Genomic DNA, 115,343 nt, shown 5'->3' with positions numbered 1-115,343 from the left:
CCTTCAATCATGTCTAACTCTTGCATTAATTTTGTTTTGGTAGGTTGTAACCACTGCCATGTTTTTTCCTGAAAATTAGTATCTTTTAAAGAAGCTATTCCAGCTAGAACTGCTAGAGAGTTTACACTCCAAGGATCTCGCCATTTTTGCCATTTTTTTATTCTCTCAAAGTTACTAATGCCATAACCGATTCTTAAGCCTGGCAGACTGTAAAATTTAGTCAGCGATCGTAAAATTATTAAATTATCATAATCTTTAACTAAGTCTATTAAAGTTTCTTGCTTTTGTGGTGATAAAAAGTCCATAAAGGCTTCATCCACGATCACTAAAGGAAATTCTTGTAAATAAGGCTTGAGAGTATTTTTACTCCAAAGTTTGCCCGTCGGATTATGGGGATTGTTGATTAATAAGGCAAAATTTTTGTGGTGATTTAATCCTGTTTCTAAATCTTCTAAATTATAAAATTGATAAGGAAGATTAAAGGTTGCTAACGCTCTTTTATAATCAGCAAAACAAGGAGAAGGAAGCAAAACTCCATCTAAGTGATGAGCTTCCCATCCCACCCAAGTTAACAATTCCGCCGCCCCATTACTCGGTAAAACCCAATCGATTTCGATGTGATGATGATTACTGATGGCTTCACAAAACTGCGGATAGTCGGGGTTAGGATAATTTTGTAATAGGGAAACACCTTCATGAATAGCTGCGATCGCACTATCAGGAGGTCCTAAAGGATTAATACTAGCAGAAAAATCGATAATAGCGGAAGGAGGGCAATTAACAAGACTAATAGCCCAATCTAAATTTCCTCCGTGAGTTGGTCTAAACAATAAACTAAATAAAGGGTAAGGGTAAGAGTAAATCGAAAACTATATATATTATAAACGATACATTGTTTTCAAATTCTCTATCCCTCTTCCCTTAAAAAAAATTAAGACTTAGGAGGTGCAACTCTTTCTTTAAAAAGTTTACCAGCAGAAAAAGCAGGAACTTTTGTGGCTGGAATTTCCATTTTTTCACCAGTTTTGGGGTTACGTCCTTCACGGGCTTTTCTGTCACGACTTTCAAAAGAACCAAAACCGACTAAGGTTACTTTATCACCAGAAGAAACCGCTTCCATAATAGACTCTACTACGGCACTGATAACGGTGTCAGCTTGTTTTTTAGTAACATCTGCCTTAGCCGCTACTGCATCTACTAATTCGCCTTTGTTCATAAATGAATCTCCAATTGATTTAACGTTATGGTCATGAAATAGAGTTAATGAGATTAATTAGCTGAAATTACCATCAACTCAGTGTTTTACTGTTTTTAACACTAGATCTGATATTACATGATAAAACGCTGAAATGATTAAAAATTATAGTTTTTCACGAATTTTTTACAATTTTTGTTTTTTTTGTAAAGAAATATTAAAAAAAAGCAGAAGTCAAATCGAGAACAGGAGTATCTCAATAATCGGCAAAACCCCTTGATTATCAGTCTTCATTTTAATGTGCCATAGCTTTTTTTTTGATTTTATAAAATCTTATTCAAGTTTTTCTTCTCTCAGCCAAAGTATAACATCGTCTATATTTTTGTCTGGGGGAAAGACAGGATAAAAATACTTGAGGATTTTACCCTCTTTAGCAATTAGGGTTACACGCTTGAGAAGTTGTCTTCCTTCTACTTCAAACATCGGTAGTTTAAGTATATTCGCAAAAATCAAAGAAATATCGCTTAAAAGTTCAAAAGGGAGATGAAGACGATTAACTGCTTCTGATTGATCATTTGTAGATTGAGTGCTAATTCCAAAGACAGTTACATTTAAGTCTATCAATTCTTGATAATGATCTCGAAAGGAACATGATTGAGGTGTACAACCAGCCGCCCCCGGAATTAAAATCCATCCTTCGGGAAGAGTTTGATTCGGTTTACCTGTCATCGGATAACAATAAATGACTACTAAACCACTAATTTGAGAAAGATTGACTGTGTTTCCAGATGTGGAATTTAGGTTTATGTTAGGTAATAATAAACCTGTTAAGTGACAACAAGCGTTATCATTTATGGGAATAGGTAGATTATCAGGAATTGTACGCAGAAAATCTGAAGGAATATTCGGTTGATTTGACATTTTTTACTGACTGAAAATGTTAATAAAACTAAATATATTTAATAAATAATACTCGATGTTCTTCATGTCCATCATAGTTAAGAAAATAAGAAATATCATCTTTTATTGCATTTCCTGTCTCTATTTGAAAGCCTAAATGTAAATGAAACGCAATTGAATTATAATTAACTGGAGATGTGACACATTTAACTTGTTTACAATGGAATTTTTTAACTATTTGAAAAAAGTTTTGATAAAGTAAATTTCCTAAACCTTGTCCTCTAAAACTTGGATCAATACCAATAAAATGAACATATGCTTCTTCTAAATTAGTTTGGGATAAAAAACCGATTAAAAATCCAATTATTTTTTTCTCTTTTTCAAGAATAAAACTGGTTTTATTAAAGTGAGTAAAAAAAAGTTTAGGTAACATCTGACTCATCTGTCGTCCATTCCACCATTTATTTACCACCATAATAATCGGTTCATAATCATCAGGTTTAAGATTACGAATTATAATAGTCATGAAATAGTTTCTTTTAAATTAAATAAATTTTTTAAAATATTTATCATTTATTTTAACAGTTTTTCAAATAAAATTTATATCTTTCTTCTAATTGATTAAAAGTAAGATTTTTTGTCCAATATTCTACTAAAGCATGACCAAAAGCATAAGCATCTTGTTCAGGATTGCCATTAATTTCTATTAATAAAGTCCATAAAGATAGTAAATCAAATTGCATTTTATCTTCCTGATTAGTGCTTAATAAAGAGAATAAATCATAGGCTAATTGCAGTTTTCCAATAACTACAGGTAATTGTTCAATGGGTATTTTTTCTGCTAATAAATAAGCTAAACGAGGCGATCCTGTCGTTAAAGTTGAAATAAATTGTAAAACAGGACTTTTTAATAAAGTTGTTAATCCTTGACTGGTTGCCATTTGAAAAGAATATTTATCGATAATCTTGGCGGCGGCGATACTTTTAACTTCGATATTGCGGAAAAAACGAGCTAACCTTATTTGTTTGGCAGGAGCGATCGCCTCTAAAATATTGATAGCTAAAATTTCATCATGCCATGATTGTCGGGAAGTGAGATAGTCGGCGGTAACAATAGGTAAAACTTGAGTGCAAAATTTTCCTAGATTTTCTTGACGATATTTAACGGCTTCTCGGATAGAGATTTCCTTGGGTAAATTTCCTGTTAACCAATTATAAGGAGGTTGCCATTCACGAAGAGGACGAAGGCGATCGACTTGGGTGATAATAGTAAAAATGGGAATTTCTTGTAAATTTGTTGGTAACTTAAGCAAAAAATCCTTATCCATTTGTAAAGCAGGATCAAGAGCAGGATTTAAAAGTAAAATAAGATCAGCATGATGGGCATAATCTAAAACTTTTTCTTGATATTCTGGGCGATTAATTTGCTCATATCCGGGGGTATCGAGGAGATTTAAAGTTTCTCCTGTTTTCGCTTCCCATTGATAACTGGTTATCTCCGTTGTGCTGGGTAAAACGTCAACTTCAGCCTTTTGAGCATCAAAAAGAGTATTAATTAAACTGCTTTTTCCTGCCCCTGTTCTACCGACTAATAAAATATTAACGGGTTTTTGCTCAATTTTTTCAGAGTTTTGAGATTCCTTAAAAATTTCTTGTAAAGTCTGAGTTTTCGCAGTGGGTAAAATTTGGGTATCGGAGGTAAATTTGTCAAGGGGTAAATTATCGCCGCCGTAGAGTAAAGCAGTTTGACGGGCAAGATTACGCAAAGCCACTTCTCTTAAAACTTGACTGAGATTGATTAATAATTCCTGATTAGCTTGTTTATTACTTCCTTGACTGGCTAATTTTGCGGCTGCAACTGTAGGATTTATAACCCATTGCGCCCAATTCCAAACTTGCCATAATTTACGGGCAGATGGTTCAAGTTTGCGATATAGTTGATAACCTTGATAACCTTGGGCAATGCTAACTTGATTCAAGGCTGGAGAAAGTTGCTTCATCCATTTATCCATATCATCTACTGTACCTCGAATTAATCCATAGGCTTGAGGGATATAAATATTTAACAATGGGTATTCCACTTCAGGATGATAAATTTTGGCGATCGCAGTTACTAATTCTTGGCAACGTTGAAAAAATAACTGTAAATCTTCCCAGATTGGTTTATCTTCTCTAGTTTTAGTGATAATACTTTGTAAGGCTTCTTCTAACTTCGTAATCGCTTCAGGATTATTATTAGTAAAAGATAAAGGGCTATTTTTCAAATCCTGTTGTGCTTCTAAAATGACATTTTCTACATCAAAGAAAAGAGGTTTTGTCCATTTTACTAATAACCACCGCCAACCGACAAAAAAAGCGACAAAAATTGCCCATATCCAGTTAATACCCCAAGCATGAATTTGCATCCCTGTGGCGATGACAAAAAAACTCACTAATAGAATGATGGGAGTAGCTAAAATAAACCATTGCCAAGATTTTAAGCGAATCATAAAGTTAATTAATTATTAATTATGAATTATGAATTGTTAAGCAATACTACCTCGTTTACGCGCTTCTTTATAGGATGTGCCAACGTTACGTAATCCTGCCCTAATCATTTGATCTTCAAGTAGTGCAAAAAAACGACTACGATCGCTACCTTTCACTACTGCTAAATTATGGGCTTCTGCTAAAGCAACAGGATAACCAAAACCTTTATTAACTTGGGTGAGTGTGATACTTAAAGCCTGATTAAGTAAAACTGAGTCTTCTCCTACCCATTGAGGAAATTCCACACGGGCAACTTCTGTACCTACATGAAGATAACAAAAATAAATATGTTGTTTTTCTCCATATAAATCTAAAATCCGAGAATTACTACGAAAGATAGCACTTCTTTGACGAAGCTTTAATGTACTACTCCATAAAGTAGCATCTCGTATAGGCTCAATTTTCTGACAAGGAGTTTTATTAATTTCTTCACCACAATAAACTACACAATTAGGATTATCATAAGTGCATTGAGGAAGACGCAGAAAATTAACAGCTTCCATACTGCGAGAAGCACTAATATAACCCACTAAGGGAATTTTAGTAGATCGTAATTGCTCCCATGCTTGTAAAATAGGGGTTAAGATCTGTTCTCTAGCTTCGGTGGCGATAGTTTCTAAAAACCAGAATATCAAAGAACCATCAGTCATTGCTAAATTTGGTATATTAAGATGAGCACCGGGAGGATTAACCCAAGTACAAGCCATTTCAGCTAATACTTCAGCTTCAGCAACCGTGCGTTTATAACTCATCCATTCTTCTGTGCGAATACCCCATTTTCGAGAAGCGTATAAATCTTCACTTTTATAATAAATTTCTGGTAAAGTATCGAGAAGAGGGTGTAAATTTTGTCCATAATGCAACATAATCCGCCCAATATTAATTAAATAACAGTAGGCGATTTCATGGTGAGAGGGGGCAATTTGTGAGCCATCGGCAGAAAATACGCTATGACTATAATCAGCTAATTCTATATCAACACAAGTTGTAATTGGTTCGATAGGGGTTGCAGGGGTAAAAATTAAGCGATCGCTCCATTCTTCCTGTGTTTTAATAAGGGTATCCTGTTGTTGCTGAGTTTTAATCAGTAAAGATTGTGCTAGTTGTAATCTTTCGACACTAGCTAGGGCGTCTTTTTGCATTTCTTGCCCCATATTCGGCATTTTTGAGGCTAATTTCGCTAAATCAAGCATATTTTAGAGAACATAATAAATCATGAATTTATCTATCCTAATTTTTAACAGGTTTAAACTTAATCATAGATAATTTTTTTATTTTTAGTTTTTATTTCCCTGAATGTGAATTGCTACTTGTCGAATATGCGATCGCATTCTATGTTCCCATAAATATAAACCTTGCCATGTACCCAATAATAATTTACCTTGACGAATAATAATATTTTCAGAAGTACTTGTTAATACTGAGCGAATATGACTAGGCATATCATCAACACCTTCCGCACTATGAAGATAATCATTATTATTTTCAGGAACAAGTTTACTAAAAAAATTGGTTAAATCAGCTAAGACATCAGGATCGGCATTTTCTTGGATAATTAAACTAGCACTAGTATGGAGAAGGAAAACTGTACATAAACCTGTTGTGATTTCTGAGTCGATAACAACTTGTTTTATCTTTGGGGTAATGTTATGAAGACATTTACCACTGGTTTTGATTTCAATTATTTCCTGATAAATTTTCATATAAAAATATTAATGTGATGATGAATGAATATATGTTAGTTAAATAAATACTATAGCAATTTAGTTATACCAAAAAGCTAACATAACATCTTTGAAAATCTCACAACTCAGATAGAGAAGAATATTTTTCTATATTTTAGTAATTTGATAAAATTTTTCTCACATAAATTATTTAATAAAATCAAGAAAAAAATGTTAACAGGAAGTTGGCAAGGGAAAATTAATCTTATTTATAAACATGAAGAAAATAAGACAAAAATAAAATCAATATATCATCAAGCACCTTTCAATATTCAACGTCCTTTTTATCCTGAAGGAAATTCAATCTGTCATAGTGTTATTTTACATACGGCTGGAGGAATTGTGGGAGGAGATGTTTTAAGCCAAAATATTCATTTATTTCCCCATTCTCAAGTATTTATTACTACTCCTGCGGCTACTAAAATTTATCGGACTTCAGAAAAAAAAGCTTTTCAAGAAATTATTATTAACCTAGAAAATGATACATATTTAGAATATTTACCCCAAGAAACAATTGTTTTTAACCAATGTCAATATCAACAAAAATTAAAAGTAAGATTAGAAGATAATGCTATATGGTTAGGATGGGAAATAATTCGTTTTGGTAGAAGTGCACGGGGAGAAACTTTTACGGAAGGTGAATGGCTTAACTATACAGAAATTTACCATAAGAATAAACCCTTATGGATAGATAGACAATCATTTTGGGGAGAAAGTCAACTTTTTTCAGCAATAAATGGTTTAGCAAACAAACCAGTAGTAGGCAGTTTAATTTTGATTTCAACAAATACTTCTAACAATTTTAATTTTATTGATGAGATTCGAGAATTAATTAATAGTCAATTTAATGATCTAATTTTAGGAGTAACAACCTTACAACACGGTTTATTATGTCGTTATCACGGTGATTCTGTCAGTGAGGCTAAAATTTCTTTAACAGCAATATGGCAACTATTACGACAAAAATATGGGTTTAATCCCCTTTTTAAACCTAGGATTTGGTAATAACTGTCACTTATAATTATTCTTGTTTTACTTACAGATTTTTTTTGTTGTGTTATCATTTCTAATAATCAAGCTATTAATCAGTTCTGATAGGCTACATAAAAAACAATTTTTAATTAAAATTTAAGTAAAGATCGTGATATATGAAATTGATAAATTCTCTGGTGAAGAACTTGAAAATGTTAACCAAACTTCAGCAATAAATCAGAGAAATAAATTAAGATTTTATCTAAATATTTTAAAACGTAAATGGTTAATTATTGTAGGATTTATTATGATTGGTTTTTTTCCTGCTTTTGCCATTTCTAGTCGAGATCCTATAACTTATTCTGGTAATTTTGAAATGTTAGTTGAACCAGCAACTTCCGCAGACAAAATAACAGATGCTAGTACTTTAGCACGAACTGGAGGTAATGTTGATGAGCGTCTTTTAAGTATAGATTATCCCACTATTTTAAGGATTTTAAAAAGTAGAGAAATATTAAATGACATTGCCACAAATATTAGTAATAGATATTCTAATATTCCTAAAGATTTTCTATTAGATAGTTTTAATGATAGTTTGATAGTGGAACAGGCAAAAGAAGGTCAAAAAAATAGACTTGATACCACAAAAATTATTACTGTTAGATATAAAAGTTTAGATCCTGATTTTGTACTATTAGTATTAAATACAATTGCTGATAAATATTTAGAATATAGTAAAACAGAACGAGAAAAAAGTCTGGATTCAGGAGTAAAATTTATTAATGAACAATTACCAAAAATAAAGAATAGGATTAATAACTTACAAAATCAACAACAAAAGTTACAATTAGAAAATCAATTGGTTAATCCTGCCGTTAAAGGAGATAGTTTATTTCAAATAAATACAGCATCTAACCAAGAATTGTTAACATTAGAATCTCAATTAAAAGAGTTAAATGTCTTATCAAATAATTTACAAAAAGATCTGGGATTATCGGTAGAAGAATCTCTTATTGCTTCAACATTAAGTCAAGAACCAAAAAGACAACAATTATTAATTCAATTACAACAAATAGAATCTCAAATTGCTTTAGAATCTGCAAAATTAACATCAAATCATCCTACTTTATTAAACCTGAAAGAACAACGAGATAATATTAGTAATTTAGTTAATCAAGAAACCACAAAAATTTTAAACCAAAATAATATTAATCCTAATATTAACCCCAGAGTATTTGCTTTTCAAGATAATAATCGCCTTAATTTAATTCAAAAATTAATTGAAACTCAAAATCAAATTGATACTCTTTCTTCTCGTTATCAATCCTTAAGTCAAAACCAAATTCAAACTGGGAATAATTTAGAGATAATACCAGACGTAATTAAAAAATATAATGAATTAGAACGACAAATTAGTCTTGATACCGCTATCCTTAATCAACTCACCGCACAACGAGAAACTTTAGCAGTAGAAATCGCTCAAAAACAAATTCCTTGGCAATTACTGTCAAAGCCACAGATTCCTATTGATGAATATGGTAATATAAAAGGAGCTAAATCAGATCCCACAAAAAAAATTAGTTTCGGTATTGGTACAGGTTTAATATTAGGCATTATTGCTGCCATTGCTATTGAAAAAAAACGAGATATTTTCTATGAAGAAAGTGATTTAAAATACTATTTTGGATTACCCATTTTAGGAAAAATATTATTAGATCCTGAAGGGAAAAAGAAGTCAAATTTAGAAGAAGGAAACTTTTTTGAAGAATCTTCTCGTGTTCATAAAACTATACCTCCATCTCAAGTTTCTTTATCAGAAATTTATACGAATATATATTTTCAATTACCCCATAATAATAAAAATTATCTACTGATTTCTTCTCTAAATCCTGATGATGGACAAGCATATATTGCAGCTAATTTAGCAAAAACGGCGGCTAAACTTGACGAGAAAGTATTGCTAATAGACACTAATATTATACAGCCAGAGATTCAAGAATATTTTGACCAACCTATTCGCAAAGGCTTAACTGATTTATTGCAGTTTCCGATTATTCAAGATTCTATTATCACGGAAATAGGCTGTGAACAAAATGTTTCAATCCTTACCGTCGGCACTAACGATGCTGATTTACCTTTTAGTATTGGAGGAGAAGAAACCCAATCTTTAATTCATTCTATCAGTGAAGATTATACGTTAATTTTATATAACAGCTCTTTCTTTCTTCAATCTTATGATCTCAGTTTATTAGCAGAAAAAACCCAAGGCATTGTTTTTGTGGTCAAATTAAAAGAAACATCTCATAGTTTATTAACCGAAGCAATACAAAGAATTCAGACTTATAACCTTAATTTTCTTGGCTTTGTCATAGTCGAATAAAATCGATTAATAGTCATTATAATCTTTGATGTGCGATTCGTTCTAGCCAAAGTCTAGGCAAAATAGCCAAAACGTAAGCTAGACAAGGTTTACATCTAATGTACCTTGATAACTTTATATCCTTGTAGGTGAAAATCCTATCCACGATTTGACCGTGTGACAGCATAGCTCACAGTGACCTGAGGTGGTATCTCATACGCTGAAGCTGGGCTAAACGGCGGTAACTGATAGCCTAAATCGGAATCCCGTCTAGCACACTGACCATGACTACGAAAGGAATCCTTGTCTGAACCATCGTAATTGTAAACTAGCCAAATAAGGCTGATAGGCTAGACCAAAATGGTACTGCTCTATTGTACCAGTAGAATATCAAATCTAAACTGGGGTCAAATACACAGAGTCTGGTGGAAAGAGGAGGTCTAAAGTCAGAAAGAAAAAGGATATAGGGAACGAAGTAACCTCTCGTAACTTCTCTTAGAAAGGTGAAAACTAGGAGTAGTAACCAGCGTAAGGTTATGAGGGGAAGGATTGACTAAGAAGCCAATGCCTTTATGTAATGTAAAGGATTTGCTGACGTAGTCACTGTGATAAACAATGTAAAGTCAACTTTTGTATTAAAATTATGACAACGGTACAACCGATTGATAAAATTAATAAGTGGTCATCTATCAACTGGAAAGTTGTAGAGAAACAAGTATTTCGGCTACAAAAAAGAATTTACAGAGCGAGTCAAAGAGGCGATGTTAAATTGGTTCATAGTCTGCAAAGATTACTAATCAAATCCTACTATGGTAAACTCTTGGCAACCACAAAGGTAGCACAAGATAATCAAGGCAAGAAAACAGCAGGTGTTGATGGTATTAAATCACTCACTCAGAAACAACGTGTTGAAATGGTCAAAAACCTAAAGTTAAAAGGTAAATCAAAACCTACTCGTAGGGTATGGATACCAAAAGCGAATGGAGAAAAAAGACCACTTGGAATACCGTGTATGGAAGATAGAGTAAAACAATGCCAAGTAAAACTAGCATTAGAACCACAATGGGAAGCCAAATTCGAGCCGAATAGCTATGGTTTTCGACCAGCAAGGTCATGTCATGACGCAATAAGAGCTATATTTAATTCAATAAGGCTACAACCGAAATATGTATTAGACGCTGATATTGCTAAATGCTTTGACAAAATCAATCATGAAAAATTACTCGCTAAACTGGAAACCTACCCACAATTAAAACGTGAGATAAAATCATGGTTAAAAAGTGGAGTAATGGACAGCAAACAATGGTTTCCTACTAAGGAAGGCACTCCGCAGGGAGGAGTCATATCTCCACTACTTGCAAATATTGCCCTTCACGGTATGGAACTAGAAATTAAAAAGTTTGCCAGAACATTAAAAGGTGACAAGAAAGCAAATGAATCTAGCCTATCTCTTATTCGATATGCAGATGATTTCGTCATTCTTCATAGAGATATAGAGGTTATTTTCCAATGTAAAAGTATCATCGAGAACTGGTTAGAAGAAATAGGACTTGAACTTAAACCAAGCAAAACCCAAATATCTCACACTCTTTATGAGTACGAAGAAAAAATAGGGTTTGACTTCTTAGGATTCAACATCCGACAATATGAAGTAGGTAAAACACACACTAGAATTAACAGTCAAGGTGTACCTCTTGGATTTAAGACCATAATAAAACCATCAAAGGAAAAAATAAAAACTCACATTAATAAGACTGGAAATATAATCAGAAGTCATAAATCAAGTCCACAAATAGCCCTGATAATGGAACTTAACCCAGTAATAAGAGGTTGGGCAAATTACTATAGCTCTGTGTGCAGTAAAGAGACTTACTCTAAATGTGACCACCTGATATATAAACAGTTGAAAAGATGGAGTGAAAGAAGACACCCCAATAAATCGAAATCATGGGTAGTCAAGAAATATTGGCGTACTTATGGAGAAGATAACTGGACGTTCTCAACCAGAGATGAAGATGGAATAAGACTATTAAACCATAGCAAAACAGAAATCAAGCGTCACACTAAAGTTAAAGGAGAGAAATCACCTTACGATGGTGACTGGATTTACTGGACGGCAAGAATAGGCAAACATCCTGAAGTTTCTACAAGAATGGCAATATTATTAAAGAAACAAAAAGGAAAATGTAATCACTGCAAACTGAACTTCAAAGCTGGAGACTTGTTAGAAATCGACCACATTATCCCCAAATCGAAAGGCGGAAAGGATAAATATGACAATCTACAAGCTCTACATAGACATTGCCACGATGATAAGACAACCAGAGATGGAAGTCTGAATTGTACCCATGACAAAGGGTTTATTCCAGAGGAGCGGAATGAGGTAAAAGTCTCACGTTCCGTTCTGAAGACAAGGGTAGATGGTGACATCTATGCTTAGTTTGACTGTAACGAGTGAATGTCAAGATGCCCCTCTGTGCTTTGCTAATGCCGAAAAAATCAAGTTATTGCACCCATCGCTATTACCGCATAGTTAACAGTGGATGAGTTTCGTTGGGAAAAGTATATCCCCCAGATACCTCGTGATTTAAACTATGGTTTAGTGACTCAATATCCCGAAGCTATTTGTGCTTATGGGACATTTATGGGTAATTTTAACCGCAATCAATTCCTTAATCTCCTCTTCACAACTACGATCAAAAAATGTAGTTTACTGGCGGGGAAAGAAGCTAATTGTCAAATACAAGAATTGAAAAGCAGAAGATTCTTAAAACATCATAGAGTTCGATCAAACTTTTAAGACAGAAATTTTGAGTTTCGACATTTTCCATAAAAATACCAACTTCTAAGAAATCACTAATGATTAATCATTTCAAAGATTTAGCACGTTGGTTGTATCCTAAACATACTGTTAATTATTTATCAGATCATAGTTTCAACTTTCCAATTTTCCAGACTCAGAAATCGTTGTAACTTTTTAATTCTACTTCTTAATTTAATCAGATAAGGAAAACATTTTACCATTTTTTCTAACCTGACAGTTTTAATATTTTGGAGTAAGTTAACTGAAAGATAAAGAGTTAAATATTAAGATAAATTAAACTGTTTTTTTAAATGGTTCTGATAAAATTGAGGAAGTTCAAACATCTTTTTCTATAGCAATTAATATAAAAACTGAAAACATCTCATCTTTATTCAGATTACCCTGTTCAATCCTTTATCGCATCGTCTGTTTAGCTTCATTGTCGCTTCCTCAGAGCTAAGGCTTCAGCATCATCTCCTAATCCACAACCAATTACCAGACTATTTAATCCTCATAATTTATTGAGCTGAAGTTCATTCAGCTAATTTTGAAAATAAGAATAAGGTTGCATTTTTGCCCAAGGATTTTGTGTCGCATCCTCTCCTGCTTGTTTATAAAGAAGATCAAACCAGTCTGAAAGTTTAGAATTTTGTAAGGATTCTTGTGCTAATAATTTAACCTTTTCTTTAATAGTTTGATTTATGGTCATTTTTACCGAGTACTTAATTTAATATTTTCAAGAGAAATGAAGTATCTTCATTTTTAAAATACCACATAAAATTATTATATTAATAATAAATAGCAACACCATCATAAGATAGCCAGAGATACTATATTATATGGCTACGGTTCTGTAAGATTGCCATTTTTTAGATAATTCGGTTATCTGTGATAAAGTTAGATCAGCATAATGTTGTTTGATAATATTTACTAAACCGATGTCTTTTAATGGTAAAAGATCTGGACGTTGTAAGTAAAAAATCAGAAACATTTGAACGGTTCATTGTCCAATATCTTTGATTTGGGTTAATTATTTAAGTACCTGTTCATTATTCATTTCATGTCATTGTTCAGGAGTTAAAAATCCATCGATAAAAACCGAAGCAATATTTTGCAAATAATTAATCTTTTGCCGAGACAGTTCGCATTCTCTTAATTGTGACTCTGAAAGTTTCAACAAATTATCGGGAGAAATAGCTCTTAATTGAGTTGATAGCCTGAGGGTGCGACAGAACATTCAGAATGCAGATTGGATAAGGGAAATAGCCCTCATACCTTGACGATAATAGGACTGTTTCTGAGGAAATAAAGAGGTTAACTTATCTAATTGTTCTTGAAAAAAGCAGATTTCACTTAGCCATTTTATCCCATTTAAACCAATAGAAAAATCACTATATCTTTTATATCTTCTTCTTTTTTCTGTGGGTCTAACTAGATATTCACTTATTCCTTTTCTTTTAATTTCTTCTCCTATAAATGTTGAATAACTATAGGATAATGTTATCAGTATAATTAAAGAAATTAGTCGTTCATTTTCAAGTTTTGTACTTTCTAAGTTATAACCTCCTAATTTAAAATCTCTAAACATTTCTTCAATACCCATTCTTTTGGAATAAGCAGAGATTGTTTCCGACATACTTTCTAAATTTGTGAGAATAAACCATGGCTGTTTACTCGATTTATGTCTATAGTTTTTCTTCCATTTTGCTGCTAAATTAATTCCTGAGAATCCCTTGGTTTTTGTAACTTTTATTCCTCGATAATATACGGAGAATCCTGGAGATAAACCTAATTCACTCAATCGAAACCATATATCAGTTTCTAACTCCACATATTCACTCTTTTTTAAACGTAGAGATAAATAAACCTGTTTCTCTACTGATAACCATTTTGCTAAATCCACAGAGCAAAATTCTCTATCTCCTAAAACGATTATTTTATATTCAATTAATAAATTAATACTTGCTTCTAATACTTGTTTTTGTTCTGATAAATTACTACTTCCTTTTTTATTTAATCAGATAAAATATACAGGGATAGCTCCTTGATGATGAACTAAACTTACCATCAATATATTAATGTTTTGCCACTGTGTTCTATCCATGACTAAATAAATTACTTTGTTTGATTCCCATTGGTTCATAATCCATGATTTTAAAATCGGAAACCATATGGTTTCAACTTTCCAATTTTTCAGACTTAAAAATCTTTGTAACTTTTTAATTCTACTTCTTAATTTAATCGGATAAGGAAAAAGTTTTGCCATTTCTTCTAACCTAACAGTTTTAAGATTTTGAAGTAAATTAACTAAAAGACAAAGAGTTAAATATTGAGGTAAATTAAACTGTTTTTTTAAATACTCCTGATAAAATTGGGGAAGTTGAAACATCTTTTTCTATAGTAATTAATATAAAAACTAAAAACATCTTATTTTTATCCAGATTACCAGCTTCAATCTCTTATGCCATCGTCTGTTTACCTTCATTGTCGCCCCCTCAGGTTCTCGTCAATTTATTAACAGTACTCAAAGAAAGGCAACGATGTTATTCCGACCAGATTCGTCGAGATTGCCTAAAGATGTACGTCAATGGTATGGGTTTTCGAGCCATTGAACGGGTTAAAGATGTTCATTACACCACAGTAAATGGGTTAAACAAGTTGGCAGTCCGTTGCCAAATGCTTATCAAACAGAGGTTGTAACACAAGTCGGAGAATTAGATGAATTGGAAACATTTGTGAGTGAAAAAAAAACAAAATATGGATTTGGACGGCAGTAAATCACTTTAAACAAGGAATTTTAGATTAGGTAGAGATCATAGTGCACAGACGTTTCAACCGTTATGGGAAGAAGTGAAAAAATGGAAATCCTATTTTTATGTAACAGATGGTTGGAAAGTACATCCATAATTTATCCCTGAGGTCGATCTTACTCATTATCAGTAAAATATATATTACAAAAGTAGAAGGCAAAAATACAAGATTAAGACATTATTTGGCAAGACTACATCGCAAAACACTATGTGATTCTAAATCCGCAAAAATGTTGAATTATTCCATTCGCCTCTTAATACATTATTTTTGTTGCAAAGATGTACCTTTACCATACCGTTCATAGCTTAAATCAGCAACGCCGATTTTTGCATCGGTAGTTAAACTGGTAACGGCAATAGCATAAAAAAAGAGTGATAGTAAGGGTATGTGAGTACCTAGAAAAGCAACTAACATTATTTTTCCTAAGTAACTTTTTGGAAATTTTAATTGAGAAAGAAGAGTATAAAGTTTTAATTGTGATGTAACAAAAGTTGTTGTTTTTGAATTAGGCATGATTTTTGGTTCGATTTGTACTGTCTTGGAGTCATATTTTTCACTTGATTTACATTTATCAATTCTATAAATTATCTATTATGATAAATTCCAATACAGTTTTATTTTTTTTCCCTCAGTGTATCATACAATCAAAAATATTTGATGGATATTTTAAAAAATGTAACTTATAATTTTTGTAAAGTAATATTGATTAATTATTTACTTTTTAAAACTGATACTATTTTTTATTTGAGTGTTATAAATTATTTTTGAAAAAGTTGTTAAACTAAGACACATTCGCTTTAAAAATATCAATATCATTTCACTAATTTTTTTAGGCTTTATAGTTTTCCCTATCTTATTTTCTCCACTAAATTTACCTACTCAATAGCCGCCGAATAAATCAGAAGACAAAATCAGGGATTGAATATAATAAACCCCTAAGTTTGACAAAAATAGATAATTTTTGATCTTATTATCTTAGTAAATTATTTTTTCAACCAGATTACTAAGATAAACACCTCACTAGCTAGTATTTCTTCTATCTTCCTAATTCCTATCTTCATCAAAAAACCATGAAACAATTGACTACTTATCTAGTTTTCATGGTTGCAAGTCTTGCATTCTGATAATAATGTCCGAGAATTTGACGATAATTAACACCATTTTGAGCTAAGTAGTATGTTCCCCATTGGCTTAAGCCTAAACCATGACCAAATCCTCTTCCTGATACCTGTAAAGTGTTGCCTCCTGATGACACCCTAAATAATGTACTACGTAAATCTAATGCACTTCTTAAATCGCTTCCTGCTACAGTTTTCGTACTACGATCGCCAACTACTTGCATCGTCACAATTCTACCTTGAGGAGTGGTTTTTTGAGGTACTAAGGCACGAATATTCCCAACACCACCTGCAACACGACTAATACTAGAAGGTGAAACTGTTTTATTCCATTGAAAAACAGGGGCTGTTTGATCATAATCAACAACTCCTCGTAAGTAAGGTAGAGGGGAAGTCCAAATATCTTCCACGTTTTCTGTATGTCCACCTGATGAAGAGTGAAATACAGCCAAAATTGGTTGGTTATTATAGGTCATAATTTGCCCATTGGTAGCTTTTACGGCTTGATGGGTGGTGGTATATTCACTGCCTAATCCTTTATATACTTGGGTTGCGGTAGTTGTATCAAGATCAAAAACACTATTCTTACTGGTATTGCGTTTGTATAAAGCATAGGTACGAGCAGCGACGGCTTGAGTTTTTAGAGCTTCTTGAGGCCAACTAGCTACTGCTTCCGCACCAACCACACTATATAAATAATCTTCTAAATCTACATAATTGACGGCGGTAATTCCGCTACCTTGACGAGTTAATAATACTCGACCACGATACCAGCGATCGCCAATCCAAATAACTCCATCTCCAGTAGGTTCTAACCATAGACGATTTGAGTTCCATTGAGCAAGGTTAACATTAGCACCATTAGACTTAGCAACAAAAGAATTCATTTGTTCTACTTGTCCTACTACTCGTCCACCACTGTCTTTAATGATTGCGGGAGTTGAACTTCCAATTTGTACATTATTAACACCTTTTTTGATGGCTACTCTTAACTCTAAAGCGGCATGGGCAGAAGTTGTAAAAATTAACCAAAATAGGGCGATAAAACTTAATTTAGAAGTTGTTTTTAGGAGAAATTTTGTCCACATAATTATTAAATATATATTTTTGTTAACCAATATTTTAGACTCAATGATGCGGTTTTACAGTTCAACAGAAGAAAAATGATGAAGATAATCTGAAGAGATAGAAAATAAATAATTGATAGTTAGAAGTTGCGTAGAAAAAATATTTTCAGGAAGTTTAAAAACTTTTTATTGTGATTTGTGGGCAATGCCCACTATACATTGCCTAATAGTAATTAACTTCTAATTGCTTTAAAATTAATAATTGATTAATCTATTTCGATGGATGTAGGCTTATTATCTTGACTACTGCCACCAAAATTACTACTAGATTTATCGACAGGTTGACGAAAATCTGCATAAAGACGATCACGCCATTCAAAAAAAGTAAAATAATCACTATTATCAGCTATTCCGGGGATACCTTTACCTTCAATATCAATTGGTATATCAAAATAGGCAACAGGAGGAAATTTAATAATAGTAGTTAAAGCCGCTACGGTGAAATCTGCTAAAGTTGGTTTATCACCCACTAGATAGGGTTGATTTTTTAAAATTAAAGTTAGGGCTTCTAAATCACGTTTTAAAGTTTTTTCTCCTACTTTTAAAATATCTGTACCTAAAGTAAGACCTATACCAATAGCATTAAACACTTCAGATGGAAAGGCACTGACAAAAGTTTTGAAAATATCAGGGGTATTTTTCGGTAAAAAAGAAGTACGAAAATTGGGATAATGATTTAATGCACCCATAAATGCCTTACGCCCATTTAAACCCAGAGATTGATCTGCCCATTCTTCTATCAACAAACATTGTCCTCTAGTTATACCATCGCTAGGGATTAAAGGTTTTTCTGGATATTTACTATCTAAATATAGAGCGATTTCTGTGGAATCGGCAATGTAAGTATCACCATCTTTTAATACTGGAACTTGTCTTTGTCCTGAAACTTTGAAAACTTCTAACTGTCCGATACCAGGAGTTACTTCGATTTTTTTATACTCTAATCCTTTATAGTCGAGAATAAACCTAACTTTTTCAGAAAACTGTGATAATTCAAATTGATACAGTTCTAACATCAATTAACCTCAATTGTTATAAAACTTAACATTTATACTTTAACTTTTTTTTTGAATAAGATGTCTAATCCTCAACATCAAAAACAGATAGATGTGAGATTTATATACAACTTCTTTTTTAAAATTTTTGTAGTCTATCTCAATTAAAATACTTGTTCGACAAAGATCTTAAAACAAGGATCATTGTTGATAATATGATTAAAAGCACCTTTCATTAAATTAATTCCATAGCTATCACTTTCTAAGCTCTTTTCGCTCAACTCCATTTTATCTATTAATTTCAGGGTTGTTTCTTCTCCATATTTGAGAATTAAATCTTCTGCAAATTGTTCCATAATTTTATCATCATCCATATTCCCTTTTGTTATCAATGATTCACACATATAAGTGCCGAAAAAATTACCAACTTCTGAAGCTGATGGTAATGTTTCTGCTTGAGCCGTATTACTAAAAAAAAGAGAGATAAGTAACCAAATAATTGGGGATAAATATTTCATAGTTGTCTTTGTTTGTAGCATAAGATTTGATTATGATTGACAATACAGATAAAAGCGAATAACCTCAATCACAGTATAAATAATTTTCCAAAAATAATTTATGAAAAACTTAGAATTTAGTTCTGCTTTAGATTTAAGTAACTTAATCCACCGCAAAGAAATTTCTCCCTTAGAATTAATCCAATTTTATGGAGAAAGAATTAATCTAATAGATTCTCAACTTGGTAGTTTTGCTTATGTAGCCATAGAAAATGCCATTGAAGAAGCAAAAATAAAAACAGAAATTTTAGGTAAAACTCAAGATACATCCACTTTACCTATCTTTTTTGGTATTCCTACCGCCATTAAAGATTTATATCCCGTTGAAGGAATGCCTATTGCTTATGGTAATGGTTTTATTAAAGATAAAATTGCAGAATATGATTGCGGTATTGTGAAAAAAATCAAACAAAGCGGTTTTATTATTCTTGGTAAAACATCTACCTCTGAATTAGGCTCTTTACCTTATACAGAATCTATTGGCTTACCCCCTTGTCGGAATCCATGGGATTTAGAATATACTTCTGGTGGCTCTAGTGGTGGGGCGGCGGCGGCAGTAGCGGCTGGATTAATTCCTGTAGCACATGGATCTGATGGTGGTGGTTCAGTGAGAGGTCCAGCTTTTTGTTGTGGTTTAGTAGGATTAAAACCTTCACGGGGTAGGGTTTCTAACGCACCAGTAGGGGATTATCAAGGGGGCATTGGTACTCATGGCTGTCTTAGTCGCACTGTAGCTGATAGTGCGGCTTTACTGGATGTTATTTCAGGATATGTTACAGGTGATCCTTATTGGTTGCCAAATCCCAAGAATTCTTTTTTAGATGGTATTACTCAAGAAACAGAAAAATTAAAAATTGCCTTTGCCACTTCTATTTTACCTGGTGGTAAAGCTGATGAGATTATAAAACAACAAGTTGAAAAGATTGCTCATCATTTAGAAGATATGGGACATATTTTAACAGACGCTTGTCCTGATTTTACCTCTTTGGTTGAACCTTTTGTTACTATTTGGCAATCTAGTATTACAGGTTCTGGTTTTCCTGAACAAATACTTACACCCATGAATCGTTGGTTAAGAGAACGTTCTCAAGATTTAGGAAATTATTTACGAGCACTACATCAAGTGCAGATGATTTCTCGCCAAATAATTGCTTTTTTTGATGATTTTGACGTTTTACTATTACCTACTTATCTAAAACCTGCCATTAAAGTTGATACATGGGCAGACTTATCTCCCGAAAATACTTTACAAAGTATTATTGATTGGATTACTCCTTGTCCCCCTTTTAATGCTACAGGACAACCTGCCATCGCTATTCCTACAGGATTCACAGAGCAAGGTATTCCCATAGGAGTTCAATTAGTCGGGAAACCAACAGATGAAGCAACTATATTACAATTAGCTTATCAATTAGAAAAAATCATTAATTATGCTCAATATAAGCCTTCCCTAATTACTTTATAATATAATTCTCAAAAAACTTATTAAAAAAAAATTATGGAGTTATTCTCTTGGGAAATCAATACAACCATTATTGCGGGTAGTTGTCTTTGGTGTTTAGCTTTATATATCTGTTTAGCTAACCTTAGAGAATCTATTATTGATAAATTAGATCATTGGTTTAATTTTGCACAACGTTTTTTATATACTTCCGATGCAGAGTTTAAACGCACTCGCAAAGATAAAGAATCACAAAATGCTTTTTTAGCTTCTTTTATGAGTATTATTCCTTTTCTAATTATTGGTATTATTGCTAATTGGTTAGTAGAATTAACTTTAGGCAGGAATTGGTCTATTAGTATTGGTATTTTAGCTTGTATTTCTTCTGCTGTTTATGATTTAGGTCGTCGAGATTCTCAAGGATAGTTGGTAATTAATAATTAACGATTGGCAATAGTTAATAGTCGTTAAAATTTATATTTTATTATCTTCAATGAATCTTTTAATCTTTAATTATGAATAAATGATTTAGAATCAATGTATTTATAGTTAGTAAAAAAATTATATTAATTTGTGTTAATAGTTAATAAATAATGGAATATTTTGCTCAAACATTAGCAGTAACAGAAAGAATTTTAAGAGAGTTATTTACTAGAAAAAGAAGTATTATTTTTTGGATGATTTTTCCTATTTTTATCTTGTTAATTAATAGTTATATCATTGCCGAAAGAGCAAAAATAACAACTACTTTAGCGATGAAAATATCAGCTCCATCTAGTCTTATCGGTGCTGCATTATTTTTTAGCTGTTTAGGAGGTACTATTGCTACTATTGTTGCTGAAAGAGAACAAAAAACTCTCAAACGTTTATTTATTTCACCATTGTCTGGAATTTCTTATTTTTTTGGTATTTTTTTTGCTCATTTTTTCATCGGTATTTTGCAAACAATTTTAGTTTATGGTTTACTTTTTTTCTCAGGAAAATATATCTCAGGTTCAATAATTTTAGGTTTCGTTATCATCTTTTTAAGTATTATTAGTTATGTTGGTTTAGGATTTATTTTAGGAACTCAATTAGCAAAAAGAACAGAAGATGTTAATACTATAGTTGCAACTTTTGGTGTACCTTTGTTAATTCTTGGAGGAACTTTTTTTCCTAGTTCTTTATTTCCTGAAAAACTTTTAAAAATAGCACAGTTTAACCCTATTTTTCACATGAATGAGGCTTTAATTGATGTATGGGGAAAAGGAAAATATTTTGATGAAATTCAAGGTCATTTTTTCTTCCTAATTATATTTGCTATTACCATGATATTATTAGGATGGTGCTGTTATGAAAAAATGATAAAATCAGAGAAAACACTTTAATAATTAATAATTGACAAATTATCATACTTTTTATCTTTCCTTTATGTATTACTTAAATAAAAATGCACATTTTAATTAGTAACGATGATGGCATTTTTGCCCTCGGTATTCGTACTTTAGCTAATACGATGGCTCATCATGGACATAGAGTTACAGTCGTTGCTCCAGATCGAGAAAGATCTGCTACAGGACATGGTTTAACCCTTCATCATCCCATTCGTGCGGATATTATTGAAGGAATTTTCGCCCCAGAAGTTACAGCTTGGTCATGTTCTGGTACACCTTCAGATTGTGTTAAATTGGGCTTAAGTGCTGTACTTCAAGAAAAACCTGATTTTGTCCTTTCAGGCATTAATCAAGGTTCTAATTTAGGCACTGATATACTATATTCGGGTACAGTTTCCGCCGCTATGGAAGGTACAATCGATGGTATTACAAGTATTGCTTTTAGTCTAGCTAGTTTTACTAAAAAAGAATTTCAACCCGCAGCTAATTATGCCGTAAGATTAATCCAACAACTAACGGAAAATCCCTTCCCTGAAGCCACATTACTAAATGTAAATATTCCTCCTATAGCGGAAAATGACATTGCAGGAGTGAAAATTACTCGTCAAGGTATTAGACGTTATATTGAGAATTTTCAAAAAAGACTTGATCCTAGAGGGAGAAGCTATTATTGGTTAGCAGGAGAATTAGTAGAAGAAATTGAGCAACCAGAACACATTTACTTACCACCTGATTTACCCACAGATGTTCAAGCTAATAAAGAAAATTATATTACTATTACTCCCTTACAATACAATTTAACTGATGTAGTGACTGTTAAAAGATTACAAAAAGATATATTGTCATTTTAAATATACTTAACAAGGGCGTAAATTGATGCTACGAAAAACATCTACTTATTTATTACCATTACCCCCATAGAAACTAACAAACTTATTTATAATAATGTCTCAAACCATGATATTCTGAATTTTACAAACTAACTTTAATCTAAATTTTAGCTGAAACTAATTATGTCTTCCTCCCAATTTTCTTCTGAAAGTGGGCTTTACGATGATAACGAGATTGTCACTATTTATGATGAAGAAGGGCGATCACTAGATTGTTACGTCGAAAACGAAATCGAGTATGATGGCAAAAACTATGTCTTGTTAATGCCTATCGACTTAGCCATTGTAATTCTCACTGAAGAAATCAACACTGATGATGAAGAATACGCCGAAACCATCATGGTAGAAGATAGTGACGAAATTGAAGCTATTTTCGATGATGCCAAAGCAGTATTAGGAGAATTAAATCTTTTCTTAAAACGTACTGGTTTTATCTTATCCGCCAGTGGTGAATTACCTCCCCTCGAAGAAAATAATATTATTAGTCTTGAAATTGAAGAACATATATCAGAAATCGAACCCGAAGAATTACAGTTTTTAGCTAGTTTTTATTGCCTAGAACAAAAATACAATATTTGTACTCCTTTAACTCCTATTTTGTTTGTAGGGGAAAGGAAAAAATTAGGAAAAATTGAAGTATTCCAAGCGGAGGAAGAAGAATTAAGCTGGATTCTTGAAGAATTATTATTTGAAGAATATGAGGAGAATTAATAATTAATAATTAATTAGCAATTAGACTTTTTCATAAGTTAAAAAGAAATTTAAGTAGATGTCTATTAACTATTAACTATTAACTATTAACTATTAACTATTAACTATTAACTATTGAACAGGTTGGACTAGATTTTCTTTACCTTCAATAATATTCATTGAGATAATTTTGTCTTCAGCAGTTAATTTGTTTAAGACTTCTTCCCCTTCAGTAACATAACCAAAGACGGCAAATCTTCCATCCATTAAGTTATATCCCGGAGGGGTTACTTCTGTATCAAATTTGAAGAAGAAAAACTGAGATGAACCACCATTAGCATCAGTCGTAGGACGTGCTAAAGCTACTGCACCAAAAGCATTAAATGGTAACACTGGTTGGGCTAAATACATTCCTATATCTTCTGTGGTAAATCCATAAATAGGTTCAGATTCTCCTTTAACAAGGATTTCTAAAGGAATAGATCTGTACTTATTCGTTTTAGGATCAATAAAACCCTCTTCTTCTCCTTCAGGATCTCCTGTCTGTAGTACATAGTAGTCTTCTGCACGATTAAAAGGTAAGCCGTCATAGAATTTACGCTCCACCAAATCAACAAAGTTACCACCTGTAACAGGTGCACTATAACCATCAACAACAATAACTAAATTTCCTTGAGTAGTTTTTACTTCTACTTTTGCTCTACCTAATAATTGCGGTAAATTAGCATATTCTTTGGGTACAGTAAAAGGATAACCTGTTACCATATCTTCTTCTAGTTCTGTGATATTATCTAAAATTCTGGCTCTGACAAGATAAATTTGCTCTCTATCTTCTTTTTCTGCTAATTCTTGTAATTTTGAGACATCTTCTGTCACGGCAATGACTAATTCTTTAGCTTTAGACTGTAATGTTTCAGGGAAACTGCTTATTAAGTCATCTTGATGTAACTTTAACAAAAAAGCTGCATTTTTAATTTCTTTTTTTACTAATGCCCAACGTTTTGAACGTAAATTTTTGGCAATTTTCTCAATATTTTCTTGAATTTGTCTAATAATATCATTATCTATGGGTAAAGCATATCTTAAAATCGCTTCAGGATCAGTAATAGCATCTCCTTGGGCTAAAACACTTTTTCTAACATTTTCTGCTTGAGCGGTTTGTAACCCTAAAGGATTAAAAGCAATCGCAACTATCAGAATCAAAAATGTTGTAATCGTTATTTTTAATATCCGTTTCCATTGATTAACTATCATATTTATATTTTAAAATTTGTGATAAATCTTCTATAGCTCATTATTTCACAAAAAAGTTAGGTTTTAATCTTGAGAGTTATTTCCTGATGTCATGACTAAGCCTTATTTTGGGAAACGTTTTATTCTTTTTTCTTAATGTAAAGTTTTGTTGTTAAGTTTAAAATTTTATGTTAAGCTATTTATAGATTAATTGACATAAACGCAATTTTAATACTATCAGGAGACTCATCATGGAAAACAAAGAATCTAAAGCCGGTTTTACCCCCTTTGCTGAAAACTGGAATGGTCGTTTAGCAATGTTGGGATTTGTAATCGGAATTGCTACTGAATTATTAACTGGAAAAGGCATTTTAGCCCAACTAGGCTTAATGTAATCAACGAAATTATCTTATTTACTAATTAAATATCATCGGCTGGATAAGTTTCCAGCACCTAAAAGGAGGCGTTATGCTTCCTTTTTTTTTGTTGTTGAAGATAAAAGCCTTAGTATTAAAGAATTAATCTTATATAATCATTTATGTTGAAATAATGACCACAAAAGAAAATCTGCAAACTTTTATTAACTTTTGTAAAGAACATATAACAGGACAAGAAAGAAAAGAAGCACAAATATTTTTAGACAGATTTTTTCAGGCTTTTGGTTATGATGGTGCATTAGAAGCGGGGGCGAAATACGAAGAAGCCATAAAAAAAGGCAGTAAAAAGAAAAATACAGGTTTTGCTGATTTAGTTTGGAAACCCAAGTTATTAATCGAGATGAAAAAACGAGGAGAAGACTTATCTAAACATTATCCTCAAGCCTTTGAATATTGGTCAAGATTAGTGCCAAATCGCCCTCGATACGTCATTTTATGCAACTTTGATGAATTTTGGATTTTCGACTTTGACTTACAATTAGATGAACCTGTAGATGTTGTGGCGATCGCCGATTTAGTGATAAGAGATTCGGCTTTTAACTTCATGGCAAGGAGTGAGAGTAAGCCAATTTTTAAAAATAATCAAGTGGATGTCACCGAAAAAGCAGGGCGACGACTAGGGGAATTATTCCAAATCCTACAAAAACGTCTTACTCCTTCTCGCCAGTGGGAGAGAGAGTTAGGGGGTGAAAGTAATTCTAATAATCACACATTAAAAATACAAAGATTTATTTTGCAATGCGTCTTGGGGATGTTTGCCGAAGACAGAGGCTTATTACCGAATAATCTGTTTATTCGTTGCGTGGAAGAATGCCTAGAAGGGGCGAATAGTTATGATGTGTTGGGTGGTTTATTTCGAGAAATGAATAATAAAGGAGTAACACCAACGGGAAAATATCAAGGGGTGGAATACTTTAACGGTGGTTTATTCGCTACCGTAGAAGCCATTGAATTAACTAAACCAGAATTAGATATTTTAGTCACCGTTGCGAAGCAAGATTGGAGTAAAATACGTCCTGCAATTTTTGGTAACATTTTTGAAGGCACTGTTAACGCCCAAGAAAGACATAGTTACGGGATGCACTACACCTCTGAAGCGGATATTATGAAAATTATACGCCCCACCATCAGCAAATATTGGGAGGAATTAATCGACAGTGCAAATACCATCAAAGATTTGACTAATTTACAAATTCAATTACAAGATTATAAAGTATTAGATCCTGCCTGTGGTAGTGGTAATTTTTTATACGTTGCCTATCAAGAATTAAAGAGAATTGAACAGTTATTATTAGATAAAATTGCTAGTAAAAGTAAAGGTAAAAATGTACAAACTAATCTCAGTTTTGTTACTCCAAATCAGTTTTATGGTATGGACATTAACCCCTTTGCAGTAGAGTTAGCAAAAGTTACTTTAATGATAGCTAGAAAAGTGGCAATTGATAAGTTTAATTTAACTGAACCTGCTTTACCTTTAGACAGTTTAGATAATAACATAATTTGTACCGATGCTTTATTTACTGATTGGCAAAAAGCCGATGCTATTATCGGAAATCCTCCTTTTTTAGGAGGGAAACACATGAGACTAAATTTAAGCGATGATTATGTAGAGAAAATATTTACTAAGTTTAAAGATGTTAAAGATTCAGTAGATTTTTGTAGTTATTGGTTTAAAATTACCCATGATAATTTAGAGGAAAATGGGAGGGCTGGATTAGTAGCAACTAACTCTATTTCTCAAGGAAAAAGCCGTAAAGCATCCCTTGATTATATTATGCAAAATAAAGGTTATATTCATGAAGCAATTTCGACTCAAGAATGGTCAGGAGAAGCCGCCGTTCATGTTAGTATTGTTAATTGGTGTAAGACTATTCCTAATAGTTATATCTTAGATAATCAGTTCGTAAATAGTATTAATACTTCTCTAACTTCAGAAGTTGATGTTACCCAAGCTAAGAAAATAAAAGCGAATCAAAATCTTTGTTTTCAAGGAGTTTTACCCGTAGGAAAAGGTTTTATAATTACGGAAAAACAAGCCCAAGAATTTATGAAAAGAGATGCTAAAAATAAAGAAGTAATTAAACTATTTTCAATGGGAGATAATTTAGCTAGTAATCCTCAGGGAAAACCTGATAGATGGATTATTGATTTCAATAATTTAAGTCTTGAATCGGCTTCTGATTATAAATTACCTTTTGAATATATTAGGGAAAATGTTAAGCCAGAAAGAGATAAAAATAGAGATAAAAAAGCTAGAGAAAACTGGTGGCTTTTCTTACGCTATCGTCCAAATATGCGAACAGCAATTAAAGATTTACCTTTCTGTTTTGCTGTGCCTAGAGTGTCTAAATGGTTTGTATTTATTCCTTTTTATCCTGATTGGTTAGCAGGAGATAAATCAGTCATTGTTGCTTCTAATGATTTTTATATTTTAGGTATTTTAACATCAAAAATTCATCGTATTTGGGCTAAGGCTCAAAGTTCAACTTTAGGAGAAACTCCAGCATATACTAATACAACTTGTTTTGAAACCTTCCCGTTTCCCCTCATTTGCCCTTCTGCTTCTAATTCTGGAGGAGTAATTAATAACAAGGCAAAGGGCTTAAGCCCCTTGTTAAATCTTGCCGTTATGGGGGATTTAGAAGCTGAGAAAATTGTGCAACAAATAAGGAAGAAAATGACAGAATTACATAATTATAGAACAGAACAAATGGAGAGAAAACAATGGGGAATTACGCAGTTATATAATGCTTTTTTTCATGAGCCAAGTAGTAAATTATATCAACTTCATCAACAGTTAGATAAGTTAGTAATGAAGGCTTATAATTTCGATGAAAATGATGATTTATTAACCCAAATATTAGCTTTAAACTTAGCAATTTCTGATACCGAAAATAACCATTAATAATTATGGAAGTAAATGCCTTTTATCTTTACTAATTAATCTTTTTTTGCGATCGCATTCAAAAAAATATAAAATTTTTAAGTTTTCCTTGTCACGGGTTGCATTTCATGATATTATTTATATAATAGGGATGTTTTATTTTCTGAACATAAGTAGTTAGACTACCATTATTATTTATACTTTTATTATTACCAAAACAAACAAAAAAGTCAAGGAAAAAACGATTTTTTTTGATGAAGGTAAATAAACTAAAATCCATAGAAATTGTATCTCTTAAAACTAGTAAAAAATCAAAGAAACTCTTACCCATTACTTACTAAGCATTTTAGAAGATCAGATCTAAATTGAACGCAATTTACGTAAATTATTAATAGTTTTGACAGTAAATTGTGCTACTTTCTCTATTTCTTCTTGGGTGTTAAATCTACCAATGCCAAAACGTAAGGAAGCCTTTGCTAATTTGTCAGAATGTCCTAATGCTTTTAATACATGAGAGGGTTTTGTTGAGTTTGATGAACAAGCTGAACCTGATGACACTGCCATCACAGATTGTAAAGCTAATAATAAAGCAGAGCCATCAACGCCGTCAATACTGATGTTCAAGTTTCCTGATAATCGTTGATTTAAGTCACCATTAAGATAAATTCCGTCTAATTGACTCAATTTTTGCCATAAGTAATTCCTTAACTCTTTTTGTCGCTTATTTTCTAAATCTAACTCTAGTAAAGCAATTTTTATGGCTTCAGCAAAACCAACAATTTGGGGTGTACATAGTGTACCAGATCGAAAACCTCTTTCTTGTCCTCCTCCTTGAATTTGTGAAGCTAATTTTACTCTCGGATTTTTGCGTCTAATATATAAAGCACCAATACCTTTTATACCATGAATTTTATGGGCAGTTAAAGACATTAAATCAATATTCATTTTTTGCACATCTAAAGAAATTTTACCGATAGCTTGAGCGGAATCAGTATGAAAAATAACTTCATTTTCTCGACAAATTGCTCCTATTTGAGTAATATCTTGAATAACACCTATTTCATTATTAGCCGTCATTACCGAAACTAAAATGGTATCATCTCGAATAGTTTTAGTCAGTAAATTTAAGTCTAATAAACCGTTTTTTTCTACAGGTAAAAAAGTCACCTCAAAACCCAAAGTCTGTAAATATTGACAAGGTTCAATAACTGCTTTATGTTCTGTTTGTACTGTTATAATGTGTTTACCCTTGGTAAAATAAGCCTCGGCAATGCCTTTAATTGCTAAATTATTTGCTTCCGTTGCACCACTGGTAAAAATAATCTCTGTTTCATCAGCATTAATAGTTTGAGCAATAATACTTCTAGCCTGTTTTACTGCCGCTTCCGCTTCCCAACCGTAAATGTGAGCGTTACTAGAAGGATTGCCAAAATATTCAGTAAAATAAGGCATCATAGCTTTTAATACTTGAGGATCTACTTTTGTAGTGGCATGATTATCCAGATAAATGGGACGATTCATAATAAGTAATAGATAATGAATAGTAAATAGTGAATAATGAATAATTGTTTTTATTCTTTCATTATTAATTATTAATTATTCAATGCTGATTGTTGTAAGTTATGATTGTAAAAAAAGACTAAACTAAGGCAGTTGTCAGTTTGTGGAGTAAAGAGTATGGATAGTGCCAATAATGAAAGAATTGTCGGGTATTTTATTGAAGAGGCAAAAGAGCATTTAGAAACCATCGAAAAAGGTATTTTAGATTTATCTTCGGCAGTGAATGATGAAGAAAGTATAAATGAATTGTTTAGAGCGGCTCATTCCATCAAAGGTGGTGCGGCAATGCTCAATTTTACTAGCATCCAAAAAACAGCTCATCGTCTTGAAGATGCTTTTAAAATATTACGGGATGATCCTCTTGAAACAGATCAAACTTTGGAAAGTCTTTTTTTGAAAGCCTATGATATTCTACAGGATTTATTGGAACGTTTACAAGGTCCTTTTGGCTTATCAGAGGAAGAGGGTGAACAAATTATGGAAGCGGCTGAACCTCATTTTGTAGAATTACAGAATTATATTCAACAATTGGCTGATGGAGAAGTACCAAAACCACCTCAAGTTACATCAGCTTCTGTTCGTGCTATGAGTCCTTCTCTCACTGCAATTCCTAGTGATGAAGTGGTAATGCAAGTTAGACAAATATTGCAACAAATGTTAGTGATTTTTAAACAAGAATCAACACCAAATAATCGTCAACAATTACAAACTATGTGCGATAAATTAGTGAATATTGCACCCGAAGAAAATGGTTGGCAAAATATTCTTAAATGTGCAAAACAAGCCATTAGTAATCCTAAACATTCTTACCGTTTATTAGCACCAGTTATTATTAAAGAAGTGAAGTTAGCTGGAGATTGTTTAGAAGTAGGAAAAGGATCAGAAATTGCCCCTTCTCAAGGATTAGAACAACTTGCCTATTCTAAATTACCACAAATTTTAGTGAGTGTCGATCCGAATATCGCCGCAGAAACTCTGGCGAAGGTTTTTAATAAAGAACAAATTTCTAAATTAGTTAATTTATTACAAGCAGTTCATTAAATTATTAATTCTTGATCATTAATTTTATTGTTTATTTTCTATTATTATATGTTTTAATTATTCACTATTAATTGTTAATTACTATGTTGCCGATTATAAAGAATTTTTTTGAGATTTATAACTCTTATTTGCAACCTATTTATTTCTTAATTGCTTGGATATTTTTAGGTTTATTATTATCAACATTAATCACAAGTTCAAGAGATATAAAAAAAAGAAGTGAAATTATGCACAAAATTCCTTGTAGTCGGTGTCAATATTTTACGAATAATTATCGCTTAAAATGTACTCTTCAACCTTTAATTGCTAACACTGAATCTGCCATAGATTGCTCTGATTTTATCCACAGAGAAAATTGGTAAAGAGTTGAGATTTCCAAAAAATAATTAATCATCATATTTATCATCATCGGATTATAATTGATTTGAAAAATATTTATCCTTAAAAAAATGAAAGATCCCCTTAATCATCATTGGCTTAATTATTTCAATTCCCTTACTTTAAGCATTATTGGAATGTTACTTATGAGTGATATTTCATCGGCAAACCCTCTTTGTTATATGATTGATGCTAATGGAAAACAAGTTAATTTATCCTTTTTATGTCCTACGGCTAAAGTTTTATCTCCAAAAACGACCACTAATCCCACTCCTACAACTAATCCTACTCCTACAACAACTAATCCTCCGAATATATCGCCAAATACTGTTCCACCACAAGCAGTCCCATCACCACAAAATAATAATGATACAGCTGTAGAAAATAAAGAAGTTGATCGTTCAAAATTACCACCAATACAAAGAGCAATTCCTTTATTACAAAAACAAAAAACCCCTGAAATTAACAATTAATCTTTAATTAAATTTGCCTAAAACATTGTTCAATCATCATCAATCTTTATCTATAATTATCATTATTAATAATTTTCCCAGTTCTTTAGATAAGCTAGTTCAAACGGTCATTAAACAATCTAATTTATTAGGAAAATCTCAGACTTTATTGCTAAATAATAATCGGGATATAAAAGTCATTAATTTATGTTTAGATACCGCTAAAAAATATAGTAATAAAGAAAATGAAATAATACCTATTAATATTAATAAAAATCAAGAGATTAACGATACTTATCAAAGTCTTTTAAATGTAGTCAAGGGAGAGATTCTCATTTTTATAAAAGGGAATTGTTATCCTGAAGATTCTTGGTTAGAAAATTTAATCAAGCCTTTTAATGATAAAAATATTAACATTATTGCTGGAGAAATTGAAGAAATTAAAACTCTCCATCTTTTCAAAAAAATCAGTTACTTAATTCATAAACTCATAAAAAAAGATAAGTTTAAATGTAGTAATATATTTGATGGTCAAATAGCTAATGTTGCCATAAAAAAAGAATTTCTTCAGCAACAAAAATCCTTGTATTTATCTAATATTAAAGAGAAAGAAAGTACTTATTATAATCGTATTTTAAATGAGGTAGAAGCAGAAATAATTTATCATCCTTTGGCAAAAGTCTATCAAAATCATAGAGATTAAGTGAACCTGAGTTCGATCTAAAATTATCAATAAAAGTGATACTAAAAGACTAGCAGACAAGAAGATTAGGAGAAAATTCATTTAAACATGATTAAAATTGATTTTCGATAATTATTTGTTAAATTTAATTTAGATGTTCATTTTAAAAACAATCACCTCCTTCTCCAAGTCATCCCTCTTTCTTCCTGTCTTGCCCCCATCAGTTTTCTTCTATCGCACTCAGGGTAAGTGAAATTAGGAGTTAGGAGAACGCTGACTGCCGATAGCTAAAACACCTCTCAAAATCTCACAAATCAGGTAGCAGAATTGATATAGTTACGAGAAATTTCCACAATTCGACTAGACGCTTTACCATCTCCAAAAGGATTAATTGCTTCTGCCATTTGATCATAACTGTTTTTATTTGCTAATAAATCACTGGCAAATGATAAAATTTGCTCCGCATTTGTTCCAATTAATTTTGCTGTACCACCAGTAACAGCTTCTGGTCTTTCTGTTGTTTCTCGTAAAACTAAAACAGGTTTTCCTAGACTGGGGGCTTCTTCTTGTAAACCACCAGAGTCAGTTAAAAGGAAAAAACAACGTTTAATTGCACCGACTAATTCTTTATAGTCTAAAGGTTCGGTTAAAAATACTCTTTCATGATTACCGAAGGCTTTTTTTAATGGTTCTCTTACGGTAGGATTTCGATGTAAAGGTAATAAAATAGCAGTATCAGGAAATTGCTCTAAAATTAATTGTAAACCGTTAATAATATCTGTTAGAGGTTGTCCCCAATTTTCTCGACGATGCACAGTGACTAATAACACTCTATATTTTTGCCAATCTAAGCCTTTTATCTCACAAGGAGGATTTTTTTGAGCAACAGAAAGTAAAGCATCGATAACGGTGTTACCTGTATGGTGAATTTCTCCTGTTACTCCCGATTTCTGTAAATTTTCCACTGCTAAGGTTGTGGGAGCAAAATGTAGTTGTGCAATTTGAGAAATTAAACGACGATTAGCTTCTTCTGGGAAGGGATTATAAATGTTATCTGTTCGTAGTCCAGCTTCCACATGACCAACGGGAATTTGCTGATAAAAAGCGGCTAAAGCGGCAGAAAAAGCTGTGGTAGTATCTCCTTGAGTAATAACTAACTGAGGTTTAATATTTTGAAATAATTTTTCTAATCCTTGTAAACTACGACAGGTGATGTCACTTAAACTCTGATTTGGTTGCATAATGTTTAAGTCTGTCGTTGCCTCTAACCCAAATAAATTCATTACTTGTTCTACCATTTCCCGATGTTGACCTGTTAAAATTACTTTAGTATCAAAATCCTCTGCTTCTTGAAAACATTTGATCACAGGTGCAAGTTTGATTGCTTCAGGACGAGTTCCTAAAGTAATACAAATAGTTTTTTTCGTTAAAGTCATATAGGGTAATGAGTAATGAGTAATCAGTAATTATTTTCATTGTTAATTATCCATTGTTTATTGTCAATTTTTGTCAGTGTTATACTATATAAACTTATCTTATGATAAAATTATTTTTGATAATCAAAATTAGATTGGGAGTAGTACATTGTCTCAAATACATCAACCTCAATTACCTCCTATAACCGAGATTGAATTAGATCATGGTTTTCGAGCAACTATCGAAAAATGGTTTGAATATTCTGTAGTAGCTCATCCTCACCACACAGATTATGCGGGAATAGTTTGGCATGGCAATTATTTAACTTGGATGGAAGAGGCAAGAGTAGAGTATTTACGATCGCTAGGTATAAATTACGCTGATTTGGTTAATTTAGGGTGTGATTTACCCGTTATCGAAGTAAATATCCGCTATCACCAGTCAATGAAAATGGGTGATCGTGCTATAGTGAAAACAAGAATGAATGAAATTCAAGGGGTAAGAATCCATTGGGATTATCAAATTACAGCGGAAGAAAGTTCTTTGATTTATGTTAGTGGTAGAGTGACTTTAGTAGGTATTGATCGAGAAAAAGGTAAAATTATGCGACAATTACCACCATTGTTAAAGGATGTTCTTGTAAAATCGTAGAAACTTCTGTTTAATAATGTAAGAGTCAATTAACGGGTAATGTTTCATGAGTCAAGATCAAAAAAATAACAATTTTATTATAGGGTTAGTAGTGGGTAGTGGCATCGCTACCATAGCAACTCTTTTATTTTCTCCCCGCAATGGCTCAGAAAATAGAAAAGTTTTAAAGAAAACCGCCGAGGCATTACCAGAAATAGCTCAAGATTTTTCCTCTACTCTTCAAGTTAATCGTCACCGTCTTTCTACATCAGCTTTAAAAAAATGGGATAATACTCTTGATCGTCTTAAAACGGCTATTATCGCAGGAGTTGAAGCCAGTCAAAATCAAGTTAACCTAGATGATAAGTAAATATAACTATTATGACTGAACCTATTTTCTGGTTAGGATTTTCTCTTTGTCTTGTATCCATTAGCTTAACGGCGGTGCTGATTGTATTAATCCCTGTTGCCAAAGAATTGAGTCGTGCCGCTCGTAGTGCTGAAAAATTATTTGATACTTTAAACAGAGAATTTCCCAACACACTAGAAGCTATAAAAGCTACAAACATAGAATTAACAGAATTAAGTGGCGAAATGAAAGAAGGTGTTAAAAGTGCTTCTGGTGCAGTCAAAAAAATCGATAGTAGTATGATTACAGCTAAAAAACAAGTAGAAAATGCTCAAATTAAAAGTCGTAGTTTTTTGGCTGGTTTAAAAGCAGGTATCAGGACGTGGCAAACTTATAATAATTAACATTAACAATGGGATAAAATGACTTCCTCAGAAAAAATAAGAGGGCGATCTCATAATTCTTCTGGATAACCCTCTGATATGATTTTTTTGACAAATAAAGCTAAAAAACTTGTTCTATTTCAGCAATTTCAGGAATATATTCTTTTAAACGTCGCTCAATACCCATTCTTAGAGTCATTGCCGAACTAGGACATGAACCACAAGCACCTTGTAATTTTAATTTTACCGTAGGTCCATCAATTTCAACTAACTCAACATTACCACCATCAGCCATGAGATAAGGGCGTAATTCGTCTAATACTTGTTCTACGTTTTCGTTGGTTAATGCTAAAGACATAATATTAATATTTATAAATTTCAGTTTTTACGGAACTATAACTATAATAACGAAAACCAATAATATTACAGTGAGAAACTCGCCCCCTTTTCAGATTAGATAATATTAAGAATTATTTATTTATCTTGACATAATAGTAAAACTACGGCGTGAACACAGATCGCTTCTTCTCTGCCCACTGGACCTAATTTTTCATTGGTTGTGGCTTTGATGCTTATTTTATCAGATGCGATCGCCAATTTGTTGGATAAAGAATTAATCATCGAAGGTAAATGAGGCTTTAATTTAGGACGTTCTGCCACGATTACACTATCAATATTACCAATAGTCCACCCTCGGTCAAGAATTAATTTATGTACTTGAGTCAATAGTTCCATACTATTAGCTCCTGCCCATTGAGGATCATTAGGTGGAAAATAATGTCCAATATCCCCTAAACTTAAAGCACCTAACAAAGCATCCATGATAGCATGAGTTAACACATCTGCATCACTATGACCTAATAATCCCAAATGATGATCTATTTCGATACCACCTAAAATAAGTTTTCTACCTTCAACTAATCGATGTAAATCGTAACCGTTTCCAATTCTAATCATGATGATATTTTCATTAATTTATTCTTTAATTTAGCCGATAAATCACTTATTTGCTGATAATATTATCCATCAATTATTAATTTCGTTTATTAAAAGTACAGTGAAAAGATTTATTATTATTGATCATTCCCTACAAGATTTACAAGGACATCATTATGAGTGCAGTTTATCGGTAGCGGAAGCTGCACAAAGAAGAGGTTATAAACCAATAATTGTTGCTAATAAAAATTTTTCTTCTTCCTTATATCCTAATAATATTAAAGTATTTTCTGTATTTAAAGTCGATTGGTTTAATAACTCTACTCAACCATTAAATATTATTCAAAAACAATTAAAAAAACTTCTTAATGATCAGAAAGATATTAACTTAATTGACATCGTTAAAGATTATCGAGAAAAAATTAATTATCAAATATTTAAACTCAAATTAATTCAACCGAAAACAAGAGGATTCTTCGATAAAGTAGAAGGTAGTTTATTTCGCTTGACCCAATGGATAAAAAATGATATTAAATTAATCAAATATATTCCTCTCACGAATACTTTATGGGGAATTGTCAAAATAATTTGGGGTTTAATTAGATTCAGTTTAAACGTAATTAAAAAAATTCTTAATAAAATTATTGAAAAATTATTAACTTATAAAAATAGTTCATTTATTAGTTCTTTAGAAAAAACGATTAATTTTTTACAAATTAATTCTACTGATCATGTTTTTATTCATACTTTAAGTATTGAACAACTAGAAGAAATATTATACTTTTTAAAACAAAAAAATTTAAATAATGTACCTCAATATCACATAATGTTAAGACGAGATATTGATGATTATTTAGTAAAAAATGCTCATGGAATAGGTATTAAGGCTTGTTTAAATGAATTTTATCAACATCAATTATTTCCTGAAAAAGTAAGATTTTACACAGATACTAAACAATTAGTTGAACGTTATAATAGTCTTTCTCCTGTTAAGTTAATAGAAATACCTGTTCCATTTAGACAAGAAAATTTACAACAAAATATCGACAAAAAAAAAGATAATCAACCTTTACATTTAGTTTATTTAGGAGATGCAAGAATCGAGAAAGGTTACTTATATTTACCAAAAATAGTAGCTGATTTATGGGAAGACTATTTAATCACAAAAAAAATTAGAATAACTATTCAATCTAACTTTAATATCAATACGGGAGAAAATGGTATTTTAGCAAGTAGATTAAAACTTGAACAATATCCTCAAGATATAGTAAAAATAATCAAAAATCCCATGACAACAGCAGAATATTATCAATTATTAATGAGTGCTGATTTATTAATGATTCCCTATGATATTAACAGTTATCGTTATCGCACTTCAGGAGTTTTAACAGAATCTTTAGCGGCAGGAAAACCAGTTATTATACCTGCGAATAGTTGGTTAGCTAGTCAAGTGGATGAAAATAGAGGAGGAATTTATCAAAATCCAGAACAAATCAGTCAAACTATTATCAAAGTTATTAATAATATTGATCAATATCAAAAAAATGCTCAGGAATTCAGTCTTGATTGGTGTAAAAAACATTCTCCTGATAGTTTAATTGAATGTTTATTATCAGACGTAAATTTTGCTGATAATTTATCCAATAAAAAAGAAATAAAATCTTTAGCTAATAATCCTAGAATTTTAATAATTATTAATGGAGATAATTTATTAAATTTAGATGAACATGGACAGGTTATGCTTAGTCATTTACAATGTTTATCAGAATTAGGTTATGGTATTTATTTAATTGTTTATTCTCTTAATTTTGATTTTGATGATCATAACTTTAGTAATTTTAAACAAAAAATTAATAATATTTTTAGATACTGTTTTTTTAAAAATATTTGGTTTTTAAGATTAGGAAAATCTCCTAAATTTATAAAAAAAATAAGTTCAGAAAAATATTTTAAAAATGTTTATGAAAATAAGATAACTTTTACTAGAAACGTAGTTGATATAAATACTTTATCTATTCCTCATAATTTGATAAATTATCTACAAAAAGAAGATTTAGATACTATTTTTATCGATTCTATTAACAATCAGATTTTGGTTGAAAAAATGGGATTAAATCATATTCCTATTATTTGTCAGGTATCGAATTTACAATCATATTATTATCCTATCATTAATCATCAAGAAATCGATAAACAAGAATTAGAAGAAGAATTATATTTATTTAGTAAAGTAAAAGTTATTCTTGCCAATCATCAATATCAAGCTCAAAAAATTATGAGTTATAATCCTCATCTACTTGTTTATAATCTACCTAATTTTAATAACTTAGCATCTGAGAATAAATCCATAATAAATAGTAAAATTATTAATTTTATTTGGGGTGATAATAAGTCAGAATATCAACAGATAATTAATGATAGTTTAAAAGTTACGATGGGAGATTACCTAGTTAAAAATAACCTGATAGAAGAAGGGAAAAAAATTGCTATCTTATATCCTTGGGGAGATATTTTAGAACGAAAAGCTGGCGCAAGTCAACGGGTAGGATTATTAATTGATTACTTACAAGAAAAAGGTAATTCGGTATGGTTATTTACTATTGGGCAGGAAAAAGAGTTAATTTTGGATAATGTACGTTATAGTTTTTATGATCAAAATTTTCAAGACTTAGAATTAATTAATCAAGTTTATACGAATAGTTATAATACCTTAATTAATACTAATCAATTAAAAAAAGTTGATAGTAATAATCATCAAAATATTGAAAAACAAGAGGAAAATATTCAACAAATTGCAGAAGACTGGCGTTTGAGTATGTATAATCAATTCCGTTTTGATAACAACTTTAAAAAATCTATCGAAAAAATTATCGACTGGGCTGATATAGTTATATTAGAATATCCTTTTTGGGGTAAAACTGTCAGTAAAATTTGTCAAGAAAAAAATGTTCAATTAATAATTACTGCCCATGATATGTTATGTCAACAAGTAGCCGTAAATTCTCCTATTTATCAAGTCTTATTAGCTGAAGAAATTTCTAGTTTAAAAACTGCTAATCAAGTTGTATGTGTATCAAAAGAAGATCAAGAATTTTTATATAAATGGGATATAAATAGTAGAATTATTTCCAATCCTGTCAATATCAATTTACCACTAAGGCAAAAAGTTATTAGTGATCAAGAAAAATGGCTTAATTTTTATCCTTGGTTAAGAGAAAATTACTGTTTATTTGTGGGAAGTGGTCATTTTCCTAATCTTGAAGCGGTGACAGAAATCAAAAAAATAGCTTTTAATTATCGAGAAAAAAAATCTGATATTCCTTGTAAATTTATTTTTATTGGTAGTTGTTGCCAAGTAGAAAATAATGATAACTATATATCTCTTGGTAAAGTCGATATAGAATTATTAATGATAGCTTATCAACAGGCTAAATTAATTGTAGCACCGATGTTATCTGGTACTGGTTCATCGTTAAAAATAATGGAAGCCATGAGTTTTGCTAAAGTAATTCTTGGTACAAATATTGCTTTTCGTGGTTATGATATTAACGATAAAATTCAGGCAATTATTGAAGATAACTTAACTAGATATCCTGATATTATTTCTCAACTATTAATGGATAATGAGTTATTAGATGATATTGGTAAAAATGCAGAAAACTTAGCCAAAAATTATGACTATAGAAAATTATATAATGGTTATTTAGAATTAATTAAAAAATTGAAATAACGAAATTAAGAAAATAAGCATCAACTCCTATAAAACCTTTATAGCTTTCCGTTTTTGCACCTTTGCGAGAGACACATAAAATTAAGAAAAAAGCAATAAATTAACAATACCAAAACCATGCTCAAAAGTGATTTATTAATTTATCGTTATAGTGGTGAAACGATTATCCCTAAAAAATTATCTTTACAACCAAAAATTATCGATTTAGCCTTAGAAATAATAGAGTGTTTTCAAGATTGTTTAGGCAAAACTCAGGCACAATTAGACGAAAAATTACTCAATTTAGAAGCAGATAGTCCAGAATATAAATTAAAGCGTGGTTTAGCTCATCTAGTCAAAAATCATTTTGCTCAATTTACCATCGAAAGTCCTATTGAACCTGCTACACTAAGGGAAAAAGTCTTTACTTTATCAGCACAAAAAGCGACAATACCTGATCATAAAAATTATACTTTAGAAGCGATCGCCTCATTATTAAGTGCCGAATTAAAAAGAGAAGTTTTACCCAGTGAAATTGAAAGAGGATTATATGCTGACTTACAGGAAAATCGAATTTTAACGGAATTGGATGCACCAACCCCAGAAACATTAATCCACCGTTATAATTTATCCCAAGTACAAGGAATTTTTTACCGTGCTAGTCATATTATCATTCATGCTCACCGTAACGATCCGGGGGAATATAAATTACTGTTTCGTTACCTCAAATTATTTCAGCTAATCGCTTATATTGAAGGGGATGCTGACACTGGTTTTACTATTACCATCGATGGACCTACCAGTTTATTTAAAGCCAGTACTCGTTATGGTTTAGCCTTAGCAAAAATGATACCAGCTTTACTCCACGTCAGCAAGTGGAATTTAGAAGCAAAATTGTGCATGAAAGACAATTACGGCAATGGAGAAAAAACTGGTTATTTTACCCTTGATGACAATTGCGGTTTAGTAAGTCATTATGCCAACAATAAAACCTATGATAGTATGCTAGAAGAATCTTTTGCCAATGGTTGGGCGAAATTAAAAACACAATGGCGTTTAGAAAGAGAAGTGGATTTAGTGCCTTTACCTGGTAGTGTCATGATACCAGATTTTCGTCTAGTGCATCCTGATGGCAGAGATTTTTTATTAGAAATCGTTGGTTATTGGCGACCAGAGTATTTACAGAAGAAATTTTATCAAGTACGCCGTGCAGAAGCAAAGAATCTAATATTAGCGATTTCTGAGCGTTTAAATTTAGAAAAAGCAGGAGTTAATTTTCAGGATTTACCTAATCCAGTAATCTGGTTTAAAAATAAACTCTCTCCTAAAGAAGTTTTAGAAATAATTGATTAGCATTTGCTGAAAAATTTTTTAGTGAGAGTAGGCATTCTTTTAATAGTAATATAATAAGAATCAATGATTTATAAACAAAAATTGATTTTAAATTTCTTTTCTTTTGATATGTTTATTAGATAAAAACCCTTATAATTATTTATTATCCTCACCAAAAAAAATTTTCATCATACTAAGACCTTACATGAAAACAAAATAATAATAAATATTGAAGATAAAATGAATATATAATCAGTTTAAATTAATTATTATTTTTATCTCCTCTTTTCTGTCTCCTCCTTTCGTCTGTATATTTTATAATTAGTGCAAGATTTAAGTTATACCTTAATTAAACCATTGCCATAAATTTCTTAAAGCAAGAATAATAACTGTAACAATAAAAATCCTTCGTAGCCAAAGATTACTCATTTTTAAGGCAAATTTTGCACCAATTATCGCTCCAAAAAACATCGTTATACCTAAAATTATTCCTAGTTTATAATCAACTAATCCCTGACTCATAAAAATTAAGGTTGCAATAAGAGAAGAAAAAATATTTAATACTTTCGTAACTGCCACTGCTTCAACAAAAGTCATGTTTAAAAAAGCGATAAAAGCAGCAGTAAGAGTAGTAACATAACCTCCACTAAAAAATCCTCCGTAAATACCTAACAAAAAGGTTAAGCCATAACCAATTTTTAAAGATGTAGGGGAAGGCTTTTCTTTTTTTTCTACGCCTTTATGATGATTTGTAACAGAAAAGATTAACACACAGATCATAAAAATAGATATTAGTAAAGGCATAGTTTTTGAAGGTATAACTATTACTAATAATGCACCTAAGATAGAACCAATAACGGTTAACACACAAAGTAGAGATAAATCTTGTCGCTTGAGTAAGTCTCCTTTGAGAAAGGGAATTGTGCCGCCTACACTCATAAATATTAAGGCAAACATATTGGTAGCGATGGCATTTGCTGGTGAAATATCAAACTCTAACATAGCAGGAACAGTAATTAAAGAGTTACTTCCTGTCACTACGCCGATAATGCTTGTGAATAAGAAAATAGTAATTAAAAGTATTAATTCAGTAATTGTCAACGTACAAATTCCTAAAAAATTAATTATAAAGATATTGAAAATCTTAATCGTATTTTAATTTATTTTGACAGCAATTTAACGTTTTCTTATATAAGTACTCATGGAAAATTAATTGTATAGAGCTAATGAGTTTTAACCCATTTTTACCAAAGCTTTGAAAAAATAAAATGCAAAATTAACTTTACTCACTCACTTCTGCCATTGTTTAAACCGCTATTTATTTTTTATAACTTAAAAAAAATCAGATTCGACCTGCTTCACAAAGCAAGAATTATTTAAAATGTTTTTTAATTTATTTTGATAGCAACTGCAATAAAATTACAGTATAATGTAGCAAAACTCTTTTATTAGAAATGTAGAGAATAATGGAACAACTAACATTTTTCAAAAAATACTTTTCATGGAATCCAAAAACATGGCTAACAAATAAACTTATTCGTCTTTCTGTCATCTTTTTTGGTGCTTTTTTAAGCATTTTTTGTCTATCTTTCTCGCCGATAGTTGCAAATACATCAGCCAACATTCAATTTGTTTCGCCGAGTTGGATAGAAGAAAATATTAAAAATCCTAATCTGAAGATTTTAGATGTGCGTATTAATCCTTTAGAGTATATTGATGGACATCTTCCCCAAGCTGTAAATATTGCTGATAATAATTTTAGAGGACCTGATGGTTTTTTACCTGTGCAATATTGGGATTCGGAAAAAATAGTACAAATTTTCGCTAAAGCTGGAATTAGCAATAATGATAAAATAGTTGTTTACTCTGATGGTACCAATGTTCTAGGTGCGACGATGGTAGCCTATTTGTTAGAACGTTCTGGTGCGAAAGATATTGCCGTTGTTGACGGTGGTTATAAAGGCTATAAAGATGCAAATAAAATTGTTACCAAAGAGTTTCCCCGCTATGATTTAGGTAAATTTTCCCTCAAAGATAATCCTTCTGTGAGAATTAATTTAAAAGAATTAGAACCCCTAATTGGTAAACAAGGAGTTGTAATTATTGATCCCAGACCAGCAGATCTTTTTGAAGGAAAAACAAATCTCTGGGTTAGAAATGGTCATATTCCAGGGGCAAAAAATATTCCTTGGCCTACTTTTACCGAAGCAAATAATCCTAATGAAGCATTAAAAAATCCTCACAAATTAAAATCTCTGGATGATATTAAGCAAATTTTAGCAAGTCGTAATATTAAACCAACAGATAATATTATCGTTTCTTGTAGCACTGGAAGGGAAGCAACTTTACAATATGTGGTATTAAAACATTTACTAGGTTATCCTAATGTTAGAATTTATGAAGGTTCATGGACAGAGTATAGTACTACTGATTTACCTGTAGAAACAGGACCAGAAAAAACAACTTAAGGTTTGAACAAAAGTATGAGTTAACCTGAGTTTAAAATAAAAATAGATAATGAACGACTTAGAAGACAGGCTGAAAGACTCATAGGGAGATTACGTTTTTTGTGAATCAACAAAGTTATTTTAAAAATGCACAAATATTGAGAATTTTTCTATTATTAGACTTGTCTTCTTGTCTCATCTTCATCATTTTTTTCTGTCGAACCTAGATAAAAGTTCTTAGTTTTGGGCTTTAAGTTAATCTCAATTGGTTACGAGAGGCTAAACGAGCTTTTCCTGATGTTGCCCAATTTTGCAAAAACTCAATTTGCTCTTTTGCTGTTCGTGCTAAGGGAATAATCTGACTGGCAGCTATTAATATATCTTCACTGGTAAAATCTCGATTTTGACTAAAACCTAAGTGCATGGCTTCAATAATCGTTTGCTCAATTTCCGCCCCAGAAAACTCAGGTGTTTCGTAAGCTAACCTTTTTATATCATAGCTTTTGAGGTTATGAGGACGTAATCTGCTCAAATGTACATTAAAGATGGCTTCTCTTTCCTCTTGGCTAGGTAATCCCACAAAAAATATTTCATCAAATCGACCTTTTCTTAAGACTTCTGCTGGTAAATTTTGAATATTATTAGCCGTTGCAACCACAAAAACAGGGCTTTCTTTTTCCGCTAACCATGTAATAAATGTGCCAAAAACTCGGCTAGTTGTACCAGAATCTCCTTTACCATCAGCACCAGCAAAACTTTTATCTATTTCATCAATCCATAAAATACAGGGAGATAAAGCCTCTGCTAAATTGATCATTTGACGGGTGCGTGATTCCGATTCTCCTACTAAACCTCCAAATAATCGCCCTACATCTAAGCGTAATAATGGTAAATGCCAATGATGGGCGATCGCTTTTGCTGTTAAAGATTTGCCTGTGCCTTGAATGCCAACCAATAGTAAACCTCTAGGATAGGGTAAACCATAAGCTCTTGCTGATTCACTAAAAGCTCCTCCTCGTCTTAATAACCATTCTTTCAAATTATCTAAACCGCCAATATCAGATATTTGTTCTTTTGCAGGATAGTAGTCGAGTATTTGTGTTTGCCTTATGGACTGTTTTTTCTCTTCTAATATTAGTTCAACGTCTTCTCCTTCTAATTTGCCATTTTGAGCGATCGCCCGTGTAAGAACTCTTCTAATGCGTTCTAAGGATAATCCTTGAGCTGATCTTACTAATTCTCCTAAAAATTGTTCTGACAAAGATTGCCCTGTAGATAATGATAATCTTTGAATTTCCGTTTTAATTTCCTCAGCTTGAGGTAAAGCAAATTCGACAACGGTAAAAACTTCCTTTAACTCTGTGGGGATGTTAATTTCTGAAGCTACTACCACAATATTTTTCGGTTGTGCTTTTAAAGTTTTAGCCAAATTACGCAATTTTCGAGACACAGAAATATCTTCTAAAAATCTTTGAAAATCTCTTAAAATGAAAATTCCTGAAGTGTTAGAAGGTAATTTTTCGATAAATTCTAAAGCTTGTAAAGGATTACGTCTGCCAAAATTTGCATTGTTGGGATTATCTTGATAGCCGTCAACAAAATCCCATGTATAAATATTGCGATTATTGATATTTTTGCCAATATTGGCGATCGCCTTTTCTACCCTTTCTTCTTCTTGAGTGGGGATATAAATAAGGGGGTAACACGCCCTTAATAACAATGAAAATTCTTGACTAAAATGATTCATTCCTTTTGATGTTATTTTTATTTATTCCTTAATTAAAGACTTTAAATCAGATAAAGCAGACCAACGATTATCTTTAATATTACTATCTTTTTTCTCTTCAATGACAGGAGGTTGACAATCATCATTACCACAAAGGTTACGTAATGGCATAGCTAAAGATATTTGTTCATAAATCCATTCATCAACGATTAATTCACCATCAGGGGGCAATGTTTCCGATAAATCCTCTGTTAAAATTTCCATTTCTAAAGGCAAATTTAAGTTAGTTTCTTCTTCTTTCAATAAAATAATTTCTGAAGTATCGACTTCTAAACGATGGTTGAAAGTTCGTAAACATCGATCACAAATTAAAGTTAAGATGGTATTTGCTTGTAACTGTAACTCCAAAAAATTTCCCCGATGAGCAACTTGAAAAAATCCTCGTACAGGAGTAAGACTATTCAAGCCAGAAATTTGATGATTTAACTTAATTTCCTCTTTTTGTTCGGGCATTTTTAACAATCGAGGGATATAAATTTTTTCCATAATCAATTTTTATTAACGAATAAATTAATCAATTCAACAAATTTTGCAACCATTGACGAAACTCTTTAATGAAGCATTTTCTCCCATTTCCTTTCGTTTTTGCAAAAATCTTAAAATATTCTCTGTTGATAAAACGGATAATACTCTTGAGTAATCTTGTAACTGACAAGAAATATTTTGCAAGACATAAATAAATAAATTTTTACCATCAAATCGCCAAATCTCCCCAATGGCAAGATTCGCATAAATACTTAATCGATCTAAAGAGCTACTTATAATATCTATTTCGATGGCTAAATCCGGTGGAGGATCAATATTTAAGTCAAAATCTAACTTTCCTCTTACAATCGCCTCATTAGTTATGTAATAACATTCGTCAGGTTCAATTCCTCGTTGTAAATCCTCTCGACTCCATGTAGTCGAACCTAAACTATATATTTCTAATCCTAAAACTTCTGTGGTGGTTTCCACTATACGCCCCAAAAACCTCTTATTTAGCTCATGCTCTGGTAGTGAAGTCATAATTTCTAATATACCTTGATTATAGGTCAATTTTTTACTAGGATTTTCGGCTAAATCTAATGCTAAAGCCTGATAAGTTTCCCAGCGTATGCCATTTAAAAGTGATCTATTTTCCGATGGTTTTATCTTTGTAGTGGCTATCATGGTTATACTTTGAGGGAATGGGGAAGAAATTAAGAGGAAGGAAAAAGTAATAGATAGTTATTAATTTCTAAATAGGTGGGTGAATAGTATTCACCCCTAACAATTCCTAATTATTTATTCTCTTAATTTGACCAATAAACGACGATCAGGTTCATTCCCTTGACTTTCCGTTGATAAATCACCTGATTTCTCTAAAATACTATGAATTTGACGACGTTCTACTGATGATAGATAGCGTATTTCTTCGGGTACACCCGTTAAGCGCACTTTTTCCGCCGCTCTTTGGGCGATCGCCATTAGTTCTGCTTGACGACGGAGACGATAACCATTTAATTCTACGGTAAAAAAACGATGAGAATTTTCATCCACACCGATATTGAGTAAAGCATTAACTAAATATTGAATAGCATCAATAGTTTCTCCTTTTTTACCAGTTAAAGCCTCAATTTTGGGTTGATCTAAAGTGGTTTCATCAATAGTAAGCCAACAGGAAATAACTTGATCCCCATTTTGTTCTAATCTACCTAAGTTAACATTAGCAGGAACTCCCATTAATTTTAAAAGAGTTTCTAGCCATTTTTGACCCCGTTGGATTTGTTCATCCATAATTGCTATAAAAATTGTGATTGATTATGAAGTTTTTTCTTTCTTTTTCAGACTTTTTTTCTCAAAAGGAATTTCTTCTCTACCTCTAGCCGCTTTTTCTTGCTCATCTACTATTTTTTGAATATTTTCAGGCAAAGGTTCACGGGTTAAAATTAGAGTTTGAATAGTTTGAAAAATATTGGCAAGAACGATATACATTAAAACTCCCGCAGGAAGGGGGAAAAATAAAAACATACCCGAAAAAATGATAGGAGTAATTTTATTGATAGATTGTTGTTGATCATTGCCTGAAGGTTTTGGTCCACTACCTGATAATTCTTGGTTAAGATAAATACTTAAGCCAAAGAAGATGATCATACCGACAATATCCCAGTTAATCGAACCATCTGGATTAGTCGCTCCGACTCTACCAAGAGCTTTAATAAATAAGAATCCTTTATCTGCGGCGATACCCGGAATAGTCACTTGAATGGTAGCATCTCCCACTGCTAGAGCGGTAATTTCACCATTTCCATTAATACTAATTCTTTCTTCACCTTTGGTAATAAGCCAACGAGGTTCTAAATGATTATCTGGATATTGAGAAATTACTTCTTGTAATGATTTTCCTTCAATAGTTTGTAACTCAATTTTTTCTGTTTCTCCAACGGTTAACTTATTGCCTGTAGGTAATAGTGCTGAAATTTGACTATGTACACCATCGCTAATAAACACATTTTGAGATTTTGTGCTAAATGCTTGAGGTAAAATACGTTCTATTTGTTCTTGAGGGAAAATCTGCACGTCCACAGTGTAATTAATGTCAGAAAAAGGTGATCCTCTGAGGGTGGCAAATAAGGCGAATAGAATAGGCATTTGTAATAGTAAAGGCAAACATCCTGCCAAAGGATTGCCAAACTCTTGCATTATTTTTGCCATTTCCTCTTGTTGCTTTTGAGGATTATCTTTATATTTTTTTTGTATCTCTTCTTGTCTTTGTTTCATTAAAGGCTGGGTGATGCGCATTTTTCTCATATTGCGAATTTGTCCAGCACTAAGAGGATAAACGGCAAATCTGACCACTAAAGTCAGAGCAACAATCCCAAAACCATAACTAGGCACAATTCCATAGAAAAAATCTAGGATTGGCAACATTATATTAGTTGATATAAAACCTATACCAAAATCCATTGTAATCTCTTTAAATTTACTATATTTTTAATTCTTAATAGATATTAATTGATAATGATCTAATGATCCCTTTTGATTGTTAATTGTTTATTGTTCACTGTCAATAATTACTGTGCGATCGCTTCTTTAGATCTGCCAGTTTTATCCGCAGCACGTTCAGTGATATAATCAGAAATCTCACGAAAACGAGGAATGGCACGCATTTCTAAACGGCTTCTGTCTTTAAGAGTCACGACAATATCTCCCCAAAAACCTAAACCTCTGGGAACTTTGACAACTTTGACAATTTCTGAGTAAATAATGTCAGTACGATCTTTTCCTTGCCAACCGCCAGTGATAGAAATGCGACGATCAGTAATACGAAATCTTAACCAAATAGCACGAACTATTGCCCCTACCGTAAGAGGGAGACAAATAACGGTAAAAGCTAATAGAACATTGAAAATGAGATCCCCAATATGAGGACCACCTTCATAAAAAACATCTTCTCTAATTCCCATGGATTATTTCAGCTTTAATTAATAACTGTTCTAATTCTCTCAAAAAATGTTCATAATTGCATTCTTGAGCTTCTGGTTTTACGATAACAACAATAAGCCAAGGAGAGGAAATTTTCGGCAATAAATACCGAAAGACTGACCTAATTTGTCTTTTAATGCGGTTACGCACTACAGCTTTTTTGCTAACTTTGCGACTAATAGAGATACCTATTTTTGCATCAATAAATTGATCATGACAATTTTCAGTCGTGGGTAAAGCTCTAATAATAAGATGACGACTAGAGCGGCGAATACCCTGCTTATAAACAGATTGAAATTCCCACCGCCGTTTTAGTCTATGTCGTGATGGTAGTCCCACCTAGTTTTATAGTGATTACAATAAAAATGAGAGATAGTGATTTATTCGAAATAAAAATTAAAACTTAAAAATAAGTTACACAGATAATCTTTTTCTACCTTTGTTACGACGAGCTTGAATCACTTTACGACCATTTTCGGTTCTCATACGTGCACGAAAACCAGAGGTTCTTCTTTGTTTACGTCTTGTGCCATTTAAAGTATGTTTACTCAACGGTTTTTCCTCCTTAAATTTAGTTAATAAAAAAAACAGCAATATATATTATATGCTAGATTTACTCAATGAACAATTCACAATATCAAAAGATAAGGAAACAAATAGAAAAGTTAACAATGCAAAAGATTGATTTATAGATTAATTAAATTTGGCTTTTGCTTCTAAATAAAGTTCTACGGTAATAAGATTTTCTCCTTTATCGGCGACAAATTTTTCTATTTTTTTTCTAGCGGCAGGGCGTACAAAAAAAGGTATTTCTTTTAATTTTGCTTCGGCTTCTGTTGTCCATTCCATAGTTTTCTAAACTTTAAGTGCATTATAAACAAAGCTAATAATATCTCAAACTTTGATATTTTGACTCGAATTAATGTACTTTTCTATTTCTTTTTTTCTGAATCCCACATCTGAATCTTGAATATTTTCGCTAAAATTACCATTAATAATTAACTATCAAGTCATAAAAATAATATTTTGAATAGTCGCTTAATTCTTAAAGAAACATTATTATCGGTTATTAAAAACCTTGCTCAAAGTCGTAAAATCAATCCTGAATATCCTATTACAGATTTAATGCTATCTCCCTCAGAAGTTAGTGAAATAGAACAATTAACAATAAATTTAGAGAGTTATAATCCTTTTCCAAGACCCTTGTTTGATGGAGTTAACCTACTAGATGGAATTTGGCAATTACATTATTCAACAGCTAGGGAGATTCGTTCTTTAAATAAATTACCCTTTGGTTTTCAATTACAACAAGTTTATCAAATAATTGACACTCAAAAAGCCTCATTTTTTAATATTGCTTTTGTGAGACATTCTTCTGGGTTAATGAACGGAGCGGTTAAAGTAACGGCTACTTTTGCTCCTAAAATAATAGAAAATGAAGTTTTACCTAAAGATATAATTAATGTAAATTTTCAAAAACGTTTCCTTTCTATTAAAAAAATATTAGGATTAAAAACATCATTATTAGATCCTTTTAAAGTATTTAATGCTCGTAATCCTCAAGGAAGAATTCCTAGCTTAAAAGTAACTTATATAGATGAATCTTTAAGAATTGGTAGAGGAGGTGATGGTAGCTTATTCATCCTTTCTAAAAAAGAAAAAATGATTAATTAGTAATTAATAATTAATTTAGATATTCTATAGCAATTGGACTAAATCATTTGTGAATAATTCAAAATAAAAAATAAATCTGTAAATCTTCGTTACTATACTTAAAAGCTAATTACTCAAAGCTGATAGTTATCTCTATGAAAAGAAAATACTGTAGATATTATATTAAACTTGACATTTGATAAATAGTTGATATACTTTCTTCATCATTGATCAGGTTGACTACTATCTTTGATCTATGAAGATGGTATTTATCAGTATTAATATTATTAATTATTTGCGTGTCTATCTTTAAACCTAATTCTCTAAATTCTAAAACTGTGTCATCTAATTATCAATCGGATAAATATACTCCTGTTTTGGCTTTAAAAGAGTTGGTAGCTAGTTTACAACGGGAACAAAATAAAATTCAAAATTTATTAAGCTCTTTAAGTTTTGCTTTACGTAGCTTTAATAATTTGAATCAGTTTTTGGAATTAACTCCTTTAATGGTTGCCAGAGTTACGGATGCGGAAGGTGGTGCGTTAATACTTTATCATGATAATCATAAAGTTAATTTAGAGCAAATTTATTGTCAAAATAATCAGTTGCGAGAACAAATTAATCATTCATTTCAAAGTGTAGTTAATGAAATTAATAGTTATCAAAAAAAGCACGAAAAAAATCCTGATATTGTTCCTAATATTGAATGTTTTTCCAGTTTTGTAGAAGATAAGTTTAATGATAAGCTAACGCCTTTTTTAAATGTTTTTAGTACTCCAATTTTAATTAAAAATATTGAAAAAGGACGATTGTATATTTTCAGTAAGGATTCTCAATATTTATGGACTCAAACTCGTAAAAAACTAGCTCAATTAGTCGCAGATCAAACAGCAGTGGCGATCGCCAATCATGAATTAACAGTAGAATTGAGATCAAAAGAACGACAAGATCGAGAATTAGAGATTGCCTCAGAAATTCAATTAAGATTATTACCTCGAAAATGTCCGATGATTAAAGGCTTAGAAGTAGCGGCTAAGTGTCAAACAGCGAATCGTGTTGGCGGCGATTATTATGATTTTATTCCCGTGAATTATGATCAATGGGATGAAAATACTGCACAAATACCTAATGCACCTTGTGAGCCTTGGAGTATAGTCATTGGAGATGTCATGGGTAAAGGTGTACCAGCAGGATTGATTATGACAATGACGAGGGGAATGTTACGGGCAGAAGTATTAAATCGTCATTCTCCTTCTAAAGTATTAGAGCATCTTAATCGGGTGATGTATGCTGATTTAGATAATTCTCATCGTTTTGTGACGTTATTTTACTCGGAATATGATCCTCAAACTCATCTTTTACGCTTTGCTAATGCGGCTCATAATCCTCCTTTATTATGGAGAGAAAAAACAAAAAAAATTATTCCCTTAGATACAGAAGGAATGTTAATTGGTTTAGAACCTAATTCTGAATATAAAGATGATGTAATTAAATTAGAATTGAATGATATTATTCTTTATTATACTGATGGTTTAACAGATGCTGTTAATCAGAATAATCAAAGATTTGATGAGGATAATTTACATATTTGTTTTGACTATGCTTGTCAAAATTATTCCGCAGCTGAGGAAATTCTTAACTATATTTTTCAGGAAATTAAACAATTCACTGGTATAGGTCATAAAAATACCGATGATATGACTTTAATTATCGTTAAATTTAATCCCAATGATTCAATTGTTTGTGCTTGTAGTGAACCTTAGTTCACCTGACTTCGATATAAAATTATTGGTGAGAAATGACTTAAAGATAGACAAACTACATCTTGCATGAATCAATAAAATTATTTTAAAGTGTACAAATATTAGGAATTTTTCTACCTGTTTCCTTGTCCACCTGTCTCGTTTTCACGACTTTTCTTCTGTCAAACTGAGGTCATCTCTAATTTTTTTATAGTCTTTACAAAATGTTAGATTTTACGGTCACTGAAAGTTGTATTTTAAAGATAAAGACTTTAATAAAAATACACTTGTAAAATTATGTTAGATAAAATTTTATACGCTGATTCTGGTACTGGTCATACTCAAGAAATGCTAAAAATGTTATTGGATATTCCTGCATTTCAAAACAGTGAAATTACTATTCTTCATGTCATACCTCCTCAAGCTTCGGCGGATACTTTAGCTCAAAAATGGGAAGAAGGCGGTCGAATCATATCTGATATAGTAAAAAACGTCAATATCAATCCTACCAAAGTTTCTACTATTTTAAAGCAAGGAGATCCTAAAGATACTGTTTGTAATACAGCTCAAGAAATTAATGCTGATCTTATTTTAATGGGCTCAAGGGGTTTAACTCGTTTAGAATCTTTTTTAGAAAATTCAGTCAGTCAGTATGTATTTCAACTTAGCGATCGCCCTATGCTGTTAGTGAAAGATGATATATATGTGCGTAAAATTAAACGAGTGATGTTAGCTTTAGATAAATCAGAGTCAGCAGATTATGCCCTGGAATTAACTTTATATTTACTCAGAGACTATTCCGAAGCAGAATTATACTTAGTTAGAGTAAATCCAGATATGAGTCCAGATTTAGATTTATCTACCTCTGAGATGGAACAAAATCCCATTTTAGCACCTGCTTTAGCCAAAGCTAAACGTATGGGCATTCAGACTAAATGTATCGTAACTGGAGGCAGACCAGGAAAGCAAATTTGTCAATTAGCAGAAGATAAAAACATTGATTTATTATTATTAGGATCTCCTGATCGTCGTCCTTCTATTGCCAAAAACTTAGTTGATTTAGATCGTTTATTAGGTACTTCTTTATCTGATTATATTCGGGTAAATGCAAATTGTCCCGTTTTATTAGTCCGTAAATAATAATTAAAAATGAAATGATAAATGAGGAATTAATCAATTTTCCTTACTCTTTTCTCTTGTTTCATTATCAACTATGAATTATTAATTATCATGAGTATAACTGATCGCTTTAATCAATTTGTCGGGAAAAAAAGATACGTTGTTTCCAGAATTTTTATTCATTTACAGGGAAACGACATCGCCCCCTTACTAGGAATCTTAAACCAAAATGCTAGAATCGCCGTAGATGCCGATGGTGATATGGAAGTTATGGGAGAGTGTTTAGTTAATACTTGTGAAACAATTTTACAATATAAAACCTATTGGCAAAGTGCTTCTAATGAAGGAGATGTATTTTGGGATGAAGCTGATGCCGGAGATTTCGTCACTGAGTTATTTACTGACTCAGCACAACGATATCTCAGTCAACCAGATTTAGAGGAAGTAGAGGAAAACACACCTTTATCTCTCCCTGTTACTGAAAATATAATTGTTATGATCACAGTAGCCTTTGAAGGTGAAGTTTTGGACATTGAAACTGATTTAGCTGATATGGAAGCTTTAACCTATGGTTTGAAAGCTCTTATCAATCTTAATTACAAAGATAAATATAGAGCCATTGCCCTCCATTTTTCCCCAGCTAGATTAGGAGAAAGATTAACATCTGATCAAATTTTAATCAATTTTCCTGAATTAATCCCTTTATAAAATTAATAAATCTAAAAATCAAGCAAATAATGTTTAAATCAATTATCGCTATTTTTTTAACTATAATTCTCAGTTTCAGTACTGTCGCTTGTGGTTCATCTAATAGTGTAAGCACTAATAATCCTGCTAATTTAACTAATAACACAAATATTCCTAAGAATAATATTGCTACTGGACAATATCCCGTACAACAAGCTACATTTAATGATGTTGACGGTGAATATACTTTAGTTTTGCTTAATAATCCTCCCGGAAGTAGCCCTATATTTAGAACAACTAATCTACAAATGGCAAGATTAACCGATGAAGAAATTAAAAATGGGGAAAAAACTTTCGTAGAAATCAACGGTAATGAAGCAATAATGCACTTAACCGAAGACTTTAAAATAGAATATGTTCATAATGAAACAGAAACTGTCACCAACCCTGACACTGGAAGGCAAGAAACCGTCATCGTGAGACAACAATCAAGTTTCTGGAGTCCTTTTGCCGGTGCACTAGCTGGACAAGCACTAGGTAGTCTGTTATTTAGACCTCAGTACTATATTCCCCCTGTCTATCAGTCTGGTGGTAATTTGAATGGCTTTGGTGGTTATGGCTCTAGTTATAATCAAGCGGTAACAAACTATAGAACTAACAATAATTCTGTGCCATCAGTAGAAAAAAATCGTCAGTCTTTTCGCACCACGGGTACTATTAAAAATAGTTCAGGCAATAAGATTAATAAAGTTAATACTAATAGTAGCAAAGGAACAGGCTCTGGTGTAGGATCGAGTAATCTAAAAACTAGCGGTAAATCTGGTAAAGCCAGACAGCCTAGTAATAATCGTTTTGGTAGTAATAAATCTACAGGGATTCGTCGCACCACTCCTGCAAGAAGAAGTAGTGGTTTCGGCAGTCGCCGCCGTCGCTAATAGGTAAGTCAGTTACTCAGAATAATAGCTGAATTTTTTTCACTATTATTAAAAATATTATTAATTAAAATAAAAGTAGTTAATTATTGGCATTATAACCAATGATTAATTACTTTTTTATTGATTATTAGGGGTTGCTAAATGTGGGATGAGCAATGAGCAATAGTTTCTAAAGAAAAATTAGATTTTTGATGTTTGTGAAAAATATTTTTACAAAAAATATTTTAGAAAACGAAAGTTAAAATTTCTAATTACTAATTATCATTTAATAATTTACCGCCAAGATTTATTTTCTAAATCTCTAATTTGTCGCTCTAAACGATCAATTCTCCCTCTTAATTCATCCATTTCAGACTGTCGAGGAACACCTAAATCTTGTAAAATATTGCGAATTTGTCGCTCCATTTGAGCTTGAATAGTACTTTGATCTGATTGTATTTGTTGCAATAAATCATCTACAATTCCTTTAGCTTGATCTGGGTTTATTTTACCTTCTTTTACCCATTGCTCACTGACTTCTTTTATTTTTTCTGCCGCCAGAGAAGTTGTGCCGACTCCTATCATTAATAATTGTTTTAGCCAATCGTTATTATCCATAGTCTTACCATCAATTTTTAATTATTTTTCTATTTTAATTCGATAAAAGTTTTATTAATTCTTTCTGAGATACGGTTTTTTGTTCTGAAGTTTTTAAATCTTTTACTTGAATTACTTTTTGCTCAACTTCACTATCCCCTAAAACTAAACAGATTTTAGCACCACTACGATCGCCTCTTTTAAATTGTTTAGCAAAATTACTACCAGTGAGATCTAATTCTACCTTAAAACCAGTATGACGTAATTCTTGAGCAATTATAAGGGCTTGATTTTCTGCTTTTTCTCCACGAGAAACGAAATAAATATCGGGATTTTGAGGTTTAAGAGGCTGTAATTGTTCCAATAATAATATTAACCTTTCTATACCCATTGCCCAACCAATCGCTGGAGTTTCCAACCCTCCTAATTGGGAGACTAAACCGTCATATCTTCCACCTCCACAAACTGTTGCTTGTGCGCCCAAATCAGAGGACTGTATTTCAAAAGCTGTATGAGTGTAATAATCTAAGCCCCTAACCAAACGAGGATTAAGTTGATATGAGATATTTAAATCGTTCAATAAACTGCATACTTTCTCAAAATGATTACGGGAGTCATCTCCTAGATAGTCAAGGATATTAGGAGCATTTTTGGCGATTTCTTGAGTTTTTTGATCTTTACTATCTAAAATTCGCAAAGGATTACGACTTAATCTATCCTGTGAATCTGAATCTAAATCGTCTTTGTAGGGGGTTAAATAATCTACTAGGGCTTGTCGATAGGTTTGTCTGTCTTCTTTACTGCCCACGGAATTAAGTTGTAAACTGAGGTTTTTTAAGCCTAAGGTCTTTAATATATCACAAGCAACAGCAATCACTTCCACATCTGCCCTTGCCGCCTTACTACCTAACAACTCCAAACCTATTTGATGAAACTGTCGTTGTCTTCCTGCTTGAGGACGTTCATAACGAAACATAGCACCACCATACCATAGTCGTTCAACTCCACCACTGGCAAATAATTTATGCTGAATGTAAGAACGTACTACTCCCGCAGTGCCTTCAGGACGTAAAGTAATAGAACGTTCTCCACGATCTGTAAATGTGTACATTTCTTTGCCCACTACATCAGTAGCTTCACCAATACCTCTTTCAAATAGAGAAGTTTGTTCAAAAATAGGAGTCCTAATTTCTTGATAATTAGCCTTTGCTAAAATTTCTCCAACAGTTTTCTCCAAATATTGCCAATATATCACTTCACTGGGCAAAATATCTTTTGTGCCTCTAATAGCTTGAATATTATCCATAAAATTTTAATAAATAACTAACTAATAATTAAATAATTTAAATAAGTGCTTAAATGTAGAGAATTATCAACTCCACAAAAGATAAATTATAAAAAGTAAATTAATGATAGATTGTAGATTTAATTAGTAACAAAATCTTTATAAAAATCAATTACTTCTGTTAAAAATTCTTCCGTTGATTCATAGGGTAAAACATTACGCCCTTTGATTTTTTTCCCTTTGATATTAGCAATATTATTTTGGTATAATTGAATTCTCTGATCAGGTGTTTCTTTAAAACCCTCTTTACTAACACTGGTAGCTTTTTCTCCGATTAAAAGTAGTATTTTTTGGTCTAATTTTTTCATTAGTTTTGAATAATCTTTACGCCAAAATCCAGCTAAAAAAGAGAAAACACTATAACGATTTTGAGGATTAATGGCTGCTTTTTCTAACATATCTAACCATTCATCATCAACATCTTTAGCATCTGCAAATAGTTGCTTAATAGAAAAAGATTTAATAAAATCACGACGACGAGCATATTGATAAAATAAAGAGCCTATAAAAGAATCAAAAAATAAATTCCAAATAATTTCACTAACACGAAGATTACCCCCATTAGTCATAATATTCCATGCAGGAGGACCTGACAAAATTAAACCTTGAATTAAATCTGATTTTTCCTCTCCAGCAGACATATAAACAGCGACAGGAAAAGATGCACCTTGAACAACTAAAATAACAGGTTTTTTGATGACATTTTTGATAAAATAATTAAGTTGGTTTGCCCAATCTTTTGGATCATAAGCAACACGAGGTAAATCACTGTTGCCACAACCTAATAAATCAGGATTATAAATAGGTAAATCACTATGGTGACGAGCTTCAGTAGATAAAAAACGATGCCAAAAATTACCTGATAAACCAACACCGATAGGATGAATTAAGACTAAAGCTACATTATGATTTTTATCAGTATTATAACTAGTATAAGAACATTTATATTTATTCCATGAATAATATTGAGTTGAAGAAGAAAATATCATAGTTTGGTTTAATAAAATTTAAGCTAAAATAACTATATCTGAATAGTAGTTAAAATTAAATTTTTTCATCACTAAAAAAATTATTAGAGGTTGAAATTACACTTGAAAGTTTCTCAAAAAATATTTTTCCAAGTCAAAACTGATTTGATTTATTTAGAAGAAGTATTACATCGTTTTGATACAATGAAACAAGACTGGATTAATGAAAAAGATTGGTTACAGTGTCAACTCGCTTTGGCGGAAGGATTTACAAATGCAGTGCGTCATGCACACAAAAATAGACCTTCAGAAACTCCTATTGATTTAGAAATCAACGTGACACCAGAAGAAATTAAAATTAAAATATGGGATTATGGGCAACCTTTTCAATTAATACCAATACCAGTATCAAAAACAATATCTTCACTGGAAGAGTTAGCTTCTGGTGGTAGAGGAATTGAGATTTTACAAAAAATTGCCGATGAATTAAAGTATGATCATTTGCCCGATAATCGCAACTGTTTATTGATTAAAAAAAAATTATAATCAATAACAGTAAATATTAAAAATAACAAATAATCACTGATAAGCAAATAACTTAATTTTTTGTTATTTACTTATTGAATTTTTCTTCCTCATCATCTAATAAAGAGTCAAAATCGAATTCATCGTTATCACTATCATTGGTGAAAGAATCGAATTCATTATTAGAATTAGAGTCATCATCAACTAAAGCAGATAAATCTAAATCGTTATCATCAGAGTTATCAGATAAATCTAAGTTAAGATTAAAGTCATCATCTCCATATAAATTATCTGTAAATATTTCTACATCAGACTCTACTGACGCAGAAGCAGATTCAGAAAAAGCATCAAAGTTAAAATCATCTTCGGGAGTAGAAACTTCTTCTAAGTCATTATCTGTAGATAAATTTAAACCTTCACCAAATATTTCGACATCAGAAGCAGATTCAGAAAAAGCATCAAAATTAAAATCATCTCCAGAAGTAGAAATTTCTTTCAATTCATTATCCTCAGATAAATCTTCGCTAAATACTTCTATTTCAGAATCTTCTTCTAAATCAAAAGATAATTCTTCCATCTCACTAGGAAAATTTAAAGCACTATCTGAAGTTTCTTCCTCTACTAAATCAAGAGTCAATTCTTCTTCTTCACTCACAAAATCTAAACCACCATCATCAAAAGAAGCAGATTCTTCTGGTAAATCAAAAGTAGGAGTCAATTCTTCTTCTTCACTCACAAAATCTAAACCACCATCATCAAAAGAAGCAGATTCTTCTGGTAAATCAAAAGTAGGAGTCAATTCTTCCTCTTCACTCACAAAATCTAAGCCGCCATCATCAAAAGAAGCAGATTCTTCTGGTAAATCAAAAGCAGGAGTCAATTCTTCCTCTTCACTCACAAAATCTAAGCCGCCATCATCAAAAGAAGCAGATTCTTCTGGTAAATCAAAAGCAGGAATTAATTCTTCTTCAGGAGAGTCTAAAATTTCGTCAACAACGTTATCAGGAAAATCAACTTCTTCCATAGAAGATTCTTCTATTAAATTAACTTCTTCTACAGGGGTATTAAAATTTGCTATGGTTTGTCTATAGTTATCAATTTGAATTTGATAATCTTCAATTTCCTGCTGATGACTTTCCTGTAACTGTTCGATTTGAACTTGAAAAGATTGTTGTAATTGAGTTTGTCTATCTTCAAATTCTTGTACTTGTTGCTGAATTTGTTGCTCTAATTGTGCTACCCTATCATCCAAACCTGAAGTTTCTACTCCGCCTTCTAATTCAGCAATTTTGGCCTGTAACTCCAAGATAGTGTTTTGTAGCTCGATAGTTTTATCTTCTGCGGATTGTAAATTATTAATAGTTGTCTCTAACTCATTAACTTGATTTTGATAATCTTGAATTTGTCTTTCAAATGCTTTCTCTGTATCAGCTATTTTTTGATTGGCTTCAGCTTGATATTGTTGGCTTAAAGAAGCGATTAATTCTTGTTTGCGAGTCTCAAAATCATTTTCTGCTTGACTTAAAGCTTTTTGTTTCTCTTCTTCGATAACGCTATTATCGATTTTATTTGGCTTTAAAAAGAAAGTTACTACTGCACCAACGATCACACCTATAATAAGAGAGATAGGATTCATTACTTTTTCCTCCAATATTTTTAATAAAAATTTTATTATCTAAGTTGTCTTAAATTTTTGTCTAACAGTAATTATATGGACAAATTTTATTTAGTTATCATTTTTCTGTAAATTAAATATTATTACTTAGTTTCCTGATAAGCGGCATAAACTCCTTTTACGTTATACCAATTGAGAAAAATACGGGCTATTTCTAGTGCTAATTGAGGTTTTCCTCGATTTATTAGCCATTGCAAAATAGGTTGAAGAGTTTTTTCGTTTAAAGTGCCTCCCAAAGATAAAATGCCCCATAATAGTTTATGTAACCATGTCATTTGAATCATCATTTTTACCTCATAAGTAGGATGTTTTTTATAGAATAAAACTCCCATTCTCCCTCTTTGAATTTCTTGCTCAATTAGCTTTGGTATTTGTTCAATATTAAATGCTGGATGCCAGTGATAACCAACAGCTTGGGGGCATTTTATTAATTTTAATCCTAATTTTTTGAGCCTTATTCCTAATTCTAAATCCTCCCAACCATATTGGCGAAACATCGTATCAAATAATCCAGCTTTTAGCAACCATTTTTTTGCGATCGCAACATTTCCCGTAGCAAAATAAGCGGCGGAAAAATCGGTGATTTTATAAGGTTCAGATGTGGGATCATCAAAGTTACAGGTATTAATTACCGCACCATAGGTAAAAATAAGGTCATTATTAAGACTTGTTGCCTCTGAATTTAAAGTTTGACTATGGGCTTGTAAAAAAGAAGATGTTACAATTAAGTCGCTATCAATAAAAATAATCCAGTCTCCTTGGGCTTTTTCTACTCCTAAATTACGTGCCGCCGCCGCACCCTTGTGATTTTGAGTATAAAATTTAACGTGAGATAAAAGAGCTTTTTGTGTGGTTAACCATGATATAGTTTCATCAGTTGAGCCATCATCTACTACAACAATTTCATAGTCAGTAACTAAATTTGGATTAAATTGTTGATTCTCTAAAGCCAAGAGACATTTTTGTAAAATAGGCAAACGATTATAGGTAGGAATAACAACGCTAAAAAACACAAGTAAACCCCACGAAAATTAGAAATGAGAAATTTAGGAATCAATAATAATTATTCTAATGGTAATAGACAATTTATTCATTGAATAATTTTATTAAAGTTCACTATTTTCAGTTTCTTTTCTTAGAATTGTTGTAAAAAACGAAGATCACTATTATATAATCGGCGAATATCATCGATTTTGTGTAAAATCATCGCAAAACGCTCAACTCCTAATCCAGCCGCAAAGCCACTATAAACTTCAGGATCATATCCTACAGCTTTCAACACGTTGGGATCAACCATACCACAACCCAAAACTTCTAGCCATTTTCCTTGCCATTGTACATCAACCTCCGCAGAAGGTTCAGTAAATGGGAAATAACTAGCACGAAATACCGTTGGTAAATCATCCCCAAACATTTGACGTAAAAACTCTTTAATTGTACCTTTTAAATCTGAGAAAGTTAAACCCTTATCAATAGCTAAAATTTCGATTTGATGAAAGACGGCGGAGTGAGTGGCATCAACGGTATCTCGCCTATATACTCTACCCGGTGCGATAATTCTCAAAGGTGGCTCATTATTTTCCATATAACGAATTTGTACAGATGATGTATGAGTTCGCAATAAACTACCGTCTTCAAAATAAAAAGTATCTTGCATATCCCTAGCTGGATGATCTTCAGGGGTATTTAAGGCGGTAAAATTATAATAATCGCTTTCAATTTGTGGTCCTTCGGCGATCGTATATCCTAAACCCACAAAAATATCAATAACTCGATCAATAGTACTTTGTAAAGGATGGGATTTTCCAAGGGGATAGCTAACGCCCGGCATTGTGACATCAAGAGTTTGTGCTAAAATTTGACGATTAATTCCTTCTTGCTGTAATTGTTGCTGTTGATTCGTCAAACTGTTTTGTATTTCTGTTTTAATATCATTAGCAACTGCACCAATACGAGGACGATCTTCAGCGGATAATTTGCCCATTTCCTTTAAAATTAAAGATAAATCGCCTTTTTTCCCCAAATAACTAACCCTTAATTCTTCTAACTTTTGCAAAGTATCAGCCGAGGCGATGGCTTTTTGAGCTGATTGAGCTAATATCTGTAATTGAGATTCAATTTCCGTTGCCATGATAGTGAATAATGAATAGTAAATAGTAATGAATAGTGAATAATGAATAATTGTTATAATTTCTTGAGAGCAAAATAAGCCTAAATAACTTCTAATAACTCTTGATTCATCGAAGAAAAAACTTAATAAAAGTATTCTTCAATTTTTCACTAATATTGATTCTATAGCAAGTTTGGTTCATTCTTAATTGTCATCACAGGCTACTCGAAAACCGATCAATTTACCCTTAAATTGTGGTAAAGTCCAAAGCCTTACTCCAGCACGACAATAATACGCTGTGTCATCCCACGAACCTCCCCTAATAACTCGAGGAAAATCTTCATCTACATTTTTTTCAGTTTCTAGCCATGCACTACCATCGATAGGGGCTTGATGATAATTTTCATGCCAATGATCTTCACACCATTCCCAAACATTACCATGAAGATCATATAAGCCAAAATTATTAGCTGTAAAAATTCCTACTTCTGTCGTTTCTTGTCTCCATTTACCGCCACTGCCATCACCATAGCCAAAACTAGCTTTATAATTAGCTAATTCTGGGGTAATAGTTCTACCGAAAGAAAAAGGGGTATTTGTATTCGCTCTACAAACATATTCCCATTCCGCTTCACTTAATAAACGAAACTTTTTACCTGTTAAGGCGGATAATTTAGCACAAAAATTCTGAGCACTAAACCAAGAAATATTTTCCACAGGTTTATTTTCTCCCACAAAAAAAGAGGGATTTTCATTCATTACCCCTAAATATTGACTTTGAGTAATGAGATATTTGCTTACAAAAAAATTAGAAATAGATACCTCATGCTCTGGAGTTTCGTCAACACTTCTTCCTTGTTCTATATCAGGAGTGCCCATAACAAAATTTCCTTGAGGAATATTAATCATTTCCAATAAAATATTATTTGCTAATTTTATTTCAAAATAATCTGCTTCTTTTTGCGAACGATTTAAAGTTAAAGTGGGATGACTATAATTATTACTATTGGATAAATTAATAGTAACAATCTCGAATTTATATCTTTTTAAATTATTTATCATGCTTATAAATTTACAATTATTAGAAATGACTAATTCTACCTTAATTTTCAGCCAAAGAAAAAAGTCATAATTTAAGAGATAAAACTGAAAAACTTTATTCAAAAGCTATCTAGCATCTTCATAATTAGCTTTATACTTAATATTAGTTTATATAAAATGTGATTTATATTAAAATAAATTGATTTTTTGCAAAGAAAGTTAACAGATTAATTATTAAATAATAATGAATATAACGGATTATATAACCTTTAACTAAATCTCTGAATATTTTTTATATTTTACTTAATTTTATCCTGCTGTTCAGTTCATCTCAGGGAAAGGAATACTGATTTCCGAACTAATTACTGTAGAAACTGGCACATACTAACCTTAATCCTGTGTTAAAATCAGCTATTAAACGTGGCATAGGGTGAGTAAAGAAAAATTATGTTTGAACGCTTCACAGAAAAGGCGATCAAGGTGATCATGTTAGCCCAAGAGGAAGCTCGTCGCTTGGGTCATAACTTCGTAGGTACTGAGCAAATACTGCTTGGTTTGATTGGAGAAGGGACAGGTGTCGCCGCCAAAGTCCTCAAGTCTATGGGTGTTAACCTTAAAGATGCTCGGATCGAGGTTGAAAAAATTATCGGTAGAGGTTCTGGCTTTGTAGCGGTAGAAATTCCCTTTACTCCCAGAGCTAAACGAGTTTTAGAGTTATCTTTAGAAGAAGCTCGTCAATTAGGACACAATTACATTGGTACTGAACACTTACTCCTTGGTTTAATTCGTGAGGGTGAAGGTGTTGCGGCGAGAGTTTTAGAAAACCTTGGGGTTGACTTAGGAAAAGTCCGCACTCAAGTTATTCGGATGTTAGGGGAAACCGAAACTACTCCTGTAGGTGTGGGTGGTGGTAATCGTTCTAACAAAACTCCGACTTTAGATGAGTTTGGCTCAAATTTAACCATTTTTGCCACCGAGGGGAAATTAGATCCCGTTGTCGGTCGTCAAAAAGAAATTGAACGTGTTATTCAAATTCTTGGTCGCCGTACCAAAAATAATCCTGTCTTAATTGGTGAGCCGGGGGTAGGTAAAACCGCCATCGCTGAAGGATTAGCCCAACGCATTGCAAATAAAGATGTACCTGATTTATTAGAAGATAAAAGAGTCGTTACCCTTGATATTGGTTTACTGGTGGCAGGTACAAAATATCGTGGGGAATTTGAAGAGCGTCTCAAAAAAATCATGGATGAAATTCGTCAAGCAGGAAACGTTATTCTTGTCATTGATGAAGTTCATACCTTGATTGGTGCTGGGGCTGCTGAAGGGGCTATTGATGCGGCAAATATCCTTAAACCAGCTTTGGCAAGGGGTGAACTACAGTGCATAGGGGCGACTACCCTCGATGAATACCGTAAACACATCGAAAGAGATGCGGCTTTAGCAAGACGTTTTCAGCCTGTAATGGTTGGCGAACCTAGTGTTGAAGAAACTATTGAGATTTTATTCGGACTACGGGAACGTTATGAACAACATCACAAGCTAAAAATTTCTGATGAAGCTCTTGCGGCAGCCGCTACCCTCTCAGATCGTTATATAAGCGATCGCTATTTACCTGACAAAGCTATTGACTTAGTGGATGAAGCAGGTTCAAGAGTTCGTTTGATGAATTCTCAGTTACCAGCGGAAGCCAAAGAGTTAGATAAAGAATTGAGACAAGTTTTAAAAGAAAAAGACGAAGCTGTAAGATCTCAAGACTTTGATAAAGCAGGGGAATTGCGTGATCGAGAAATGGAAATTAAGAGCGAAATTCGTGGTTTAGCCGATCTGAAAAAGAAAAATCCTCAAGTCACCGATAGCCCCATCGTCACAGAAGAAGAAATCGCTCACATCGTGGCTTCTTGGACTGGTGTACCCGTGCAAAAACTTACCGAATCTGAAGTTGATAAACTCTTACACATGGAAGACACTCTTCATCAGAGAATTATCGGTCAGGAAGACGCAGTTAAAGCTATTTCAAGGGCTATCAGACGGGCAAGAGTGGGCTTGAAAAATCCTAACCGTCCCATTGCATCCTTTATCTTCTCTGGACCTACTGGGGTAGGAAAAACCGAACTTACTAAAGCCTTAGCAACTTATTTCTTTGGCTCAGAAGAAGCTATGATCCGTTTGGATATGTCAGAATATATGGAACGTCATACCGTATCCAAATTAATCGGCTCACCTCCGGGCTATGTTGGCTATAACGAAGGTGGACAATTAACTGAGGCTGTCCGTCGTCGTCCTTATACTGTTGTACTCTTTGATGAAATCGAGAAGGCACACCCTGACGTATTTAACTTACTCCTACAAATTCTCGAAGATGGACGCTTAACTGATTCTAAAGGTCGTACTGTTGACTTCAAAAATACCTTATTAATCATGACATCCAACATCGGTTCAAAAGTAATCGAAAAAGGTGGTGGTGGTTTAGGTTTTGAACTTGAAAGTGATCAGTCAGAATCTCAATACAATCGTATTAAATCTTTGGTTAATGAGGAATTGAAAAACTACTTCCGCCCTGAGTTTCTTAATCGTCTCGATGAAATTATTGTCTTCCGTCAACTTAATAAGGGAGAAGTCAAAGAAATTTCCGAAATTTTACTCAAGGAAGTCTTTGCTCGTTTAACAGAGAAAGAAATTCATTTACAAGTGACAGAGAAATTCAAAGAGCGTTTAGTAGAAGAAGGTTTCAATCCTGCTTATGGTGCTCGTCCCTTACGTCGTGCTATTATGCGACTATTAGAAGACGTATTAGCGGAAGAAATCTTATCTAAACGTATTCAGGAAGGAGATACTGCCACAGTGGATATTGATGAAGAAGGAAAAGTAGCGATTAAAGCGGAAAGAGAAAATCCGTTATTAGTCAAAGCTGGTGTTTAACTGATTTTTCATAAATCTATGGGGGGGAATTATCTCCCCTTTTTCTTTGTGGTGTTATTTTAATAAAAATATTTAAACTGTGATTATGGTTCAAATTCAAAATCAGGTGATTAAGGAAACTAATAATTTCAATATCAATACTTATTCTGTGGAAAATAATGTTACTGAAACTCGTCCTTGGGGCTCGTTTACTACCCTTGAAGAAGGTCCTGGTTATAAAATTAAACGTATAGAAGTAAATCCCGGTCATCGTCTCAGCTTACAGATGCACCATCATCGTAGTGAACATTGGATAGTAGTGTCTGGTACTGCAAAAGTAGAATGTGATCAAGAAATCAAAATCTTGGCGGCAAATCAATCTACCTATGTTCCTCAGTGTACGACTCATCGTCTTGAAAATCCGGGAGTTATTAAATTAATTTTAATTGAAGTACAAAACGGTGAATATTTAGGAGAAGATGATATTATTCGTTTTCAGGATGATTATGCAAGACAATAAACAATCAATAATTCTTAATTATCTATGATTAATCTCACACAAAATGCGGTCGCTGAACTAAAAAGATTACGAGCAGGTTTAGAACCATCAAAAGACTATATAAGGTTACAAATTAAAAAAGGGGGTTGTGCCGATTATGTCTATGAATTAAAATTGGATTCCCAACCTCAAAAAGAAGATCATCAGTTTGCTCTTGATTCCGAGATTAAGATTATTGTTGATTCTGATAGTTATCAATATTTACAAAATTTAACCATTGACTATACTGAAGATTTGATGGGAGGTGCATTTCAATATAAAAATCCTAATATTGTCAATCATTGTACTTGTGGCTTATCTTTTTCTTTATCGTAGATAAATGTATTGCAAAAGTTATTAATTATACTTAAGGTATAATAAAGCAATATAGCATACCACTAAGATAATGAAAAATAACCAAAAATACATATTATTAATCAGTATTCACGGTTTAATTAGAGGAAAAAATCTTGAATTAGGTAAAGATGCGGATACTGGTGGTCAAACTAAATACGTTTTGGAATTAACTGAAGCATTATCCAAACATTCTGACATTAAAAAAGTTGATTTAATGACTAAACTACTAATCGATCCTCATATTAGTAGTGACTATAGTCAAACCATTGAAGTTTTAAACAAAAAAGCTAATATTGTTCGTATTTCTTGTAACTTAGACGATTATATTCCAAAAGAAGAATTATGGGATTATTTAGATAACTTTGCGGATAATGCCATTGAATATCTACAAAATCAGGAAAAAATGCCTGACATTATTCATACTCATTACGCTGATGCAGGATATGTAGGTGTTCGATTATCTCATCAACTTGGCATTCCTCTGATTCATACAGGGCATTCTTTAGGGCGTAGTAAGCGAAAAAGACTTTTAGCTAGTGGCGTTAATCGAGAAGTCATTGAAAAACGTTATAAAATGATTCGTCGTATCAATGCTGAAGAAGAGACACTCAGTTCGGCACAAAGGGTTATTACTAGCACATATCAGGAAATTAATGAACAATATGCACAATATGATTATTATGAACCTCAACAAATGCGAGTTATCCCTCCGGGTACAGATGTTGAGAAGTTTTATCCCCCACAAGGTGATGAGTGGGATAGTAGTATTTTCAGAACTATCGCTCGTTTTTTAAAAGATCCTCGTAAACCTATTATTTTAGCCCTTTCTCGGTTAGATCAAAGAAAAAATATTCCCATATTAATCGAATCTTTTGGGCAATGTAAAAAACTACAAGAAAAGGCAAATCTAGTTATTTTTGCTGGTATTAGAAATGATGTCAAAGATTTAGATGTTGGTAATCAAGAAATTTTCACAGATTTATTATTAACTATTGATCGCTATGATCTTTATGGTAAGGTAGCTTATCCCAAAAGTATCACTTTAGATGACATCTGCGTAATTTATCGTTTAGCGGCATTATCAGGGGGAGTTTTTGTCAATCCAGCTTTAACCGAACCCTTTGGGCTAACTTTAATTGAATCTGCGGCTAGTGGTTTGCCCATTATTGCCACTAAAGACGGTGGTCCAGTAGATATTATCAAAAACTGTCAGAATGGCTATCTGATCGATCCTCTTGATCCTGAAGATATTGCTCATCATATCTTAAAAGTTCTTGGCGATCGCAAAAAATGGGAAACTTTCGCTCAAAATGGCATTAAAAAAGTTAAACAGTATTATACATGGAAATCTCATGTTAATACTTATATGAAAATGTTACAACCGATAATTGACAATACTGAACCGTTACAAAGGGTTGCTGTTAAACGTCGGGGGATGATGTATAACAATGGGGCGATCGTTACTAGCATTGATCAAAACCTGCTTGGGGATCGAGAATCTTTAGAAAGACTAATAACTATTGTCAATGAAAAACGGAAAAATATTAGTTTCTGTATTGCCACTGGAAGAAGATTAGATTCAGCCTTAAAATTATTGCGTAAAGAAAATATCCCCCAGCCTGATGTTTTAATTACCAGCATGGGAACAGAAATTTATTATGCCCCAGATCTTATCAAAGATGATGCTTGGACAAATCATATTAACTATCTTTGGAATCGACAAAAATTAGTATCTTTATTAACAGAATTTAACGGAATTTCTTTACAACCAAAAGAACGACAAAGTAAATATAAAATTAGCTATTTTTATGATCCAATGATTGCCCCTAGTGTCGATGAAATTAAAAGTATTCTACATCAACATGAACATACAGTTAATGTGATTTTTTCTTTTGGTCAATTTTTAGATATTATTCCCGTGAGAGCCTCTAAAGGCTATGCTTTACGGTGGTTTGCAGGGCAATGGGATATACCCTTAAACCGCATACTTACTGCTGGAGGTTCGGGGGGTGATGAAGATATGATGCTAGGCAATACTTTATCCGTAGTAGTAGCAAATCGTCATCAGGAAGAACTTTCAAAAATTGCTGAAAGTGAACCTATTTTCTTTTCCAAAAAACAATTTGCTGATGGAATTATTGACGGTTTAAATCATTATAACTTTTTTGCTCTTTGTGAATAATTTTATTAATTTTTTATAACATTAATACTTTTAAAATAATGATAAATAAATTGTTAATCTGTACAGATTTAGATCGAACTTTAATCCCCAATGGAGAGGCGGAAGAATCTGATAATGCTCGATATTTATTCTCTCAATTAGTCGCAAATTCTCAAGTTACTTTAGCTTATGTGACTGGCAGAGATCAACTTCTAGTGAAAAATGCGATCGCACAATATCAATTACCATTACCAAATTTTGTTATTGCAGATGTGGGTTCAAGTATATACAAAATTGAGAATAATCAATGGATAAGAGAAGATAATTGGGATGAAAAAATAGCTGTAGATTGGCAAAATAAAGATTATGCTGATTTAATCCCTCTTTTTGCTGACTTAAAATCTTGTCGTCTTCAGGAAAAATCAAAACAAGGCTTACATAAATTGAGTTATTATGTTTCCTTTGATGCTGATGTTGAGATTCTTATCAAAGAAATTCGTTTAAGACTACAACAAAAACAAATAAAATCTAATTTAATTTGGAGTATTGATGAAGAAGCTAGTATCAGATTATTAGATATTTTGCCTATCAGTGCTAATAAACGTCATGCTATTGAATACTTAATGGAAAAACAAGATTTTACTCTTGAAAATACCATTTTTTCTGGAGATAGCGGTAACGATTTAGATGTATTGATTAGTCCTATTAAATCTATTTTAGTCGCCAACGCCCATGAAGAAGTGAAAGAAAAAGTTAAATTTCATCTACAAACTACAGGGGAAAAATATTCTGTTTATATTGCAAAAGGAGGATATTTAAGCATGAATGGTAACTATAGCAGTGGAATTGTAGAAGGAATTTTTCATTATTTTCCTGATATTAAATATTGAGTAATAAAAATGGTATTAAATATGTTTTTACATTAAGGTTTTGAAAAATAGAAATTTGGTAAATCTAAGAATAATAGCCACTCCTACTGTGCCAACAATGACACGAATCAAGAAATCAATACTGTTAATTCGAGTGTTAGTATCATTAATTCCTTTATTAACATCATCAAGTCTTTTGTTAATTCCATTAATACTTTACTTTCCTTGATAGTGACAACTTTTACCTTTAAATAATTCAGTTTTTGATTAAGTTGATCATTTTGAGTTATAACACGATTAACTTAGTCTTTTACTTCTTTTAAATAGTTTTGTGTCACTGTCGTCATATAAAAATTAACCGATGATTGACATTAAAGATAATTAAAGCGAATAGTATTTTGTTAATAACTACGTTTTATGATGCAAAGCAATACAGACAACAACGATAAATTATTTAAAAATCAAACATTATAAATTAATGAATAATTCACAAGTAATTATTTTTGGCGAAGTTTTATTTGACTGTTTTCCCGATGGTAATGTGGTGTTAGGAGGTGCACCCTTTAACGTAGCTTGGCATTTACAAGCCTTTGGAGTATCACCTTTATTTATTTCTCGTATCGGTAATGATATTTACGGAGAAACCATCCAAAAAGCTATGGCAGATTGGGGTATGAATCTTTCAGGATTGCAATATGATCAATTCTATCCTACGGGAATTGTACAAGTAAAGTTTATTGATAATGAACCTAGTTACGATATTGTCGAAAATAGTGCCTATGATTTTATTGATTTTTCGATGCTTCCTAACCTTGCTGAAAATAGTATTTTATATCATGGTACATTAGCTCTTAGAAATTCCATTTCGGCTAAAACCCTTGAAAAAATAAAAACAGATATATCACCTTCTATCTTTCTTGATGTTAATTTGCGATCGCCTTGGTGGAATTCAAATGTCATTAAATCATTATTAAAACAAACATCTTCTTTAAAGTTAAATGAAGAAGAATTATCTTTACTTATCACGGAAAAAAAGGATATTAACGAGGCAATTAACTACTTATTCTCAACTTATCCTTTAAATAATATTACCCTCACTAAGGGTAAAGCAGGGGCAATTGCATTCACCCGTGATGGTATTAGTAAGCAAATTTCTCCCTCTCAAAACATCGCCGTTATTGATACTGTAGGAGCAGGAGATGCTTTTTGTAGCGTATTAATTCTCGGTATGCTTAAAAATTGGGATATATCCACTACTTTAACTAAAGCTCAAGAATTTGCAAGTGCTATTGTTGAGAGACAAGGAGCAACCACTAATGATAAATCATTTTATGCCTCTTTTTTAAAAGAATAAGAAAATGAAGCGTAAAGAATAAACAATGCTGAAACTTCAGTAAAATCTAAGTGGTTAAGTAAAAAAGATGGTATATTTTAAAACTAATTAAAATATTATTGATTTCTAGTTTCTTATTCTCTTTTCAAAAGTAAAAATTTATGAGCTTAGATACAGCTACTTTACTGGTATCTTGTCCTGATCAACAAGGTTTAGTGGCAAAAATCGCTAATTTTATTTATTCTAACGGTGGTAATATTATTCATGCCGATCATCATACCGATTTAGAAGCAGGTTTATTTCTATCTCGTATTGAGTGGCAGTTACAAGATTTTAATTTACCAAAAGATTTAATTGGTAGAGCTTTTAATGCCATTGCACAACCTTTACAAGCAGATTGGCAACTACATTTTTCTGAGACAATTCCCAAAGTAGCTATTTGGGTGAGCCAACAAGATCATTGTCTATATGATTTATTATGGCGTATTCAGGCTAAAGAATTAAAAGCAAAAGTTGGTTTAATTATTAGTAATCACGAAAAATTAGCGAAAACTGCCGAACAATTTGGAATTAATTTTTATTATTTACCTATTAATAAAGATAATAAAAAAGAGCAAGAATTAAAACAATTAGAATTATTAAAAAATGCTGATATAGACTTAGTTATTTTAGCAAAATATATGCAGGTTTTAAGCTCAGATTTCTTGCAAGAATTTCCTAATGTGATTAATATTCATCACTCTTTTTTACCAGCATTTATTGGAGCAAAACCTTATCATCAAGCCTATAGTAGAGGAGTTAAAATTATTGGTGCAACAGCACATTATATCACCGAAGATTTAGATGCAGGACCAATTATTGAACAAGATGTTGTTAAAATTAGTCATCGAGATACCGTAGAAGATTTAATTAGAAAAGGTAAAGATTTAGAAAAAATCGTCTTAGCTAGAGGGGTACGATTACACTTACAACATCGAGTTTTAGTCTATGGAAATCGTACCGTAGTTTTTGCTTAAAATAGTTAGGGTGTGATGAAAAAGTTTTTCAGTGAGGTAGGCAATGAGTAATTGCTTTTATTCTTAAAAAAATAAGATATATTTTTTAGAAATAGTATTAAAAAACCTCTTTTTAAAACCAAAAACTCTATTTTTGCACGTTTTTTGTGTTAATGTAGTATTTATAAAACCAAGAATTTAAAAGGCTTTCTACTTTTTCAGCAACCCCTAATTAATTAACCTTGAGTCATACCCATAATTTCATAACCAGCATCGACATAGATAACTTGTCCTGTAATACCACTAGATAAATCACTACAAAGAAAAGCGGCAGTATTCCCTACCTCGATCTGAGTCACAGTACGGCGTAAAGGTGCAACTGCTTCTACATGATGAATCATATCTAAAATACCACCAACGGCGGAAGATGCTAAAGTACGAATAGGACCAGCAGATATAGCATTTACTCTTACATTTTGACTACCTAATTCAGAAGCTAAATAACGTACACTCATTTCTAAAGCGGATTTAGCAATTCCCATGACGTTATAATTGGGAATTACTTTTACCCCTCCTAAATAGCTTAAAGTTACAACACTACCACCTGAGCGCAAAATGGGTTTAGCCGCTTGTACTAAACGAGTAAGAGAATAGGCACTAATATCAAGGGCAGTTTTAAAACCTTCACGAGAAGTATTACTGAAATCTCCTGCTAAATCTTCTTTCCCAGCAAAAGCTAAACAGTGAATTAAAATATCAATATGTCCCCATTTTTCCTTAATTTGAGCAAAAGTTTCATCAATTTGAGCATCATCTTGTACATTGCAAGGAAGAAAAATACTAGGTTTTAAAGGTTCAACTAATTCTCCTACTTTTTTTTCAAATCTTCCTTTCTCATCGGGAAGATAAGTCACACCAATATTTGCACCGGCTTTGTGTAATTGTTGAGCAATACCCCAAGCGATGGATTTATTATTGGCAATACCTGTTATAAGGGCGTTTTTGTTGGTTAAATCTAACATATTCTTGATTTTTTCTCTATTTTTCTGTAATATCTGACAATAATTCGCTAAACTAATTAAGTTATAGATAGTTATCTAGTTTACAATTACCTATTTTCTTATAGAAAGTGTCGTTTACACGATCAATCATTAAATATTATTCCGTAACTATCCCCCTATGCAATCAGTATCAAATCAAGAACAACCTTTAGCTTCTGTATTTCGTCAAATTGGTGTCGGAATTTATACCCCTGTAGTGGAAAGATTTGAGCGTGGTAAAACCATCTTTTTTCCCGGTGATCCCGCCGAAAGAGTATATTTTTTAATGAAGGGTGCTGTCAAATTGTCACGGGTATATGAAGCAGGAGAAGAAATTACGGTAGCTTTACTACGAGAAAATAGTGTATTTGGCGTTTTGTCCTTAATTACTGGACAAAAATCAGATCGTTTCTATCATGCTGTGGCTTTTACTCCCGTAGAGTTATTATCTGCTCCCATTGAGCATTTTCAAAGATCTTTGAAAGATAATCCAGAATTGTCTCGTTTAATGCTACAAGGACTCTCTTCTCGGATTTTACAAACGGAATTAATGATCGAAACCTTAGCTCATCGTGATATGGCTTCTCGCTTAGTGAGTTTTTTATTAATTCTTTGTCGAGATTTCGGTGTACCTAGCCTTAATGGTATTACCATCGATTTAAAATTATCTCATCAAGCCATCGCCGAAGCAATAGGCTCAACCCGTGTGACTGTTACCAGATTATTAGGAGAATTAAGACAAGAGGGGATGATTTCTATTACCAAAAAGAAAATCACTGTACATAATCCCGTTGCTTTAAGTCAACAATTTGCATAATAAAAAAAGGGTAATTAATTTTTTCTTAGTCTCCTAACTGAGTTTGATCTAAAAATAGGTGACGATTGACTTGGAAGATAAGTTGACAGGGAAACAGGGACATTATATTTTTTGTGAATGAACAAAATTCTTTCCGAAATCGGCAAATATTGGTGGTTTTTTTATTTGTCCACCTGTCTTATGTTCACAATTTTTCTTCTGTCGAACGGAGGTAGTCTCTTCATTTCCTCGTATTTTCTTTCCCGAACTCCCATCAAATAAGGTTAAACTATATAAATGGTGTGAATAAAATTTGTTAGGAGTGATGGAACTCTATTTTATATGACAAGTGCCTATATTTTGATTCTGGCAATGTTAATCTTAGGAGGCTTAATTGCGGCATTAGGCGATCGCATTGGTACAAAAGTAGGTAAAGCGAGACTAAGACTATTTCAACTACGCCCGAAACAAACTGCAATAGTCATAACGATTGGAACAGGAATATTAATTTCTGCTTCTACATTAGTAATTTTATTTAGTTTAAGTGAGTCTTTACGACAGGGTATTTTTCAATTAGATGAAATCCTCAAGAAAAGAAGAGAAATTACAGCTCAATTAGAAAAAGTTCAAGTAGAAAAAAACAGAGCGGAAACGGAATTAAAAGAAGCTCAAAAAAGACAAAATTCCGTGCGAACACTTTTAAATACTACAGGAAAAGAATTAAAAAATACTCAAACTCAACTTAAAACTATTTCCACTCAAACAGAAAAATTAAAATTAGAATTAAAGACAATTATTGGAGATAAAAAAAAATTATTAGAAGAAAAAGAGCAGATAGAAAAACAAAGTCAAATACTTGAAAAATCTATTATTGAAAGAGATAATGACTTACAAAATAAACAAATACAAATAGAAGAACAAGAAAATATTTTACAAAAACAGGAACAAAGTTTAATACAATTACAAAACAAACAAAATAAACTACAATCAGATATAAAATCCAGAGATGAACAAATTTCTAAATTAGATAAAAATATCTCTGCAAAAGATCAAATTTTAAAAAATAAAGAAAATGAATTATTATCCTTAGAAAAAGAACTCGCATTTTATCGTCGAGAAGTAGAAATCTTAGAACAATATTATCAGACTTATCAAGATTTAAGAGAAAGACCTATTGCTGTTGTTAAAGGACAAGTATTGACTGTTACCTTAGTTAAAACTGATAGAAGTACGAATTTAGAAGAATTAATAGATGGTATTTTAAACGAAGCTAATCGAGGAGTAATGTTAACTTTAGGTTATGGAAATAAGTTTCCGAATCAAAGATTTGTACAAATAACCAAAGCACAAGTACAACAAATCAAAGATCAAATATCTCAAAACGGAGAGTATTTAATCAGAATTTTATCGGCAGGAAATTATGTACAAGGAGAAGAAAATGTCAGAATTTTTGCTGATGTAACTCCTAATCAGAAAGTTTATGCGAAAAATGAACAAATAGCTTCTATTACTTTTGATAAAAATGATTTAAAAAATAATGAATTACAAGAAAAACTCGATTTTTTAATTTCCGTTAGTCAATTTCGTGCCAGAAGAGAAGGAGTATTAGGTAGAATTTTTATTGGAGATGGTAAGATCATCTCTTTAATTAGTTTTATTCAAGAACTACAATTAACAGATCAATCAGTGGATGAAATTATCGCTATAACAGCAAATGAAACCTATACAGCAGGACCATTACAAATTAATTTAGTGGTTATTTCTGAAGGTAAAGAAATCTTCAGATTATAAACATAGACGTATATATTAATCGGCTAAAATTAGGTAATAGGTAATCAATCGGCAGTGGATAATAATAGATAAATCATCATAAAAAAGAGGAAACTTCTACTATTGACATTTTGCAGAAGTTCCTCGTAAAATTAACAAGAGAATCATTGATAATTAAGTTATGGACTATTTTCCCAAATTTGTCCCCAACTTTTGTAGTAGTAAAAGTGTAGAAAGGAAAAAGTTAAATATATTGACCCTATATTAACTTTTTTTCCCCATGGGTTTTTAGCCCTGGATAGAGTCCAATGCTTTTTCTACCCGACGAAAATCAAATCCTAAAGCCCGTAAAGAATGCCATAAATGTCCTTGTAAGAAAAAGAACGCAAGGAAGAAATGAGCATTAGCTAACCAAGCACGAGATGTATGTTCTCCGTAAGGTAATTGAACGGTATCTGCAAAATAAGGGGTGATTCCCAATTTCACCTCTAAAGCAGGACCATAAAACTCGACAGGATAAGCTAGAGTATTGACAGCACAGAAATAAGCGGCAACAAATCCAGCTAAAGCAATTCCCCCCAAAGAATAAGATAAAATTGCTTCTCCGGAAAATATAAGAACTTTTCTTGCCCATTTTAAAGGTGGTACAAGAATATGCCATACGCCTCCGATCATGAGCATTATACCCACATATATATGACCACCAACTAAATCTTCTAAGCTACTGATACTCGCAAAGTGAGTTTGATAACCGTAGATAGTCGCTAAATCGAGGGTAGGATGTTCAATGATACGCACAGATTGAGTAGTTGCATCATATAACCCTCCCCAATACATCGCTTTTCCAGCTAATAATAAAGCACCTGCACCCAAAAATAGCAGATGATGACCGAGAATTAAGCCTAATTTAGCAGAATCATCCCATGTAAAATGAAACATTTTAGCTTGTCCTTGAGCTTTATTTAAGTCTTCTGGTGCTTTTAAAACATGATATAAAGCACCTGCACCTAAAAAAGCCGAAGAAATAAGATGAATTGCCCCAATGACAAAGTAAGGATAAGTGTCAACAATTTGACCACCTTCACCAACGCCCCAACCTAAAGTAGCTAGGTGGGGTAAAAGAATTAATCCTTGCTCTCCCATTGGTAAGGAGATGTCAAAACGGGATATTTCAAATAGAGTGAAAGCTCCAGCCCAAAAAGCAGTCAGGGCAGCTTGTCCGACATGAGCGGCGATAAATAAACCACTCTGATTGGCAAATCTGGCATTTCCTGCCCACCAATCGTATTTTACTTCAGCGTTATCGTAAGTTTGCATATTACCTTCCTTTTATTGTTCACAGCTTATTGCTACTTACTATTAATAAACTTATCAATAATTTATCTTAAATGCAATAATTTTGCAATTATTTTTAGATAAAGTTTTGTAAATTTATTGTTCATTTTACAAACTAAACTCTTTCTTGATTTGTGTAACCCAAGATTTAATACGAGTTGAGGTTAAATCTGATTGATTATCTTCATCAATGGCTAAACCGACAAATTTACCGTTACGTACTGCTTTTGATTCGTTAAAATCATAATCGTCAGTACTCCAATAACCGAAGGTTTTGCCGCCAAGAGAAGATATTTTTTCTTCTAAAATCCCCATGGCATCTTGAAAATTATCGGAATAGCTGATTTGATCTCCAGTGCCAAAATAAGCAATTTTCTTGCCACTAAAGTCGATTTGATCTAAATCTTCATATAAACCTTCCCAATCACTCTGTAGTTCTCCTATATTCCAAGTAGGACAACCAATGATCAGATATTCATATTCTTTTAAGTTATCGACTTCTACATCTGCTACATCATGTAAATCTACTATGCTATCCCCTCCAAGTTCTCTTTGGATAGCTTCGGCAATAGTTTCAGTATTACCTGTTTGAGTTCCGAAAAATAAGCCAATTTTTCCCATGTTATTTCTTTATTTGATAGTGGTGTTATTTGAGCATCCTAATTAAGAATATATTTTAATAAGCTTATTCTTAGATTATCTTAATTGATTATAATTAGCAATAATTTAAAGGATTTTTTTCATGATATTAAAGCCTGATTCCTAATTACTAATGGTTTTGATTCCCTGTTTTGGTAAGATTGACATTGAGCTTATATTTTTGTTTCTTTGTTAGCCCATGAAGTTTATGTGGTGAAAACTTGACATGATAAGCGTTTTAAGACAAACTTTACTTTACTTTCATAAAATCAGGAGTATATTAAAGATATGAGAAATACAAAAGCTGTGAAAACTTTCGCTAATAACCCTGTTGTTGAAGAACGTCGCTTTTTGTTTGAAGTAACTGGAATTGCCCAAAAAGATGGCAATAACTTAGATTATCCTATTCGTCAAAGCGGAAATTCTTTTATTGCCGTATCTTATTCTCGTATGAATCAAGAAATGAATCGGATTAGTCGTTTAGGTGGACAAATTATTAATATTTCCCCTATCGGTATTGTTGCTCCTTTAGTGGGTGCTAGTACTGTTGCTAATGAAGCATAAAAGGCACAAGGAGTAATTATTTAGATGAAAAAAATCAATACAGTTAAAACTTTTAACAATCCAGCCATTGAGGAACGTCGTTTTCTCTTTGAGGTTGTGGGTATTTCTCAACAAGAAAGCAATAATTTAGACTATCCTATCCGCCAGAGTGGCAGTAGTTTTATTGCTGTGCCTTACTCACGGATGAATCAGGAAATGAATCGTATTAATCGTCTTGGGGGTAAAATTATTAAAATTACGCCCATGGGCATTAATACACCGATTCCAGCGAACAGTCTAAGTTCTAGTTCTAATTCTACCATGAACCCTCAACCCATGACTCAAGTTCAACCTAAAGAACATAAACCTGTAAAAGTACCCGTAAATATTTACCGTCCAAATAGTCCTTTTGTGGGTAAATGTTTGGAAAATTATGAATTAGTTGCCGAAGGCGGTAGCGGTACTGTGCGTCATTTGACTTTCGATCTTTCTACTGGTGATTTACACTATTTAGAAGGTCAAAGTATTGGTATTATTCCACCGGGTAAAGATGATAAGGGTAAACCCCAAAAATTACGTCTTTACTCTATTGCTTCTACTCGTCATGGCGATCACTTAGATGGTAAAACTGTCTCTTTATGTGTGCGTCAATTAGAGTATCAAAATGAAGCAGGAGAAACAGTACAAGGTGTTTGCTCTACTTATCTATGTAACTTAGAAGAAGGAGCAGACGTAGCAATTACAGGTCCTGTAGGTAAAGAAATGTTGCTACCTCAAGATGAAGATGCAACTATAATCATGTTAGCTACTGGTACAGGTATAGCCCCTTTCCGTGCCTTTTTATGGCGTATGTTTAAAGAAAGAGAGAAAAACCCTGACTATCAATTCAAAGGTTTAGCTTGGTTAATCTTTGGAATCCCTTACACGGAAAATATTCTCTATAAAGATGATTTAGAGAAAATGGCGGCAGATTATCCTGATAACTTCCGTTTAACCTATGCTATCAGTCGTGAACAAACTACTGCCGATGGTGGTAAAGTTTATGTTCAAAGTCGTGTTAGTGAATATGCTGACGAAATGTTTGAATTAATTCAAAAACCCAATACTCACGTTTATATGTGTGGTTTGAAAGGTATGGAGCCTCCTATTTCCGAAACTTTTACAGCAGAAGCTGAAAAAAGAGGGTTGAAATGGGATGAAATGCGCAAACAGATGAAAAAACAAGAACGTTGGCACGTTGAAGTATATTAATTCTTAAAATAGTGAATTAAATTATTGTTTGGTGGGTTTTTTTCCCACCATCAAGTAATAAAAGTATAAAATTGATAGGATTAAAACGTCAAAAAATAGAGAAAATATCATTTCGGAGTATTATTTTGTAACCAAAACGTTGATTAAGTCACCTTTTTTCATTTTACTAAAGCCTTTAATTCCCTTTTCTTTTGCTATAATTTTCAGATTTTTGAGAGTTTCATTTTCAAGGGATTGAACCTCATTAATATTATCAGGTTTAATTATCGTTGTTGTTTCTGTTTTCGGTAAACATTCGGGGGTAAGATAAAAAACCTCTTTTAATGAGTCTAGTTTTTTACCTTTTGTAATACCGCATTTTAATTTAATAATTTCATCAAAATTTTGCCAATATTGTCTAGGTGATTCTTCGATTTTGGTAGTTGCGATCGCCAGTTTGACAGTTTTTAAGACGCTATCAGGTTTTTCGATTAAATATTCTAAAGCACTTTTAATTTCATCCCTAGAAGCTTTAGACAGATTAATTTTAGGGATTTTTTCTTGTGCTAAAATTTGACTTAATTCAGTAGTTTGATCACTATCATCAGCAACGATACACCATACTCTTTCTAAACCAGCTTCAAGGGCGATGGCAAAAATAAAAGAATTGCCAATTACTTCATATTGGCTTTCCCCGATTTGCTTTACAATTACGGGAATCCAGTTTATTCCTCCTTGCTGATTAAGTATTTTTGCAGAGGCTTTGATGAGAAATTGAGGTAAATCACAGGGATTATTTATTTCAATTTCATCAACATATAAAGAAATTAAATTGCCCATTTCTTGGGGATAATTCATTGCAAAAAATACTCCTTAACTAAATCTTCATAGTAACTATAAGCTGACTTATTTTTATAAACGGCTGGCACATATTCAAATATTGATCCAGCAATATAAGCATAATTTGGTAATTGGTGAATATGCAAATCTTTTATCGCCTTTGTATATCGAGGAAAAAAGTAAGGAAATAAATCAAATCCTTGCTCTTTTTTGATTTTTTTGATAATTTCACCCATTCTTTGATAAGCGACATTTAAGGCAGGCACCTGAGGGGGCGACAGAACATTCAGAATGCAGATTGGATAAGGGAAATAGCCCTCATACCTTGACGATAATAGGACTGTTTCTGAGGAAATAAAGAGGTTAACTTATCTAATTGTTCTTGAAAAAAGCAGATTTCACTTAGCCATTTTATCCCATTTAAACCAATAGAAAAATCACTATATCTTTTATATCTTCTTCTTTTTTCTATGGGTCTAACTAGATATTCACTTATTCCTTTTCTTTTAATTTCTTCTCCTATAAATGTTGAATAACTATAGGATAATGTTATCAGTATAATTAAAGAAATTAGTCGTTCATTTTCAAGTTTTGTACTTTCTAAGTTATAACCTCCTAATTTAAAATCTCTAAACATTTCTTCAATACCCATTCTTTTGGAATAAGCAGAGATTGTTTCCGACATACTTTCTAAATTTGTGAGAATAAACCATGGCTGTTTATTCGATTTATGTCTATAGTTTTTCTTCCATTTTGCTGCTAAATTAATTCCTGAGAATCCCTTGGTTTTTGTAACTTTTATTCCTCGATAATATACGGAGAATCCTGGAGATAAACCTAATTCACTCAATCGAAACCATATATCAGTTTCTAACTCCACATATTCACTCTTTTTTAAACGTAGAGATAAATAAACCTGTTTCTCTACTGATAACCATTTTGCTAAATCCACAGAGCAAAATTCTCTATCTCCTAAAACGATTATTTTATATTCAATTAATAAATTAATACTTGCTTCTAATACTTGTTTTTGTTCTGATAAATTACTACTTCCTTTTTTATTTAATCAGATAAAATATACAGGGATAGCTCCTTGATGATGAACTAAACTTACCATCAATATATTAATGTTTTGCCACTGTGTTCTATCAATGACTAAATAAATTACTTTGTTTGATTCCCATTGGTTCATAATCCATGATTTTAAAATCGGAAACCATATGGTTTCAACTTTCCAATTTTTCAGACTTAAAAATCTTTGTAACTTTTTAATTCTACTTCTTAATTTAATCGGATAAGGAAAAAGTTTTGCCATTTCTTCTAACCTAACAGTTTTAAGATTTTGAAGTAAATTAACTAAAAGACAAAGAGTTAAATATTGAGGTAAATTAAACTGTTTTTTTAAATACTCCTGATAAAATTGGGGAAGTTGAAACATCTTTTTCTATAGTAATTAATATAAAAACTAAAAACATCTTATTTTTATCCAGATTACCAGCTTCAATCTCTTATGCCATCGTCTGTTTACCTTCATTGTCGCCCCCTCAGGGCAAGCACAGTCGTTTTTTCACCATTAAAAAAAATTGGTAATGCCATCGGAGTGCCATTCTTTTTTTCTTTCTGCATTTCAGGGATAAACTTCGTAATAGCCGTCACAGCATTTTCTATAGAAAAAAGATTATTATGTTTTGTGGGAATTAAAATAACATCACCAGCATACACAGCTAATTTACTAAAAAATCGCCAATTAGGAGGAGCGTCAATAATAATATAGTCATATTTATTTTTAAATGGTAGTAATTTTTCAGATAGTATTTGTGAACCTAATTGATAACTGTTTTGATATAAATCTTTATCTCCAGTCTCTGCTAAAATCTTATCGGCAGGAATCACATCAAAATGGACTTTTAAACCGTTACCTTTAAACTTAAAAGAATAAGTTTGGATCGATTTTTCTAAGCTGACATCTTTTTTTGTTAGTGCCTCAAATACATTGCCTTGAGATAATGGTAAACCTAAAGAAGTAGTTAAATCTTGCTGATTAGGATCAAAATCGATAACTAACACCTTTTTTCTCTTTAAAGTTAAAGCTGCCGCCATGTTAACACTTGTGGTAGTTTTACCAACACCACCTTTATTGTTATAAACAGTTATGGTTAAGGCTTGATGCGGTTTTTCAATTTGACGACGAAAATTAGCGATTATCTTATCAATATTTCCTTCTTCAAGATTTATACATTCAGAAGCGGGGAAAATAACCTTCCCGTGACGGCGAAATAATTGGATATGAGTTGAATTAGTAATCATTCCCCATTGTGCTTGACGACAGTTAGGGGCAAGAAGATATTGTTTTAGTTGTTTTACCGTACTATGATATTGAGAACTTCCTTGGGCTAAATTAATATCTTTTCCTTTTAATTCTAGTAAAAAATAAGGATTTGATTTAGTAAATAAAAAAATATCATCCCCAATCGTTTTTCTTGCGGCTCGATCAACCAATTTTCCATTACCATCAGGATATTGTGGATAAATTTCTTGATCTTCAAATCCCAACGCATTTAATAAAAAAGAGGCAAAATTTAAAGCGATAACTGCTTCACTAGCATTAGCTGGAATATTTGATAACACTTTACTGAGGTTACTTGTGGTATTCATGAAAGATTTATTTTAACAATACTAAAAGTCAAGTATTAACATCTTTTACAATTATATCACTAAAATTTGAAGAATTTTGATTTAGGTGTGTTACTATACCATCTAAATAAAGTTTTTCCTAACAATTGAGAATTGTGACGCACATAACCATCCTCTGAATTTTGACTCATCACATTTCCTTGTACTATTCTTCTTCCTAATTTTGTAACTTCTTCTCTATCAAGGTACACAGGATGACATTCTTTTTGGGCATATTTTTTCAATATATCTTCCGAAGGCGATCGCCCTTGTACTAATACAGCATCAAATATTTTACCACCACAAACTTGATCGATGGCACGAATATGATCACTGACGGTATAACCATCGGTTTCCCCTTTTTGGGTCATAATATTACATACATAAATTTTAGGTGCAGAACTTTGTGCGATCGCCTCACGAATTTCAGGGATAAGTAAATTAGGAATAATACTAGTGTATAAACTACCAGGACCTAAAATGATATATTGTGCTTGTTGAATAGCTTTGATTACTGCTGGAGTAGCAGGAGGATTTTGAGGATGACAGCCCAATTCAATGATTTTTCCTCTAACTTCAGGAATATTTGACTCTCCTTCCACAATTTTTCCATCGGCAAATCTTGCCCATAAAGTTACGTCAGATAAAGTTGAAGGAAGAACTTTTCCCCTAACAGCCAATACTTTTGAACTAGCATCGATTGCTCCTTCTAAACTTCCAGTAATATCATTCAAGGCTGTTAAAAATAAATTACCAAAACTATGACCATTTAAACCTTCTCCTGCGGTAAAACGATATTGAAATAACTCCGTCAATAATTTTTCTTCATCAGCCAAAGAAGCAATACAATTACGAATATCTCCGGGTGGTAACATCCCCATTTCTCTGCGTATTCTTCCGGAAGAGCCACCATCATCAGCGACAGTCACAATGGCAGTAATATTAGCACTATAATCTTTAATTCCTCGCAACAAAGTTGATAAACCAGTACCACCACCAATAGCAACGACTTTTGTACCACGATTTAAACGACGATAATTCCACAAAACCTCGATTAAATCCTCATCACTATTAGGTTTTAAAACCTCTGTTATTGAACCAAAAGTACGAGTTTGTCCCCAATATAATAAAAATAAACCAAAAATTAAGACTAACGGTCCTGAAATATTACTAGGAAAATTATTTGTTATCTTATTCAGAAGAGCAATGATAAAATCAAGAAAACGATAAATAGGAGTTAATTTAGTCCAAATAGCTAAACCTAAAACCGTCAATAAAATGCCAATCATGCTAGTCAATAACCAGCGTTTAACGAGGATACCGGGTGATAACCACTTATATAAATGATTAACTTTTTTTCGACCGTTACGATTACTAATCATAGAATTGGTATAACATATTAATTCCTTACTCCTAATAGATTATAGTCAACAATGGTGAAAACCATGAGGAATTACCTAATATCCCTAAAATCCTATGTATTCAAGATAACTAGATAATAAAAAATCTCCTAAAAATATTGCTGTAATTGCTCCTAATACTAAAAAAGGTCCAAAGGGCATGGGTTTTCCTTTCTCCAATAATTTTAATGCGATCGCACCAAAACCGATAATCGTGCCATAAACACAGGCAAGAAAACCAGTTATTAAAACACCTTGCCATCCTAACCATGATCCTATCATTGCTGTCAACTTAGGATCGCCACCTCCCATAGCAGGTTTGCCCAACACAAAACTACCGATAAAACGAATAGTATCAAACAACCAAATACCAATTACTGCACTTAAAATACTGATAAATAAGTAAACAGAAGCAGTGTTAATACCACCAACAGTAAAACCAAGCCATGTTTGCCAAATCACCCCCATAATTAATCCTGACTGAGTGAGAGAATTAGGTAAAGTCATCGTATCCATATCAATTAAAGCTAAAGCAATCAACCAACTTAGAAAAATGACATAGCCGACACTTAACCATGTAAAACCAAATTGATGGAATACTAAAGCAAAAAATAATCCTGTCATTGCTTCAATCAAAGGATAACGAGGAGAAATAGGAGTATGACACCAACGACACTCACCTCTCAACCATAACCAACCTATAACGGGAATATTTTCAGTTTTACCAAGAGGATGAAAACATTTTGGACATCTTGAAGGAGGATTGATTAAAGAAATTTTAGCTGGTAAACGATAAATTACCACATTGAGAAAACTACCAATACACGCACCCCAACCAAAAATAATTAAGTAAATCAAAAAATTAGCCATAAATAATTAGAGATTCGGAATTTTTTAGCTATCAGTTATCAGCTATCCAGTTTGAATTTTATGATCAATATTTTCATTATTTAATACTGATTTGCTGGAATTAGAAATTAGAAATTAAAAGACTAAAAAATAAAATTTCTTAATGTTTAATTTATCTTAACCTATTCTTAACTATTATCCAATAAAAAGTGTTTAAAAAGACATTAAAATTCTAAAAACGTCATAATTGTCCTATTAAAAATAAATGTAAAATTTTTTATGATTAAAATAGTTTAAATAATCACAATTTGTTTTAGAATTTAAGCTGTAAATAGTTCATTATAGTAATCGATCAAATGACTGATTTTAACATTAAAAGAAGAGATTTTTTGTATGGTTTAGCTGGTTTATCGGGAAGTATAATTGCTAGTCAATTACCTTTTGAATCTGCATCAGCTCAAGCTATTAGGATTAATGGTGCAGGGGCTAGTTTTCCTGCTCCTTTATATCAACGTTGGTTCGTAGAATATAATAAAATTAACAAAAACACACAAGTTAACTATCAATCTGTAGGTAGTGGTGCTGGTATTAAACAATTTATCGGAAATACTGTTGATTTTGGTGCTAGTGATGTAGCCATGAAAGATGACGAAATCGCTAAAGTTTCCAGAGGTGCGTTACTTTTACCCGTTACCGCAGGAAGTGTAGTTTTAGCTTTTAACAACAAAGATGTTACTACTGTTAAACTTACTCGTCAACAATTAGCAGATATTTTCTTAGGCAAAATTACTAATTGGAATCAAATTGGTTCTCCTAAAAGTAAACCCATTAAAGTAATCTATCGCTCTGATGGTTCTGGTACTACTGGAGTATTCACAAAACATTTAGCGGCTATCAGTAGTGAATGGAAAAGCAAAGTAGGTGAAGGTACTACAGTTCAGTGGCCTAAAGGTATTGGTGCAAAAGGTAACGAAGGGATTACGGCTCAGATTCAACAAACTGATGGTGCTATCGGTTATATTGAGTATGGTTTTGCAAAAAAAAATGGATTAAAAACAGCTCAATTACAAAATAAAGCTGGTAAATTTGTTCCTCCATCTCCCCAAAATTCCGCAGTCTCATTATCTCAGATCCAATTACCAGCTAACTTAAGAGGATTTGCACCCGATCCTACTGGCGATCGCTCTTATCCCATTGTATCTTTTAGTTGGATTTTAGCCTATAAAAAGTATCCTGATGCGAAAAAAGCTCAAGCCTTAAAACAAGTTTTAAATTGGGCAGTAAGTAAATCTGGGGGACAAAAATTCAGCTCAGATTTAGGTTATATTCCTTTACCAGATAACGTAATTAAAAAAGTAACTACTGCGATTAATAGCATTAGTTAAATTATTGACGAGTTAAATTCCATAGGGTGTTTTCGTTTTCCTTTTATGGTGCTTATAAAGTATTACTGTGCGATCATTAAAAACTAAATCTTAAAGCATTTTTAGTCTGTTTTTTTGATTGATAAATTAATGATTACAAAAACTCTCTTCGCCCTATGGGAGAGGGATTGGGGTAAGAATAAAAAAAACTCACCCCGACTTTGAAAACACCCTGCTACCTGTGTTGATCTTCATTATTTTTTATATTAAACTGAGGTTTTATTGAGATAAATTCTTTGTTTATCCAATTTTTTTAGAAAAAAGACACAGCTGAAGGATTATCTTTTCCTGAAAAAATATTAATAGTAATTGGTTTTCTGTCTAAAGCTAAATTATGATGATTACTATCAATTTCTCCTATATTAACAGAATAAGAAGGAAAACTTGCACAACTAATACTTAATCGAATAGCTGTATTTTTTTGAATTTTAATACAGGTTGATTGTAAATTAAATTTGATTACTTTATTTACATCATGATCAGTTATTTTGATATAACCTTGACTAAAATTATAAACTTTTCCATCAGGAAATACTTGAGAAATCACAGCCGATAAATCAAAGGTTTTGCTATCTGCTGTTGCATAAATTATTAATTCCACATCTCTCATTATCTCTAAATCTTCTGTTAAAAAATCTGAAGTGTAAGTCAAAATATCACTACGATTATCTAATTTACTTCTATCAAAACTTCCTGCTAATATGCTATTATGTCCGCCTAAACTTGGAGGTGAACGCCAAAAATCATGAATAATTATATCTTCTTGTATATTAAAATTATTACTATTATTAACAATTAATTTACCATTATTATCTGTTATATTAGCTAAACCTGTACTTTTTAAATAAAATTTGATTTCTTTTTTTCTATCATAATTATCTAAATAGAGCCACTTATCCCCCCCCATTTGAAATATTTGAATATTTTTGTTGGATAAATTATTATTTTCTATACCTTTTAAATATTTATTGAACCAAAGTATTTGTAATTCATTAATATTGTTATTTGCTTCTTGAGTATAATAGCGATCTCCTAAAGTATTTCCCCAAGGAAGATGACTCCATGGACCAATAATTAAACGTTGTTGAAACTCACTTTTTTGATTCATTTCATGATATAGATTTAATGTACCTCGTAAATAAGTATCGAACCAACCACCAATATGAAGCATTGGTAAATCAATATTATCAAAATAAGTTTTTGGAGATAAATTAAGCCAATAATTACTATTTTTAGAATGACTTAACCATTGATAATAAAAATTACTAGGACAATATTTTCTTAAAACCTCTTCCAAAATAATAGGAATATCATTAACAGGTAAATTACGACTGGCTAAATAAAGTATTTTATAAGCGGTTAAATCATTTTTTAATCGTGCAGTTTCTGCGGCTAATTGTATCGCCCAAGCTAAATTTAATTCATAACAAAAAGCGTCATTTTCATAAGCCCAATCTGAGTATAAATCATAGGCAATCATCGCAGGGCAAATAGTTTTTAATGCCGAATGTTGACTAATGGCACAATATAGCTGAGTCATTCCTTGGTAAGAAAAACCATACATCCCGATTTTGCCATTACAGCCTTCTAAATTTGACACCCAATCAAGAGTATCATAACCATCTTCAATTTCTGTTTCAAATAACTGAAACTCTCCCTCCGAATCCCCTCTACCTCTTACATCTTGAACCACAACAATATAGCCTTGACGGGCATACCATTTTGGATGTGCATAAACTACCGTTGAAGCGATCGCTTTTCCATAGGGTTGACGCATCAATAAAACAGGTAACTTTTCGGTAATGACGGGGCGATAAATATCAGCAGTTAACTTAATGCCGTCACGAGTCACCATTGAGGCAGTTTTTTTGATTATTTCTAACATAGGAATTAAAAATGTTGGGTTTTTGAATAAAAGTAGCCAACATCCTATACTTTTTTATAGTAAGGGTGAAATATTATTAACCCTTACTATTTCTCAACTTTTGATTTTAAAAAGAGACAAGTTAACTGTTAATTGTCTTGTACATCAATGTCTAACTTTTACAAAAAGTCTATTGAGTTAAAGTTCGACGTTTAAATACCATTTCGTAAGCTTCAATTTGATCACCATCTTGCCAATCACTAAATTTATTGATAGCAATACCGCATTCAAAACCAGAAGCAACTTCTTTTACATCATCTTTAACACGACGAAGAGAATCTAAATTGCCACTATAAACAACTTTACCATTACGTAACACTCGAATTAAGCGATTTCTAACCACTTTTCCTGAAGTCACATAACAACCAGCGACAGCACCTTTACCCACGGCAAAGACAGCTCTTACTTGAGCAGTACCAAGACTTTCTTCTACTTCTTCAGGATCAAGTAATCCTTCCATTGCTCCTTCAATTTCATCAAGCAATTTATAAATTACATTATATTCCCGAATATCAACTCCTTCTTGTTCAGCGGCTTGTCGAGCATTAGGAGCTAAAGTCGTATTAAATCCGATGATTACTGCACCACTAGCCGCCGCTAAGTCCACATCAGTTTCTGTGATTTCTCCAGCATTAGATAGTAATACTCGAATTTGAACCTCTTTTTGGGGTAATTGTTTCAAAGACCCTAAAATCGCTTCTACAGAGCCTTGTACATCTGCTTTGAGGATTAAATTAAGTTCTTTTAATTCTCCTTGTTGTGCTTGAGCTGATAAAGTACTTAATGTGACCCGACGAGAAGACATAGCCTGTTGTAAGCGAGTATCTCTTTGATCTGATGCACGACTTTCAGCGATAGCTTTAGCTTCTTTCTCATTTTTATAAACATCAAATTCATCTCCAGCCGCAGGAACTTCATTTAGACCGAGAATTTCTACAGCAAAAGAAGGAGTAGCTGCTTCGACTTTATCTCCACGATCATCAATCATTGCTCTAATCTTACCTGACACTGAACCAGCAACGATAACATCCCCAACTCTTAAAGTTCCATTTTGAACTAATAAAGTAGCAACAGGACCTCTCGCACGATCTAAGTGCGCCTCGATTACTGTACCTTTAGCTAGACGATCGGGGTTAGCAGAAAGTTGTTCCATTTCTGACACTAAAACGATCATTTCTAAGAGAGTATCTAAATTTTGACCATTTAAAGCACTGACAGGAACCATAACGGTATCACCGCCCCAATCTTCAGGCACTAACTGTAAATCCACTAATTCTTGTTTAACACGATCAGGATTTGCGTCAGGTTTATCAACTTTATTGATAGCAACGACAATCGGAACTTTTGCAGCCCTTGCATGACTAATGGCTTCTTTCGTTTGAGGTCTGACACCATCATCAGCCGCTACCACTAAAACAGCTATATCTGTAACTTTTGCTCCCCTTGCACGCATTGCAGTAAAGGCTTCATGACCGGGAGTATCTAAGAATACAATTTGTTGAGTTTTGCCTTCATGTTCCACATCCACATGATATGCACCAATATGCTGAGTAATTCCCCCAGCTTCTCCTTGTACAACTTTTGTGTTTCTAATGGAATCCAACAAGGTAGTTTTACCATGATCCACGTGACCCATGATAGTGACAACAGGAGGACGATTTTGTAATTTGTCCAAATCTGTTTCCATAATCATCTCGGTTTTGGCAGCACTGGCTTTTTCCTCTTCCGTGATTACTTCGACACCCAAATCAGAGGCAACAATTTTTGCAATTTCGAGATCGAGAGTTTCAGTAATATTAACCGCAATACCTTTAAAGAAAAGTAACTTAATGATTTCTGTATCAGGGGTATTGAGTAATTCAGCTAAATCCCTTAAAGTAGGATTTTGTTTGAGAATAATAAATTCTGGTAATTCTTGCTTATCTGATTTTAGTTTTTTATCTGCTTTAAAATCAGTTTTATCTAATTTTGGTTTTTGTCTTCTCGGCGCACGACTTTTTTCTGGTGCTTTTGGTTGCTCACTAGCGAGTTTTTCGGGACGAGCTAAAGCTAGACTAAGACTCTCATCAAGATCATCATCTAAGAGATCATCTAAATCATCATCATCGTCATCAATAACTAAAGAGCGACGTTTTTTAACGGTTTTCTTACTTTCTTTAGAATCATCATCATCTTCCCAAGTAGCTTCTTCGCCTTTATTTAAAGGTTTTTTCGGTTTTTGTTTCGCTCTTGTGGGTTTTTCTAGTAAGATGGGTTCTGATTCAAAATCATCATCTGGAGTGAGAGACTTTTCTTCCAAATCATCATCAACATCCAAATCTGTTTCAATAATAGCCGCAGGTCGTTGAGGAGGTCTGTGTAATTTTGGTTTTGGAGTTGCTTTATTTTCAATGCCTGTAAAATTTTCCTCCTTAGAGGTTAAAGGTTTTTTAACAGGTTTTATGGTTGGTTCTTGATCTATAACTTCAATGGTTTCATTTCCTTCCTTTCGAGGTTGACCATTTTTTGAACGACGAGGAGGATTAGTTTTATTTTTATTATTAATTTTTGGTTTTGGTCTTTTATCATCCTCATTAGAAGCAGAGTTTTTCTCAGGAATTTCCACTGATAATTTATTCTCATTACTCTTTGATTTATCAATATGAGTGATAGGAATTGACTTAGTTGCTGGTTTATTTCCACTTATTTGAGGTCGTGGGGGTGATCCTTTGAGTTCTTTTTCTGGACTAGATACTGATGGTGTTACTTTTACAGAAGCATTTTCCCCAGAAGATGAGGGCATCTGAGGACGGGGAGGAGTTAAAAGGGTAAGATTTTCCTTTGGGTTCTCCAAGGTTGATGTTTCAGTATTGTTACTAGAATATATAGCTAGTATTTCGGGTTTTTTATTTTTTGGTTTCAAGTCTGACGCAGGAGGATTTTTTGATTCTTTACTGATATTTTTTTTGACTTGGTTATTGGCAGATGTCATATGATAGTTTTTGGCTGCTTCTTTTATATTCTGAGCTTGAGATTCAGTGATGGTACTACTATGATTTTTCACATCAATGGATAATTTGGCACATATATCTAATACGTCCTTATTATCTAACGCAAGCTCTTTTGATAAATCGTATATTCTTACTTTTCCGTTTTTCATCCACAAATTGCCCTAAGTGTACTATATTATAACCGTTTTTGGTAAATTTTAATTAGATCTTAAATATTAAATTTAATAATTAACTGTTCAATAGGCTTTGGTTATTTTTATAATCCTATTGATCAATATCTACTATTATGATAATTTTTCTGAAAAAGTGAGTAACAATGAATAATTAATAATGAACAATTAATAACTAATATTTTTTCTTCTACTTGTCCATTTTTTCTTGATATTCTAGTTTTTGCCAAAGTCTTTCATAAATTTCTAGGGGAATATCCGTTTTTAAAGCCCTCGGTAAACGCTTTTTTTTTTGAGCTAAATTCAAACATTGAGCTTGAGGACAAATATAAGCAGATCTTCCCATACCCTGATCTAAAGAAACTTTTTGCTCTGGATAAACTCTGACAATACGCAAAAATTCTTTTCGCTCTCCGACTTTATGACAACTGATACAGCGTCGATAATTTTTTTGTTTATTCAGATTCTTCATCAGCGTATTTTGACTTTGATTTGATGTCAATTTTCCAACCTGTCAACCGTGCTGCAAGACGAACATTTTGCCCTTCTTTACCGATAGCTAAACTTAAATGATTATCTGGTACGATGACCAAAGATTGTTTTTCTTCTGGATTAATTAATTTTACCAGATCAATTTGAGCTGGACTTAAAGAGTTAGCAATATAAGTAGCTGGATCAGGTGACCAACGAATTACGTCTATTTTTTCGCCTTTAAGTTCATTTACCACTGCTTGAATACGTGATCCCCTTGCTCCAATACACGCTCCCACTGGATCAACGTCTCTTTCTAAGGTATCCACCGCAATTTTTGTTCGAGCATTCACAGAACGATTATGAGGATTTGCTTCTCTGGCGATCGCCACAATTCGGACAACTCCTTCTTCAAATTCAGGGACTTCATTATCAAAAAGATAAACGACTAAACCAGCATCAGCACGAGATACCAGCAGTTGAGGTCCTCTTTGAGAGCCTTCTCGGACTTTTTTGAGATAAACCTTAAAACTAGCATTTGCACGGTAATTATCACTGGCAATCTGTTCATGATGGGGTAATTCAGCTTCAACTTCTGGTCTTCCATGGGCACTTTGAAGAGTCATAATCACAGATTGACGTTCAAAACGAAGTACCTTTGCTTGTAAAACTGTCCCTTCTAATTCTTTAAATTCCTCTTGAATAATAGCCCTTTGTTGATCTTTTAATTTTTGTTGCAATACCTGTTTAGTTTGTATAGCCGCCATACGTCCAAAGTCTTTTTGTTCAGGAGTTACATCAACTAAAACTTCGTTTCCAAGCTGTACTTCGTCATTGAACTCTTGTACCTCATCTAAGGAAATTTGATGGTCAGGTTCTTGTACTGATTCCGTAACCATTTTCAGTGCTAAAACTCTGAATCCTTCTTCTTCGACATCAAGCTCTAGTCTAAAATTATCGAAATAGTCATCTCCAAAAGGATGAGAATTGGTCTGTTTTGAACGACGAAAACGCTCATAACCTTTAAATAGTGCCTCTCTCAAGGCTTCTTTCACAGAATTTTCTGGTAAGTTATGACTTTTACTGATTTCTTCAATCAGCATTTTTAAACCCGGTAATTTAACGATACTCATAATAGTTAATAATTTATAGTGAATAGTTGATAATTAATAATTAATTTTTTTAGTCTTTTTCTTGGTTATTCTCTAGTTGAACTTTTGTGACAATTTCTCTAGGAATAGCTACCATTTTGCCTTTACAGTTGATATGTATTGCTTTTTCATCTCTACTTTGTAGGTTTCCATGCCATTGAGTGTGTTTTTTATACTCTATATTAGTTTCAACAATCACAGGAAAACCTTTAAAACTAATAAATTCCCTGTCGCTAGTCAAGTTTTCGCCAATTCCCGGACTTGAAATTTCTAACATATAAGCCGAAGGAATGATGTCTTTTGCATCAAGATTTTCTTCTAATAAACGACTAAATTTTTCACAATCATCAAGACTGGTCTCCCCTGATAAATTGCGAATATCAATCCTTAATAGTGGAGGATTTTTGTTGGTTTGAAATACCAAATTGACTATTTCGAGGTTTAAATCTTGGGCTATCGATTTAGCTATTTCTGTGATGCTGGGGATCAGGGGATGATTCATAAATTGGATAAAAAGTCAATAGAATAATGATAAAAAGCAATAAAAAAAGCGGGTTGTACCCACTCTGTCGATGGTATTGTCACTAATTCCCTATTTCACTGTTTCAGATGCTTTTTCGCATAAATTCTATGACGTTGAGATGATCTGAATAGTTTAACTTAATGGTAAAGATCATGAAAACGTAGAGTTTTAGTTGATTAATATCATAGCATAAAATTTCCATAACGGTTAATTTATGGATTATGAATCTGGGTTAAGATATGAAAATTATTCGAGAAGTAATCTTTAATTTATGAGTAATTTAACAGGTAGAGATTTATTAAGTATCGCTGACTTAAACCAAGAAGAAATCAATACAGTTTTGAATTTAGCGGCGGATTTAAAAGGTAGCAAAGAAAAATTTAACTACAATAAAACCTTAGGATTGTTATTTTATAAAGCCTCTACCCGCACTCGTGTATCTTTTAGCGTGGCAATGTACCAATTGGGTGGTAACGTTATTGACTTAAATCCTAGTCGTACTCAAGTAGGTAGAGGAGAACCTTTGGAAGATACAGCTAGAGTATTAGATCGTTATCTGGATATACTCGCCATTCGTACCTTTGCCCAAGAGGATATACAAACTTTTGCTGACTATAGCAATATTCCTATTATCAACGCTTTGACAGATTTAGAGCATCCATGCCAAATTCTAGCAGATTTACAAACTATTCAAGAATCTTTTGGCACTTTAGAAGGTATCACCATGACTTATTTAGGAGATGGTAATAATGTAGCTCATTCTCTTTTACTCGGAGGTGTTTTAATGGGGATGAATGTGCGCATCGCTACCCCTGAAGGTTATTTACCCAATCTTGATATTGTCAAACAAGCTCAATCCTTAGCCACCAGACCTGAACAAGTTACAATTACCAATGATGCTAAAGCCGCCTCAGAAAATGCTCAAGTTTTATATACTGATGTATGGGCAAGTATGGGGCAAGAAGAAGAAACTGCTCAAAGAATTCCTATTTTTCAATCTTATCAAATAAACCAAGAATTAGTTAACCTTGCTGATGATTCGGCAATCATTCTTCATTGTCTTCCTGCCTATCGAGAAAAAGAGATTACAACGGAAGTAATGGAAGGTAAACAATCTCGTATATGGGATCAAGCGGAGAATAGAATGCACGCACAAAAGGCTTTAATGGCTTGTTTGTTAGGCTTAACTGATACGTAAAGTTAATTTGTAAGCTGAGTTCAATGTAAAATTATTAATAAGAACTGACTTGGAAGACAGGCAGACATGAAGATTGTATCTCTTGTGAATTAATAAAGTTCTCTCAAAAGTGCATCGAATATTGAGAGGTTTTCTTCCATTCTACTTGTCCACTTCTCTACCTGTCTCGTCTTCACCGTTTTTCTTCTCTCGAACTCAGGTAAGTTAAATGCGTCTTAGCTTATCAAATTTTACCCACTGAAAAGTCTAATTACTTTTGAGGTTTAAAATACATAGCCTTCTTTACCTTCCGCCGCATAAGTTCTATTTAGTAATTCATTTATAGTCGCATTAAGTTCGGGTTTACCATTAAATACTGTGCCGACTTGATTTTTATTAAAATGAATTAAGGCAACTTTATAAGCTGAATCTGGTAATGGTAAATAACCCACTTTATGAACAATTTGAGAAGCATTATCTAAATAGAAAGTGACAAACTTAGCTAAGGCTTTATTTTCTTGGGCTTTTTTGGCGTTAACATAGATAAATAAAGGACGAGTTAAAGGGCGATAGCTATTATTTTTGATGGTTTCATCGGAGGGTAAAATTCCACCGCTACCACTATCAACGGCTACTGGTTGTAACTTGTCTTTATGTTTCGAATAGTAAGCATAACCAAAATAGCCAAGGGCGTTAGGATCTTGTATTACACCTTGAACCAGTGTATTGTCATCTTCGCTAAATACATAATCATTCCGACTATTTTCTTCGCCAATGATAGCCACTGTAAAATATTCAAATGTACCAGAATCTCTATCTGCACCAAATAAATTTAATGGCTTATCTGCCCATTGATTATTAACTTGATTCCAACGAGTAATCTTATTTTCTGCCGATGGTTGCCACATAGTTTTTAATTCTTCTACGGTGATGGTTTTTGCCCAATCATTAGCAGGATTAGTTACCACCGTTAAAGCATCAAAAGCAACGGGTAACTCGATATAGGCAACCCCATTCTTTTTACATTGTGTCATAAAGGTTTGAGGAATAGGTACAGAAGAATTATTTATGTCTGTTTCACCTTGACAAAATTTTCTAAATCCACCAATTGAGCCTGAAAAATTAGATTCTGCTTCAATGTTTTCTTTATTGGAGGCATTGAATTTTTCCACAATTAAATTAGTAATAGGAAACACAGTACTTGAACCATCTACTATTATATTTTTTGATTCTTGATTTTTTGTGCTACCACAAGCAGATAATGTTGATAAAATAACTGCTGATAACAAAATTTTTCCTTTTAACAATGATTTATTATTCATCATAAATAATTTGTTAATATTTTAAAATAAGAGTTTATTATAAATAATAATAAAATTCAATAAATATTAGTTCTATAACCTTACTAATAAATATTATTAATAAAAATCAGTATCTAAATAATTACTATTAATTATAAAGAGTGAGTATTTTAATTTAATTTTTAGCTAGATTTGACTAAATTATATATTAATTTAAAATAAAATTCTTTAATTTATTCTTAACCTTATTCGTATTAACTATTTAGGTCATTAATTTGAATATTTGATATTTATAAGTTTATAATATTTAGAAAAAATAGTCTGGATATTTTATAAAAATTTAAGTTCTTAATCTTTTCTTTACCTAAAAAAAGTCTAATTTATATTATTATTAAATCCGAAGCAGTCTAAAAATAAAAATAATATTTCTAAATATGATAATTAAAAGTAAAAATAAACTAGCAGAATCTTTATCGGTCTTAGTTTTAGCTTTAAGTTTAACGGCTTGTGGTGGTGGTGAAACTCCCACAACTGAAGGTACAACACCCGAAGGTACAGGAGAAACTGAAACTGGTACTTTAACCGTACCTTTTGAAAATACTGTCGCTTTAACCGGTGCTGGTGCTAGTTTTCCCGCTCCTTTGTATCAAAACTGGTTTGTGGCGTTAAATCAAAAAGTACCGAAGTTACAAGTAAATTATCAATCAGTAGGTAGTGGTGCTGGAGTGGAACAGTTTACTGCTGGAACTGTAGATTTTGGTGCTAGTGACACCGCGATGAAAGATGATGAAATTGCAAAAGTGAGTAAAGGTGTTTTAATGTTACCTGTTACTGCTGGTTCGATCGTTTTTGCATATAACTTGCCCGGTGTGGAAGGTTTAAAGTTAAGTAGGCAAACCTATGTGGATATTGCTTTAGGAAAAATAACTAAGTGGAATGATCCTAAAATTGTCGCTGATAATCCAGATTTAACGTTACCTGATAAGCCTATTATTTTTATACATCGTTCTGATGGCAGTGGTACAACAGGAGTGCTTACAAAACATTTATCGGCTATCAGTGAAGATTGGAAAACGAAGGTAGGAGAAGGTAAAACCGTTCAATGGGGACCCAATGGCGGTACATTCCTCGGTGGAAAAGGAAATGAAGGGGTAACAGCTACCATTATGCAAAATGAAGGGGCTATCGGTTATGTAGAGTATGGTTATGCTAAAAATAATAAATTAGCTATGGCGGCTATTCAAAATAAAGCAGGACAATTTATTCCTCCTACAGATGAAGCGGCTTCGGAAACTTTAGCTAACGTGGAGTTACCCGAAAATTTACGTGCTTTTATTACTGATCCTGAAGGTGAGACATCATACCCTATCGTTACCTATACTTGGATTTTGGCTTTTCCTAAATATGATGATCCAAATAAAGCGATCGCCATGGAAGCAATGATTCAATATGCCTTAACGGAAGGTCAAAAAGTAGCACCAGCATTAGGATATGTACCTTTACCTTTTACTGTAGTGCAAAAGGTTGCTGCTACCGCCGATCAAATATCTCCCGATTTCACCATTAATGTTGATTAGAATTTAATCTTTTCGCTTTAGGTTTAGAGAAAGAAATTCACTTAATCTAAAAAAATCATGATCATCATCCAAGGTCAATTAATCAAATTTCTAGTTCTCTTTACTTTTGCTTTTAGTTTAAATGCCTGTCATAATAATCAAAATAGGGAGAAGTCACAACAGACGGTGATGTTTCTGTTTTCTACTTTTTTTAGAAAATAATCTTACTATTCTGGGTGCTGGGGCGAATTTTCCAGCTCCTTCGTCTCAAAATTAGTTTGTATTACTAAATCCTTTACGGTCTCAATTACAAGTTAATAATCAATCTGTGAGTACGGGTAAAACGTGAGTATTTACTAAATATTTAGTAAATATTATTAATCTTCCAAAAGAAAATTTTTATCTTAATCTTCCAAGAGAAAATTTTTATCTTAATCTTAATAAGGCGATCACTATAAAAGCCATGATTCAATAAAACCTTATTGAAACCTTTGCAAAAGTAACAGATCAAATTAGTCCAGATTTAACCATCACTGTTAACTAAAATTTAACCTTCATGGTCTAGGTTATAAAGAGCAATTTGTAAACTCAGTAAGGAAAGAGGAAAATCAACTATTTTGATAAATTTTTCTTTAAGTGTAAACACTGATTAGTGTTAATCTAGTAACAATTGCTACAAAAAATTATATTGAAAATCGAAACCACAATTAATAAGTAAATAACAATTTTTTTAATTGTGTTGATACTAATAAAAGTATAACTAAAATTAAGATGACACAGTCCGATTCTTCTAACACAGATAATCTCATGATGGGGGAGAGATCACCCTTAGAAAAAACCTTAGATAATGGCTTCAAATGGCTAACCTTTGCTTTCGCCCTTAGTATTGGTCTAATTCTAATCAGTATAGCAGTTATTATTGCCGTTGGTGCTTTTCCTGCGATCAAACAATTTAATTTTAGTTTTTTTACTAATAGTAATTGGAATCCTGTCACCGATCAATATGGTGTGATTGCGGTAATTTATGGAACAATGGTAAGTTCATTAATTGCTCTTATCGTTGCCATTCCTTTAGGAGTTGGGGCAGCAATTTTTTTAAGTGAAGACTTTATTCCCGAACAAATTCGCACAGTTTTAGTTTTTTTAGTCGAGTTATTAGCTGCCATTCCTAGTGTGGTTTATGGCTTATGGGGTATTTTTGTTTTAATCCCAATTACTACCGTTTTTGGTACTTGGCTTCATGACAATTTTGGTTGGTTTCCTTTATTTAGCACTACTCCAGCTGGACCTAGTATGTTACCTGCGGGGATTGTGTTATCTATAATGATTTTACCGATTATTATCGCCATTTCCCGTGACTCTTTAGCTTCTTTACCTCCTGATTTACGTCAAGCCTCTTTAGGATTAGGTGCAACCCGTTGGGAAACAATTTTTAGAGTTTTAATTCCTGCGGCAATTTCTGGCATTATGGGGGGCATCATGTTAGCCTTAGGTCGTGCTATGGGTGAAACTATGGCGGCGACGATGATTATTGGTAACTCTAACCGTTTAAGTATTTCTATTTTAGATCCTGCCAACACAATCGCTTCTTTAATTGCGAACCAATTTGCTGAAGCCAGTGGGTTACAAATTTCGGCTTTGATGTATGCAGGTTTAGTGTTAATGTTACTAACTTTAATTGTCAATATTCTTGCTGAATATATCGTTAACCAAGTCAAGGCAAAATACGAATAACAATGAATAATTATTGCTTCTATAATCTATATTAAAAATTAATTTGTATGATTACTACTACAATAGGCAGTTTAAAAAAGAAATCTTCTAGTCCGAGGGTTATACTAGGAACAATAATGACGGCATTGAGTGGGTTGTGTATGATTCTTACCTTAATCCCATTAATAGCAGTACTTTTCTTCGTATTTGTACAGGGCTTTAGTCGTCTCAATATTGATTTATTTACTCAATTACCACCTCCACCAGGTTTGGATGAAGGAGGTTTAGCCAATGCGATTATTGGAACTCTTGTTGTGGTTGGTATCGCTGTAATTTTGGCAGTACCTATTGGAGTATTGACAGCGGTTTATCTCTCAGAATTTAGTCACGGTAATAAGTTTGCTACCAGTATTCGATTTGCTACTAATGTACTTAGCGGTGTTCCTTCCATTATTGCGGGGATTTTTGCTTTCGGTTTATTAGTATCAAGCGGTATTGTCGGTTTTTCAGCTATTGCTGGGGGTGTTGCTTTAGCAGTATTGATGTTACCGACTATTATTCGTACAACAGATGAAGCTTTAAAAATTGTCCCTCAAGAAATTCGTTGGGCGGCTTTAGGAGTTGGTGCTTATAACTATCAAACTGTCGTTCAAATTGTTCTTCCTGCGGCTTTGCCCGGTATTGTTACTGGTGTGACTTTAGCCATTGCAAGGGCGGCGGGAGAAACTGCTCCTTTAATTTTTACAGCACTATTTTCTAACTTTTGGCCCAATGTATCACCTCAAGGATTAGTAGAGCCGATCGCCACTTTATCTGTATTAGTTTATAATTTTGCGATTTTACCTTTTAAACCACAACAAGAATTAGCGTGGGCTGGATCATTGATTTTGGTATTCTTAGTATTAGCTACCAGTATTATTGCTCGTTTAGCTACCCGTAGAAAAGTGTATTAATCAGTAATGAGTAATTACTGTTAGTTTATGATTAGTAATAAAATTGAATTATTCTATTAAATAGGAAAAAAATCATGGAAGAATCATTAATGAATGAAGAGGAATTTTTAAGGACATCAGTGATGGAATTAATGGATGTAGATATATTTTATGGCAGTTATAAAGCTGTCAAAGAAGTAAATATTAACATTCCCCAAAATAAAATCACTGCTTTTATTGGTCCGTCTGGATGTGGTAAAAGTACTATTTTGCGATGTTTAAACCGTCTCAATGATTTAATTAGTTCCTTTAAATTGAAGGGAAAAGTAACCTATCATGGACAAGATCTCTACGCAAAAGATATTGATCCTGTAGAGGTAAGAAAACGTATCGGGATGGTGTTTCAAAGACCGAATCCTTTTCCGAAAACTATTTATGATAATGTTGCTTATGGTGCAAGAGTTAATGGTTATAAGGAAGATTTAGACGAATTAGTAGAAACTTCTCTTCGTCGTGCAGCTTTATGGGATGAGGTGAAAGATAAGTTAGGAGAAAGCGGTTTTTCTCTATCCGGTGGACAACAACAAAGATTATGTATTGCAAGAACGATCGCCGCACAACCTGAAGTAGTATTAATGGATGAACCTTGTTCTGCTCTTGATCCCATTTCTACCATCAAAATAGAAGAATTAATGCAAGAGTTAAAAGAAAATTATACTATTGTCATTGTTACCCATAATATGCAACAAGCCACGAGGGTAGCTGATATGACGGCTTTTTTTAATGCTGAAGCAGTGGGAAATAAAGGTAATAAAGTTGGTTATTTAGTAGAATTTGATAAAACTGAAAAAATTTTTAGTAACCCTGAAGAGCAATCTACCAAAGATTATGTTAGTGGTAGATTTGGGTAATAATTAAATAATTAGATTAAACTGAATAGTTACTGAATTTTAATGAATGAAGAAAATTTTTTTGATAAGATTGTGATATAAAAATAAAACAATAGGACATAGAAATGCTATGGCAAAAACCAGAACTGTTTATATCTGTAGCTCTTGCGCCACAGAATCTTCCCAGTGGTTTGGTAAATGTCCTAGTTGTAATGTTTATGGCACTTTAGAAGAGCAGATTCTTAATGGTAACGGTAATGGTAATACCCGTGCTGGTTGGCAATCTCAAAGTAATCATCATCAAAAACCTACCACTCCACAACCAAGAATATCCGTCAAATTTTCTGACATAACCGAACAAGAACAACCTCGAATGTTATCGGGTTATCATGAATTAGACAGGGTTTTAGGTGGTGGTATCGTACCTGGTTCTTTGGTACTAATAGGTGGTGATCCCGGTATCGGGAAATCTACTTTACTGCTACAAACCGCAAATCAATTATCCCTCCGTTTTCCTCGTATTCTTTATGTTTCAGCGGAAGAATCAGGACAACAAATCAAGTTAAGAGCTTCTCGTTTGGGGGTAGGGGTAACAAAAGAGAATCTTAGTGAATCTTTAGGCAATAATCAGATTCCAGACTCTGATGTGTTTGAACCGAATCTTTATATTTTGGCGGAGACAGATTTAGAGGAAATTTTGCGAGAATTAGAATCTTTAAGACCTCAAGTCGCTATTATTGATAGTATTCAAACCCTTCATTATGCTACTCTTAATTCTGCCCCCGGATCAGTGTCTCAGGTGAGAGAATGTACTTCAGCATTGATGCAAGTAGCAAAACGAGAAAACATAACTCTTTTTATTGTTGGTCATGTTACCAAAGAAGGAGCGATCGCAGGTCCTAGAGTTTTAGAGCATTTAGTTGATACGGTGTTATATTTTGAAGGCGATCGCTATGCTTCCCATCGTTTGTTAAGATCTGTTAAAAATCGTTTTGGTGCTACTCATGAAATTGGTATTTTTGAAATGGTAGATCATGGTTTGGATGAAGTTTCTAATCCTTCAGAGCTATTTTTAAGCAGTCGAGATGAAATAGCCCAAGGTACTGCTACCATCGTATCTTGTGAGGGAACGAGATCCCTTGTGGTTGAATTACAAGCATTAGTCAGCCCCACCAGTTACACTTCACCTCGTCGTGCTACCACAGGAGTTGATTATAATAGGTTACAACAAATTTTGGCAGTATTAGAAAAAAGAGTTGGGATTCCCCTTTCCAAGTTAGATACTTATGTAGCTTCGGTTGGAGGCTTGGCTGTGGAAGAACCAGCAGCGGATTTAGGTATGGCGATCTCCATTGTAGCTAGTTTTCGAGATCGTACAGTTGATCCTCGTACTGTATTAATCGGAGAAATAGGGTTAGGAGGACAAGTGCGTTTAGTGTCGCAAATGGAATTAAGATTAAAAGAAGCGGCAAAATTAGGCTTTAAACGGGCGATCGTGCCTAAAGGACAAACATATCCTACAGATATAGGTTTAGAAATTATCACTGTAGCAAAAGTCATTGATGCTATTGTCGTAGCTATGCCTGGCAATCCCATGAATGAGGAGAATAATGACGATGAAAGTGAGAATGATGAGAATTAAGAAAAATCTGCTAATTTTTGAGAACTTTTAGTTATCTTTAGATAACCTTCGCTATTTGCGTTGAACTTTAGTCTAAAGTGGGTTATTGATTTTTCTAAAGATATAATTTAACCTAAAACAAAATTATGAAAATATTAATAACAATTCCTCATTTTTTTCGTCAAGAAAATAACCCTAAATATGGCTCACAACGAAATCCTGAACCTCGAATACAAGCCTTAACAAGTTCTATAGTATCTTTACAACAATTATTCGGAAAACCACAATTAATGATAAAAGTAGGAGAAAGAATCGCTATTGCTGCTAATACTTTATCAAACACAACTATAGATATTTTTATTTGTACGACAGGAGATAATCATTTAATTGATCAAATTCCCTTGCCCTCAGATTTATTTAAACATTATAAAACTAATACTAAAGCTTTATTACTAGGTTTTGAATGTCATAAAATTTTAAAAGAAAAGATAGATCAATATGATTATTATTGTTACTTAGAAGATGATCTAATTATTAGAGATGCTCAATTTTTTACTAAATTAAATTGGTTTAATCAAGTAACAGATTATCAAAAATTATTACAAGCCAATCGTTATGAATTAAGTCTTAATCAATACACAGGAAAATGTTATATAGATGGTGATTTATTACATCGAGTAACTGCATCTTTTCAAAACGTAAATGATGAGGCAGAATTAAAAGGACAAATTATGAATAATCCTGTTATTTTTCGCCGGGCATTAAATCCTCATTCTGGCTGTTTTTTCTTAAATAATGAACAGATGAAATATTGGGCAGAAAAAGATTATTTTTTAGATCAAGATATTAGTTTTGTTGGTCCTTTAGAAAGTATAGCAACTTTAGGAATTATGAAGACATTTAAGTTATACAAACCCGCCCCAGAATCAGCTAATTTTTTAGAAGTCCATCATTGGGGCAGTGCATTTATTAATTTATTAGGTTCAGTGGTAAAATTTAGATAACTAGATTGTGTAAGAGGGACATTGTCCACTGATTAAAACATATACTACTACTTAGGGAGTGCTGAAAAAGTCTTTTAGTTAAGGTAGAGAAAAGGTAAAAGATAATATTATTAATGGTTTGGCAAAGGGCTTAAGCCCCTTGTTAAAATTAAAGTATGTAACTGTATAATACTTACCTAGTTTTTGAATAAAATTTGCTGAAAGCATTTTTTGACCGATATATTATGTCAAAACCTTTGATTTTAATACCTTTCTGACTATCAATAGTAAACCCTATTTACCTCAAGTTAACAAATTAAATAAATTTTCTTTTAACCAAATAGTATCAGTTTTTCGATTCGTTTTTATCTCCCAAAGATTGATACCCTTTTTTGGTAAATTAGTTAATAAATATTGCAATTGTTGCCAATTATTTATCTGTTTATAATTTACATTATATGTTTGAGTTAAATTAGCAAAATCAATAAATTGAGGAGTTGCGAAATATTTTTCAAATAAAGTTTGATAATCAGCTATCGGTAACATTTCAAAAATTCCGCCACCGTTATTATTAATTAAAATAATCGTTAAACTTCCTTCAAAATATTGATTTATTAAAAAACCATTGGTGTCATGTAAAAGAGCTAAATCTCCTGTTAATAAAATAGTAGGTTTATTTTGATAAGCAATACCTAAAGCAGTAGATAAAGTGCCATCAATTCCATTTGTACCTCTACTAAAATAAGTTTGTATTTGATGGTTATTTTTTTGCCAGAAAAATTCTGCATATCTGACTGACATGCTATTAGCGATAAAAATCGGTGTTTTTTCAGGAAGATATTGAGATAAAATCCAAGGAACTTTAGCTTCAAAGATTTCTTCTTTTTTAGCTATTATTTGATTAAGATTGATTGTTATTTTATCATCAATTGATAACCATTGAGAAAGATAAGTTGACGAAATTTTTTTCTCAATATTTTTTAAATATTGAATCAAGTTTTCTGGATTAATTCTAAGATGAATTGAGTTGCTATGCAAAGCATCTAAATTATCGTGAAAGATAGTAATAATATATGTTTTAATTTTATGCTCTGTTAACCAACTTCTTAACTGTTTACTGGTGGGATATTCACCGAACAAAATTACAATTTTTGGTATTAAATTATTTGCATTTTCAGGGTTTCTTAAAATCACATCATAGTTAATAATTAAATTATTATTTATGTGACTAAAATTTCTCACGGGAGATAAAGCCTCACCCAAAACAGGAAAATTTAATGATTGAGATAAAAAAGCGATTACTTCTGAGTATAATTGAGGATTATCAGGGGAATCTACCCCAGCGATAATGATGCCTTTAGAGAAAGTTTGCCATAATTTTAAATATTCCCTTAAATCCAGATTATATTTTTCAAAACTATGATTAATAGGAGTAAAATTAGCAAATAATTGTTGATAGATAAAAGTTTTTTTTTCTTTACTAATTTCTAACTCACAAATGGGGGCTAGAGGTTCTCGAAATGGTATATTAATATGAACAATTCCTCCACAAGGAAAATAAGATTTTTCCCAACTATAAACAATATTTTGACGTAGATAAAATAATCTTTCTAAATCTATAGATGGTAATGATAATTCTGTGTACCAATTAGGATAATTGCCATATAAATTAACTTGATTAATAGTTTGTCCTGCATGACAATTTCTTAATTCAGGAGGACGATCTGCTGTTAAAATAATTAAAGGGATATTACTATATTTTGCTTCAATAATGGCAGGGTAAAAATTAGCACCAGCCGTGCCAGAAGTACACACTAAAACTGTAGGAATTTTATTTTTTTTAGATAACCCTAAAGCAAAAAAAGAAGCCGATCTTTCATCTAAAATGGGTATAGAATTAATCAGATTATTTTGAGCAAACGCAAGGGTTAAGGGAGTTGATCTTGAACCTGGGCTTATTACGGCATCTTTTAAACCTAATTTAGCTAAAGTTTCAACAATAATCGAACTCCAAAGAGTATTAATATTACTAAAATTTAAGGTCATTTTTAAAATTAAATTAAGTTAATATAGCAATCTGACTATGTGAGATTTTTAGAGCTGTTAGTTATCAGCTTTCAGGGAGAGTAAAATGTAGATATTTATTTTTAATCTTTAATTATTCACAGATAATTTAAAGATTGCTATATAAAAAATATTGTTATTAAATAATTTATAAGTAAAATTATAAAAACAGAAGAGATTATAGCTTATTGTTACTTTTTATTCAAGATTATTATTTATTATTATTGTTATTGTCATTTTAAGATGAAAGTAATGGATAAAAAAATAAACAAATTTTCTTCTCCTTTTTTGTGCCTTTGCATCTTACCAGAGAAAAATTAAATTTTAAAAATCTTTTTTGACATCAAAAAAAATATGAAAGCATTTATAGAAAATGATATTCTTTACATTGAGAAAGAAGATTTACCTCAATATCAAAAAGGAAAGTCTGTTGTGCGTAATAATTATTTTTGGGCATTAAAATCTATCAGTGATTATACACCCATGAATGGAAATTGGGAATTTGCTTCCGAGGTTTGGGTGGCATTGAGTCGAATGTTATTATTTTTTACTAACTCTGGCTATTTAGGTTATCGAGAAACCATGTTAGAATTTAACGATGATACTTTAATTCCTGATGTTTTGCGATCGATTTCTACTAAATTATAGATATTTTATATAATGGCAACATTTTTGCGTCCTTTAAGTTATAAATATCAATGGCTATATGATACTATTGCGACATTAGCGGCGATACCCGTGGGTGGTGAAAAAAAGTTTCGACAATTGGCTTTAAAAAATCTTGATATTCTCCCTGATAGTAGAATACTAGATTTGTGTTGCGGTGCGGGACAAACTACCAAATTTTTAATCAACTATTCTCAGCAAGTAACAGGTTTAGATATATCGGTAGTTTCTTTAGAAAAAGCGAAAAAAAATGTACATCAAGCAGAATTTGTGGAAGGATTTGCTCAAAAAATGCCATTTAGTGACAATTCCTTTGACTTTATTCATACTAGCGTCGCTTTACATGAAATGACGACAAAAGAGTTAGAAGAAATTTTTAAGGAAGTTTATCGAGTCTTAAAACCGAAGGGAATTTTTACTTTCATCGATTTACATCAACCGCAAAATTTATTATTTATTCCACCTCTAACAGTTTTTATGTGGTTATTTGAAACAGAAACGGCATGGCAGTTATTAAAAACGGATGTAGCTATTAAACTGACGAAGGCTGGTTTTAAGATTCTTGACACTCAACTTTATGCTGGTGGGAGTTTACAAGTCATTCAGGCACAAAAATTTATTGAAGATTAAGGTGAATTATTTCAAAAAGGGTGAACAAAATTTGATTATTCGTATATGAGGCAGATAATGAGTATCTTGACACAATTTTAACTGTCATGGTAGAATTAACGATTGTGTCTTAAATCTTGTTCGGATCAGGTAAGACATTATATAAAGCAGGAAAATAAAAGTCTGCTACCTGTACGGCAGTAAATAAAAAGGAAATTAATATGACTTATGCAGTAATTGAAATCTGCGGTAAACAGCTTAAAGTTGAGCCGGGTAGATTTTATGATTTAGATAGAATTGATGTAGAGTTAGACGGTGAATTAGTTATTGATAAAGTATTATTAATTCATCATGATGATCAAATTCATATTGGACAACCTTACGTTGAAGGTGGTAGTGTAGGCAGTACAATTATTGGTCATCGTCGGGGAAAAAAGGTTATCGTTTATAAAATGCAACCTAAAAAGAAAACCCGTAAAAAAAGAGGGCATAGACAGGAATTAAGCCGTTTATTGATTAAATCTATCAGTTTGGGCGATAATGTCTTAGCAGAAAAAGAAATAGAAATTAAAGAAGCTGAAGTTGCCGTTGAGGCTTAAGATTAAGCACAATAGATTAACAAATAAAATAAATTGAATAGGAGTATCATTTAATGGCACATAAGAAAGGTACAGGTAGTACAAGAAACGGAAGAGATTCTAATTCTAAACGTCTAGGAGTTAAACGTTACGGTGGTGAAACAGTTAAAGCTGGTAACATTTTAGTTCGTCAACGTGGCACAAAAATTTATCCAGGTAATAATGTTGGAATTGGCAAAGATGATACACTTTTCGCTTTAATTGAAGGAGTTGTAAAATTTGAGCATAAAACAGCTAGTCGCAAAAAAGTTAGCGTTTATCCTGTAGAAGTAATTCAAGCTGCTTAAATTAAATTTAAAGAATTAGATTTAATAAAAAATAGAATAATTAACAATTAACAATATTTTTGGACATCAAGAAATAACCTATTATACTAAACAGGAAAAGGTTATTCTTGATTGTAATTACACCTAGGATAATGAAAAAAATTATAAGCATTTTCAGCAGATAAAGGACGAGAGAATAAATAACCTTGTCCCAATTTGCATCCTATTTCTTCTAATATTTTTAGTTGTGTCTTGCTTTCAATTCCTTCGGCGATTACTTCTAAATTCAAATCCTGTGCCAAAGATAAAATTGCTTTAACAATTTTGGCTTTAGCTAAATCTTTTTCAATATCAATAATAAAAAAACGATCTAGTTTTAAACCATTAATTGGTAATTTATGTAAATAACTTAAACTAGAATATCCTGTGCCAAAATCATCTACCCATAACTGTATTTTACGAGCAACAATTTGATGTAGAATATCAATATTAAAATCTTCTTGAAAAATAGAACAACTTTCTGTAATTTCTAATTTAATATACTCTGGATTAATTCCCGTTTCTTCAAGAATACTATCTAGTTGAGTTAAAAAATTTTCAGTATTAAATTCTTGGCATGATAAATTAATACTTAATACAGGTAATTTTTTGAAATTAGATGAATCTTTAATTATTTTTTCTTGCCATTGTTTTAGTTGATGACAGGCTTGTTTCAAAACACTGAAACCGATGGGTATAATTAATCCAGTTTCTTCGGCTAAATTAAGAAAATGATTAGGGGTAATTAATCCTTTTTGGGGATGATTCCAACGAATTAAACTTTCAAATCCCTTAATTTCACCACTATAAATATCTACTATTGGTTGATAGTAAAGTAAAAATTCCTCTTCGATTAAACCTTGTCTAATTTCGTTTTCTAATTCTAATTCTGCTAAGGCTTCGTTGCACATTTCGCCTTGAAATACTTGATAATATCCTCTTTTTTGAGATTTTGCTTTATAAAGTGCAGTGTCAGCATATTGTAGAATTTGTGCTGGATTTAAAAAGTTATATTGTTCATTATTAATACTGCTACTGAAAAAAATGCCAATACTAACACCACAAAACAATTGATATTGATTAATAATAAATGGAGGCTGAAAGGCGGTATTAATTTTTTCAGCTAATTTAATTATTTCCTTAATCTCCGTGACTTCATCACATAAAATAGTAAATTCGTCACCGCCTAATCTAGCAACAAAATCTTTTTCTGCGACACAATTTTGTAATCTTTCTCCAATGGCAATTAATAGTAAATCTCCGATACCGTGCCCTAAACTGTCATTAACAGCTTTAAAACGATCACAATCCAAAAATAAAACACTAAACTGATAATTAGAATCAGAGTTTTCTATTAAATTAGCAATACTATTACTTAGTTTTTGTAAGAAATTGGTTCGATTAGGCAATTGAGTTAAACTATCATAAAAGGCTTGATAATGCAATTTTTCTTGAGCTTCTTTATATTTAGTAATATCTTCCACTGTGCCTTCATAATAGAGTAAATTCCCTTGAGTATTTCTGACAGCCCGTGCATTTTCTGAAATCCAAATAATGCTACCATCTCGTTTATAAACTTGAGACTCAAAATTAGTAATCGCTTCATTCTTCTCCAACAATTGGATAAATTCTTGACGTCTTTTTGGTTGTAAATATAATGATTTTTCAATATCGTTAAGATTTTCAATTAATTGTAAAGGGGTATCATAACCATATATTTTAGCCAAAGCTTTATTCGCGCTTAAATAATAACCTTCCGCAGTAGTTTGAAAAATTCCTTCAATAGCGTTTTCAAAAAAATTACGATATTTACTTTCTGCTTGAGATAAGGCTTCTTCCATCTCTTTTCTATCACTTATATCAGTAATTAAGCCTTCTATTCCTAATAATTTTCCCTGTCTATCAAAGATTCCTCTACCTTTTTCCCATACCCATTTTTCTTGATTATCTTTAGTAAAAATACGATATTCTACTGAGTAATTAATTCTTTTATTGATACTATTATTAATAACAGACAAAACTTTTTGTAAATCGAGGGAATAAGTAATTTTAGCTAAATCAATTTTATCCTCGAAAAATAATTCGGAAGGAGAATAACCTGTTAAATTTAAACATCCCTGACTAATATAATCTTTTCCCCAATTATCATCATAACTAATGCGAAAAAATACCCCAGAAGTAGAATCTATAATTGTCGATAATTCTCGCTGACTTTGATACAATCTCATTTCTATTTGTTTATGCTTAAAAACCGTGCCTAATTGATAAGCAACGGTTTCGATAAGTGCTAATAAATCGTTGTCTGTGGGTAAATTATTACGGGAAAAAAAAATAAGTATCGCAACTACTTCTTCTCCTGCCATAATAGGTACTCCAAAACCTGTTTTTAAGCCGCATTCTGAAGCTAATTTTGCTCTTAAAAACCATTTTGATTTAGAAATTTCCTCTAACCAGATAGTCTTTTTCTTCGCCCAAATTTTACCTGTTAAACCAATAGTTTGTGAAAAATGAAAATCTTGACTTTGTTGTTTAAATTCTGTTAAAGATAAGTTATCACCTTGCTGATAATTCTTTTCGGGGGGAAACCATGCGGTAGAAAAACTAAAAAATTCCCCTTGGTTATCTGACAACCATGCTTCTCCAAAATCCCAATGAGTGAGTTGACATACTTTTTGGAGAGTATATAGTAGTGCCGTTTCAAAATCTACTGCTGAAGTTATGGCTTGGGTAATATTCAATAGTAATGATTTTTCTTGTTCTTTTTTACATTTATCATTAATATCAACTATTAATCCTTCTAAATATAGTAGTTCATCCATAGGACTATAAATACCTTTTCCTTGCTCCCATACCCATTTAATTTCTCCTGAATGATGCACTACTCTATATTCTATCTCAAAAAGACTACGAGATGCGATCGCTTCTTGAATTTTTTCCCATACTAAATGTTTATCTTGATCATATATTAGACTGTTATAGGTAATATGATGGGTGCGAAATTCAGAAGCACTATAACCTATTAAATCCCAACAATTATCACTAATATATTCCATTGTCCAATTATGATCATTTCGACATTGATAAATTACTGCCGGTAAATTATTAATTAAAGAGGAAAATTGTGATAACTGAAGACTTAAATCCACAATAGAATTATGTAGTAATTGATAGAAAATAGCAACAATAACTTTTTCTGATTGCCAAGTCACAAGATTGATAGATAAACTATATAACTCAAAGTAATTTCCTAAAGGCGGATTTTGATAATTATTCAAGTCTTGAGAAGGAAAAATTTTTGGTATTAATAAATAAGAATTTTCTTTGAGTAAACTAAATACTTGTTCAATAGTATAAGGTTTAATATAATCTTGTAATTTACTTTGTATAATCAGTTGATTATCATCTATATTGAATTTTTCTTTAAAACATTGATTAGCATAAATTAAATGATGGGTGTTAGTTTTTATTAAAGCAATGGGAGTATGGATAGAATTTAAATCAATATTCTGAAAATCAAGATTACCTGATAAACTAATATATTCATGAAATTGACGAAGAAAATCATGGTTTATGTTTGAAACATTGTTAAAAATAGATTCCATAAATCTCCTGCTACCCAATTACATTTAAAGATAATATGTATTTGAAATGAATTAGTCTGATACATCACAATCTTTAAATCATTTATGAATAATTAAAGATTAAAAAATAAATCTGTAAATTTCACTATATCGGATGATAGCTAATAGTGACGATACTTAATCTTAAGATAAGGGAAAAGAGCATAATCGTCTAGTATTGTGAGTAACAATTCATTTTAATTTTGAAAATCGTTATGATAAATATAATTAAGTCTAAATCTTACACTCTACATTGATAATTATGTCTTTTACATTAATCAAAGGCACATTTCATGTTGTTGGCTATTCTCCTGATGGTGATTCTATTCGTTTTAAAGCTAATAATCCTGAAAATTGGTCAAAATTAATCGGTATTCCTCCACAATTAAATGAAGATAATCATGTACAAATTAGATTGATAGGTATTGATAGTTTAGAAACTCATTTTCGTCAATGTCAGCAGAGTGTAAAATGGGCATTAAGTGCGGCGGATTTTTTGTTGGAATACTTAAAAATTGATGAAGTAAAATGGGATGAAGAAAAGAATTTAATCATCAAAGCAAAAGATAATATTGAGGGTTTTATTTTAGCAAAAAAAACAGATCAACATGGAAGACCTTTAGGATTCGTTTTTCAAGGTAAAATTGATGCTAAGGATGGAGATATTTTCTTTTTACCTATCGATTTATTTTTAAATTCTGTTAATTATCAGAGTCTTTTATCTGGAGAATCTTATCCCACTTATTATCGTGGTTTAGCACCGACTTTAAGAAAAAAAATGACGATAGCGGTTAATTATGCTAGAAAACAAAATCGAGGAATATGGGCATTCGATTCAACTAATAAAGGATTTCACGTTTGGGATTTATTTGATGAAGAAAAAAATATCGTTATTTTACCGAAATTATTTCGTCGTCTTGTAAGCTATTTAGAAAAAAATCAAGAATTAGAAGGATTTAAACATTCCGTAGTCAAGTCTGAAAAAGTATTAATTTTACCTGCTCAAAATAAAAAACTTTTTCGGGATATTATTGTTCAAGAAGATACTATTTTTAAGTTATCAGAATTACCTGAAGATTTAGTTTATTTATAAATAATTTAAGAATTAATTGCTAATTGTTAATTAGACATTAGAACATATTAGTTTTAAATATTCATTTTTTAGCTTAAAGATTTATTATTCTTTTAGTTGTTTTATTTTTAAATACTCCACCTAATCCTAATGCTACAAATGAACCCAAAATTGTCACAGGTTCAGGAACATTTTTAACCCCTTTACAACTTCCAGGACAGCCAGCATAATCAAAACCCACTCCGTCTGAGTGACCAAAATCTGACCTTGTGAATAAGTGATAGGCTTCTAGCCCATTTTGTTCTTGGACATTGAAAGCCAAACCGCCAAAAGAAAATTTACCGGCTGTGTTTCCTAGTGGTAATACTCCTGGGGCAAAACCACCATTGGGGTTGAAAAGGTTATCTGTAGGGGAGTGGGCAATTATGTCTGGGCTAAAAGGAGGATCGTTGTTTATAGAATTGAAAACACCAGAACCAACAGGAAGAAGTCCGTCAATCGGATTTGCCGTGTTCCCTTCAAAATATGTCCCCGACACCGACGTGACGAGATATCCTGTAAAGGTGTAAGCTGGTGAAGTTAAACCGCTGATGGGGTCGGTATAAGCAGGATAACTTAAGGTCTGTAAGGTATCATCAGTGATCAGGGTTAGATCGAATGAATCATTATCAGTTCGTACACCATCGAACTTGAATGAAAGAGCGTGAACTGGATTTGCTCCTAATCCTATTACTGTAGTTGTTACAGCCAAAACGGCTAGATTTTGTTTTGTAATCATGATCTTATGTACAATAAATTTAATTTCGACTAAGTTCATTATATGCATACTTAGATATATATACTGAGATTTTAAGCATATATTAAATATTTTCACGTACTTTATGTTAAAATCAATACTATTTCTCTGATTAAATTAACTTTAAAGTGGATCATTTTAAGTATAAACACGTAAATACATCAAAAGCTAAAATTTTTTACAAATATACCTACATCATTTTGATTAAGATTATGAAAAATACTCAAGGAAAATGATCATCTTTAGTTAACCATTGCCTATCGTTAATCTACCTATCCAAAAAATTAAGAGTAATAATAAAACAAAAAAATCATATTTACTTAACTTTAATTGATGCCATTGTACTTGATGTTTATTAGGAGTAGTAAACCCTCTTACTTCCATCGCAATAGCAATTTGTTCTGCTCTTAAAAGGATATTTTCTAATAGTCTTTCTACTACAATTAACCAAATTTTTAGACTTTTTTTAATTCCTAGTTTTTTCCAGTTTATAGCTCTAGTGCGAATTGATCTAATTAAATTTTGGATTTCTTCTAATACTAAAGGAATAAATCTTAAGGCTAAAGTTAAAGTCAAAACTATCTCAGTAATGGGTAATTTAAACTTTCTGAAAGGTAATAATAATTCTTCTATTCCTGCAGTGATTTGTTCAGGTGCAGTGGTTAATAAATATAAATTACTACTATATATTAAAGTAAAAATTAAAGTACTAACTTTAATTGCTAAATCTAAAGATCTTCGAGTAATTTTGAAGTTACCAATTTGATATAAAATATATTGGTAATCTGTAGGTTGATTAATAATAATATCACTATTAGGTAATCTCGGTTGATGGGTAATAATTAAACCATCGGGTGCAAAAGATGTCATCACAAAAATTAGACAAGAAAAAAATAATAACCAACTCATCTGTTTTTTTTGTACTCGCCAAGGAATCAAAGCTAAACTGGTGATAATTATTAAAAATAAGACTAAAAAAATACGCCAGTAAGGATTTGATAATAGAGGCGTAAGTATAAGGCTCATTAACCATCCTAATTTTACTCTCGGATCGAGTCTATGTAGCCATGTTAAAGGTTTTTCTAAGTATAATCCAATGGGAAGCGATCGTAATAAATCCATAAATTAAATTAATTGAGAATTGAAAATTAAGACCTACTTATCAATCATTCATTGTCGATGCTTAACTGTCAATATTTCACTGCTATATCATAAATTCAGACTTTTTCGTAAATTATGCAACATTTTTTTACATTCATTTCGACTAAACTAGAAAAAAGCATCGGAGGTGAAAGACAAGAAAATGACATTAAGAAAAAAAGTTGAACTTAAAAAATTAGAGTCAATTCAAGGAGGAATGTCTCAATTTTATACTCCTCAATTTAGTCATGAAACTATGTTAGTGCAAATACCGCCTCAAAGTATCGATGATTTATTTGTACATCATTTTCAAACAGATCAATTATTAGTAGTTAAAGGTAATTTTGTTTTAGTCATTTTAAAAAATAGGCAATATCAA

At 32.2% G+C, this 115,343-nt stretch carries 108 protein-coding genes and 3 pseudogenes (2 of these 111 only partly in view); 53 read left to right on the top strand and 58 right to left on the bottom strand.

What is annotated here, in order from left to right; all coding sequences use genetic code 11:
* The 7 genes from cobD to GM3708_RS08880 form a co-directional block, all read right to left on the bottom strand.
* Window positions 1–830, bottom strand: the 5' portion of a protein-coding gene (cobD, locus tag GM3708_RS08910) for a threonine-phosphate decarboxylase CobD (RefSeq protein ID WP_066345719.1). The gene continues 220 nt to the left of window position 1, outside the view; only the first 830 of its 1,050 coding nucleotides appear in the window; it begins with the start codon at window positions 828–830; its stop codon lies off the left edge, out of view.
* 101 nt (window positions 831–931) lie between these two features.
* Entirely contained in the window at window positions 932–1,216 is a 285-nt protein-coding gene (locus tag GM3708_RS08905) for an HU family DNA-binding protein (protein WP_066345717.1), read from the bottom strand.
* Window positions 1,217–1,528: 312 nt separating this feature from the next.
* Entirely contained in the window at window positions 1,529–2,116 is a 588-nt protein-coding gene (locus tag GM3708_RS08900) for a peroxiredoxin (RefSeq protein ID WP_066345715.1), read from the bottom strand.
* Window positions 2,117–2,144: 28 nt separating this feature from the next.
* Window positions 2,145–2,621 (bottom strand): GNAT family N-acetyltransferase, encoded by a 477-nt coding sequence (locus GM3708_RS08895; protein WP_197671653.1) that lies wholly within the window; start codon window positions 2,619–2,621, stop codon window positions 2,145–2,147.
* A gap of 52 nt (window positions 2,622–2,673) precedes the next feature.
* The gene (locus GM3708_RS08890; protein ID WP_066345714.1) at window positions 2,674–4,584 is read right to left on the bottom strand and encodes a GTPase family protein; all 1,911 of its coding nucleotides are present in this window, start codon (window positions 4,582–4,584) and stop codon (window positions 2,674–2,676) included.
* Window positions 4,585–4,620: 36 nt separating this feature from the next.
* Window positions 4,621–5,817, bottom strand: coding sequence for a DNA double-strand break repair nuclease NurA (locus GM3708_RS08885; RefSeq protein ID WP_066345712.1), 1,197 nt, complete (start codon window positions 5,815–5,817; stop codon window positions 4,621–4,623).
* Window positions 5,818–5,901: 84 nt separating this feature from the next.
* Window positions 5,902–6,327 carry a secondary thiamine-phosphate synthase enzyme YjbQ gene (locus GM3708_RS08880; RefSeq protein ID WP_066345709.1) on the bottom strand — a complete coding sequence of 142 codons (426 nt, stop codon included), beginning with the start codon at window positions 6,325–6,327 and terminating at the stop codon, window positions 5,902–5,904.
* Window positions 6,328–6,519: 192 nt separating this feature from the next.
* Between GM3708_RS08880 and GM3708_RS08875 the strand changes: the two genes are divergently transcribed.
* From GM3708_RS08875 to GM3708_RS08860, 4 genes are all read left to right on the top strand, one after another.
* Window positions 6,520–7,353 carry an urease accessory protein UreD gene (locus tag GM3708_RS08875; RefSeq protein WP_066345707.1) on the top strand — a complete coding sequence of 278 codons (834 nt, stop codon included), beginning with the start codon at window positions 6,520–6,522 and terminating at the stop codon, window positions 7,351–7,353.
* Between the two features lie 136 nt (window positions 7,354–7,489).
* Window positions 7,490–9,700 (top strand): polysaccharide biosynthesis tyrosine autokinase, encoded by a 2,211-nt coding sequence (locus GM3708_RS08870; RefSeq protein WP_066345705.1) that lies wholly within the window; start codon window positions 7,490–7,492, stop codon window positions 9,698–9,700.
* A gap of 622 nt (window positions 9,701–10,322) precedes the next feature.
* Entirely contained in the window at window positions 10,323–12,119 is a 1,797-nt protein-coding gene (ltrA, locus tag GM3708_RS08865) for a group II intron reverse transcriptase/maturase (protein WP_066345702.1), read from the top strand.
* A 99-nt stretch (window positions 12,120–12,218) separates the two neighbouring features.
* Window positions 12,219–12,479 carry a hypothetical protein gene (locus GM3708_RS08860; protein ID WP_066345699.1) on the top strand — a complete coding sequence of 87 codons (261 nt, stop codon included), beginning with the start codon at window positions 12,219–12,221 and terminating at the stop codon, window positions 12,477–12,479.
* A gap of 544 nt (window positions 12,480–13,023) precedes the next feature.
* Here GM3708_RS08860 and GM3708_RS18690 read toward each other — a convergent pair.
* The 5 genes and pseudogenes from GM3708_RS18690 to GM3708_RS19315 all read right to left on the bottom strand — a co-directional run bounded on the left by GM3708_RS18690 (window position 13,024) and on the right by GM3708_RS19315 (window position 14,871).
* Window positions 13,024–13,191 carry a hypothetical protein gene (locus GM3708_RS18690; protein WP_158505858.1) on the bottom strand — a complete coding sequence of 56 codons (168 nt, stop codon included), beginning with the start codon at window positions 13,189–13,191 and terminating at the stop codon, window positions 13,024–13,026.
* A 126-nt stretch (window positions 13,192–13,317) separates the two neighbouring features.
* Complete coding sequence (locus tag GM3708_RS18685) at window positions 13,318–13,473, bottom strand: hypothetical protein (protein WP_158505857.1); 156 nt, start codon at window positions 13,471–13,473, stop codon at window positions 13,318–13,320.
* A gap of 72 nt (window positions 13,474–13,545) precedes the next feature.
* Entirely contained in the window at window positions 13,546–13,719 is a 174-nt protein-coding gene (locus GM3708_RS18680; protein WP_158505856.1) for a hypothetical protein, read from the bottom strand.
* Window positions 13,720–14,484 (bottom strand): annotated as a pseudogene (locus GM3708_RS19320) (IS4 family transposase); the annotation flags it as partial. It lies immediately after the preceding gene.
* Between the two features lie 15 nt (window positions 14,485–14,499).
* Window positions 14,500–14,871, bottom strand: coding sequence for a hypothetical protein (locus GM3708_RS19315; protein ID WP_231932887.1), 372 nt, complete (start codon window positions 14,869–14,871; stop codon window positions 14,500–14,502).
* 155 nt (window positions 14,872–15,026) lie between these two features.
* On the opposite strand from GM3708_RS19315, the pseudogene GM3708_RS19310 reads away from it, so the two are divergent.
* Window positions 15,027–15,597, top strand: a pseudogene (locus GM3708_RS19310) (IS1 family transposase); the annotation flags it as partial.
* Here the strand turns inward: GM3708_RS19310 and GM3708_RS08850 are convergent.
* The 4 genes from GM3708_RS08850 to GM3708_RS08835 form a co-directional block, all read right to left on the bottom strand.
* Entirely contained in the window at window positions 15,555–15,806 is a 252-nt protein-coding gene (locus tag GM3708_RS08850) for a hypothetical protein (RefSeq protein WP_066345697.1), read from the bottom strand. The pseudogene GM3708_RS19310 and the gene GM3708_RS08850 sit on opposite strands and share 43 nt — an antisense overlap.
* 574 nt (window positions 15,807–16,380) lie before the next feature.
* The gene (locus tag GM3708_RS08845; RefSeq protein WP_066345695.1) at window positions 16,381–17,499 is read right to left on the bottom strand and encodes a SpoIID/LytB domain-containing protein; all 1,119 of its coding nucleotides are present in this window, start codon (window positions 17,497–17,499) and stop codon (window positions 16,381–16,383) included.
* 245 nt (window positions 17,500–17,744) lie between these two features.
* Window positions 17,745–18,554, bottom strand: a complete 810-nt coding sequence (locus GM3708_RS08840; RefSeq protein ID WP_066345694.1) for a glutathione S-transferase family protein — start codon at window positions 18,552–18,554, stop codon at window positions 17,745–17,747.
* 143 nt (window positions 18,555–18,697) lie between these two features.
* Entirely contained in the window at window positions 18,698–19,051 is a 354-nt protein-coding gene (locus tag GM3708_RS08835) for a hypothetical protein (RefSeq protein WP_066345693.1), read from the bottom strand.
* Window positions 19,052–19,151: 100 nt separating this feature from the next.
* On the opposite strand from GM3708_RS08835, the gene GM3708_RS08830 reads away from it, so the two are divergent.
* The 5 genes from GM3708_RS08830 to GM3708_RS08810 all read left to right on the top strand — a co-directional run bounded on the left by GM3708_RS08830 (window position 19,152) and on the right by GM3708_RS08810 (window position 23,505).
* Entirely contained in the window at window positions 19,152–20,555 is a 1,404-nt protein-coding gene (locus GM3708_RS08830; RefSeq protein ID WP_066345690.1) for an amidase, read from the top strand.
* A gap of 33 nt (window positions 20,556–20,588) precedes the next feature.
* Window positions 20,589–20,957 carry a hypothetical protein gene (locus GM3708_RS08825; RefSeq protein ID WP_173645007.1) on the top strand — a complete coding sequence of 123 codons (369 nt, stop codon included), beginning with the start codon at window positions 20,589–20,591 and terminating at the stop codon, window positions 20,955–20,957.
* A gap of 167 nt (window positions 20,958–21,124) precedes the next feature.
* Complete coding sequence (locus tag GM3708_RS08820; protein ID WP_066345687.1) at window positions 21,125–21,898, top strand: ABC transporter permease; 774 nt, start codon at window positions 21,125–21,127, stop codon at window positions 21,896–21,898.
* Window positions 21,899–21,960: 62 nt separating this feature from the next.
* Complete coding sequence (gene surE / locus GM3708_RS08815; RefSeq protein ID WP_066345685.1) at window positions 21,961–22,755, top strand: 5'/3'-nucleotidase SurE; 795 nt, start codon at window positions 21,961–21,963, stop codon at window positions 22,753–22,755.
* A gap of 162 nt (window positions 22,756–22,917) precedes the next feature.
* Window positions 22,918–23,505: a DUF3727 domain-containing protein gene (locus GM3708_RS08810; protein WP_066345683.1), complete on the top strand. Its 588-nt coding sequence runs from the start codon at window positions 22,918–22,920 to the stop codon at window positions 23,503–23,505.
* A 111-nt stretch (window positions 23,506–23,616) separates the two neighbouring features.
* On the opposite strand, the gene GM3708_RS08805 is transcribed toward GM3708_RS08810, so the two are convergent.
* Complete coding sequence (locus tag GM3708_RS08805; protein ID WP_066345681.1) at window positions 23,617–24,738, bottom strand: peptidylprolyl isomerase; 1,122 nt, start codon at window positions 24,736–24,738, stop codon at window positions 23,617–23,619.
* Between the two features lie 230 nt (window positions 24,739–24,968).
* Here GM3708_RS08805 and GM3708_RS08800 point away from each other — a divergent pair, with 230 nt between their 5' ends.
* Window positions 24,969–25,112, top strand: a complete 144-nt coding sequence (locus GM3708_RS08800; protein WP_066345680.1) for a high light inducible protein — start codon at window positions 24,969–24,971, stop codon at window positions 25,110–25,112.
* A gap of 154 nt (window positions 25,113–25,266) precedes the next feature.
* Complete coding sequence (locus GM3708_RS08795; protein WP_396229630.1) at window positions 25,267–28,059, top strand: DNA methyltransferase; 2,793 nt, start codon at window positions 25,267–25,269, stop codon at window positions 28,057–28,059.
* A 339-nt stretch (window positions 28,060–28,398) separates the two neighbouring features.
* On the opposite strand, the gene GM3708_RS08790 is transcribed toward GM3708_RS08795, so the two are convergent.
* Window positions 28,399–29,562, bottom strand: a complete 1,164-nt coding sequence (locus GM3708_RS08790) for an IscS subfamily cysteine desulfurase (RefSeq protein ID WP_066345678.1) — start codon at window positions 29,560–29,562, stop codon at window positions 28,399–28,401.
* Window positions 29,563–29,715: 153 nt separating this feature from the next.
* On the opposite strand from GM3708_RS08790, the gene GM3708_RS08785 reads away from it, so the two are divergent.
* The 4 genes from GM3708_RS08785 to GM3708_RS08770 all read left to right on the top strand — a co-directional run bounded on the left by GM3708_RS08785 (window position 29,716) and on the right by GM3708_RS08770 (window position 32,172).
* On the top strand, window positions 29,716–30,639 hold the full coding sequence (locus tag GM3708_RS08785; RefSeq protein WP_066345677.1) for an Hpt domain-containing protein: 924 nt from the start codon (window positions 29,716–29,718) through the stop codon (window positions 30,637–30,639).
* A 227-nt stretch (window positions 30,640–30,866) separates the two neighbouring features.
* Window positions 30,867–31,001: a hypothetical protein gene (locus GM3708_RS19730; RefSeq protein WP_315862613.1), complete on the top strand. Its 135-nt coding sequence runs from the start codon at window positions 30,867–30,869 to the stop codon at window positions 30,999–31,001.
* Window positions 31,002–31,088: 87 nt separating this feature from the next.
* Complete coding sequence (locus GM3708_RS08775; protein ID WP_066345674.1) at window positions 31,089–31,490, top strand: hypothetical protein; 402 nt, start codon at window positions 31,089–31,091, stop codon at window positions 31,488–31,490.
* A 13-nt stretch (window positions 31,491–31,503) separates the two neighbouring features.
* Window positions 31,504–32,172 (top strand): glycosyltransferase, encoded by a 669-nt coding sequence (locus GM3708_RS08770; protein WP_066345673.1) that lies wholly within the window; start codon window positions 31,504–31,506, stop codon window positions 32,170–32,172.
* 293 nt (window positions 32,173–32,465) lie between these two features.
* Here GM3708_RS08770 and wecB read toward each other — a convergent pair whose 3' ends face one another.
* Window positions 32,466–33,587, bottom strand: coding sequence for a non-hydrolyzing UDP-N-acetylglucosamine 2-epimerase (wecB, locus tag GM3708_RS08765; protein ID WP_066345672.1), 1,122 nt, complete (start codon window positions 33,585–33,587; stop codon window positions 32,466–32,468).
* Between the two features lie 148 nt (window positions 33,588–33,735).
* Between wecB and GM3708_RS08760 the strand changes: the two genes are divergently transcribed.
* Genes GM3708_RS08760 through GM3708_RS08750 form a run of 3 tightly spaced genes read left to right on the top strand, consistent with a single transcriptional unit; the run spans window position 33,736 to window position 34,950 of the window.
* Window positions 33,736–34,218, top strand: a complete 483-nt coding sequence (locus GM3708_RS08760) for a thioesterase family protein (RefSeq protein ID WP_066345671.1) — start codon at window positions 33,736–33,738, stop codon at window positions 34,216–34,218.
* Window positions 34,219–34,264: 46 nt separating this feature from the next.
* A complete protein-coding gene (locus GM3708_RS08755) occupies window positions 34,265–34,567 on the top strand; it encodes a YtxH domain-containing protein (RefSeq protein ID WP_066345669.1) in 303 nt (100 codons plus the stop codon).
* A gap of 11 nt (window positions 34,568–34,578) precedes the next feature.
* Window positions 34,579–34,950, top strand: a complete 372-nt coding sequence (locus GM3708_RS08750; protein WP_066345668.1) for a hypothetical protein — start codon at window positions 34,579–34,581, stop codon at window positions 34,948–34,950.
* 100 nt (window positions 34,951–35,050) lie between these two features.
* On the opposite strand, the gene GM3708_RS08745 is transcribed toward GM3708_RS08750, so the two are convergent.
* The gene (locus GM3708_RS08745) at window positions 35,051–35,287 is read right to left on the bottom strand and encodes a NifU family protein (RefSeq protein WP_066345667.1); all 237 of its coding nucleotides are present in this window, start codon (window positions 35,285–35,287) and stop codon (window positions 35,051–35,053) included.
* Between the two features lie 116 nt (window positions 35,288–35,403).
* On the bottom strand, window positions 35,404–35,889 hold the full coding sequence (gene ispF, locus GM3708_RS08740; RefSeq protein WP_304440345.1) for a 2-C-methyl-D-erythritol 2,4-cyclodiphosphate synthase: 486 nt from the start codon (window positions 35,887–35,889) through the stop codon (window positions 35,404–35,406).
* Window positions 35,890–35,986: 97 nt separating this feature from the next.
* Here ispF and GM3708_RS08735 point away from each other — a divergent pair, with 97 nt between their 5' ends.
* Entirely contained in the window at window positions 35,987–39,595 is a 3,609-nt protein-coding gene (locus tag GM3708_RS08735) for a glycosyltransferase (RefSeq protein WP_066345665.1), read from the top strand.
* Between the two features lie 117 nt (window positions 39,596–39,712).
* On the top strand, window positions 39,713–40,927 hold the full coding sequence (locus GM3708_RS08730) for a DUF790 family protein (RefSeq protein ID WP_066345663.1): 1,215 nt from the start codon (window positions 39,713–39,715) through the stop codon (window positions 40,925–40,927).
* A gap of 324 nt (window positions 40,928–41,251) precedes the next feature.
* On the opposite strand, the gene GM3708_RS08725 is transcribed toward GM3708_RS08730, so the two are convergent.
* Window positions 41,252–42,007: a sulfite exporter TauE/SafE family protein gene (locus tag GM3708_RS08725; protein WP_066345662.1), complete on the bottom strand. Its 756-nt coding sequence runs from the start codon at window positions 42,005–42,007 to the stop codon at window positions 41,252–41,254.
* Window positions 42,008–42,372: 365 nt separating this feature from the next.
* Here GM3708_RS08725 and GM3708_RS08720 point away from each other — a divergent pair, with 365 nt between their 5' ends.
* A complete protein-coding gene (locus tag GM3708_RS08720) occupies window positions 42,373–43,374 on the top strand; it encodes a sulfurtransferase (RefSeq protein ID WP_082714041.1) in 1,002 nt (333 codons plus the stop codon).
* Between the two features lie 229 nt (window positions 43,375–43,603).
* On the opposite strand, the gene GM3708_RS08715 is transcribed toward GM3708_RS08720, so the two are convergent.
* The 9 genes from GM3708_RS08715 to GM3708_RS08675 all read right to left on the bottom strand — a co-directional run bounded on the left by GM3708_RS08715 (window position 43,604) and on the right by GM3708_RS08675 (window position 49,435).
* Complete coding sequence (locus GM3708_RS08715; protein WP_066345660.1) at window positions 43,604–45,100, bottom strand: AAA family ATPase; 1,497 nt, start codon at window positions 45,098–45,100, stop codon at window positions 43,604–43,606.
* Window positions 45,101–45,121: 21 nt separating this feature from the next.
* Window positions 45,122–45,625, bottom strand: coding sequence for a DUF177 domain-containing protein (locus GM3708_RS08710; protein WP_066345658.1), 504 nt, complete (start codon window positions 45,623–45,625; stop codon window positions 45,122–45,124).
* A gap of 33 nt (window positions 45,626–45,658) precedes the next feature.
* Window positions 45,659–46,291: a Uma2 family endonuclease gene (locus GM3708_RS08705; protein WP_066345657.1), complete on the bottom strand. Its 633-nt coding sequence runs from the start codon at window positions 46,289–46,291 to the stop codon at window positions 45,659–45,661.
* A 114-nt stretch (window positions 46,292–46,405) separates the two neighbouring features.
* On the bottom strand, window positions 46,406–46,897 hold the full coding sequence (locus GM3708_RS08700) for a R3H domain-containing nucleic acid-binding protein (RefSeq protein ID WP_082714039.1): 492 nt from the start codon (window positions 46,895–46,897) through the stop codon (window positions 46,406–46,408).
* A gap of 24 nt (window positions 46,898–46,921) precedes the next feature.
* Window positions 46,922–48,067 (bottom strand): membrane protein insertase YidC, encoded by a 1,146-nt coding sequence (gene yidC / locus GM3708_RS08695; RefSeq protein ID WP_066345655.1) that lies wholly within the window; start codon window positions 48,065–48,067, stop codon window positions 46,922–46,924.
* 107 nt (window positions 48,068–48,174) lie between these two features.
* Window positions 48,175–48,567, bottom strand: a complete 393-nt coding sequence (locus tag GM3708_RS08690; RefSeq protein ID WP_066345652.1) for a PH domain-containing protein — start codon at window positions 48,565–48,567, stop codon at window positions 48,175–48,177.
* Window positions 48,557–48,925 (bottom strand): ribonuclease P protein component, encoded by a 369-nt coding sequence (rnpA, locus tag GM3708_RS08685; protein WP_066345651.1) that lies wholly within the window; start codon window positions 48,923–48,925, stop codon window positions 48,557–48,559. The genes GM3708_RS08690 and rnpA overlap by 11 nt, the downstream gene beginning before the upstream one ends.
* Window positions 48,926–49,000: 75 nt before the next feature.
* A complete protein-coding gene (rpmH, locus tag GM3708_RS08680) occupies window positions 49,001–49,138 on the bottom strand; it encodes a 50S ribosomal protein L34 (protein ID WP_066349386.1) in 138 nt (45 codons plus the stop codon).
* 141 nt (window positions 49,139–49,279) lie between these two features.
* Window positions 49,280–49,435, bottom strand: a complete 156-nt coding sequence (locus tag GM3708_RS08675) for a PCP reductase family protein (protein ID WP_066345650.1) — start codon at window positions 49,433–49,435, stop codon at window positions 49,280–49,282.
* A 177-nt stretch (window positions 49,436–49,612) separates the two neighbouring features.
* Here GM3708_RS08675 and GM3708_RS08670 point away from each other — a divergent pair, with 177 nt between their 5' ends.
* From GM3708_RS08670 to GM3708_RS08650, 5 genes are all read left to right on the top strand, one after another.
* The gene (locus tag GM3708_RS08670) at window positions 49,613–50,260 is read left to right on the top strand and encodes a PAP/fibrillin family protein (RefSeq protein ID WP_066345649.1); all 648 of its coding nucleotides are present in this window, start codon (window positions 49,613–49,615) and stop codon (window positions 50,258–50,260) included.
* A 317-nt stretch (window positions 50,261–50,577) separates the two neighbouring features.
* Window positions 50,578–52,002 carry a GAF domain-containing SpoIIE family protein phosphatase gene (locus tag GM3708_RS08665; protein WP_231932886.1) on the top strand — a complete coding sequence of 475 codons (1,425 nt, stop codon included), beginning with the start codon at window positions 50,578–50,580 and terminating at the stop codon, window positions 52,000–52,002.
* Window positions 52,003–52,278: 276 nt separating this feature from the next.
* Window positions 52,279–53,121, top strand: coding sequence for a universal stress protein (locus GM3708_RS08660; RefSeq protein WP_066345642.1), 843 nt, complete (start codon window positions 52,279–52,281; stop codon window positions 53,119–53,121).
* Window positions 53,122–53,211: 90 nt separating this feature from the next.
* Window positions 53,212–53,808 carry a DUF1517 domain-containing protein gene (locus GM3708_RS08655; RefSeq protein ID WP_173645006.1) on the top strand — a complete coding sequence of 199 codons (597 nt, stop codon included), beginning with the start codon at window positions 53,212–53,214 and terminating at the stop codon, window positions 53,806–53,808.
* Window positions 53,809–53,837: 29 nt separating this feature from the next.
* Window positions 53,838–54,722: a hypothetical protein gene (locus GM3708_RS08650; protein ID WP_066345635.1), complete on the top strand. Its 885-nt coding sequence runs from the start codon at window positions 53,838–53,840 to the stop codon at window positions 54,720–54,722.
* Between the two features lie 273 nt (window positions 54,723–54,995).
* Here the strand turns inward: GM3708_RS08650 and GM3708_RS08645 are convergent, their stop codons facing one another.
* The 3 genes from GM3708_RS08645 to GM3708_RS08635 form a co-directional block, all read right to left on the bottom strand.
* Entirely contained in the window at window positions 54,996–55,319 is a 324-nt protein-coding gene (locus GM3708_RS08645; RefSeq protein ID WP_066345633.1) for a phasin family protein, read from the bottom strand.
* Between the two features lie 34 nt (window positions 55,320–55,353).
* Window positions 55,354–56,604 (bottom strand): histidine--tRNA ligase, encoded by a 1,251-nt coding sequence (hisS, locus tag GM3708_RS08640; protein ID WP_066345626.1) that lies wholly within the window; start codon window positions 56,602–56,604, stop codon window positions 55,354–55,356.
* Window positions 56,605–56,723: 119 nt separating this feature from the next.
* The gene (locus GM3708_RS08635; protein ID WP_066345625.1) at window positions 56,724–57,632 is read right to left on the bottom strand and encodes an alpha/beta fold hydrolase; all 909 of its coding nucleotides are present in this window, start codon (window positions 57,630–57,632) and stop codon (window positions 56,724–56,726) included.
* Between the two features lie 102 nt (window positions 57,633–57,734).
* On the opposite strand from GM3708_RS08635, the gene GM3708_RS08630 reads away from it, so the two are divergent.
* Window positions 57,735–58,157, top strand: a complete 423-nt coding sequence (locus GM3708_RS08630) for an ATP-binding protein (protein WP_071827660.1) — start codon at window positions 57,735–57,737, stop codon at window positions 58,155–58,157.
* A gap of 67 nt (window positions 58,158–58,224) precedes the next feature.
* On the opposite strand, the gene GM3708_RS08625 is transcribed toward GM3708_RS08630, so the two are convergent.
* The 4 genes from GM3708_RS08625 to GM3708_RS08610 all read right to left on the bottom strand — a co-directional run bounded on the left by GM3708_RS08625 (window position 58,225) and on the right by GM3708_RS08610 (window position 62,983).
* Window positions 58,225–59,772: a hypothetical protein gene (locus GM3708_RS08625; RefSeq protein ID WP_066345624.1), complete on the bottom strand. Its 1,548-nt coding sequence runs from the start codon at window positions 59,770–59,772 to the stop codon at window positions 58,225–58,227.
* Between the two features lie 122 nt (window positions 59,773–59,894).
* A complete protein-coding gene (locus GM3708_RS08620) occupies window positions 59,895–60,824 on the bottom strand; it encodes a glycosyltransferase family 2 protein (RefSeq protein WP_066345623.1) in 930 nt (309 codons plus the stop codon).
* A gap of 122 nt (window positions 60,825–60,946) precedes the next feature.
* Window positions 60,947–61,942: a phenylalanine--tRNA ligase subunit alpha gene (pheS, locus tag GM3708_RS08615; protein WP_066345621.1), complete on the bottom strand. Its 996-nt coding sequence runs from the start codon at window positions 61,940–61,942 to the stop codon at window positions 60,947–60,949.
* A gap of 183 nt (window positions 61,943–62,125) precedes the next feature.
* Window positions 62,126–62,983 (bottom strand): formylglycine-generating enzyme family protein, encoded by an 858-nt coding sequence (locus tag GM3708_RS08610; RefSeq protein ID WP_231932885.1) that lies wholly within the window; start codon window positions 62,981–62,983, stop codon window positions 62,126–62,128.
* Between the two features lie 426 nt (window positions 62,984–63,409).
* Here GM3708_RS08610 and GM3708_RS08605 point away from each other — a divergent pair, with 426 nt between their 5' ends.
* The 7 genes from GM3708_RS08605 to purU all read left to right on the top strand — a co-directional run bounded on the left by GM3708_RS08605 (window position 63,410) and on the right by purU (window position 72,134).
* On the top strand, window positions 63,410–65,881 hold the full coding sequence (locus GM3708_RS08605) for an ATP-dependent Clp protease ATP-binding subunit (protein ID WP_066345620.1): 2,472 nt from the start codon (window positions 63,410–63,412) through the stop codon (window positions 65,879–65,881).
* Between the two features lie 85 nt (window positions 65,882–65,966).
* Window positions 65,967–66,380 carry a phosphomannose isomerase type II C-terminal cupin domain gene (locus GM3708_RS08600; protein WP_066345619.1) on the top strand — a complete coding sequence of 138 codons (414 nt, stop codon included), beginning with the start codon at window positions 65,967–65,969 and terminating at the stop codon, window positions 66,378–66,380.
* A 24-nt stretch (window positions 66,381–66,404) separates the two neighbouring features.
* A complete protein-coding gene (locus GM3708_RS08595; protein ID WP_066345618.1) occupies window positions 66,405–66,734 on the top strand; it encodes an iron-sulfur cluster assembly accessory protein in 330 nt (109 codons plus the stop codon).
* Window positions 66,735–66,804: 70 nt separating this feature from the next.
* On the top strand, window positions 66,805–68,937 hold the full coding sequence (locus tag GM3708_RS08590; protein ID WP_066345617.1) for an HAD-IIB family hydrolase: 2,133 nt from the start codon (window positions 66,805–66,807) through the stop codon (window positions 68,935–68,937).
* 38 nt (window positions 68,938–68,975) lie between these two features.
* The gene (locus GM3708_RS08585) at window positions 68,976–69,806 is read left to right on the top strand and encodes an HAD-IIB family hydrolase (RefSeq protein ID WP_066345615.1); all 831 of its coding nucleotides are present in this window, start codon (window positions 68,976–68,978) and stop codon (window positions 69,804–69,806) included.
* A gap of 457 nt (window positions 69,807–70,263) precedes the next feature.
* The gene (locus GM3708_RS08580) at window positions 70,264–71,139 is read left to right on the top strand and encodes a carbohydrate kinase (protein ID WP_066345613.1); all 876 of its coding nucleotides are present in this window, start codon (window positions 70,264–70,266) and stop codon (window positions 71,137–71,139) included.
* Window positions 71,140–71,279: 140 nt separating this feature from the next.
* Complete coding sequence (gene purU, locus GM3708_RS08575) at window positions 71,280–72,134, top strand: formyltetrahydrofolate deformylase (protein WP_066345611.1); 855 nt, start codon at window positions 71,280–71,282, stop codon at window positions 72,132–72,134.
* 215 nt (window positions 72,135–72,349) lie between these two features.
* Here the strand turns inward: purU and fabI are convergent, their stop codons facing one another.
* Window positions 72,350–73,135, bottom strand: coding sequence for an enoyl-ACP reductase FabI (gene fabI / locus GM3708_RS08570; RefSeq protein ID WP_066345609.1), 786 nt, complete (start codon window positions 73,133–73,135; stop codon window positions 72,350–72,352).
* 157 nt (window positions 73,136–73,292) lie between these two features.
* Here fabI and ntcA point away from each other — a divergent pair, with 157 nt between their 5' ends.
* Both ntcA and GM3708_RS08560 read left to right on the top strand, forming a co-directional pair.
* Window positions 73,293–73,970, top strand: a complete 678-nt coding sequence (gene ntcA / locus GM3708_RS08565) for a global nitrogen regulator NtcA (protein WP_066345608.1) — start codon at window positions 73,293–73,295, stop codon at window positions 73,968–73,970.
* Between the two features lie 321 nt (window positions 73,971–74,291).
* Window positions 74,292–75,740, top strand: a complete 1,449-nt coding sequence (locus tag GM3708_RS08560) for a DUF3084 domain-containing protein (RefSeq protein WP_066345606.1) — start codon at window positions 74,292–74,294, stop codon at window positions 75,738–75,740.
* 267 nt (window positions 75,741–76,007) lie between these two features.
* On the opposite strand, the gene GM3708_RS08555 is transcribed toward GM3708_RS08560, so the two are convergent.
* A complete protein-coding gene (locus tag GM3708_RS08555) occupies window positions 76,008–77,036 on the bottom strand; it encodes a chlorophyll a/b binding light-harvesting protein (RefSeq protein ID WP_066345604.1) in 1,029 nt (342 codons plus the stop codon).
* A 126-nt stretch (window positions 77,037–77,162) separates the two neighbouring features.
* Complete coding sequence (gene fldA, locus GM3708_RS08550) at window positions 77,163–77,675, bottom strand: flavodoxin FldA (protein WP_066345603.1); 513 nt, start codon at window positions 77,673–77,675, stop codon at window positions 77,163–77,165.
* 306 nt (window positions 77,676–77,981) lie between these two features.
* Between fldA and GM3708_RS08545 the strand changes: the two genes are divergently transcribed.
* Complete coding sequence (locus GM3708_RS08545) at window positions 77,982–78,257, top strand: phycobilisome linker polypeptide (RefSeq protein ID WP_066345602.1); 276 nt, start codon at window positions 77,982–77,984, stop codon at window positions 78,255–78,257.
* A 24-nt stretch (window positions 78,258–78,281) separates the two neighbouring features.
* A complete protein-coding gene (petH, locus tag GM3708_RS08540) occupies window positions 78,282–79,487 on the top strand; it encodes a ferredoxin--NADP reductase (RefSeq protein ID WP_066345601.1) in 1,206 nt (401 codons plus the stop codon).
* A 120-nt stretch (window positions 79,488–79,607) separates the two neighbouring features.
* On the opposite strand, the gene GM3708_RS08535 is transcribed toward petH, so the two are convergent.
* The 7 genes and pseudogenes from GM3708_RS08535 to GM3708_RS08510 form a co-directional block, all read right to left on the bottom strand.
* Window positions 79,608–80,324 (bottom strand): Rho termination factor N-terminal domain-containing protein, encoded by a 717-nt coding sequence (locus GM3708_RS08535; RefSeq protein WP_066345600.1) that lies wholly within the window; start codon window positions 80,322–80,324, stop codon window positions 79,608–79,610.
* Window positions 80,321–80,572, bottom strand: coding sequence for a hypothetical protein (locus GM3708_RS08530; RefSeq protein WP_066345596.1), 252 nt, complete (start codon window positions 80,570–80,572; stop codon window positions 80,321–80,323). Before GM3708_RS08530 ends, GM3708_RS08535 begins: the two co-directional genes overlap by 4 nt.
* Before the next feature lie 20 nt (window positions 80,573–80,592).
* Window positions 80,593–81,357, bottom strand: a pseudogene (locus GM3708_RS19305) (IS4 family transposase); the annotation flags it as partial.
* 15 nt (window positions 81,358–81,372) lie between these two features.
* Window positions 81,373–81,744, bottom strand: coding sequence for a hypothetical protein (locus GM3708_RS19300; protein WP_231933031.1), 372 nt, complete (start codon window positions 81,742–81,744; stop codon window positions 81,373–81,375).
* Window positions 81,745–81,836: 92 nt separating this feature from the next.
* Window positions 81,837–82,961 carry a ParA family protein gene (locus tag GM3708_RS19695; protein ID WP_066345595.1) on the bottom strand — a complete coding sequence of 375 codons (1,125 nt, stop codon included), beginning with the start codon at window positions 82,959–82,961 and terminating at the stop codon, window positions 81,837–81,839.
* Between the two features lie 59 nt (window positions 82,962–83,020).
* A complete protein-coding gene (gene yvcK, locus GM3708_RS08515) occupies window positions 83,021–84,361 on the bottom strand; it encodes a gluconeogenesis factor YvcK family protein (protein WP_066345594.1) in 1,341 nt (446 codons plus the stop codon).
* Between the two features lie 84 nt (window positions 84,362–84,445).
* Window positions 84,446–85,249: an A24 family peptidase gene (locus tag GM3708_RS08510; protein WP_066345593.1), complete on the bottom strand. Its 804-nt coding sequence runs from the start codon at window positions 85,247–85,249 to the stop codon at window positions 84,446–84,448.
* Between the two features lie 335 nt (window positions 85,250–85,584).
* Between GM3708_RS08510 and pstS (GM3708_RS08505) the strand changes: the two genes are divergently transcribed.
* A complete protein-coding gene (pstS, locus tag GM3708_RS08505) occupies window positions 85,585–86,613 on the top strand; it encodes a phosphate ABC transporter substrate-binding protein PstS (protein WP_066345591.1) in 1,029 nt (342 codons plus the stop codon).
* A 292-nt stretch (window positions 86,614–86,905) separates the two neighbouring features.
* Here the strand turns inward: pstS (GM3708_RS08505) and GM3708_RS08500 are convergent, their stop codons facing one another.
* From GM3708_RS08500 to rimP, 5 genes are all read right to left on the bottom strand, one after another.
* Window positions 86,906–88,537 carry a CocE/NonD family hydrolase gene (locus GM3708_RS08500; RefSeq protein WP_066345588.1) on the bottom strand — a complete coding sequence of 544 codons (1,632 nt, stop codon included), beginning with the start codon at window positions 88,535–88,537 and terminating at the stop codon, window positions 86,906–86,908.
* 169 nt (window positions 88,538–88,706) lie between these two features.
* Entirely contained in the window at window positions 88,707–91,715 is a 3,009-nt protein-coding gene (infB, locus tag GM3708_RS08495; RefSeq protein WP_066345586.1) for a translation initiation factor IF-2, read from the bottom strand.
* A gap of 211 nt (window positions 91,716–91,926) precedes the next feature.
* Entirely contained in the window at window positions 91,927–92,208 is a 282-nt protein-coding gene (locus GM3708_RS08490) for a YlxR family protein (RefSeq protein WP_066345584.1), read from the bottom strand.
* Window positions 92,192–93,340, bottom strand: a complete 1,149-nt coding sequence (gene nusA / locus GM3708_RS08485) for a transcription termination factor NusA (protein ID WP_066345582.1) — start codon at window positions 93,338–93,340, stop codon at window positions 92,192–92,194. The genes GM3708_RS08490 and nusA overlap by 17 nt, the downstream gene beginning before the upstream one ends.
* A gap of 49 nt (window positions 93,341–93,389) precedes the next feature.
* Window positions 93,390–93,860 carry a ribosome maturation factor RimP gene (rimP, locus tag GM3708_RS08480; protein WP_066345580.1) on the bottom strand — a complete coding sequence of 157 codons (471 nt, stop codon included), beginning with the start codon at window positions 93,858–93,860 and terminating at the stop codon, window positions 93,390–93,392.
* Window positions 93,861–94,152: 292 nt separating this feature from the next.
* Here rimP and argF point away from each other — a divergent pair, with 292 nt between their 5' ends.
* Window positions 94,153–95,079: an ornithine carbamoyltransferase gene (gene argF / locus GM3708_RS08475; protein ID WP_066345579.1), complete on the top strand. Its 927-nt coding sequence runs from the start codon at window positions 94,153–94,155 to the stop codon at window positions 95,077–95,079.
* Window positions 95,080–95,342: 263 nt separating this feature from the next.
* On the opposite strand, the gene GM3708_RS08470 is transcribed toward argF, so the two are convergent.
* On the bottom strand, window positions 95,343–96,383 hold the full coding sequence (locus tag GM3708_RS08470; RefSeq protein WP_144439299.1) for a PstS family phosphate ABC transporter substrate-binding protein: 1,041 nt from the start codon (window positions 96,381–96,383) through the stop codon (window positions 95,343–95,345).
* 410 nt (window positions 96,384–96,793) lie between these two features.
* Here GM3708_RS08470 and pstS (GM3708_RS08465) point away from each other — a divergent pair, with 410 nt between their 5' ends.
* The 6 genes from pstS (GM3708_RS08465) (at window position 96,794) to GM3708_RS08440 (ending at window position 104,075) form a co-directional block, all read left to right on the top strand.
* Window positions 96,794–97,936, top strand: a complete 1,143-nt coding sequence (gene pstS / locus GM3708_RS08465) for a phosphate ABC transporter substrate-binding protein PstS (protein ID WP_066345576.1) — start codon at window positions 96,794–96,796, stop codon at window positions 97,934–97,936.
* A gap of 750 nt (window positions 97,937–98,686) precedes the next feature.
* A complete protein-coding gene (gene pstC / locus GM3708_RS08460; protein ID WP_066345575.1) occupies window positions 98,687–99,649 on the top strand; it encodes a phosphate ABC transporter permease subunit PstC in 963 nt (320 codons plus the stop codon).
* Window positions 99,650–99,696: 47 nt separating this feature from the next.
* Entirely contained in the window at window positions 99,697–100,581 is an 885-nt protein-coding gene (gene pstA, locus GM3708_RS08455) for a phosphate ABC transporter permease PstA (RefSeq protein ID WP_066345573.1), read from the top strand.
* 74 nt (window positions 100,582–100,655) lie between these two features.
* Window positions 100,656–101,471: a phosphate ABC transporter ATP-binding protein PstB gene (gene pstB / locus GM3708_RS08450; RefSeq protein ID WP_066345572.1), complete on the top strand. Its 816-nt coding sequence runs from the start codon at window positions 100,656–100,658 to the stop codon at window positions 101,469–101,471.
* Between the two features lie 109 nt (window positions 101,472–101,580).
* Window positions 101,581–103,092: a DNA repair protein RadA gene (gene radA, locus GM3708_RS08445; protein WP_066345571.1), complete on the top strand. Its 1,512-nt coding sequence runs from the start codon at window positions 101,581–101,583 to the stop codon at window positions 103,090–103,092.
* A 125-nt stretch (window positions 103,093–103,217) separates the two neighbouring features.
* Window positions 103,218–104,075, top strand: a complete 858-nt coding sequence (locus GM3708_RS08440; RefSeq protein ID WP_066345570.1) for a hypothetical protein — start codon at window positions 103,218–103,220, stop codon at window positions 104,073–104,075.
* 282 nt (window positions 104,076–104,357) lie between these two features.
* Here the strand turns inward: GM3708_RS08440 and menD are convergent, their stop codons facing one another.
* Window positions 104,358–106,100 carry a 2-succinyl-5-enolpyruvyl-6-hydroxy-3-cyclohexene-1-carboxylic-acid synthase gene (menD, locus tag GM3708_RS08435; protein ID WP_066345568.1) on the bottom strand — a complete coding sequence of 581 codons (1,743 nt, stop codon included), beginning with the start codon at window positions 106,098–106,100 and terminating at the stop codon, window positions 104,358–104,360.
* A gap of 372 nt (window positions 106,101–106,472) precedes the next feature.
* Between menD and GM3708_RS08430 the strand changes: the two genes are divergently transcribed.
* The 4 genes from GM3708_RS08430 (at window position 106,473) to rpmA (ending at window position 108,318) form a co-directional block, all read left to right on the top strand.
* Window positions 106,473–106,766: a hypothetical protein gene (locus tag GM3708_RS08430; RefSeq protein WP_066345566.1), complete on the top strand. Its 294-nt coding sequence runs from the start codon at window positions 106,473–106,475 to the stop codon at window positions 106,764–106,766.
* Between the two features lie 12 nt (window positions 106,767–106,778).
* Window positions 106,779–107,414, top strand: a complete 636-nt coding sequence (locus GM3708_RS08425) for a class I SAM-dependent methyltransferase (protein ID WP_066345564.1) — start codon at window positions 106,779–106,781, stop codon at window positions 107,412–107,414.
* A 200-nt stretch (window positions 107,415–107,614) separates the two neighbouring features.
* A complete protein-coding gene (gene rplU, locus GM3708_RS08420) occupies window positions 107,615–107,992 on the top strand; it encodes a 50S ribosomal protein L21 (protein ID WP_066345563.1) in 378 nt (125 codons plus the stop codon).
* A gap of 53 nt (window positions 107,993–108,045) precedes the next feature.
* Complete coding sequence (gene rpmA, locus GM3708_RS08415) at window positions 108,046–108,318, top strand: 50S ribosomal protein L27 (protein WP_066345560.1); 273 nt, start codon at window positions 108,046–108,048, stop codon at window positions 108,316–108,318.
* Window positions 108,319–108,419: 101 nt separating this feature from the next.
* Here the strand turns inward: rpmA and GM3708_RS18280 are convergent, their stop codons facing one another.
* Window positions 108,420–111,938, bottom strand: coding sequence for an EAL domain-containing protein (locus GM3708_RS18280; protein ID WP_066345559.1), 3,519 nt, complete (start codon window positions 111,936–111,938; stop codon window positions 108,420–108,422).
* 280 nt (window positions 111,939–112,218) lie between these two features.
* Here GM3708_RS18280 and GM3708_RS08405 point away from each other — a divergent pair, with 280 nt between their 5' ends.
* Window positions 112,219–113,049, top strand: a complete 831-nt coding sequence (locus GM3708_RS08405; RefSeq protein WP_066345558.1) for a thermonuclease family protein — start codon at window positions 112,219–112,221, stop codon at window positions 113,047–113,049.
* Window positions 113,050–113,122: 73 nt separating this feature from the next.
* Here the strand turns inward: GM3708_RS08405 and GM3708_RS08400 are convergent, their stop codons facing one another.
* The gene (locus GM3708_RS08400; protein WP_066349382.1) at window positions 113,123–113,806 is read right to left on the bottom strand and encodes a PEP-CTERM sorting domain-containing protein; all 684 of its coding nucleotides are present in this window, start codon (window positions 113,804–113,806) and stop codon (window positions 113,123–113,125) included.
* A 264-nt stretch (window positions 113,807–114,070) separates the two neighbouring features.
* Window positions 114,071–114,946, bottom strand: coding sequence for an energy-coupling factor transporter transmembrane protein EcfT (locus tag GM3708_RS08395; protein ID WP_066345557.1), 876 nt, complete (start codon window positions 114,944–114,946; stop codon window positions 114,071–114,073).
* Between the two features lie 181 nt (window positions 114,947–115,127).
* On the opposite strand from GM3708_RS08395, the gene GM3708_RS08390 reads away from it, so the two are divergent.
* Window positions 115,128–115,343, top strand: partial view of a dTDP-4-dehydrorhamnose 3,5-epimerase gene (locus GM3708_RS08390; RefSeq protein WP_066345556.1) — the 5' portion only. The gene runs 228 nt beyond the window's last position; the window shows 216 of its 444 coding nt (coding positions 1–216); its start codon is at window positions 115,128–115,130; its stop codon lies beyond the right edge, outside the window.

The sequence above is a fragment of the Geminocystis sp. NIES-3708 genome (assembly GCF_001548095.1).
Classification (GTDB): domain Bacteria; phylum Cyanobacteriota; class Cyanobacteriia; order Cyanobacteriales; family Cyanobacteriaceae; genus Geminocystis.
Note: the sequence above shows the minus strand (reverse complement) of the source record. Positions and strands in the feature narration are given on the sequence as shown.

Bases quoted from the DNA above. Each gene is read 5' to 3' on its own strand.
- GM3708_RS08905 (WP_066345717.1), bottom strand. From the start codon at position 1,216: ATGAACAAAGGCGAATTAGTAGATGCAGTAGCGGCTAAGGCAGATGTT.
- GM3708_RS08900 (WP_066345715.1), bottom strand. From the start codon at position 2,116: ATGTCAAATCAACCGAATATTCCTTCAGATTTTCTGCGTACAATTCCT.
- GM3708_RS08895 (WP_197671653.1), bottom strand. From the start codon at position 2,621: ATGACTATTATAATTCGTAATCTTAAACCTGATGATTATGAACCGATT.
- GM3708_RS08890 (WP_066345714.1), bottom strand. From the start codon at position 4,584: ATGATTCGCTTAAAATCTTGGCAATGGTTTATTTTAGCTACTCCCATC.
- GM3708_RS08885 (WP_066345712.1), bottom strand. From the start codon at position 5,817: ATGCTTGATTTAGCGAAATTAGCCTCAAAAATGCCGAATATGGGGCAA.
- GM3708_RS08880 (WP_066345709.1), bottom strand. From the start codon at position 6,327: ATGAAAATTTATCAGGAAATAATTGAAATCAAAACCAGTGGTAAATGT.
- GM3708_RS08875 (WP_066345707.1), top strand. From the start codon at position 6,520: ATGTTAACAGGAAGTTGGCAAGGGAAAATTAATCTTATTTATAAACAT.
- ltrA (WP_066345702.1), top strand. From the start codon at position 10,323: ATGACAACGGTACAACCGATTGATAAAATTAATAAGTGGTCATCTATC.
- GM3708_RS18690 (WP_158505858.1), bottom strand. From the start codon at position 13,191: ATGACCATAAATCAAACTATTAAAGAAAAGGTTAAATTATTAGCACAA.
- GM3708_RS18685 (WP_158505857.1), bottom strand. From the start codon at position 13,473: ATGTTTCTGATTTTTTACTTACAACGTCCAGATCTTTTACCATTAAAA.
- GM3708_RS18680 (WP_158505856.1), bottom strand. From the start codon at position 13,719: ATGTTCTGTCGCACCCTCAGGCTATCAACTCAATTAAGAGCTATTTCT.
- GM3708_RS19315 (WP_231932887.1), bottom strand. From the start codon at position 14,871: ATGTTTCAACTTCCCCAATTTTATCAGGAGTATTTAAAAAAACAGTTT.
- GM3708_RS08850 (WP_066345697.1), bottom strand. From the start codon at position 15,806: ATGCCTAATTCAAAAACAACAACTTTTGTTACATCACAATTAAAACTT.
- GM3708_RS08845 (WP_066345695.1), bottom strand. From the start codon at position 17,499: ATGTGGACAAAATTTCTCCTAAAAACAACTTCTAAATTAAGTTTTATC.
- GM3708_RS08840 (WP_066345694.1), bottom strand. From the start codon at position 18,554: ATGTTAGAACTGTATCAATTTGAATTATCACAGTTTTCTGAAAAAGTT.
- GM3708_RS08835 (WP_066345693.1), bottom strand. From the start codon at position 19,051: ATGAAATATTTATCCCCAATTATTTGGTTACTTATCTCTCTTTTTTTT.
- GM3708_RS08830 (WP_066345690.1), top strand. From the start codon at position 19,152: ATGAAAAACTTAGAATTTAGTTCTGCTTTAGATTTAAGTAACTTAATC.
- GM3708_RS08825 (WP_173645007.1), top strand. From the start codon at position 20,589: ATGGAGTTATTCTCTTGGGAAATCAATACAACCATTATTGCGGGTAGT.
- GM3708_RS08820 (WP_066345687.1), top strand. From the start codon at position 21,125: ATGGAATATTTTGCTCAAACATTAGCAGTAACAGAAAGAATTTTAAGA.
- surE (WP_066345685.1), top strand. From the start codon at position 21,961: ATGCACATTTTAATTAGTAACGATGATGGCATTTTTGCCCTCGGTATT.
- GM3708_RS08810 (WP_066345683.1), top strand. From the start codon at position 22,918: ATGTCTTCCTCCCAATTTTCTTCTGAAAGTGGGCTTTACGATGATAAC.
- GM3708_RS08805 (WP_066345681.1), bottom strand. From the start codon at position 24,738: ATGATAGTTAATCAATGGAAACGGATATTAAAAATAACGATTACAACA.
- GM3708_RS08800 (WP_066345680.1), top strand. From the start codon at position 24,969: ATGGAAAACAAAGAATCTAAAGCCGGTTTTACCCCCTTTGCTGAAAAC.
- GM3708_RS08795 (WP_396229630.1), top strand. From the start codon at position 25,267: ATGACCACAAAAGAAAATCTGCAAACTTTTATTAACTTTTGTAAAGAA.
- GM3708_RS08785 (WP_066345677.1), top strand. From the start codon at position 29,716: ATGGATAGTGCCAATAATGAAAGAATTGTCGGGTATTTTATTGAAGAG.
- GM3708_RS19730 (WP_315862613.1), top strand. From the start codon at position 30,867: ATGCACAAAATTCCTTGTAGTCGGTGTCAATATTTTACGAATAATTAT.
- GM3708_RS08775 (WP_066345674.1), top strand. From the start codon at position 31,089: ATGAAAGATCCCCTTAATCATCATTGGCTTAATTATTTCAATTCCCTT.
- wecB (WP_066345672.1), bottom strand. From the start codon at position 33,587: ATGACTTTAACGAAAAAAACTATTTGTATTACTTTAGGAACTCGTCCT.
- GM3708_RS08755 (WP_066345669.1), top strand. From the start codon at position 34,265: ATGAGTCAAGATCAAAAAAATAACAATTTTATTATAGGGTTAGTAGTG.
- GM3708_RS08750 (WP_066345668.1), top strand. From the start codon at position 34,579: ATGACTGAACCTATTTTCTGGTTAGGATTTTCTCTTTGTCTTGTATCC.
- GM3708_RS08745 (WP_066345667.1), bottom strand. From the start codon at position 35,287: ATGTCTTTAGCATTAACCAACGAAAACGTAGAACAAGTATTAGACGAA.
- GM3708_RS08730 (WP_066345663.1), top strand. From the start codon at position 39,713: ATGCTCAAAAGTGATTTATTAATTTATCGTTATAGTGGTGAAACGATT.
- GM3708_RS08720 (WP_082714041.1), top strand. From the start codon at position 42,373: ATGGAACAACTAACATTTTTCAAAAAATACTTTTCATGGAATCCAAAA.
- GM3708_RS08715 (WP_066345660.1), bottom strand. From the start codon at position 45,100: ATGAATCATTTTAGTCAAGAATTTTCATTGTTATTAAGGGCGTGTTAC.
- GM3708_RS08710 (WP_066345658.1), bottom strand. From the start codon at position 45,625: ATGGAAAAAATTTATATCCCTCGATTGTTAAAAATGCCCGAACAAAAA.
- GM3708_RS08705 (WP_066345657.1), bottom strand. From the start codon at position 46,291: ATGATAGCCACTACAAAGATAAAACCATCGGAAAATAGATCACTTTTA.
- GM3708_RS08700 (WP_082714039.1), bottom strand. From the start codon at position 46,897: ATGGATGAACAAATCCAACGGGGTCAAAAATGGCTAGAAACTCTTTTA.
- yidC (WP_066345655.1), bottom strand. From the start codon at position 48,067: ATGGATTTTGGTATAGGTTTTATATCAACTAATATAATGTTGCCAATC.
- GM3708_RS08690 (WP_066345652.1), bottom strand. From the start codon at position 48,567: ATGGGAATTAGAGAAGATGTTTTTTATGAAGGTGGTCCTCATATTGGG.
- GM3708_RS08675 (WP_066345650.1), bottom strand. From the start codon at position 49,435: ATGGAATGGACAACAGAAGCCGAAGCAAAATTAAAAGAAATACCTTTT.
- GM3708_RS08660 (WP_066345642.1), top strand. From the start codon at position 52,279: ATGTTAGATAAAATTTTATACGCTGATTCTGGTACTGGTCATACTCAA.
- GM3708_RS08655 (WP_173645006.1), top strand. From the start codon at position 53,212: ATGAGTATAACTGATCGCTTTAATCAATTTGTCGGGAAAAAAAGATAC.
- GM3708_RS08650 (WP_066345635.1), top strand. From the start codon at position 53,838: ATGTTTAAATCAATTATCGCTATTTTTTTAACTATAATTCTCAGTTTC.
- GM3708_RS08645 (WP_066345633.1), bottom strand. From the start codon at position 55,319: ATGGATAATAACGATTGGCTAAAACAATTATTAATGATAGGAGTCGGC.
- hisS (WP_066345626.1), bottom strand. From the start codon at position 56,604: ATGGATAATATTCAAGCTATTAGAGGCACAAAAGATATTTTGCCCAGT.
- GM3708_RS08635 (WP_066345625.1), bottom strand. From the start codon at position 57,632: ATGATATTTTCTTCTTCAACTCAATATTATTCATGGAATAAATATAAA.
- GM3708_RS08625 (WP_066345624.1), bottom strand. From the start codon at position 59,772: ATGAATCCTATCTCTCTTATTATAGGTGTGATCGTTGGTGCAGTAGTA.
- pheS (WP_066345621.1), bottom strand. From the start codon at position 61,942: ATGGCAACGGAAATTGAATCTCAATTACAGATATTAGCTCAATCAGCT.
- GM3708_RS08610 (WP_231932885.1), bottom strand. From the start codon at position 62,983: ATGATAAATAATTTAAAAAGATATAAATTCGAGATTGTTACTATTAAT.
- GM3708_RS08605 (WP_066345620.1), top strand. From the start codon at position 63,410: ATGTTTGAACGCTTCACAGAAAAGGCGATCAAGGTGATCATGTTAGCC.
- GM3708_RS08600 (WP_066345619.1), top strand. From the start codon at position 65,967: ATGGTTCAAATTCAAAATCAGGTGATTAAGGAAACTAATAATTTCAAT.
- GM3708_RS08595 (WP_066345618.1), top strand. From the start codon at position 66,405: ATGATTAATCTCACACAAAATGCGGTCGCTGAACTAAAAAGATTACGA.
- GM3708_RS08590 (WP_066345617.1), top strand. From the start codon at position 66,805: ATGAAAAATAACCAAAAATACATATTATTAATCAGTATTCACGGTTTA.
- GM3708_RS08585 (WP_066345615.1), top strand. From the start codon at position 68,976: ATGATAAATAAATTGTTAATCTGTACAGATTTAGATCGAACTTTAATC.
- GM3708_RS08580 (WP_066345613.1), top strand. From the start codon at position 70,264: ATGAATAATTCACAAGTAATTATTTTTGGCGAAGTTTTATTTGACTGT.
- purU (WP_066345611.1), top strand. From the start codon at position 71,280: ATGAGCTTAGATACAGCTACTTTACTGGTATCTTGTCCTGATCAACAA.
- fabI (WP_066345609.1), bottom strand. From the start codon at position 73,135: ATGTTAGATTTAACCAACAAAAACGCCCTTATAACAGGTATTGCCAAT.
- ntcA (WP_066345608.1), top strand. From the start codon at position 73,293: ATGCAATCAGTATCAAATCAAGAACAACCTTTAGCTTCTGTATTTCGT.
- GM3708_RS08560 (WP_066345606.1), top strand. From the start codon at position 74,292: ATGACAAGTGCCTATATTTTGATTCTGGCAATGTTAATCTTAGGAGGC.
- GM3708_RS08555 (WP_066345604.1), bottom strand. From the start codon at position 77,036: ATGCAAACTTACGATAACGCTGAAGTAAAATACGATTGGTGGGCAGGA.
- fldA (WP_066345603.1), bottom strand. From the start codon at position 77,675: ATGGGAAAAATTGGCTTATTTTTCGGAACTCAAACAGGTAATACTGAA.
- GM3708_RS08545 (WP_066345602.1), top strand. From the start codon at position 77,982: ATGAGAAATACAAAAGCTGTGAAAACTTTCGCTAATAACCCTGTTGTT.
- petH (WP_066345601.1), top strand. From the start codon at position 78,282: ATGAAAAAAATCAATACAGTTAAAACTTTTAACAATCCAGCCATTGAG.
- GM3708_RS08535 (WP_066345600.1), bottom strand. From the start codon at position 80,324: ATGAATTATCCCCAAGAAATGGGCAATTTAATTTCTTTATATGTTGAT.
- GM3708_RS19300 (WP_231933031.1), bottom strand. From the start codon at position 81,744: ATGTTTCAACTTCCCCAATTTTATCAGGAGTATTTAAAAAAACAGTTT.
- GM3708_RS19695 (WP_066345595.1), bottom strand. From the start codon at position 82,961: ATGAATACCACAAGTAACCTCAGTAAAGTGTTATCAAATATTCCAGCT.
- yvcK (WP_066345594.1), bottom strand. From the start codon at position 84,361: ATGATTAGTAATCGTAACGGTCGAAAAAAAGTTAATCATTTATATAAG.
- GM3708_RS08510 (WP_066345593.1), bottom strand. From the start codon at position 85,249: ATGGCTAATTTTTTGATTTACTTAATTATTTTTGGTTGGGGTGCGTGT.
- pstS (WP_066345591.1), top strand. From the start codon at position 85,585: ATGACTGATTTTAACATTAAAAGAAGAGATTTTTTGTATGGTTTAGCT.
- GM3708_RS08500 (WP_066345588.1), bottom strand. From the start codon at position 88,537: ATGTTAGAAATAATCAAAAAAACTGCCTCAATGGTGACTCGTGACGGC.
- infB (WP_066345586.1), bottom strand. From the start codon at position 91,715: ATGAAAAACGGAAAAGTAAGAATATACGATTTATCAAAAGAGCTTGCG.
- GM3708_RS08490 (WP_066345584.1), bottom strand. From the start codon at position 92,208: ATGAAGAATCTGAATAAACAAAAAAATTATCGACGCTGTATCAGTTGT.
- nusA (WP_066345582.1), bottom strand. From the start codon at position 93,340: ATGAGTATCGTTAAATTACCGGGTTTAAAAATGCTGATTGAAGAAATC.
- rimP (WP_066345580.1), bottom strand. From the start codon at position 93,860: ATGAATCATCCCCTGATCCCCAGCATCACAGAAATAGCTAAATCGATA.
- argF (WP_066345579.1), top strand. From the start codon at position 94,153: ATGAGTAATTTAACAGGTAGAGATTTATTAAGTATCGCTGACTTAAAC.
- GM3708_RS08470 (WP_144439299.1), bottom strand. From the start codon at position 96,383: ATGATGAATAATAAATCATTGTTAAAAGGAAAAATTTTGTTATCAGCA.
- pstS (WP_066345576.1), top strand. From the start codon at position 96,794: ATGATAATTAAAAGTAAAAATAAACTAGCAGAATCTTTATCGGTCTTA.
- pstC (WP_066345575.1), top strand. From the start codon at position 98,687: ATGACACAGTCCGATTCTTCTAACACAGATAATCTCATGATGGGGGAG.
- pstA (WP_066345573.1), top strand. From the start codon at position 99,697: ATGATTACTACTACAATAGGCAGTTTAAAAAAGAAATCTTCTAGTCCG.
- pstB (WP_066345572.1), top strand. From the start codon at position 100,656: ATGGAAGAATCATTAATGAATGAAGAGGAATTTTTAAGGACATCAGTG.
- radA (WP_066345571.1), top strand. From the start codon at position 101,581: ATGGCAAAAACCAGAACTGTTTATATCTGTAGCTCTTGCGCCACAGAA.
- GM3708_RS08440 (WP_066345570.1), top strand. From the start codon at position 103,218: ATGAAAATATTAATAACAATTCCTCATTTTTTTCGTCAAGAAAATAAC.
- menD (WP_066345568.1), bottom strand. From the start codon at position 106,100: ATGACCTTAAATTTTAGTAATATTAATACTCTTTGGAGTTCGATTATT.
- GM3708_RS08430 (WP_066345566.1), top strand. From the start codon at position 106,473: ATGAAAGCATTTATAGAAAATGATATTCTTTACATTGAGAAAGAAGAT.
- GM3708_RS08425 (WP_066345564.1), top strand. From the start codon at position 106,779: ATGGCAACATTTTTGCGTCCTTTAAGTTATAAATATCAATGGCTATAT.
- rplU (WP_066345563.1), top strand. From the start codon at position 107,615: ATGACTTATGCAGTAATTGAAATCTGCGGTAAACAGCTTAAAGTTGAG.
- rpmA (WP_066345560.1), top strand. From the start codon at position 108,046: ATGGCACATAAGAAAGGTACAGGTAGTACAAGAAACGGAAGAGATTCT.
- GM3708_RS18280 (WP_066345559.1), bottom strand. From the start codon at position 111,938: ATGGAATCTATTTTTAACAATGTTTCAAACATAAACCATGATTTTCTT.
- GM3708_RS08405 (WP_066345558.1), top strand. From the start codon at position 112,219: ATGTCTTTTACATTAATCAAAGGCACATTTCATGTTGTTGGCTATTCT.
- GM3708_RS08400 (WP_066349382.1), bottom strand. From the start codon at position 113,806: ATGATTACAAAACAAAATCTAGCCGTTTTGGCTGTAACAACTACAGTA.
- GM3708_RS08395 (WP_066345557.1), bottom strand. From the start codon at position 114,946: ATGGATTTATTACGATCGCTTCCCATTGGATTATACTTAGAAAAACCT.